Raw genomic sequence first — 115343 nt, forward strand, 5'->3', positions numbered from 1 at the left:
CATTAATACTAATAAAGGCAGTTTACAGATCGCTACGACGAAAATTTGGCGGTAGCAACAATGATAGGGCACAATGATTATCTTTGTAATGTTAAAGCACATGTAAAGCACCTTACATAAAGTCATTTTGTAAACTAATTTATAGTTGTGAATAATCGATTCACGATGGAGAAATATTTTATGAAAACTTTAAATCTAGCTGGTTTACTTATGTGTTGCGCATTGGCTTTGCCGGCAGTCGCACAACAAACTCAGTCAACTAAACAAGAACAGGCGACCGAGCAAGCAAAAGAGCGATCAAAAATGATGACCGAAGCCGAGCGTGAAGCACGCATGGCTGAAATGGAAGCGGCACGCGAGCAGCGTAAAGCAGAGATGGAAATGCGCATGAATGAGCGCAAAGAAACGCAAGAATACAATTCTGAAATGGGTAGAAATGAGCGTAAAAGCTTGGAGCAAATTCATAAAGAAGAGCAAAAAGCGCTGCAACAAAAGCATAAGGAAGAGTGGCTGATGATGCGCGAAATGCACAAGCAAGAACGTGAAGCCCAAAAAGAAATGGAAAAAGCGGAAAAAGAGCAACGTAAAAACTCAAAAGACCGTAAGAAAGATAACGGTAACTAATATTAACCTGCATGCGGTTTCGCTAAAGATGAAAATATATGTGGATGCGGATGCATGCCCAACAGTTATTAAAGACATTCTGTACCGTGCGGCTGAGCGAAAGCAGCTTGAGCTGATACTTATCGCCAACCAGCCGCTACGGGTTCCGCCTTCACGGTTTATTTCGGCTCGCACAGTCAGCAGCGGGTTTGACGTTGCCGATGATGAGATTGTGCGTTTGTTAGAAGCTGGTGATTTAGTGATTACAGCCGACATACCGCTTGCTGCAGAAATTATTGAAAAAGGTGGGCAGGTATTAAGCCCACGAGGTGAACTATTCACCAAAGAAAATATCCGTGGGCGGTTAAATATTCGCGACTTTATGGACACCATGCGCGCCAGCGGCGTGCAAAGCGGCGGCCCGCCCCCGTTAAATCAGCGTGACCGCATGCAGTTTGCCAATCATTTAGACCGAATTTTGGCGCGCGCTTAAGCTACGTTCGCGTCATAGTGGCTCAGCAACAGTTGCTGCGCTTGCGCCAGTGGTTGCTCAGCGTTAATAATCTCGGTCTCATGGCTTGCTAATAAGTCCATCATCACTTCGTTATCTTCGCGGCCCTGCCACATTTTCACGTAAGTGCCCTGCTTATAACCGCGCTGTTGGCGCAGATTATTCAACGCGTTTTTACCAATGTAGGTTAAATAAACCGTATTGGCATCGCCGTAAGCATCCACTAAAGCAGAAAACAATTTATCGAAAAAAGCCGCGCCACACTGCAACGGCTTCTCGCTCGTACCGTCTTGTGCCAGTGCAACGATCAATTCTTTTCCGTCTGCAATAGGTGCTTTGCCGGTTGCGCCGGCTAGCACTAATGCCGCAACCTCTTCAGCTGCCTGGTCATGATTTAAGCCGCGTGCACATGCATTCTCAACTGCATCCGAAATTGCAAAGTGCAGAATATCAATCAGCTCCATGTTGGCTTGCGCCCAGTCGGCAGATTGTTTTTTCCACCACTTGTAGGCGGTGTGTTCAAAGTATTCGCCTAACTCGACCAAAATCGCTTTCACGTCATCACGCTTCACTTGCGGGTTTTCGGGATAGGCAGGATCGATTACTTGATTGAAGGCAATTTGCATTTCAATCAATTGTTTTGCTTGTTCTGGGGTCATGGTTTGCTCATTTTCTGAGTGTTCATTGGTCTGAATAGAGACAAGATTACCATCGCCATGGTATCGGTTAAAGCGCCTATTTTAATTCAGCGAAAACCAGTCCTTCGGCGGTGGCTGTTACTTCACGAAGTAACGCATCCGGCTTAGCGTCTTCGGTATAACAGCACAACATATAACCGTTGCTAAACGCATGCTCAGCACGCTGTTGATAGTCATCTACTGGGCGCTTTAACGTGCTCAGTAACAATCCCTGCTCGGCTTTCGTGACCGCTTCTGCGAGCGTCCATCGCTGATAAAACAGCTGCCAGTCTGAGCCATCCAGATTCGAAAAAAAGCCGTCTTGGTATTGTTCCACCAACTCGACCAAGCGCCGCCGCGGCTTCACAACTTCAATATCAACACCGACAACATATTCTGGGCTTGCGGCGACCAGAACACCGCCCTTGGTATGGCTAATCGAGCATTGCCACTGTTGCCCGCCGACGCTCAGCAGTGGCGCGCCATTGTCTTGACGCGAAATAGCGACCGCACCGGCTGCGCAATGCCATTGCTGACAGACCAGCCAACGTAAAAAGCCACGCCCAGCAAGAAATTGCTGTTGGCGTGGCTGTTGTCGATAAAGCAGCGCAGCTTCTTGTTCAGCCGAAGTTACCCACGCATCAAGTGCGGGCAATACGGTATTAAAGTCTGTCGAAAAGGCTGTCGCTATCATTCATCTTAAGCTGTTATTTGTTTACGCTAGTGTAACGCAAATAAGGCTTAACTGTTTTAAATCCTTGCGGGAATTTCTTCTCAGCTTCTTCCATAGAAACGCTTGGTGGAATAATCACATCACCACCAACCTGCCAGTCCGCCGGGCATGCCACGCCGAATTGATCACCGGTTTGTAACGCATCGATAACACGTAGAATCTCGGTGAAGTTACGGCCAACACTCATTGGGTAGGTCATGGTTAAGCGAATTTTGTGGTTCGGGTCAATGATAAACACTGAGCGAACTGCAGCCGTTTCGCTCTCACCTGGGTGAATCATGTCGTACAAAGCAGCAACCTTGCGGTCTTTATCCGCAACAATTGGAAACTCAAGGTTGGTATTTTGAGTTTCATTGACGTCTTTGATCCAGCCGTTGTGCTCTTCAACGGTGTCTGTTGATAGCCCTAATGGCTTCACGCCACGCTTCTCAAATTCGCCGGCTAGCTGCGCAGTGCGACCCATTTCAGTGGTGCACACAGGTGTATAGTCGGCCGGGTGGCTGAAGAAAAACACCCAAGAACCTTTCGACCAAGCGTGAAAATCAATTTCACCTTGGGTGGTATCAATTTTAAAGTTTGGTGCCATATCGCCAATACGTAGTCCCATGTTCATATCCTCACTTTGGGTTAAAACTTATTTGTATTTCGTATTTAACTAAATTAATTGCTATGCTGGTATTTATCAAGTTATGACAAGCGATAGCGGTAATCGTTTATTTCAATGATAGTTCATTCACTGCTAGGTGCTTATACTCAGCTACAAATCAGAGGTGAATAGTGTGATTCAGGCAATTCTTGGTGCTGTGCTTATCGGCTTAAGTTTAGGTATTTTTGGCTCTGGCGGGTCTATTTTAACCGTTCCTGTTTTACTCTATTTAGCTGACATGCCTGCCAACTTAGCTATCGCGTCGTCTTTGGTTATTGTGGCCTTTATCAGTTTATTCGGCGGCCTGCTGAGTGCCCGTAAAAAGCTTGTTTCGTGGCCACATGTTTGGCTGTTTGGTATTCCCGGTATGGTCGGTGCATACGCGGGCGCTTGGGGTGGTACTGCTGTTGACCCGCGCATTCAACTGCTGGTGTTTGTGGTACTCATGGCAATTGCGGCAGTCATGATGTGGCGTGGGCGTAGCAACATTGAAACCCCAAAAGACGTGAAGGTGGTACGGGTTATTCTTGATGGCCTTATTGTCGGCGCGATTACTGGATTTGTTGGTGTCGGTGGTGGTTTTCTAATTGTTCCCGCTTTAGTGTTATTGGGTGGGGTACCCATGATACTGGCGATTGGCACCAGCTTAATGATTATCGCATTGAAGTCCTTTGTGGGATTCGCAAAATACTACAGTGCGTTAACTGCGCAAGGTTTTGAATTTGACTGGACAGTCATCGCGATAATTACCGTGGCCGGAATAGTGGGCAGTTATGCAGGTGCGTGGATTGGCGCCAGACTGCCGCGCCAAAAGTTGCAAAAAGCCTTCGCTGTATTCTTGCTGATTATGGCTGTGGTTGTGCTTAGCCAGTCCGTATTGTAAGCCAAGCCAACGAAAGCGTTGCAATGAGTAGCCACAACACAACAGCCAGCAAAAGCGGTCTTGGTCCAGCTGCTTTTAACCGGGCGACCGTAATGCTGGCGCCAACCAAATAAAGGCAAAATACCAAAAGGCTTTTGCCTGCGCCGAACGTCACGCTGTAAAGCTCATGAAACTGAGGCCATGCTGAACTAACCAGCATGGCAACCACATAACCTATAATAAATAACGGTATTTTCACCCGAGTTTGCGTTTCGGTGTGGCTAAAACGTTGGTAGACCAATGCCGATAGCAGCGCCAGCGGCACAATCCAAAGCGCGCGCGCTAGCTTCAATGTTGTTGCGGTTTGCAGCGCCTCGTCGCTGTAGGCCTGCGCAGCACCAACCACCGACGACGTGTCATGGATTGCGATAGCCGCCCAGGCGCCAAATGTTTGGTCCTCCAATGCCAAGGCACGGCCAATCAGTGGAAAAATGAGTAACGCCACAGCATTTAAAGTAAAAACGCTCGCTAACGCTAAGGCTATTTGATCATTACGCGCGTGAACTGCAGGGGCAACCGCGGCAATTGCACTGCCGCCGCATATCGCTGTACCTGAACCGAGTAAATGGCTGGTGATACTATCAACTTTCAGCAGCCGGCCAAGTAACAACGCCGCGCATAGCGTTACAACAATACTGGTTACCATGAGGCCGAAATAGTCACTCGTAACTTGCCACGCAACATTTATCTGAACGCCGAAACCTAGCGCGACAATGGCTAGTGCAAGTAGCTTTTTAACCCAAACACTCGGCTGAATAGACTGCGGCACCCAGCCCAAGCTTGCCATTAGAAATCCAAGTAAAAGCGCTATCGGCGCACTTATCCATGGAGAAAGCGTGATTGCGCCGATTATCCAAAACACTACCGGTCCAACTTTTATCAAAATGCACTCGTGTGGTTTATTGCGACCAAGTTAAAGTTGATCGATAGGTAATTTTAAATACACCTTACCGTTTTCGTCGGCTGGCGGCATGTGTCCAGCACGAATGTTCACCTGTATCGACGGCAAAATTAACCGCGGCATTTCAAGGCCCGCATCGCGCTCTTCGCGCATCTTAACAAATTCCGCCTCACTTACGCCATCATGTACATGCTTACTGTGTTTGCGCTGCGCTCCCACTGTCGTTTTATACTCATGCCCACGCCCAGCTGGCGGATAATCATGACAAATATATATTTCGGTAGCTTCTGGCAGCGCTAATATCTTCTTAATCGATTGGAACAACGTAGCTGCACTTCCCCCCGGGAAGTCACACCGCGCTGTGCCAACATCCGGCATAAACAAGGTATCGCCAACGAATATCATTTGCTCGTTAACGATGTAACACAAGTCAGCCGGCGTATGGCCTGGCGTGTGCAATACGCGAAAATTCATGGCGCCGACATTAAAGGTTTCGCCATCTTTAAACAGGTGGTCGAATTGATGGCCGTTCGGTAGAAACTCTTTTTCAAGATCAAATACGTCTTTAAAGATTTTTTGCACGTCTTTGATGTGTTCACCAATGCCGATATGCCCACCAACTTGTTCTTTTACAAACGGAGCCGCTGAGAGGTGATCTGCATGAGCATGCGTTTCAAGCACCCATGCAACATGTAAACCTTCGGAATTAACGAAATCAACTATCCGTTGAGCTCCTTTAGTATTTGTGCGCCCTGATTTGTAATCAAAATCTAAAACAGGGTCGATAACCACGGCCTGTTTCTCGTCTTGGTGGTACAACACATAGCTAAACGTTTCACTGTCCTCGTCAAGAAATGCTTTTACTTTCACTGCGTTATCTATCATCAATGCTCCTAATTCTTGATTGGGGAATATTTACTCAATTTGCGTTGAAGAGTGCGACGGTGCATTCCCAAAGCTCGTGCTGTCGCGGATATATTGCCTTGATGTTCGTGCATCACGCGTTGGATGTGCTCCCATTCCAACTGAGCGGGTGTCATTGGCTGCGCACTGGGTAGTGGCATCAATTCTGATTCGGGTGTTAAACAATTCAGCAACACGGCAGTTTGTATTGGTTTTGCCAGATAATCCGTGGCACCCGCTTTGATAGCGGCTACCGACGTTGCGATGCTGGCGTAACCCGTCAGGACAACAAGGTTTTCTGGCTTGAACCGGCGCTGCAAGGGCTCGATGAGTTCTAATCCATTGGTTTCACCAAATTTTAAGTCGAGCAGTATATGCTCCACATTGGGGAGATTAACCTGGTCAAGTTCAGTTTTCGTTGCTGCCGTGCGGACTTTATAGCCAGCCCGCTCAAGACGGCTTGTAAGTGCCTGCAATAAATTAATGTCATCGTCAATGATCAGAACCGTTTCAACCATGAATCACCTCAATTGGCATGCGTATTTCGGTGACCGTATAACCTTGCTCAGCACGCCAAGTCACAATGCCACCAAAACGCTCAAACGTTGCATAACTCAACAAAGCACCTGCACCCACACCGCGGCTGCTCGGCAGCAATTCACGGCCTAATCCTTGCTTACGAAAAGCATCAAGCGGCTCACCCTGATTGCGAATCGTCATGCGCCAGCTCTGTTCAGAAACTTCAGTTCGCACTTCGATTTTCGAATCTACCGGTGCAGCATCGGCAGCATTATGAAGTAAACTCAAAATAGCCGGAATTAGTGTTCGGTCAGCTCGAACAACGCAACCCGGTTGTTCATCATCGCGCCACATAACCCGAATATCTGGGCGCACTATTAAGAGCGCGTCTTTGACCTGTTGCACCAATTCATTTACTTGAAGCTCCAGTATCCGATTGGTTCTGACATCTTCCGCAACTTGCCGCCAGTCTAGCAAGAGATTGTGAATACGCCGTATCTGCTGCTCAGCACGTTGTAAATCTTCGTCATTCGGATAGCGTTGGCGCACGTCTTCGAGCATAAATTGAATGGTCTGAATCGGCGTAGCAACTTCGTGACTGAACTGTGCCGCTGCGGTGCCGATAGTTACGAGCTGTTCATCTCGATGCTGACGCTGGTGCAGCGCGCGAATCGCTTGCTGCTGGCGAACTATACGAATTCGCAACAGATGTAACGTAATTCCTAGCAACAGCGCGGCGAATACTTGCCCATATACCATCGCCCTATAGTGGGTATCCATTTGATGATGAGTAGGTAGTGGTGCTTGCAACTGCAGCAACTGCCCCAGCACCCCTACCACAATGACCAACCATGCCAATCGAAATGGTAGCAGGAGCATAGCAGCTGCCATAGGTACCAGTATCAGCACGGCATAGGGGTTCGTTGCTGCACCGTTTAGCCAGATAAAACTATTGGCAATAACGGTAATCAGCAATAGCACCAGTGCTGTCAAAATATCCCGTATGGTCACGTGTTTTAGCTCCTTTCGAAGTACCTCTTAAGTATGCATGAGTTTGACCAGAATTCCAGCTGCGACACTTTGCCACATCCCTTTTGAAATCAAGCCGTTGATAATGCGCTCATCTGCTTACTACTGGAGTAAAATCATGCTGGCAATGTATTCAATGGCGCTATTAATAAGTCAATCTCAACCCCCTCAATTGGAATTGGAACGTATCGTCGTTACCGGCGCACGTCCTTTAAGCACTATAGAGGTGGTGAAAGATCCCAAAGCGCCGCAGCAACCTTTACCCGCTCACGACGGGGCTGATGAAGCTATTAATAGTGCCTACCAGCGCTGGGGCATTGACACGCAAATGGGTTGGACACCCGATGATGATACCGTGGTATTGCTAACCGTCGGGCAAAGCGGTGCAGAAGCTGCTTATGCCGATCGGATGATGGATGGCGCGTTGTTTGACCGCACCAGCGCAAGCCTGCGTTGGCGGGAAAGCTATCTGACTGATTGGTTGGCCGAATTAGACACGCAAGTCTATTTTGGTTACGTCGACCATGTCATGGACAATTACAGTCTGCGCGAATTTACCCCATCGATGCAGATGCCAAACCCTGCGGTAAAAAATCCTGACCGCTATAGCCGCGGTGGTCGCATCGTTGCAACACTCGACACAAAGCTTTGGTCGAAATTTCAACTTGGCTTAGACCACCAATACCACAGTCACCGCGAACGGGTCAGCATGAATCAGTTCGTGATGCCTTACCAAGCGAAAGCACGCATTGCTGATGCTACCATTGAACAAACGGGTGTATTTGTTGAAACCAACTTTGCGCTTACGAATAACAGTGCGTTACTAAGTGGCATGCGTGTTGATTTTTGGCAGGCGCTTGATCAACGGCAGCAGCTTGGCAGTATGGCAATGTCCCAACCAAATCCAACAGCAGATGAATCCCGTAGCGATGAATTGACCAGCGGCTTCTTGCGTTTTGAACGCACTGAAGGCGCACATCAGTTTTACGTTGGTTTGGGTCGCGGCGAACGTTTCCCAGATTTTTGGGAACTCATCGGCAATCAAAACCAAAGTGAAACGACCATTAGTGCGTTTAATATAGCTCCGGAGCTTACCCACCAATTGGATATAGGACACCACGTGCGTAGCAATAACCTCGAGGTATTGATAAACGCTTTTTACAATCGTGTGGATAATTTTATTCTGATTGAAAGTGGCCAGATGATGAATCCAAATACCGTGCGTTCTATTAAAGCCGAGAGTTGGGGCGGCGAAGCAGCCATTAGCTATAGACCAAGCCCAAACTGGTTGGTTGATGCCAGTGTGGCCTATACCCACGGTAGCAACTTAACCGATCGACGCGCTCTGGCGCAGCAGCCTCCGCTTGAACTAAAGCTGGGCGCAGAATATAAAATTCACGATTGGACCCTTGCCGGGCTTTGGCGCGTTGTTGATAACCAGCACCGAGTGGCTATTGGGCAAGGCAACATTGCTGGGAGTGACTTCAAAGAAACCAGTGGATTTAGCACACTGGCAGTGAATGGTCATCGGCGCATTGACCGTAATTGGCGCCTAAGCATTGGCGTGGATAACTTAATGGACAAGCGCTACGCAGAGCATTTAAGTACAGCTGGTGCTGCGGTTTCTGGGTTTGAACAAACCACACAGGTCAACGAACCTGGCCGTACTTTCTGGTTTAAGCTGGATTATCACCTGTAACTGGGTATAAAATTGCCACCTTTGTCATTAACCAGCAACAAACGAGAGCAATTTATGGGTCGCGCGTATCAAAACCGAAAAGAGTCGATAGCAAAAACCGCTGCTGCAAAAAGCAAGGTCTATAGCAAGTACGGCCGCCAGATTTACGTGGTCGCCAAACAAGGCGGTGTCGACCCAGACGCGAACTTGCAACTGCGCAGTCTGATTGATAATGCGAAAAAAGACCAAGTACCCGCCCATGTTATCGATAAAGCACTTGATAAAGCGAAGGGTGGAGCGGGTGAAGATTACTCACCAGCAATGTACGAAGGTTTTGGCCCAGGCAATTGCATGGTGATGGTTGATGCTTTAACTGACAACCCAAACCGCACCATTGGTGAAGTTCGTAATTGCTTCACCAAAACCAAATGCAAGCTTGGCGCGCCCGGCAGTGTTTCGCACATGTTTGATCATTGCGCAATATTGCGCTTTGTCGGCGACGACGAAGAGGCCGTTTTAGAAGCCCTGATGATGGCTGATGTGGATGTTACCGACATGGAAGCCGACGACGGATTCATAACGGTATTTGCACCGCATACAGAGTCACACAAGGCTAAACAAGCGTTGCAAGACGCCTTCGAGGGCCTGGAGTTTGAAGTTGATGAGGTTCAGTACCTACCGCAAATGATGACAACGCTAAGCAGCGAAGAAGACATTGCCCAAATGGAAAAGCTTCTGGAAATGCTTAATGATTGTGATGATGTACAAAATATCTATCACAGCGCTGAGTGGGAATAACGAAAAGCGTTGTTCGTTGTTCGTTGTTCGTTGTTCGTTGTTCGTTGTTCGTCCGCTTCGCTATTCGAATAGTGCGAAGCACGTACGAACAGCGAACAAAGTGAGCGGACGAACGACGAATAACGCTCTTAGTCTTGAACTAGGTCCAGGATAAACGCGTATTCTTCCGCAATTTCTTTCATGCGTGCGAAGCGGCCGCTGCTGCCACCGTGACCTGCGGTCATAATAGTCTTGTACATTAATGGGTTTGCATCCGTTTTATGGGTACGTAATTTTGCCACCCACTTTGCCGGCTCAAAATATTGAACTTGTGAGTCATGCAAACCCGTTGTAACCAACATAGCTGGGTAATCCTGCTTTTTCACTTGATCATAAGGTGAATAAGACAGCATGTAGTCATAGTACGGTTGATTTTTGGGGTTGCCCCACTCGTCAAACTCATTGGTCGTTAACGGGATACTTTCATCCAACATGGTGGTCACAACATCGACAAAAGGCACATGCGCGACTAATCCACGATAATGTTCCGGAGCCATATTGGCCACAGCCCCCATCAACAATCCACCAGCGCTACCGCCCATACCAAACACTTTGTCCGGGTGTGCATATTTTTCTGCAACCAAGTGTTCGGTTACGTCAATATAGTCGGTAAACGTATTAATTTTTTTGAGTAACTTTCCATCTTCATACCACTGACGGCCCATTTCCTGTCCACCACGAATGTGTGCAATGGCATACACGAAACCGCGGTCAACTAAGCTGAAAATGGTTGAGCGAAAATACGGATCAGAGCTTGAGCCATACGACCCATACGCATATTGATAAAGCGGTGCTGAACCGTCTTGCTTAAAGCCTTTTTTGTACAGCAACGACACTGGTATTTTTGTGCCATCGTTCGCGGTAGCCCATGTACGAGCAGTTTCATAAAGGCTGGCATCAAAGTTCGGAACCTCTGTTTGCTTCAACAACTCTTGCTCACCCGTCGCCATATTATAGGCATAGACAGTGGATGGTGTGGTTAGCGAACTATAGGTATAGCGCAATACATCGGTATTTTGCTGAACGTTACGCTCAAATACGGTGACATAAGCTTCTTCATCAGATGCGATAAACTGAGCTTGATCGGCGTTCTCCCACGGCACTATACGAATTCGACGCAAACCGTCGCTACGCTCGTTAATTGCAAGGTAGTTCGTGAACACCGTGAAGTCTTGAATAAACACGTCGTTACGATGTTCAATCAGTGGCGTCCACTTTGACTTGTCACCAATGTCACTGTGGGCAACAGTCATAATTTGGAAATTAGGCGCATTTAAATCGGTACGAATTATCCAACGATCATCAAGATGGTCAGCGCTGTATTGAAAATCACGTTCACGCGGTGCCAAAACCTGGAACTCACCGTCAGGTGAATCCGCATCCAATACATGCACTTCGGTTGATACCGTTTGGTCGAGGTTGATTTGGATGTACTCGCCGTCTGTAGTGTTGTTTACCCACATATAAAACGTATTATCGGTTTCTTCGTAAACAAGTTCGGCGCTTTCGGCTGGCTCACCTATGCGGTATTTCATAACGCGCGTTGAAAGCAGTGTTTGCGGGTCGTTTTCAATCACAAACACGGTTTTATTATCTTTTGCCCACGCAATTGCTGGCGACAAACCCGTTAATGTTTGTGCGTAATCTTCACCGGTTTCCAAATTGCGAATACGCAATTCATATTGACGCCGCCCGGTATTGTCGACCATATAGGCCATTAAGTTTTGATTCGGGCTAACCTCTAAATTGCCCACGTTCATGTAACTCTGACCTTCAGCCAATACGTTCACGTCAAGCATCAACTGATCATTGCCATCTTTGTCGGTACGCACATGAATGGGGTACTCTTTACCTGCTTCATATTTTACCGAATAAAGATAATCACCTTTCTGGTAAGGCACTGAGCTGTCGTCCTGTTTAATGCGTCCAATAATTTCCTGCTCAACTTGCGCGGTTAGTTCGGCATAATCTGCTCTGTAACTATCGTAATAAGCATTCTCTGCTTCTAAATATGCGAGCATTTCAGGATCAGTGCGCGAGTCATCACGTAACCAGTAGTATGGGTCTTGTCGGTTGCCGTGCGGCGATTCGACGACATAGGGCCGTTGCTCAGCGACAGGTGGATTGCTTGCAGCGGTTTGCCCGTTTTGCGCTGGAGTTATTGGCCCACAAGCAGTTAACCATAAAGCCGTTAACGCTAAGCCACTTAGTTGAAAGCGATTTTTAAATGCCATGTTCGAGTTCCCAAATTGGTGGAAATTTAACTATACGATGCATCAAATTTTAAGCAAAAAATCTATGTTACAAGTTGTTACACTTACATCTTAAATGAGTTATCATCGAGATAACTACACATTAGGTTAACATTTCGTCATACGAACGTTCATAGCGCGCAACTTAACGCAATTCGGAATACATGTCCGACCAGTTATGTCAAAGTGATGAAGTCTTAAATTAAGTTAGCATATTCTGGGAGGGCGGATGCCGAAGATTACGTTTCTAATTGCGCTCGTACTGAGTGTTTTTTTCGTCAGTGCACACGCACAAGAAACGACAGCGCCAGCTGTTGATCAAAGCATCGAAGGTAGCCTTGATGATGTGCTGAACGCCGCCAATACTGAAACTTCAATGCAGCAACTGCAAGACATTTACGCATCACTGACGCCAGACACGCCAGTGATGAGCCGCGTGCGAACGCTAAGCTATATTGCCCTTGATCACGCCTACCTTGGCAATTACGAAGATGCACAACAGACCATTGCTGAAGTTCGGATGATAGCCAATCAAAGTCGGTTGGCTGATGCAAAAGCGGAAGTAGAAGCTACCGCGCTTTTAATTTCTGCGATGCAAGGCAAAATATCGCAGGCAATGGCGAACTTAAACGATGCCCTCATACCGTTAGAACAGGCCCAATTGCCCCGCGTTAAGTACTATGTGCACAATTTAGCTGCTTATTTATATGGGCAACGTAGTCAGTTTGATCGCTCGCTCGAGCACTTGATTTATGCCGCCGATGCGGTGGCAGAAACGAATGATGGCCGTACGTTGATTCGGCTGCTGTCAACCAAAACGCAAATTGCCAATTTATACGGGCGCCAAAAAAATTACGATTTAGCTATAGAGCAACTCGACGATGCGCAACGCATTGCTGAAGAAAATGGCTTGCTAGAAGACTTTCAGCAAGATTTTATGTTTGAGCGCGCCTACATTGAAAGCCAACGCAATAATTACGATGCCGCTTTGGGGCTTTATCAACGCCTGCGCAACATGCTGAAAGATAACCCAGATGAAATTACGAGCTACCTAACTGTATTGAACAACATGGGTGATGTGGATATTCGCATTGGCCGGTATGAAGATGCCCGTACTGTACTCAATGAGGCCTACAATATTGCCCAGCTCAACCAGCAGCAATTTAATCCAGAAATCATTTTATTTAATCTTGGCTATGTTGATGTGTTTTTAGGTGATGTCGAAAACGGTTTGATCGCGATGCGCAAAGTCATAGATGACGCGCGAGAGACTTGGTCACCAGCGGAACTCGAACAGTTATTAGGCGAATACGCCGAAGCGTTGATACACTTGCAACGCAACGACGAAGCTATTCAGGTGCTACTCGAACAGCGTGATTTACGCGATGAAGCCTATAAAGGCGACCAGCAAAAGAGCATTGCTGAACTGCAGAATTTATATGACAGCAAAGACAAAGCCATGCAAATTGAACTGCTGTCGCAAAAGAACGAACTAAATCAGCAGCTGATCGAAAATGAAAGTCAAAAGCGCACTATTTTGCTGCTGTTTGTCATCGTTGCAGTGTTTGCGATGGTCTTGGTGGCATTGCTCTATCGCGCTGCACGTCGCAGCAATCTTGAGCTGAAAGTAGCCAATAGCAAGTTGGCTGAGCAGTCAATGCGTGACCCGTTAACCGGCCTATTAAACCGCCGCGCGCTGCAGGACAAGCTGAAAAGCCCACATCCCGCCAGCCAAGACGCCATGCTGTTGTTAGATATCGACCATTTCAAACGGATTAATGACAATTTAGGACACGCCGTTGGGGATGATGTACTGGTTGAAGTTTCGAAGCGTTTATTGCAAGTTTCGCGGGAGTCCGATTTGGTTGTGCGCTGGGGTGGCGAAGAATTTTTGATTTACATCAGTAACACCGAAAAAGCGAAACTACCGATCATGGCCAAACGCATGCTTGATGTGATTGGCGCAACGCCAATCAAAGGTGGCGACCGAGAAATATCAGTCACCGCAACCGCTGGATTCATTAGCTACCCGTTTGCTGATTTGCATGAAAATCAAATGGACTGGGAAGAGACTCTGCAGCTCGCTGACATGGTTCTTTATGCAGGTAAAGTTCACGGCCGAAACCAGGCTTGGGGTGTAATGGCACTTAATAAACCGTTTGCGGAAGTACAAACCTTACTCGAAACTGACTTACCTGGTGCAATTGAACAAGACGCCATTTCGGTCGAAATCATTCACGGCCCCGAGCAGCAAAAACACAAATAAAAAATCCCGATGAAGCACATGCTGCATCGGGATTTTTATCTTAGTACGGCTTAACTTAACGTGTAACTCAACGCTTATTTAAGCTCTTTAATGCCCATATTCCAAAGCGTAAATCCGTAGATATCCGCATATTGTTCAATAGTTTTTGATACCGGCGTACCGGCCCCATGACCCGCATTGGTCTCAATACGAATCAATTGTGGATTCGCGCCAGCGTCCTTGGCTTGCAGTTCAGCAGCAAACTTAAATGAATGCGCGGGAACCACACGGTCATCGTGATCGCCTGTTGTAATCATGGTAGCCGGATAGTGTGTACCCTGCTTCACATTATGAACCGGCGAATACCCTTTGAGATATTCAAACATTTCTTCACTGTCTTCGGCAGTACCGTAGTCGTATGCCCAACCCGCGCCAGCCGTAAACGTGTGATACCGCAGCATGTCCAAGACGCCCACAGCAGGCAATGCTACTTGCATTAAGTCAGGGCGTTGTGTCATCACTGCACCAACCAGCAAGCCACCGTTTGAGCCACCGCGTAAAGCCAGTTTGTCATTCGACGTATAGCCTTCACCAACTAAATACTCGGCTGCAGCAATAAAGTCATCAAACACATTTTGCTTTTGCATTTTGGTGCCTGCAATGTGCCAGTCTTTACCGTATTCGCCGCCACCACGTAAATTAGCAACAGCATAAACACCGCCCAGTTCAAGCCACATGGCGTTGGTAACGCTGAATGACGGGGTTAGGCTAACGTTGAAGCCACCGTAGCCATATAGAATGGTTGGGTTGCTACCGTCCAGCTCAGTCCCTTTTTTGTACGTGATGATCATTGGTACTTCGGTACCGTCTTTTGAGGTATAAAATACCTGCTTTGACTCATATGCTGAACTATCAAACTCAGCTTTTGACTCGGCATATACGCTTGATTCACCCGCATCAGGTTCGAACGCGTAAATGGTGCCCGGCGTGTTGTAGTTGGTAAACGTGTAGTAAACAACATCTGCCTCACGTTTTGCACTAAAGCCGCCGACACTGCCAACGCCTGGCAATTCAATGTTGCGCACCCGCTCGCCTTCGTAGTTGTATTGCTCAACTTTCGCAATCGCATCAACCATGTACTCGGCAAAGATATACCCGGCACCCGTTGATGGGCTTAACACGTGCTCAGTTTCAGCAATAAAGTCCTGCCAGTTTTCCGCTGTCGGATTCTTGGCATCAACAGTAACAACGCGTTTGTTCGGCGCATCTAAATCAGTAACCAAGTAAAGTTTTGAATCAACGTTGTCCAGCACATAGGTGTCAGAATCTGTGTGATCAAGTACTGTGACAAGTTCACTATCAGCCTGGCTTAGGTCTTTAATAAACAGCTTATTGCCCGAGGTTGATACTGCCGCAGTAATCACCAAGTAGCGATCATCTTCGGTGACTTGGCCGCCAACATAACGATGTTTTTCAGCATCTGTACCGCCAAAAACAACGGTATCTTCGGCTTGAGTCGTACCTAACTTATGATAATACAGTTTGTGTTGATCAGTTTTAGCAGAAAGCTCACTGCCTTCAGGCTTGTCATAGCTTGAATAGTAGAAACCTTCGTTGCCATACCATGAGATGCCGCTAAATTTCACGTCAACTAATGTCGGCTCAAGCTGCTCTTTGGTTTCGACATCAATCACAATGATTTTCCGCCAGTCACTGCCGCCTTCAGAAATTGCGTAGGCTGCTAACGAGCCATCTTTTGAGAAGCTCAACGTTGCCAGTGACGTTGTACCATCTTCGCTAAAAGTATTTGGGTCTAAAAATACTTCTGTATTGCCGTCAGCGTCGGTACGGTAAACCACGTATTGGTTCTGCAGCCCATCATTCTTATAGAAATAGGTGTAATCCCCCTCTTTGAATGGGGCTCCCACCTTCTCGTAATTCCAAAGTTGTGCAAGGCGGTCTTTGATCTGATCGCGATATGGGATTTGCTCAAGGTATTCGAATGTCACCTCGTTCTGCGCTTTCACCCACGCCTCAGTTTCTTCTGAACGGTCGTCTTCTAACCAGCGGTATGGGTCAGCAACAACATTCCCGAAGTACTCATCGGTTACGTTACCGCGCACTGTCATTGGATAACTTATTCTCGCATCCACGGCTGTCTCCGTGTGAGTGTCTTGTTGCGGCGAACACGCGCTTAATAACGCGACGCCTGCCACTGCGGCTATGTATTTCATGTAGGTATAACTCCCCTGCTATTTTTATTTAGGTTAATGCTGGATGTGTATTCGCAAACCAAGGCTGACTGTTGAGCGCCAGCAAAAATTGCTGCAAGTTCGGATAGTTTTGAATGTTAATACACTCTCGAAACTGTGCCCAACTTAAGAAGCACGCCAAGCGCAACTGCCCATCACTGTATGGCGCTTGCGTTGGCCATTCTTGTTCATTCAACAACGCCAATATAGAGTTCACTCTGCTCTGTTGGCGAGTTAGATACTGACTTTGTTCACCGGTAATACTATCACGCTGCAGCAAAAATAAATTCACCGTGGTATCAAGCGCTGTATTCGCAAGACAAAACAAATCAAAGTCTTGCACGTTGTCACAAAACGCTTGTTGATTGCGCTCGCGCAGATGCCGCACAATTGAAGCAGAGTCGTATAGCATCACGTCGCCGTCTTGCAGAAATGGTACCCGCTGCGTCGGCGATTGCTGCGCGCTCTGGCCATAATCTGTCGGAATAAAATCAAAGGTTTCATTATTTTGTGCCAATACAATGCGGCAGTGGCGCACGTACGGCGAGGTGTAACTACCAAATAACTTCATAATATCCCCTAAAAGACGTTAAGCTATGCACACATTGTGCTTGAGATTACCAAAATGAAACGCGTAATACATTATTTACTAAAGGGCTTAACAATATTACTGCCTCTTGTGATGACCATCGCATTAGTGCATTGGTTTCTAGTAACTATAGAAACCTGGCTGCGCCCTATCTGGGAGTCGATTCTGGGCACCCAATATTATTTCCCTGGCCTGGCGTTCTTCAGCTTTGTAGTGATTGCACTGATTGTTGGTTATAGCGCCCGCTGGCGTTTCGTCAATAAAATTTGGCAACTACCCGGCAGTATCATGGAAAAAATGCCTTTACTGCGCAGCCTATACGGCACCATTAATGATGTATTCGACTTAATGTCTGGCAAAAGCTTTTCCGATGAGTCGGTAGTTTTAGTTACCCTTCCCGGCGCTGATGTAAAACTTATTGGAATTGTGACCAAAAGGTCTGGCGAAAAGAATGATCGGCTTTCAGCCATGCTTGATGACGACCACATTGCCGTATTTTTGCCAATGAGTTACAACGTTGGCGGCTATATGATGATTGTGCCACGAACCAGTGTGGAAACCCTTGATATGTCACCTGCTGATGCTATGCAACTGACGATTAGCGGTGGTTTAGGTAAAAATCGTAATAATGTTGAAGATGATTAAACGGAGTATTCATGTCGTATCTTCCCTGTGTAGAAATAGAACCGAAACAACCGGCCACGCACGCTATCATTTGGTTGCATGGCCTTGGTGCCGACGGCAATGACTTCGCGCCATTAGTGCCACATTTAACACCGCCGGTTGCGGTTCGTTTTGTATTTCCACACGCCCCTCAAATTCCAGTTACCATTAACGGCGGCGTGCGTATGCCCGCGTGGTATGACATTTTGAGTATGTCTATTGAGCGTGAAGTTGATGAACAGCAACTGCGCGCCTCTGCAGCAGAAGTACACAAATTAATTGAGCGCGAAATAGCGCGTGGCATTCCGGCCGAGAATATTGTGTTAGCTGGATTTTCGCAAGGTGGTGCGGTGGCGTATGAAGCGGCACTGACGTATACGAAAAAGCTTCGCGGATTGTTAGCGCTGTCCACTTACTTGGCAACACACGCAAGTATTCAGCCAAACCAGATAAACCAGCAGCTGCCCATTTTAGTCCAGCATGGCACGCAAGACCCTGTGGTTGCGGAGGTACTCGGTAAACAGGCGTATCAATGGCTGCAGCAGCACGGATATAAGGCGGACTATCAGAGCTTCCCCATGCAACATCAGGTGTGCGCAGAACAAGTGCAGGCGATTAATCTTTGGTTGCAGAAGGTTCTGGCTAACTAAGCCAGAACCTGCAGCTTTTCCGCCCACTGGGCAACCCAGGTAAGTGCAGTATCACGATTCGCAGTGCGAATATTTACGTGCCCTACTTTGCGCCCAGGGCGAGGCTCTTTATTGTACCAGTGACAATCGGTGTCGGCGTGATGCCAAAGGCCGGCTGGAATTTGCTCGGCACCGATAACATTGATCATTACGGTAGGCTCTAATCGTAATAACGGTAGTGGCATACCCGTTAAAGCGCGAATGTGCAGGTCAAACTGGCTCGTGTTCGCACCCGTCATGGTCCAGTGCCCCGAGTTATGCACACGCGGTGCAATTTCGTTGACCAGCAGCGTTGCTTCATTGTCTGTGCCAACTACAAAGAACTCAATGGCTAACACGCCCACATAATGCAGTGCGTCGGTTAAGCGGCGGAAACATTCTTCAGCTTGCTGTTGCAATGCAGGGTCAACTGGGTCAATAGCGCCAAGGCTATAACTCAAAATACCACGGTCATGCACGTTCGTAATTAATGGGTAACAGCATATGCTGCCGTCTTTACTGCGCGCGCCTACCAGTGACACCTCGCGCTCAAACGGAATCATATGCTCCGCGATACCTGGCGCCTGTCCAGCTTGTTGCGCGAGCTCCTGCGGACTATCGGCCATGCTAAAACGCCATTGACCTTTGCCGTCATAGCCGCCACGCGCAGCTTTTAACACCAGCGGTTGTTCGGCGTTGTCGAGAATCTTTTTCAGTTCATCGGCGGTGCGGTAGGTTTGCCAAGGTGACGTTGGCACACGGCAGTCATCAAATAACTTTTTCTCGGCACGCCGATCAGTCAGGCTCTTAATCCGCGCTGGGTCCATTAGAAACTTGTCGTGGGCGGCGGCTAAAATGTCTGCGGGAATATCTTCATGCTCCCAACTAACCGTGTCAGCCCACGCTATCGCCTCAGCAAGTGTGATGCTCAAATCAATTTGCGCAGACAGCGGTTTAACGGTGTTGGTGCGCGTGCTAAATAGCAAGCACTCATGGCCGTGACTGATGGCGCTAGCGCCCAACATCTGACCTAGCTGCCCATCACCGATAAACAAAATCTTCATGACTCCGGTAACTCCAACTTTGGACCACTCATAACTTTGTCTCGCTGTTGCTCACGGAAGGCATGCACACGCTGGCGCACATCAGCATCGAATGAACCGATAATTTGTGCGGCTAACAACCCTGCATTGGCAGCACCTGCGGCGCCAACAGCAAGTGTACCCACCGCGACACCTTTCGGCATTTGTACGATAGATAACAAACTATCAAGGCCCTTCAGTTGTTTGCTTGGTACCGGCACGCCCAGTACTGGAATTGCTGTAAACGCTGCGAGCATGCCCGGTAAATGCGCAGCACCACCTGCACCAGCAATCACAACTGGCACACCATCGCGCTCGGCTTGTTCCATCGTGGTTTTAAGCAAATCTGGTGTGCGATGCGCCGAAACAACTTCCGCGCGCCATTCAACACCGAGGTCTTTTAGCATTTGTGCTGCATTTTGCATGACGGGCCAATCAGATTGTGACCCCATTAAAATCAAGACAGGTGCCATTGGATGCTCCCTTTTTCAAAGGAGCGAATTGTAGCTAGCTGGGGCTCTAGGTGCAAATTTATTGCGCAATTCTCAGCCGATTGCGACCTTGGCTTTTGGCTTTATCCTTCGCTGCATCAGCGTTCTCGAGCCATTGCCCCCAGGTTTGATTCGCCCGCCACTGGGCCACACCTGCACTGGCGGTTACTGTGGTCATCATACTTTTTACTGCAAAGGGCTCATGGCGCAAGTTATCGAGCATTTGCCCAGTTAGCTCCGCAGCCTCTTTGACAGATGTGTTTGGAAAGACTACTAAGAATTCAGCGCCACCATAGCGCACCATAACATCGTTTTTACGACACACACGGGCGATTCTACTTGCTGTTTCGCGCAACACTTCGTCGCCAAACATATAGCCGAACTTGTCATTCACATTTTTAAATGAGTCGAGGTCAAGCAACATTGCACTCACCGGGTGCTGCTGCCGCTGCGCACGGTCTAGCTCACGCTGCATCATGTCAGCCACGTACTCGCGGCGATAAAATCCAGTAAGCGGGTCAGTCGCGTAAAGTTTCGATAAGTTACGTTGCATGTAACTCATCATGATAAGAAATACGGCACCGACACCAATCAATACCAACATGGAGAGCGCTATACGCCACGCGTAGTCAAACGGTAAAAAGTTATACATAACCGCTGCAAACAACGCGTAAATTAACATGATAACTAACACAAAAATGGTGCGGTCAAACATAAAGAAGACCATTGCCAGCACTGGGTACATCCAATAGACGCCCATCATGCCGCTGGTTTTCATAGACACACTAACAAGGGTTCCCAAGGCGCATATAAAGAGAAAGTTTATCCACTGTGGCGCAAGCTCATTGCGGTAGACAACACCAGTTAAAATGAACGCTAGAGCGACACTGACCAAGGCCCCTGTTTCGAGCCACTGCCCTTCTATGGCTACTATGCCCGCTAACACAAATATCACCACGCCGACACCAAAATAGATGGTGCGCATAGCAACAAGACGGAACTGCTGCCAAAGGTTCAATGGAAGGGTAGACGTCACTGATGCACTTGCTGTATTCATATTGATTGGTTTCTCGCTATGCTATTCGGCTGAGTAGTGTTCTGCGGCGCATACTTGGTCGCGCCCTTTGCGCTTTGCCTCAAGTAAAGCAGTATCTGCGGTATTTATCCATTCTGCCCAGGTTTGCTCGGCTCGCAGTTGGGCAACGCCGACACTAACCGTTAACCGCACCTGTGCATCTTTGCCATCAAACGGTGCATTCGACACTATTTGTCTAATTTTTTCAGCTACCTTTACGGCCTCTTTAATGTCTGTTTCCGGTAACACGATTAAAAATTCTTCGCCGCCAACGCGAAATAACTGGTCATTAACGCGCAAACTCAATTTCAGCCGTCGTCCCAGTTGTTTCAACATTTGATCGCCAAACAAGTGTCCATATTTGTCATTGATGAGTTTGAAGTGGTCAAGATCTAACATAATAAGGCTGGCAGCTCGATGATACCTGCGGAAATTATTAATTAAGTCGCTAAGTACGCTATTGACTCGGTGGCGATTCTGCAAACCGGTTAAAGTATCGGTTACAACCAACTGGTGTAGTAGCTTTTGCATACGCCCGAGCATCACCACAAAAACGCTACCAAGTGCCAAAATAACCGACAATGTGGCAGCTATGCGCCAACCATCATTAAGTGGCATGTACGCTAGTGCGGCTATGCTAAAGAACACGGTAATGGCAGCAGCGAGTGCGATGGCGTAGCCGTCGCGAAACATAAAGAAGCTTGCGACGAGTAAGGGGTAAGACCAATAAACACCAATGGTGCCGTTCTCGCGAATAGACATGACACAAATCACGCTGAGCAACACCATAAATACAAGGCGCCAGTAATTGGGAATGCGCCCATGGCGAAATGTGTAGGCAATAGCGGCAAACACGACACCCGCCGTAAATATAATCGCCGACTGCATATAATTGCCAAGCCACAACTGTGCCCCTGCGAGCAGCAATTCAGTGATTGCTCCAGCCCACACCATATTGCGCGTAACTTTGTTGCGAAAGCTTTGCAGTAAGGTATCTGCAGAGTTATTTGGCATGGCCAGCTTCCTTCTGACGTACCTGACGAAAGGTGAAGTTATTCTGCTCAAAATATAGTCTAGCATTGGGAATAGCAAATGCTTTACGGCATAATCACGTTAATACACTGTTTAAGTCAATGTCCCGAAGGAGTTGTTGCCATGCTTATGCAAGCCGACCAAAGTGTGCTGGTTATTGTCGATGCCCAAGAAAAGCTCGCGCCTGTTATCCATCAGCGTGATCAACTTATTGCACGTATGCGTTGGCTTGGCGAAATTGCCAACGAATTAGACGTACCGGTATTGGTTACCGAACAGTACCCCAAAGGCCTTGGCCTGAGTGTTGATGCACTATCTGGCGTGATTGAAAACGCACAGGTTATTGAAAAAATGCACTTCAGTGCGATGCAAGAGCCCAATTTCACGAGTGCATTAAGTGAACAGAACCGCTCACAAGTTATCTTGATGGGTATGGAAACGCATGTTTGCATTCTGCAAACCGCATTGGATTTAATAGCTGATGATTATCAAGTTTTTGTGGTTGAAGACGCCGTCGGCTCACGCCGCGATAGCGACAAACAAACCGCATTAAACCGCCTTCGACAAGAGGGGGTCGTTATTATTTCATCTGAAATGGCCGCTTATGAATGGTTGCATCGTTCGGGGACGGACCAGTTTCGCCATATCACCAAAAATTGGATTCGTGGCTAAGACTTAAGCAACAGTTAATAAATCTTTAATTGACAGGGGTTAAGATAAGCGTATACTCATCGTCGCTAGAAAAATTCGGCTGTCTAATTGTGGCCTGTTACGAAGTCAATTGCTGTACCTCGTTTTGTAAGTCCCCAAGTAATACACGTAATTTTTATTAGCAATACCCTAGATTTTCACATGCAATACGAGGAATCACAGCATGTCTACAGTAACTGGTAAAGTAAAATTCTTTAACGAAGCTAAAGGTTTCGGTTTCATTGAACAAGAACAAGGCGCAGATGTATTCGTACATTTCTCTGCTATCCAATCAGACGGTTTCAAAACCTTAGCTGAAGGCCAAACTGTTCAGTTCACTATCGAACAAGGTCCTAAAGGCCCACAAGCTTCAAACGTAGTACCTATGTAAGACGTTGCCTTCGCAACGCTATTAGCGAAAAGATTTCAAAAAGCCGCTCTGTTGAGCGGCTTTTTTTATGGCTCCACGCCTTGGTAACTGTACCAACCCGCTTTGTAAGTGCGCTTGGTCGCCGAGAGGCGCGCCTCTTTTAAACCTCGCTCCAACACCCTTTTAGCGCGCACAGTATCCCCCCTCGCAGCATGCACTCTAGCCTGACCCCAATACGCTTCATGTACATAGGGCGCAGATTCTGCAGCCTTGCTATACATTGCTAACGCAGTATCCAACTCGCCTTTTTCAAATGCTCGTTCCGCGAGTGTTATCCACGTATACGGATTGCTATCCGGTATCGCCTGAATACGTTGCGTTAACTCGTCCACCAATACGTTACGTTGCTGGCGCTTCGCCAAGGTTTGGTAGTTGTGTAATACATTTAAATTGTGTGGGTTTTGCTGTAAAGCATACTGGTAAAGCGCTTCAGCGGTTTGATCATCGCCAGCGCGACGGTGCAGCAACCCAATAATGTTCAACGTGTCCGCATCGTTCGGCATGTAACGTAGGGCTTCTTGTGCATAAGCGAAGGCTTCATCAATTTGCCCCACCATCATTAACTCTGCAGCACGATTCCGATAGTAGAGTGCAAGAAATTCGTCAGTACTGATTAAGCCTGAGTTACGGGTGTCTTTTGACGGGAAATAATCAACCACAACCCATGAGCGCTGAAAAATGAACATTTTACTCTCACTTCCAGCTTCAGGTTCGGGCTTGTAGAGCCGCGCGCGAACATGGTCAGAAACCATAACCACATCATTGTTGCGGTCGTATACAGGCGCATTCGTTAGACGTTGAAATTTAATCTCTACGCCAACAAAGTCCGCAAGCCCTTTGGTCAATATTGCTAACGCCATGCAGTTGCCCGCACTCAGCGCAAAGGCCTCGCTTGCCGTGTAGGTTTGCTCTTTGTAATTAAAGCCGTAGGTCAAATCTTGCAGGTATTCACTAATTCGCTGATTCTCGGGAAGGTGAGCTAACCGACCATTAAAATCAAATAAAAAGTCCTGTTGCTGCTCAGTCGTTAGGGCAAACAGTTGTTCTGGTGTCACCAAGGAGTTTCTTGGTTCAAATAGCGCTGTATTAAACTGGGGTTGGCCAAGTTCTAATGACGTGTCAGCACTAGCTTGCTGGCTCGCATCAGGAGCACTTGCGCAAGCTGTTAGGGTTGTCAGTAGGGTTATAAAAATAAGTCGTGATGCTAGCATCTTTAATTACCTCCGCTAGCAACTGTCCAATCGTCAACTAATGATCGCTCTCACCTTGCGGCTTCTTTTGTTGGTCTTTTTGGCGACGTTCAGCTGCTTCCTGTTCTGCAGTGAGGAAGTCCATATCGTCTAATTCAACTTCCGGTATTTCTTCACATACATTACCGCCAAGTTTATTTACTGCGCAACATAAATCGCTTACTTTTTGGTCAAGCAGGTGTACGTGATCCAGCATACGACCAATAGCAGTGGCGACAGGATCTGGGTTGTCCGCCGAAATTGCATAGGCGTCAAAGCCGTACTGTTTCGCTATTTCTTCGCGGCGTTTTGTCACTTCTTTATTCTCTGTCGTGCTGGCTACACGCGCCGGAATACCAACCACAGTCGCTTCGCTCGGTACATCTTTAACTACCACAGCGTTGGAACCAATACGGGCATTCTCGCCCACTTCAATAGGGCCCAGCACTTTAGCGCCAGCACCAATAACCACGCCATTGCGTAGCGTCGGGTGGCGTTTGCCCTGACTCCAGCTGGTTCCACCCAAAGTTACCCCGTGATAAATGGTTACATCATCACCAATTTCCGCTGTTTCACCAATCACGACACCCATACCGTGATCGATAAAGAAGCGGCGGCCAATTTTAGCGCCCGGATGAATTTCTACGCCTGTGAACCAGCGCGATAAGGTAGAAGTAAATCGAGCAAGCCAAAACCAGCGCCAACTCCAGAGCTTGTGACTGATACGATGCCACCAAATGGCATGCAGGCCTGGATACGTGGTTAACACTTCAAAAGCGTTGCGCGCCGCAGGGTCGCGGGCGAATACGCTTTGGATGTCTTCTCGAATACCTTTAAACATGAAACTTGAAGCCTATAGGTGTAAAAGATGCTTAGTATACCAAGAACTCGCAGTTCTTGCGTTAATTCACTCATTATAAGCGGTTAAAAGCCAGAAGCTTCATTGACCGCTTAGGACTTTGCTCTGTAATGTGGTCACTATAACAAAAAACAGAGAGGTGCTTGTTATGCGAAAGTTTCTTACATTATCTATAGCGCTAGGCTTAGCGTTTACTGCGCAAGCCGATACGCTCATTCACGCAGGAACCCTGATTGATGGCACTCAGGCTAATCCAAAATCGGAAATGACTGTGGTTATTGACGGTAATACCATTAAAGCCATCGAAAGTGGTTATCGCGAGCCACAACAAGGTGATGTGGTAATTGACCGTCGCAATGGCACCGTAATGCCTGGCTTTATTGATATGCACACGCACTTGACGTCGCAGCTTGGCCCTGGCAGCTATATGCATAAATTCACCAACAGCGCTGCTGATGTGACCCTAAACGCCGTCAACTACGCCAATAAAACCTTAATGGCTGGTTTTACGACTGTACGTGACCTTGGCGATTCCTATAACGCCAGCATTGCACTGCGTAATGCCATTAATGCCGGCAAGGTGATTGGCCCACGCGTTTATACTGCCGGTAAATCACTTGCTACAACGGGCGGACACGCTGACCCTACGAATGGCGCACATAGCGACTTGTTCGCGCCACCAACGCCTTATGAGGGCGTATTAAATGGCCCATACGAAGCGCGTCAAGCAGTTCGCGCGCGTTATCAAGATGGTTCAGACCTGATTAAGCTAACTGTCACTGGCGGTGTTTTGAGCGTCGCTAAGAGCGGCCATAATCCGCAGTTTATGAAAGACGAGCTTGATGCTGTTGTGGCCACCGCGAAAGACTACGAGATGAAAGTTACAGTTCACGCGCATGGTAAAGAAGGTATGTTGCGGGCGATAGAGGCTGGCGTAGACTCCATTGAGCATGGCACTTACATGGACGATGAAGTGATGCGCGCCATGAAGAAGAAAGGTGTGTATTACGTACCTACAATTACCGCCGGCCGCTCAGTTGCTGATCGCGCTAAAATTGACGGCTTCTTCCCTGAATTAGTGCGCCCGAAAGCTGCTGCTATTGGTCCTAAAATTCAAAGTACCTTTGCTGCAGCCTATAAAGCTGGTGTGAAGATTGCCTTTGGAACCGATGCTGGCGTGTATGACCACGGCGAAAACTACCGTGAATTCATTTATATGGTTGAAGCGGGTATGCCGCCGTTGGTAGCTATTCGTAGCGCAACCGCCGAAGCCTCGAAGCTGCTTGGCGTAACCGACATTGGCACGCTCGAGGTAGGTAAGCGTGCAGATGTGGTTGCTGTACAAGGTAATCCGTTAGATAACATTGAGTTACTAAGTGATATTAACTTGGTAATCAAAGACGGTAATATCTATAAACAATAAGGCTTAACCGAAGTCTTTCAAAAGCTGGCGGATGTCCTTTAAAATGACATCTTCCAGCTCTTGTTCATACCCTTCTCGTTCAAGATCCATCTTGCGAATTTCACCTTTCGGATACTGCTTGCGCGCTTCATGAGTTGGCATGTGCTTAATACGTTCGTACATATCGTGCAATGCCGGATAGCGTTTGGCGTAGGCCGCTTGCTGCGACTCCACCCGCAAATCAAGTAACACAACCAACCGTAACGCACCTTCAGACAGTGGGCACTGCCCTTGGTCCATAGCTTTGGCGATAGTGACAATGCTTTCATAGAGGTTTTCATTGCGCTTTTCGAGGGCTTTATCACGACGTTGATTTTGTTGTTTCAACCGCCCCAGTAAACGACCTGCATAAAAAGCCAAGCCAAGCACTACGACTAAACCAAGTACTACTACTATCCAACCCAAAGTTGACAAATTAATCTCTAGCATCATCATCCTCGTCGTCAAAGTCATCATCATCGTCTAGGTCTATGCCCAGCAAATCGGCAAGCTGCGCAAATCGCTCGGTGCGTTCTTCAACATATGCAGCTTCGGCTTTGCTCAATGTCTCGCCTGCGTCAACGCGGTCTAACAACTGCTCTAGACGCTGATCATTTTCGAGTGCTGATAATTCAGCCAAAGCAGCTTTACGGTCGAAAGCAGGTTGCTTAACTTGTTGTACGTGTTGTTGAGCTGGATCGATTAATGTGATTGGCTTTTTACTGCCATGACGCGGATCGTTTAACGCGTTAGCTTCAGTTTTAGCTGAGCCTTTTGGACTACCTGTAACCGGATTTGACCGACTACCCGGCTTATGTCCTTTGGTTTTTTGCGTCGTTTTCGGTGGTACCGTTTTGCCTTTCGGCTTTTCCCAATCATTTTGGGGCTGCTTCGCGGGCGCTAGCGGTCCAGTTTTGCGGGTCTTCTTAACGCGGGTCATGTGTGTTTCCAGAACAGGTGAATGTGAAACTTTCGCTACTTCCAATACTGAAGTGATGCGTAAAGTATCGCATAGTTTACCTTATCTAGCGGGCAATAAAAAAGGCGATGTTTCCATCGCCTGATTTATTCTCAATTTTTCACACAGCGCACGTGCGATTTCGAGAACGGTTGTCATTATCTTCCATGTTTTTAATTATAACGTCCGTGAGCTTTTTTATTATTATTGTTATTAGTTAAGCGTTTTAGCCGAGCTCTATTGTTTTTATTTTGCTTGACTAAAAGGTGGCCTCCTGGCCGTATTTTTATTCCCTGGATTTTATCTTTCAACTCTGCAAAGCCTTATATTATCTGGCTTTGCGAAAACCTAATGGCATTCAGAGTACTCATCCGTGCCGAATTATCAATGATTTTTATCTTCTAAAAATGAATTTTCTTATAACTTTTTTGTCAAACCCGCGTTTTTATAGGGCTTTTTTTGTGTTTTTTTTTCAACAAATAAAACAAAAAAGGCAGCTGATGCTGCCTTTTTTATGGGTCTTAGTACAACCCTTGAACGTATTGCGACAAGATTTCGATATCCTTGTCAGTCAATTTGCTCGCTAAATCGCGCATCATATTATTCATATCATTCGCGCGCTCACCGCTGCGGAACAGCTCGAGTTGCTGCTTAGTGTAGGCTGCATGCTGCCCCGAAATATCTGGGAAGTTTGCCAAGCCCATACCGTCACCGCGAGGTCCATGACATGCTGCACACGCTGCAATTCCGCGCGCTTCATCGCCTGCCACAAATAATTTTTTACCGGCCGCAATGACATCTTCTGGTGCAGACCCACCTTCCATTTCTTGCGAAGCGTAGAATGCTGCTAAATCCGCCATGTCTTGTTCGCTCAACATAGCCACTTGCCCTTGCATGATCGCGTTAGCACGACCCTGCTCGCCACCTGTTTCATGGGCTAATTTATAGTCTGTTAGCTGTTTCAATAGGTAACCTTCGTGCTGACCAGCAATCTTCGGATACATATCAGATGGTGCATTTCCATCTTGTCCGTGACATGCAGCACAGACAGCGGCTTTTTGTTGTCCTGCTTCAGCATCACCGGTCGCTGCCATAGCAACACCTGTTAAGCCAAGGTACAGGCCTACGAACATTGCGATTTTTTTCATCATCGATATCTCTGCTCTGGGTAGTTGTAACAGACGCTATTTTACACAAAAGTTGTAAGGATTAAACGTCTAATCATGATACTATGTCGTTTCAATTGAGGTCCAAAACACGTCTATGAACACCACGTTGAATTTTCAACCCACAAAATTTATCACGAGCGCGGCAAATATTCGACAGTTGCCTGACGATACCGGCGTCGAAATTGCGTTCGCTGGCCGCTCAAATGCGGGCAAATCAAGTGCACTCAACACGATAACGCGACAAAAAGCGTTAGCACGTACGAGTAAAACACCTGGCCGTACGCAACTCATAAATGTATTTGAGGTGCAACCTGGTAAGCGTCTTATCGATCTACCCGGTTATGGATATGCCAAGGTTCCGATTTCTGTAAAAGAAAAATGGCAGCAAGCCCTCAGCGAATACTTGCAACAACGTGAGTCGCTTCGTGGCCTCGTATTATTGATGGATATTCGCCATCCCTACCGTGATACCGATCAGGATTTATTGCATTGGGCAACGGAATGCGAAATTCCAATCTTGGTTTTACTTACCAAAGCAGACAAATTGAAACCAAGCCAACGCAAAAGTACGCTACTTCAAGCACGTGAGGCTGCGCTTGTGTTCGGTGACGGCGTTCAAGTTGAAATGTTTTCGTCGCTGAACAAAATCGGCCTGCCTGAAGTTGAAGTTATCTTATCCGAATGGCTAAATAGCGAGCCCAAGACAACGGTTAACGCCGATGCAGCAGACTGAGGCCCCACCACTAAAGGCTTGGTTGCTGTTATTGCTGCTCGCATTAATCTGGGGCAGTTCATTTATTTTAATCAAGAAAGGGCTTATTGCCTTTCGGCCTGATCAGCTGGCTGCGATTCGCATCGCCTCTGCAGGTTTTTTTCTACTTCCATTTCTCATGCAACGTTTCAAAACGGTGCGTCGCCATCACTGGCCTAAATTAATTTCGGTTGGCTTAGTTGGTAGTTTTATTCCTGCATTTTTGTTTGCATTTGCACAAACACAATTAGCCAGTGGCGTTACCGGTGTACTTAATACCTTCACACCTTTGGCAACGTTAATTATCGGCGTTTTGGTATTTCGGCAAATGGTTGCTATGCAACAATGGGTGGGGGTTTTGATTGGCTTGGCCGGCACTTTTGTATTAATAACAGCCAGTGCCAGCGGTGAGCTACAGTTTAATTCATTTGCACTTCTGATTATTGTCGCAACCATCTGTTACGGCATTAACTTGAACCTGATTAAGCACCATATACCTGACCTTGGCGCGTTAACCATAACCGGGGTTAGCTTATTCCTTGTGGCGCCACCAGCTTTAATCTACTTGCTTGTCGCAACGCCTTTCATTGAGCAGCTTGGAACGCAACCTGACGTAGTGTTTTCGCTTGGGGCAATTCTAGTATTAGGTATTGTCGGCACTGCTATGGCGCTGGTTATTTTCAATACGGTGGTGAAAATGACAGACACTACCTTTACCAGTTCTGTTACCTATCTGATTCCTATCGTTGCGCTAATTCTTGGCGTAATAGACGGCGAACCGTTCTTGATAGAGCATGCAATTGGTATGGCGGCTATATTGGTCGGTGTATTTATTGCGAATCGCCGCGCTCGCAAGCCGCGCGTCGCTCCCACTGTTTGAATTCCAGAAAAGAAAAAGCCCGGCATAAAGCCGGGCAAAAGTTCTTACAATCCAGGGAGAGAACATCTCAGAAAGGTAATGACAAACGAACTCGAATCGTTTAATGCGCCTTTCACAGATTCTGACTGACCCTTTAAAAATTAGTTCAAAAAAAATTTTAATTTATCTAATTTTTTTTTAGTGTGCCTCGTCCCAGTTATTCCCAACGCCAGCTTCTGCAATAAGCGGCACCTTTAATTCTGCGGCTTGCTCCATGATTTCCACTAGCTTCTGCTGGTACTCAGCCACTTTATCTTCACGCACTTCAAAAACTAATTCATCGTGAACCTGCATGATCATCCACACTTCTTCATCGTGTACATTTTCGTTGAGATATTTTGCAACCGCTATCATTGCGCGCTTAATAATATCAGCCGCAGTACCTTGCATTGGTGCGTTGATCGCGGCCCGTTCGGCGCCTTTGCGGCGCATGCCGTTTTGCGATTTGATTTCAGGTAATTGTAAACGACGCCCATAAATTGTTTCGACATACCCGTCGCGTTTTGCCTGCGTACGCGTGTCTTCCATATATTTTAATACGCCTGGGAAGCGGTCGAAATATTTATCCATGTAATCTTGTGCTTCGTGGCGTGGAATATCCAATTGCCGCGCCAGGCCAAATGCCGACATGCCATAAATAAGTCCAAAGTTAACTGCTTTTGCCCGACGGCGTTGTTCACTCGAAACTTGATCAAGTGGTACGCCGAACACTTCGGACGCCGTCGCTTTGTGAATATCCCGGCCCTTAGAAAAGGCCTCTACCAGCGCGGGGTCCTGCGACAGGTGCGCCATGATTCTCAATTCAATTTGGCTATAGTCGATGGCTAATATTTTATAGCCAGCAGGTGCTGTGAAGGCCTGACGAACTCGGCGCCCTGCTTCTGTTCTTATCGGAATATTCTGTAAATTCGGGTCACTCGAAGACAATCGGCCAGTCGCTGTAACTGCCTGGTGGTAAGAGGTATGGATACGATTCGTTCGAGGATTCACCATTTTTGGCAGTTTATCTGTATAAGTCGATTTAAGCTTGCTCAAACCACGGTGCCGCATGATGACGTCCGGCAATGGGTAGTCGAGGGCTAGCTCTTGAAGAACCTCTTCAGCGGTTGATGGCGCGCCTTTAGGTGTCTTTTTTCGAATCGGTAACTGAAGCTTTTCAAATAAAATGGTTTGCAGTTGCTTTGGTGAGCCTAAATTAAACTCTTCACCTGCAATGTCATAAGCCGCCTTCTCCAGCTGTTGCAATTCTTTTGCTATCTCATGACTTTGTCGCGCCAATAATGGGGCATCAATCTGTACGCCGTGCTGCTCCATATCGACAAGTACTGGCAGCAAGGGTAGCTCAATTTTTGTTAATACATCCAACAGGGCTTGCTCTTCGCTTACTACTTTCCATAACTTGTTATGCAAACGCAGGGTTACGTCAGCGTCTTCGGCAGCATATGGCGCCGCTTGCTCTAGACCAACCTGATTAAACGTTAGTTGCTTCGCGCCTTTACCCGCAACTTCTTCAAAACCTATCGGCTTATGCCCTAAGTACTGCAGACTTAAACTGTCCATATCATGGCGTGAACCAACGCTGTTATATACGTACGAAGCCAACATCGTATCGTTATGAATGGCACCTAAGCGAATGCCATAACGACGCAGAATATGGCTATCGTATTTCAGGTTTTGGCCAATCACTTTTGCAGAGGTCGATTCCAACAGCGGCTTAAGCTGCGCCAATACCCAATCTCTATCGAGCTGCTCCGGAGCACCCGGATAGTCATGTCCAACAGGGATGTAACACGCATGCCCCGGCTCAATGGCAAACGATAAGCCGACTAATTCAGCCTCCATGTAATTGAGGCTGGTGGTTTCTGTATCAAAGGCATATGAGCTGGCTTTTTTTAAGGCACCTAACCAGGTTTCGAAGCTCTTTTTGTCGGTTACCGTTTCGTAGTGTTCGTGGCTTACCGGCGTGTCCTCGATTTGCTGGCTCGCTGTGTTAGCATTGCCCAGAGCTTGATCAGTTGCGGGCCCTTCCTCTAAAACTTCGCCTAGCCAGCGACGAAATTCACATTGCTTATACAATTCAATCAGCTCATCACGATTCGCAGGTTGAATCGTCAATTCGTCCGGCTTGGTTGTCAACTCAACATCCAGTTTTATGGTAGCTAACTCGCGCGACATCAACAGGATGTCTTTATGCTCGCGCAATTTAGCGGGCATTGTTTTTGCACCACGAAAATCCAACTCTGCAAGCGCATCTGGATTAGCCAACATTGCATCAATGGAGTCGATACCTTGTAACATTGCCAACGCGGTTTTTTCACCCACTTTTGGCATGCCAGGAATACCATCGGAGCTATCCCCCATCAGCGACAGAAAATCGATAATTTGTTCTGGCTTCACACCATACTTTTCAATCACGCCATCATAGTCGAGCAAAGTGTCGGTCATGGTGTTTATTAACATGACATGGTCATTTACCAGCTGCGCCATGTCTTTATCACCCGTACTAATGAGTGTGAAGCGGCCTTCGTCGCCGGCCTGCTGAGCCAAAGTACCAATGACATCGTCAGCCTCAACGTTGTCGATACACAAAAGCGGCAGCCCCAACGCTTTTACAATCTTATGTAATGGCTCAATCTGTTGCCGCAGATCGTCCGGCATCGGTGGCCGGTGCGCTTTATATTCGTCATAGATTTCGTTGCGAAACGTCTTACCTTTCGCATCAAACACAACCGCCATATGAGACGGCTTATATTTTTTCAGTAAACTACGCAGCATATTAACCACGCCGTAGATTGCGCCGGTTGGCTCACCTGACGAATTGGTAAGGTGAGGCGGTGCATAAAACGCACGAAATAAATACGACGAGCCGTCCACTAAAATAAACGGATTTTCAGGTACTTGGGGTGGTGTTTTTCGTGGTGATGTTGATGACGAATCGGCCATGGCTGAGATCTCGAATTTTGGCTGCTTTAAATTGCCTTGTAGCATGCCACAGCTCACGTATATTCGCTACTCGATAAGCTGCGTAACCTGTGCATACGTTGTGGATAAGTCTGTTGAAAACGAGAAATCTTGCCAGTTCAAGATCAGAGATCTCTGGCGATGAATTGCTTTATAATGTCTTGAATAACAAGGGTTTCGTAGTAATACTGAAGCCCTGACAGCGTCTTATTCTTATTTTTTTTCAGTTGTGGAAACTGATTTTAAACACACACGCGGGAGTCACATTGTGTTTCGCCAATTCTTATCAGAATCGAACTAGAAGACTAACACATTACTAATGGATTGCCAGCCACAAATGCAAATTTCTTTAGAACAATTTTTACGCGATATTAAAAATCATTATGCGTAAAAGGAATCAACATCGTCTTACTTTTTCTATATACTGCTTGTCATAGTTCTTGCAAATGTAATCTGAACTAGTGTTGAATAGGCAATGTGCTTTGCGCTAAAACAATGGATGATCCCTTTAACCTAACGTGGTCCTATGGAAACAGAATCGATGAAGCTGACAAAAGATGAGCTGCGCCAACTCGAAGAGTTCGAGCGCCGACGCATCGCTCTAAATCATTCTGAATGGTGGGACAGACTGTCGATGGATCAGAAGTTTGGCGTGTACCAATTGCAGAAATTTGGTTTTGACCTCGCATTTATTCGCAACACGGAAGACGGCCCATTGGCTGTGGTTCGTCGTGGTAGTGAATTCGCAACCGTTAATCACGAAGGTGATGTCGATTTAAGCCCAGATATTGTTTTACGCGACTAACGAGCTTTCTGCTGCGCTCGCAATTCGCCCAGCACGGCTTGAGTATTGAGTTCAGCACCTTCATGCCACAACCTAAACGCAACCCCTGCTTGTTCAACCAACATACCTAACCCGTCAGAAATTTTAGCCACACCCGCTTGACGCGCCTGTTGCATAAATACTGTTGGCTCAGCGCCATACATCATGTCGTAAACGGCGCCTGCTTGACCGAGTTGTTCGGCCGCAACGGCGACAGTTTGATGGGCTAACGATGCGCTGGTTGCATTGATGACCAAAGCTCCCGACGGAATCACAACCTCGTTTAACCGCGCTGCAACGAGCGTCCTATGATTAAAAACCTCAACAATAGCATTCGCTTTTTCGAGCGTCCGGTTAGCAATAATAAGCTGTCTGGGCCCCTCTGCGAGCAAAGGTCCTACAACGCCTCGTGCTGCACCTCCGGCACCGAGTAAGACAATGTCACGCTGCGCAATGGCTTGCTTCAGGTTCTGTGTCAGATCACGCACCAAGCCAATGCCGTCGGTATTATCACCCAGCAACTGTCCGTACCCAAGCGGTACAAGTGTATTCACCGCGCCAGCTTGTTTCGCCCGTGCTGTGACATGCGTCACCAGCTCATAAGCTTCCTCTTTAAAAGGCACTGTGACATTTGCGCCAGCCCCACCTTCACGAAAAAACTGGGCAACCGCTCGGCGAAACCGGCTAACCGATGTTAAACTGCGCGTATAGTTCAGCTCCACTCCCACTTGCTTAGCAAAAGCTAAATGTATTTGCGGAGACAAGCTGTGAGATATTGGATTACCAAAGACAGTAAATAACGCCATGTTAAATTTCCTTCGCTCGAGCAAAAAAGCTAACGGCCCACAATCAATCTACGATCAACTCGGTGGTGAAGTCGCTGTGCGTGCCATTGCAGAACGTTTTTATGATGTCATGGAGAGCGACCCACGCGCAAAGGATTTGTTGGCCATTCACCCGCAGCCAATGCATGGCATCCGACAAAAATTCTTTGAATTTTTAAGTGGTTGGTTTGGTGGTCCCGCGTTGTTTGAAAGGAAATATGGGCATCCACGGCTACGGGCCAGACACCTGCCCTTTACCATTGATGTAAAATTGCGCGATCAGTGGTTACTTTGTATGTACCAAGTGCTCGATGAACAAGTCTCGGACCCATTGCTGAAAATGCAATTGCGCAGCCAGTTCACGCAACTTGCTCACCATATGATCAATACCGGCTAAAGCTCCTGGAGCCAATCCCGAGGCCGCAAATAGTCAGAATACAACTTCGCCTCAGCACTATTTGGTTCTGGCTGATAACCGTATTCCCAGCGTGCCAGCGGTGGCATCGACATAAGAATGGATTCGGTGCGCCCGCCGGTTTGTAATCCAAACAATGTGCCGCGGTCCCACACCAAGTTAAATTCCACGTAGCGCCCACGACGATATAACTGAAAGTCACGCTCGCGTTGGCCAAATTCGGTGTGCTTGCGCCGCGCAATAATTGGTAGGTACGCGTCTAGGTAGGCGTCACCCACCGCGCGCATAATTGCAAAGCTCTCTTCAAAACCGCGCTCATTCAGATCATCAAAGAATAAACCGCCAACGCCGCGCGTTTCATCGCGGTGTTTTAGCCAAAAATAATCATCGCACCATTTTTTGAACTTCGGGTACAGGTCATCACCAAAGGGTTTTAGTGCATCATAGGCCACCTGGTGCCAATGTTTTATATCATCGTCAAACGGATAAAACGGGGTAAGGTCGAAACCGCCACCAAACCACCAAACTGGCTCCGCACCTTCTTTTTCCGCAATAAAAAACCGCACGTTGGCATGGCTTGTCGGCACATATGGGTTGTTCGGATGCATCACCAGTGACACACCGCAGGCATTAAAATTTCGTCCCGCTAGTTCCGGCCGGTGTGCCGTAGCCGAGGCTGGCATTTGTTCACCAAATACATGTGAATAGCCGACCCCGCCTTGCTCAAGTACCGCTCCATCACGCAACACGCGCGAACGACCACCGCCACCACCAGGACGTTGCCATACTTCTTCTTTGAATGTGCCAACACCGTCAGCTTTCTCAAGCGCCAAGCAAATACGATCTTGCAAATCTTTTAGGTAATGATTGACCTGATCAAGCATGTTTTCTTGCATAGCTAGTCTCTAAAAATTTCTTGGGTTAACGGGTCGATAATTCGTGACGGCTTCGTTGCGCCGCCCGTTGGGGCATCCATCACCCACGCAATACTTTCACCAAAGGTTTCACGTACGTCTGCTGCAGTAGTAAGCGCTGGCTGCCCCGATAAGTTCGCACTGGTCGAAACGATGGCACTACCAAGTGCTTTACATAACTGCCGAGCTGGCTCATGCGCAGTGACACGAACTGCAATTTTGTCATGAGTTCCACGTAACCATTCGGGCACATTATCCGACGCAGGTAATAATAATGTCACAGCGCCTGGCCAATTAGAAAACACACTAAAGCGCTTATCTTGAGGTATTTTTGCGTCTGCGACAAAACCCACTAACTGACTGTAGTCGGCCGCAAGTAAAATGAGGCCTTTTTCCTGAGGGCGTTGCTTCGCCTGCAGTAATTTCTGCACCGCGCTCTCGTTGCGCGGGTCACACCCTAATCCAAATACCGCTTCGGTTGGATAGGCGAGAAGTTCGCCTTGCGCAAACGCTTGCTTTGCCGGCAACCACGGGTCGGTCTGCTCAGTCATGAATTCATCTCTTTTACAAATATTGGTTAAGTTGACTAATGCGCGCTATTTTATCGAAGATTTATAGTCACAGGAATCATCTGCGCAAATCCAACGCTCACCGGCGGCGGTTTTCTTCTTCAGTAATAAAGGAAAGTCACATTTCGGGCAGCTTTCCGGCACCGGTGGCAGGTTAACTGAGTATTTGCATTTGGGGTAATGGTCGCAGGCATAAAACGAATTACCAAAGCGGCTCGTCTTTTGTACAAGCTTACCTTGTTTACAGATTGGGCATTGAGCATCTGTACCGGGGTCAAAATCAGCAGCCGTCATATAGTCACAGTCAGGATGGCCGCTACAACCAACATAAAGACCATATCGGCCTTTTTTTAGTTGCAGATCGCGCTGACACCGGGGGCATGGTACGCCCAGTGACTGAGGCTCCAAAAAGTTATCGGTCATTTAATGCAATAAACCCTCGGGTTCCTCAAACAGCAAGCCTTCCATTTGATCGTAGGCTTCTTCATGGCCCGGTACATTAAATAGCACCATCAGCACCACCCACTTCAAATCGTCCAGCGTAAACTGTGGCATGTCGAGTTCCATCACGCGATCAATAACCATTTCACGCGTTGAAAAATCAAGCACACCAAGGTTTTCGAGATACATTAAAAACCCACGACTGGAACAATCCAGACGTGCAACTTCTTCGGCCGTAAAGACCCGTGTACTGCTGCTCGGAGACTTATTCAAGTATGGTTTCAGCTGACTGTCCTGCAAGTCAGCCAGTCGCTCTAACCAAGCGAGTGCCTTATGAATCTCTTGGCGATGGAAACCAGCGCGCGTAAGTTCATCAGTCAGCTCATCATGGTTAACTACAACCTCCATGTCCGAATGAATATAGTTTTCGAACAAGTACATGAGGATATCAAACATCGTTAGCGCCTCCCCATTTTTATATAACCGCCTGCAATTGAGGTCACGCTCCCCTCCAACTCAAGTAACACCAACTGCTCTGTAACAATGGCAACCGGCAGCCCGCTGCGCGCTACAATGGTATCGATTGATGTGACCTCTGATCCCACATTAGCCAACAATTGGCGGTTTGCCAAGCTTCGGCTTGAATTAATTTGCCCTTGCCCTTGTTCATCATTAGATGGGGGTAAATCAGGTAAATTCAACTCATGCAGAATGTCGCTTACCGAAACAGCCAACCCTGCGCCTTCACTGAGTAACTTGAAACACCCACTGTGAGCTGGATCCCAAATCGAACCGGGTACCGCCATAACAATTCGCTGCTGCGCTTGCGCAAGGCTAGCGGTAACCAAGGTACCGCTGCGAAGCTTTGCTTCAACCACCAAAACGAGCTGTGCGAGTCCACTAAGAATACGATTCCGCCGTGGAAAGTGATCACGTTTACCCGGCATGCCTGGGGGAAATTCACTGATCACGAGTCCAGCCTGCATAATTTGTTGTTGCAGTTGTTGATTGCGTGGTGGGTAGTAAATATCAGGCCCAGTTCCCAGCACTGCCAAGGTGCGCCCCTCAGCAAGCGCGGCGCGATGCGCAGCAGCGTCAATGCCAGCTGCTAATCCGCTACTAACAATAACACCGGAACGCGCCAAACCTCGCGCAAAATAGTCGGCTGAGTGTTGCCCTACCGGTGAAGCGTTGCGACTGCCAACAATAGCAACGCAGGTGCCTTGCAAGCAGCCAAGGTCGCCCCGTGCAAACAACACGAGAGGCGGGTCGTGAATGTGTTGGAGTCGCTCTGGATAACGCGAATCACGTATCGGAATAAGATGGCATTCCGGTTGAGCGAGCCAACGCAATAATCGGTCTACGTGGGCGGGTACAATGTTGCTGTCGGGAAGTCGGGCATGATGAAGCATCTGCTCGAGGGAACTTAAGCTGCGTAAAAACTTCCGATGTTTGCTCGGCGCGCTGGCAAGCGCCAGCATCGCTGTTGCGGTTTCAGCGTCCATGCTGAAAACCTCCGAATAGTTAGTGAGGTAATAGTTAGAATTGCTTCGGTATGAAGTAGTCGCCTACTGATAGCCATTCTCGCGAACGCAGTACCATGGCAAAGCTCGTTGTTTCTTGCACTTCTAACACCATCATTTCAGCGGTTGCAGAAACCGGTAATTGCACCGTATTGCGCCACAACCGGGAAAGATCGTCCGCCGGTTTATAAAAATTAACCAACTTGATTTCTTCACCTTCAACGAAAACCGTCGAACCTGGGCGTATCGCTTGGTACATCTGCCCCACTTCAACGCCGTCCGCACGACCTTTATCAATCATAACCACATCATATTTGCCTTGTTCTTTGCGGCTGTTCAATGACGCGATAACTTGACCATCTATTGCGTTACCTGGCATCGGCGTAATAATTTCAGGTATGTTTAACGGACGCGCATCCATCAGATAATCGCCACGGCGAATCTCGCGCTGAATGCGACTCAACTCTCCCTCGGCCAACTCACCGCTGTTGAAGGTCACATCAACGTCACCAACATAGCGCAGTAACTCGCCTTGCGGCAGCTTTTCAATGGGCGTAAATACGCTATAAGTCGTTTTCTCAACATGACCTTTGATAAACACCGGTAACATGCCATTGACTCGCGGTGCGCCGCGGTTATCGCCAAGCACCTGTGGCAACTTCGTCTTCTCCGAGGTCGTAATCAGGCGGTGCTCTGTAAGCAGGGGGGCCAGCATTTCGCGCGAAAATGTCGGAATCGGTTCACCTTTATCCTTCACTTCACCTTGCGGCAATAGCGCAACATATTCTTTGCGTGTAAGTTGCGGTTTACCATCAATCCAGACCAAGGTGAGTTTGTCACCCGGGTAAATCAAATGCGGGTTGGCTACGTCTTCATTAATTCGCCACAACTCAGGCCAATACCATGGGTCATTGAGATACATTTCGGAGATATCCCAAAGCGTATCCCCTTTCTTCACCACATACTCTTGCGGTGCATCGTCACGCAAAGTAAGCACATCGCCTGAGGTTTGCTGTTCCGTGTTCGATTGCGCCACGGCTACATGCTGTGGTGATACCAACAGAAAACCGATTAGCGCAATCGCCGGTAGTTGCCATTTGGTCATCGTAAGCTCCATTGTAAAACCGTGTGTTCATCCCCAAATTACGTTAAAATCACGCAAGATGAAACTAGCGAATGATAGGTTATGAGTAAATTAACAATTTTAAAATATCCCGACGAACGATTACGCACCATCGCACAACCAATTAAGCAGGTTGATGATGCCTTGCGTGCCGACATCGATAACATGTTCGAAACCATGTACGAATCCAATGGCGTAGGCTTGGCTGCGACGCAAGTCGATATCCATCGCCGCCTATTCGTTGCTGACTGCAGTGAAGATCAGAACGAAGCACTGGTATTTATTAACCCAGAGATTACAGCACAAGAAGGTCACTTCACCAATGAAGAGGGCTGCTTGTCTTTTCCTGGAGTCTACGCCAAAGTTGAACGAGCTGGCAAAGTTACCGTCACGGCACTTGACCGAAACGGTGAGCAGTTTTCTTTGACCGCCGAAGGATTGCTGGCCATTTGCATTCAGCATGAAATCGATCACCTCAATGGTAAGCTGTTCGTTGACTACTTGTCGCCGCTTAAACGCGACCGAATTCGTAAAAAACTCGAAAAAGAAGCGCGTGTAAATGCAGAATCCTAAAAAGGTGGTGTTCGCGGGCACACCAGAGTTTGCCGCCGAACACCTTGCTGCATTGATCGATGATGAGCAAACCGAAGTGCTTGCCGTTTACACCCAACCGGACCGCCCAGCGGGGCGCGGTAAGAAACTTCAGGCCAGTCCGGTTAAGCAACTTGCATTGCAACACCATTTGCCAATACATCAACCACAATCGTTGAAAAACGCAGACGCTCAGGCAGAACTTGCCGCTTATCAAGCCGACGTTATGGTTGTGGTGGCGTACGGAATATTACTGCCACAAGCTGTACTTGATGTGCCGCGTTATGGTTGCATTAACGTGCATGGCTCGCTACTACCTCGTTGGCGTGGCGCCGCGCCAATTCAACGTGCATTGTGGGCGGGAGATGCCGAAACTGGCGTGGCGATTATGCAAATGGAAGCAGGCTTAGATACAGGGCCTGTGCTTCTTGAAGCGCGCTTGCCCATTACTGCCGAAGACACCTCCGCTACGTTATATGACAAGCTGGCGAAATTAGGCCCAGCTGCATTACTCGAAACACTGCACAATCTTGAAGCTCTGCAACCTCATGCTAAAACGCAAGATGATGCCGCAGCCACCTATGCAAAAAAACTGAGTAAAGAAGAAGCACAGCTAGACTGGCAGCAGCCTGCAGCTGCGCTGGAACGCTGGGTGCGGGCGTTTAATCCGTGGCCCATTTGCTGGCTAGTAGCTGGGCAAGGCGATATTGTTAAAGTATGGCGGGCCGATGTGGTGCCGGGCAGCAACACGCCCCCAGGTACCGTATTGCAAGCAGATAAACATGGAATTGTCATACAAACCGCTGATCAAGCATTACGTTTGCTTGAATTGCAACCCGCTGGCAAAAAGCCAATGCCAGTTGCCGACTTTTTAAATGGTCGCAGTGACGGGTTCGTGGTTGGCAGCAAGCTGCCTTTAGGTATTTTATGACGCAAAATAACCTACGCCCGGGCGCCGAAAGTCGTGCTGTAGCTGCACAAGCAGTGTTTCAGGTGATTGAGCAAGGCCGTTCATTAAGTCAGGCATTACCTGAATTAAACCGCAAGCTTTCAGTACGTGACCGTGGCATGGCACAAGCGCTGGCATATGGTGTTTTGCGCCACCTACCCCAATTGAATTTTTTTATCGGCGCACTGGTCGCGAAACCGTTAAAAGGCGAGTTGAAGATTTTACATTCGCTGCTTCTGGTTGGCGCGTATCAACTAACCTACATGGGTTCAGCTGAACACGCGGCGGTTTCAGCAACCGTAGATGCAGCAGTACTACTAAAACGCAGTAAACAAAAAGGTTTAGTTAACGGTGTACTGCGCAGCTTGCAGCGTCAATTGCCGCAATTGCAAACTCAACTGCAACAAAAGCCGGCCCTTACGCACGGGCATCCGCGCTGGCTAGCTGATCGTATTCAAAGCCAGTATGCAGATAAAGCAACAACGATTATGGCTGCCAACAATGCACAAGCGCCCATGTGGCTGCGTATCAATTTGCAGCACACCAATCGTGACAGCTATTTGGCCCTACTCGATGAGGCTGGCATTGCCGCGCATGCCGACTCACCACTTGCCAGCGCTATTTGCTTAGAACAAGCCGTGGATGTGCAAAGCCTGCCGCACTTTAACGATGGCTGGGTTTCGGTGCAGGATATTGCAGCGCAACATGCAGCCTGGTTACTTGATGCCCAAGCGGGTGAATCGGTGCTCGATTGTTGTGCGGCACCGGGCGGAAAAACCGCTCACATTCTCGAACAACAGCCGACTATAAAGATGCTTGCGATTGACTCTGACCCGCAGCGCCTGCAACGTGTACACGACAACTTAACCCGATTACAGCTGAACGCCGATGTCAAAGCCGCTGATGCGAGCAATGTGAATGCATGGTGGCATGGTGAGTTGTTTGATCGCATATTACTTGATGCGCCGTGCTCGGCTACTGGCGTGATTCGTCGCCATCCAGACATTAAATGGCTACGCCGTGACAGCGACATTGCGGATTTAGCGCGCACGCAGCAAAAGATATTGGATGCCCTGTGGCCAACGTTAAAGCCAGGCGGTACCCTTCTTTATGCAACTTGTTCTATACTGGCGGAAGAAAATACACAGCAAATAGAAGCATTTAAAAAGCGCCATGCTGACGCTATTGCCGTTGCAACCAACCCCAATGGCGCAGTAGAGTGGCAATGGTTGCCTGGCGACTTTGACGGTGACGGTTTCTATTACGCAAAACTGGAAAAACGCAGATGAAAATAGTGATTCTTGGTGGTGGACAAGTCGGCGGTACGTTAGCTGAAAACTTAGTTGGCGAAGACAACGATATTACGGTTGTTGACACTGATTCGACACGCCTTGAGTCTCTGGCCGAGCTGCATGATATTCGCACTATTGAGGGGCACGCATCGCACCCGCGCGTATTGCGCCAAGCCGGCTGCGAAGACGCAGACATGCTGATTGCTGTAACCCCTAGCGATGAAACCAACATGTTGGCGTGTCAGATTGCCTACACCTTATATCGCACGCCGAAACGAATCGCCCGTATTCGCTCAGAAGAATACAGCGATTACAAAGATAAACTGTTCCACAAAGACGACATTCCTGTTGATCATCTGATTTCACCAGAGCAGCAGGTTACCGATTACATTAAACGGCTGGTTGATTATCCTGGCGCTCTACAGGTTATGGAATTTGCCGGCGGCCGCGCCAGCTTGGTTGCGGTACGAGCTTATTACGGCGGTAAGTTAGTTGGCCACGCGATTTCTACGCTTAAAAGCCACATGCCGAATGTTGAAACGCGCGTCGCAGCCATATTTCGTCAAGGACAAGCCATCAAGCCAATGGGCACAACCATTATTGAGGCTGGTGACGAAATTTTCTTCATTGCCGATACCCGCTATGTGCGCATGGTGATGGAAGAAATGCAAAAACTTGAACATCAGTACCGTCGAATTATGATTGCTGGCGGCGGTAATGTGGGGGCAGGCTTAGCCGCACGATTGGAAGAAAACCACCGCGTTAAGCTAATTGAGCGCAATAAAGAACGTGCCGAAATGCTTAATGAGAGTTTGCAAAATACCACGATTCTCCACGGCGACGCCTCCGATGAGCGCTTGCTCACTGAAGAACACATTGAAGACATGGATGTGTTTATTGCGGTAACCAACGACGATGAAGCCAACATTATGTCGGCGATGTTGGCTAAGAAACTCGGCGCTAAGAAAACCATGGTGCTGATTCAGCGCCAAGCCTATGTTGATTTGGTGCAAGACAATGTTATAGATATTGCTATTTCGCCGCAACGCGCGACAGTCTCTGCGTTACTCTCCCTGATACGCAAAGGCGACATAGTGAATGCTTACTCACTGCGAAAAGGCGCTGCTGAAGCTATTGAAGCCATCGCTCACGGCGACGAAAAGACCTCAAAAGTAATTGGTAAAACCATTGATGAGATTAAACTTCCGCCGGGTACCACTATCGGTGCCATTGTGCGCGGTAATGAAGTTTTGATCGCGCATGACGATACCGTATTGCAGGCAGATGACCACGTTATTCTATTTTTAGTGGATAAAAAATACATTCGCGAAGTAGAACGTCTGTTCCAACCAAGCGCCCTGTTCTTCTAACAGGGCTGTTAACTGCGCCAAAATGTGGGCGTTAGCAGTACCAATATAGTGAATACTTCCAAGCGTCCAAATAACATCGCAACCACCAACAGCCACTTAGCTGTGTCGGAAATCTCAGCGTAATTTGCGGCCACTTCACCAAGACCTGGGCCAAGGTTGTTCAGGCACGCAGCCGTTGCGGAAAATGCCGTGATGTCATCCAACCCCGTCGCCAACAAGCCCAGCATAATCACCACGAAAACTAAGGCATAAGCCGCAAAAAAACCCCATACCGCTTCGACGACTCGCGGCGGTACAATGCGCTTGCCGAGCTTCACGGAATACATACCTTGCGGATGCACAAGTCGGTTCAGTTCGCGTACGCCCTGACGGAAAAGCAATAGCACGCGTACAACTTTGAGCCCCCCAGCCGTTGAGCTGGCACACCCGCCAATAAAGCTGGCGAAAATGAGTAAGATAGGCAGAAATAGTGGCCAAGACGCAAAGTCCGTGGTGGCAAAACCTGCGGTGGTACTAATAGAAACCGATTGGAATAAGGCCTGATTGAACGCTATTTCGGTTGTATCGAACACTTTGTGCACCAATACCGTCATAAACACGATAACAACCAAAACAGTTTGAATAAGTATAAACCCGCGAACCTCTGGATCTCGGAAATAGCTCCACAAAGAACGTCCAGTGATTGACGCGTAATGCACTGCGAAGTTAATTGATGACAGCAGCAAGAAAACCACACAAATCATATTAATGGTGGCGCTATCAAAGTAGCCCATACTGGCATCGTAGGTACTGAAACCGCCTACCGCGATGGTCGAAAATGCATGACTAATGGCATCAAACCACCCCATGCCAGCAAGCTTATAGGCAAAGGTACACACCAGAGTTAACGCGACATAAATATACCAAAGGTGTTTCGCCGTATCGGCAATGCGGGGGGTCATTTTTGCGTCTTTTAGCGGCCCCGGAATTTCCGCGCGATAAAGCTGCATGCCACCGATGCCTAACATCGGCAGTATAGCTACAGCTAACACGATGATACCCATACCGCCGAGCCATTGCAGTTGCTGACGATAAAACAAAATACTATGCGGTAAATGCTCAATGCCAGTTAATATTGTGGCGCCCGTGGTGGTTAAACCCGAAAATGATTCAAACGCGGCATCGGTAATCGACAGTGGCACTTCAGCGGTAAACCAAAAGGGTAAAATACCCACCGAGCCCAGTACCGTCCAGAAGAGCACCGTGAGCAAAAAGCCGTCGCGAACTTTTAGATCTGAACGCTCATTGCGGTTTGGATACCAAACCAAAAAGCCTACAGTAATACTCACTATGAACGACAACAGGAACGCAACACCGCCACCGTCTTCATAGATAAGTGCCACAATACCTGGCGGTATTAGGGTGGCACTAAACAAACATATTAATAGTCCAAGAATGCGAAGAATGCCGCGAAAGCGCACTAGGAGTCCTCATTTATAATTGTTAGTGCTACGCGCCCATGCGTAGCGTTTTTTATTTCGGTTTTGAGTTCTAAGGCTGTTTCCGCCACAACGGCGAGTTGTGCAGCAATGCGTTCTGCAAATTCCTGCTGTTCAATTTGGGCATGATAACGCTGCAACACATGTGAAATCACATTTTCATCTGCGTAATCGTAGTTTATCTGTGCCGCTTTGCGTAGTATTTTTTCTTGTGTTGGCAGAACCTTAAGCACTTCAGCGGTAGCTTGGCTGTAAGCACGCTGTAAGCCGCCAGTGCCCAACTTGGTGCCACCAAAATATCGTATCACCACCGCCGAAACCTCACCAATACCACTGCTTTGTAGCACATTAAACATTGGCTTCCCAGCTGTTCCCGATGGTTCGCCGTCATCACTCATCGCGTATTTCTGGCTATCATTCGGTGCGCCCCATAGTGCAGCCGAACAATAATGGCTTGCCGCAGGCCACTGCTGCTGACACGCTTGAATATGTTGTTGATGCTCTTGTGCGGAACAAACCTGCCGTACCGAGGCAATAAAACGGCTGTTTTTAACCACGATTTCTGTTTCTGCAACGCCAACTGGCACCAAGTATCCGCTCATGACTTTCCTATTGTTTGGGCCCAGCAATACTAATCTGCATGGGCACCAGCTCGCCAAATACATCAGCTTGCTGGTTCTCATTACGCAAGGTGCGATAAATCTGTTGGTAAGCCAGCACATTTTTTACGTAATTCCGCGTTTCTGCGTAGGGTATAAGTTCCACCCATCGGTCAGCTTCAAGCGGTTGGGCTGGCAGCCAATCATAAACGCGATAAATACCTGCATTGTAAGCTGCTGTGGCTAACAACCAGTTGTTCCCTAAACGCCGCTGTAAATCAGCTAGGTAGCGCGTACCTAAGCGAATATTGTACGAGGCGTTAAACAGCTCGTGGGTGCTTACGTCACGCCGCTCAACCAAATTCGCGGTAGCGGGCAGCAGTTGCATAAGCCCATAAGCTCCGGCATGAGAGCGCGCATCATCACGAAAAGCACTTTCACGCCGAGACACGGCCAACGCCCAGTTTACATCTATTTCTGCTGCATCCGAAAAGCGCTGGTGATCGTCCATGTAGGCTTCTGGAAAGCGCTGAGCAATCGCGTCATATTCACCCAACTTACCGAGCGTATAAATGGCTTGATCATGCCAACCCCAGTCGCTGGCAATCATCGCTAATGCGCGCTGGTCGGCGAGCGGAACATGCTCAAGTAATGCATTCCATTCGCGTCGCGCATCAAGATCGCGATCTAATGCGCGTAGTTCGAAAGCTCGCTGAACTCCAGGCAACTGACTCACTCGGTTTAGGTGTTCCGGATCTATTACCATGGGCTCTTTAGTCAGCGTTAACGGTTGATCTAACTGAGCCGCTGCGAGAAATCCATAATAGCTGCGCTCTTGCGCAACGCGCTGCCAAACCTGCTTGGCCACTTGCTCATGACCGAGAGCTTGCAAAGCGCGGGCGAACCAATACTGCCACTGGCCTGATTCCCGCTGGGCATCTGGCAGCCGCGGAACAAGCCCCATGACTTGCACCCAAGCCCCCTGCCGCAACCATTCAGCCAACTGCCAATGCAAGGTTACATCTGTGTGTTCGGTCGGATCAAGCCGCGCCAACCAGCGGCCTGCTTGTTCATGCCCTTTTAAACTGAGTGCAACGGCAAATGTTTGGCGTAACTGCAGATATTGCTCAGCAGAAAAATTGATATGGGTCGGCAAGGCGTCTATCACTCGAAGCGCTACGTCTGGGTCACGCCAAATCAAGCGCCCAAGGCCATACGCAACAATTTGCGTTTCGTGCGCAGGATAATCGCCAGAAAGCCACTTCGTATCAGCAATTTGACTTGGGTCACGCCGCACGCGCCGGTAGTGCTCTGCCAAGTAATGCATTGGCTGCGGCAGCATTTTTTGCAAGTAAGGAATGAGCGTATGCTGGCCCCCTTCTGCAGCCAACGCAATCCGCTCCCAAACCATGTCATCGGTGCGCAATCCAGCGTTTTGCCACGCTTCAAGCACGGGGTCACAGGCATCGGGAAGTGACTCACCCGTAAGCCAAATATCATTAACCAAGCGCAGTATAGGCTTAGTCTCACCCTTTCCCGTTGCCAACTGTGCGTAGATTGCAAAACACTGATGGCGAGTTGACCCCGGCGCATCGTAGTCGCGTAAGAACTGTTCGTAATGATGCCCCGCCATCAATTTATCAAGCCACATAGCTCGCGTCTGCCACTCCAGTGGCGACTGCGGGTGGGCCTGCAAGAAACTTAGCACTTCAGCGTCTTGTTCGGGTTGCGCAAATTGACGCAAGTAAAAGGCATCTAGATAAGCGGCTAGCGGATAGTTTTCTAGTGCTTCGCGAAGACGCTGATAGTCGTCAAGCTGACGCCGCTTTAACGCAATTTCAGCTTCGAGGAAGAGTTCCCGTTGTTGCACGCGCACATCTATATCGGCATTTTCGGCTGAACGGGCTTGAATTACACCTGTCATACCAATTACCGCAACAATTCCGAGCGTTAGATACCGCAAACCATCATTTAACTTCGACATAATTCAAACGCACGTTTAAAAAACCATTGAAAAATTGCCCTAATAAGGCCAAACTCTAGGGCGACTATAAGAACCACTTTAACCGAAAGCAATCTGATTATCAGTAAACGCTTAAGGAGACCGAATATGATTTATCAGGGTGATAGCATTCGGGTCGAATTTGTTGAAGACGGCATTGCCGAACTTCAGTTCGCAGCCGCTGGCTCCGTAAACAAGTTTGACCAGAAAACCTTGGAAGAATTCAGCCAAGCGCTCAAACAACTGGCCAACACCAAAGATTTACGTGGTGTTATTGTCACAAGTTCTAAACCTACCTTCATTGTAGGCGCTGACATCACCGAATTCCTGACTTTATTTGCTGATGTTGAGCAAACCAAGGTTTGGGTTGCTAAAGCGTCACGTGTCTTTGATCAACTCGAAGACCTGCCAGTGCCTACCGTAGCAGCGGTTACAGGCTTTGCTTTAGGTGGCGGCTGCGAAGCAGCTTTAGCGTGTGATTACCGTGTTGTTGATACCACAGCGGTTATCGGCCTGCCGGAAGTTAAACTTGGTTTAATTCCAGGTTTCGGTGGCACCATGCGCTTACCGCGTATTATTGGTCCGGATAACGCACTTGAACTGATTACCACCGGCAAAAATAACAAGCCAGATGATGCACTCAAAATTGGTTTGGTTGACTCGGTAGTAGCGCCTGAAAAATTGCGTGACGCAGCTTTAGCGATGGTTAAATCAGCCATTGCGGGCGACTTAAACTGGAAAGCTAAACGCCAACCAAAACTTGAGCCGTTGCAAGCGAACGAAACAGAATCAACCATGACCTTCGTAACTGCGAAAGCGATGGCTGCAGCACAAGCCGGCAAACATTATCCTGCGCCACATGCAGCAATAAAAGCGGTTGAAGATGGCGCAAAACACCATCGCGAAGAAGCCTTAAAAGCTGAGAATGCTGCTTTTGTGGGTTTGACGCAAACTGACGCCTGCCGTGCCCAAGTGGGTATCTTCATGGCTGACCAAATGGTCAAAGGCAAAGCCAAAAAAGCGGCTAAACTGGCAACTAAAGAAATCAAACGCGCAGCAGTACTCGGTGCTGGCATCATGGGCGGTGGCATTGCCTACCAGTCTGCGTACAAAGGTGTACCTGTTGTCATGAAAGACATTCGTCAAGATGCATTAGATCTTGGCATGAATGAAGCCAGCAAAATTATGGGTAAGTTGGTTGACCGCGGCCGTATGGATCATAAGAAAATGGCCAAGGTGCTGTCGTCTATCACTCCAACCCTGCTTGATGAAGGCGTAAAAGGCGTCGACATTGTGGTTGAAGCTGTGGTTGAAAACCCAGATGTAAAAGGCAAAGTACTTGCACAGATGGAAAGCATTGTAGACACCGATACCATTTTGGTATCAAACACCTCTACCATTTCCATTGACCGCTTAGCGAAAAATCTGAAAGACCCATCACGTTTCTGCGGTATGCACTTTTTCAATCCAGTGCACAAAATGCCGCTGGTTGAAGTTATCCGTGGTGAAAAAACTTCTGAAGAAACTGTTGCAGCTGTTGTTGCTTATGCCACACGCATGGGCAAAACGGCAATTGTGGTCAATGACTGCCCAGGTTTCTTGGTCAACCGCGTATTGTTCCCGTACCTAGCTGGTTTTGCTGGCATGGTTGATGAAGGCGTAGACTTCGCTGGTATCGATAAAGTTATGGAGCGCCAGTTCGGTTGGCCGATGGGCCCTGCCTATTTATCCGATGTGGTCGGTATCGACACAGCAGATCATTGTACGGTTGTTATGGCTGATGGTTTCCCAAGCCGAATGCCGCGTGATACTAGCAGCGCCATTGCTAAACTCGCTGCTGCAGAACGCTATGGCCAGAAAAATGGCAAGGGCTTCTACAATTATGGCGTGGATAAAAAAGGCCGCCCAGCGAAAGAAAAAGCACCTGAAGTTTATGAAATGCTGGGTGTTACCGACAAGCAACTCGAAGCTGACGAGATTATTGCTCGCTGCATGGTGCCGATGGTCAATGAGTGCGTTCGCTGCCTCGAAGAAGGTATTGTCGCAAGTGCAGCAGAATGCGATATGGCACTGCTATACGGTCTTGGTTTTCCACCATTCCGCGGCGGTCCATTCCGTTACCTTGAAACCGTTGGCTTAGCAAATTTTGTAGCCTTAGCGGACAAGTACGCGCACTTAGGTGAAATGTATCAAGTAACCGATGGCCTGCGTGAAATGGCCGAGTCAGGCAAATCGTACCTGGCAGGTTAATCAATAGCGCAGCGCTAACGGAGGAATTTATGAAAGACGTAGTGATTGTCGATTGTATTCGCACCCCAATGGGGCGTTCAAAAAATGGCGTGTTCCGCAATGTTCGCGCCGAAGACCTTTCAGCTCACTTGATGAGAGGGCTGCTTGAGCGTAATCCACAGGTTGATGTGAATGAACTGGAAGATATTTACTGGGGCTGTGTTCAACAGACCTTAGAGCAAGGCTTCAACATTGCCCGCAACGCATCGTTAATTGCTGGCATTCCGCATCATGTTGCTGCAGTTACGGTTAACCGCCTGTGTGGGTCGTCAATGCAAGCGATTCATGATGCTGCCCGCGCCATTATGCATGGTGATGGCGACATCATGATTGCTGGTGGTGTTGAGCACATGGGCCACGTGCCCATGACGCATGGCATCGATTTTCATCCAGGGATGAACATGTCAGTTGCACGTGCAGCTGGAAGCATGGGTATGACTGCCGAGCTACTTGCGCGCAAATTTGGTATTGATCGTGCAGCACAAGACGCATTCGGTGCACGTTCACACCAACGCGCACATGCAGCAACCGTTGAAGGCCGTTTTGCGAAGGAGATTTTGGCGCTTGAGGGTCATGACGCTAACGGTATTTTGCATTTGGTGAAAAACGACGAAGTGATTCGTCCTGAAACCACAGTAGAAGGCTTAGCCGCACTTCGCCCAGTGTTCGATCCGGTAAATGGCACCGTGACTGCGGGTACATCGTCAGCTTTGTCTGACGGCGCTGCAGCATGTTTAGTCATGTCGGCAGAAAAAGCGAAACAACTTGGCTTAACACCACGTGTACGAATTCGTGCTATGGCGGCAGCAGGTTGCGATCCGTCAATTATGGGTTACGGCCCTGTTCCAGCAACGCAGAAAGCACTCAAGCGTGCAGGTCTCGAAGTGAAAGACATTGATCTTTGGGAACTTAATGAAGCGTTTGCTGCACAATCCCTGCCGGTACTCAAAGGCTTAGGCTTGCTGGATGTTATGGATGACAAAGTGAACTTGAACGGCGGCGCAATTGCCCTCGGTCACCCACTTGGCTGCTCGGGCGCACGTATCTCCACCACGTTAATTAACTTGATGGAAAATAAAGACGCGACCTTAGGTGTTGCGACCATGTGTATTGGTTTAGGCCAAGGCATCGCCACTGTCTTCGAACGCGTTTAAGTAAAAAACGTTGTTCGTGCGCTCGCTAGAGCGAGCTGTTGGTCCGTGCTTCGCACTGTTCGTATTTCGAATAGTAAGCGAAGCTTACGGACGAACAGTGAACGAAGTGAACGTACGAATAACGAGTAACGCTTTTGGTTTTAAAGGCCTTTGCGGATTAGGTAGCGATAAGGCTTACTTTCTGTTTCTGCCAGCAATAATTCATGATCCATAAAACGGCAGAAGCTTGGAATGTCTCGTGTTGTTGCTGGATCATCAGCAATAACCTCAAGCGTGTCACCAGGGTTTAGCTTGCGCATTGTTAAGCGCAGCAGCATCACCGGTTCTGGACACCGTAGCCCCAATGTATCGAGCTGAGAAGTCGCTTCACCTGTCATGCTCTGTTTCCCGTTCCACGAATAACGAGTAACCAATAACGCCTAAGGTCGGTTACAGGTATTTCTGCCAAAACTCTGCGTTACCCATTTCCGCATCAAGTTGGTAAGGTTTAAAACCAAACTTTTCATAGGCGACTTTCGCCGGCTCGTTGCCTTGGATAACTTCCAGTGTCAATTTGCAGCAGCCACGGAATTGCGCCAAAGTTTCTACTTCCTGAAGTAGACGCTTGGCAATGCCTTGACCACGAAAATCTTTGATCACAGCAATATCGTGAATGTTCATCACCGGTTTTGCTGCGAACGTCGAAAAACCTTCAACGCAATTAGCAAGACCAACGGGTTGGTCGTCAACAAAAGCCAAAATAGAAAACACATGGTCACGCTTAGCCATCTCGTCAATAAGATTAGCGCGAGTGCTTTCTGGTAGAGCTTCGCCACCGCCCATAGGGTCTTGTGCGTAATCGTCCAGCATATCTACTACCGCTTGGCGGTGTTTCGGGTTGGTATAATCGGCAAGCACAATTTCTAACATGACAAACTCATTTTAAAGTGAAAAACGACGCATAGCTTCGCTTGTTGGTTCATGGCAGTGGCAATTGACGACATGGTCGTTCACCATGCCCACCGCCTGCATAAAGGCATAACAAATGGTTGTGCCAACAAAGTTAAAACCTGCTTTTTTTAAGGCTTTCGCCATATTATCAGAAACTTTATCTGATGTGGGGATATCACCACCCTGCCGAGCGAATATTCGCGGCTGTCCGTCGCTAAATCCCCACAAGAATTCGTTAAATTCGATACCTTGCTCTCGCAGGTTCAGGTAGGCTCGCGCATTTTTGAATATTGACTCGATTTTTAATCGATTGCGAATAATTCCCGCGTTATGCATGAGCTCGGTTCTGTAGGTTTCAGGGAGTTGAACAATTTGCTCCGGATCGAATCCACAAAAGGCCTTTTCGTAATTGGCTTGCTTGCGTAATATCGTAATCCAACTTAAGCCCGCCTGTTGGCCATCCAAACACAACTTTGCGAACAGCTCTTGGCTGTCAGCAACCGGCCGCCCCCACACGGTATCATGGTAATGAATATAGTCTGGGCTTGAGCCGCACCAACTACAGCGGTTAATTGTTTCACTCATTTCGCACGGTATCCTGTAACCTCGCTTCAACACAGGGTATAATTTACGCCAATTTGGTTTAGAAATCAGCATGAGATGACGCATGGCTAGCTACGACGTAAAAACGTTTCAAGGGCTCATTCTTGCCCTACAGGATTACTGGGCGCAACAAGGGTGCGCGGTTGTCCAACCGTTGGACATGGAGGTTGGTGCTGGCACCTTCCATCCTATGACATTCTTGCGCTCTATCGGTCCTGAGCCGGCAAGCTTTGCGTACGTTCAGCCATGCCGACGCCCAACCGACGGTCGTTATGGTGAAAACCCGAACCGGCTGCAACATTATTATCAGTTCCAGGTGCTATTAAAGCCATCGCCTGACAATATTCAGGAGCTCTATCTTGGCTCGCTGGAAATGCTTGGCTTCGATCCGTTGGTGCATGACATTCGCTTTGTAGAGGATAACTGGGAATCGCCAACCCTCGGTGCATGGGGATTGGGCTGGGAAGTCTGGTTAAATGGCATGGAAGTGACACAGTTCACCTACTTTCAGCAAGTTGGCGGCATCGAATGCAAGCCAGTTGCTGGCGAAATCACGTACGGCCTTGAGCGCTTAGCCATGTACATTCAGGGCGTTGATAGCATTTATGATCTGGTTTGGACTGATGGTCCACGTGGAAAAATTCTGTATGGTGATGTGTTTCATCAAAACGAAGTTGAACAGTCTACCTATAATTTCGAGCATGCTGATGTGGATGTATTGTTTGGGCGTTTTGACTCCTGTGAAAAGGAATGTGAGCACTTACTATCGGTAAACTTACCTCTACCAGCTTATGAACAAGTTATGCGTGCTTCGCATGCATTTAACTTACTGGACGCTCGTCATGCAATTTCCGTGACCGAACGTCAACGCTATATTCTTCGCGTTCGCACCATGGCAAAGGGTTGTGCAGAAGCTTATTACGCTGCCCGCGAAGCGCTAGGTTTTCCGCTTGCGCAGTCCAATCAAGAAGTACAGTAAGGAGCTTAACCGTGCAACATCAGACATTGTTGGTAGAAATTGGCACTGAAGAACTGCCACCCAAAGCACTAGGCGCGTTAAGTCATGCATTCACAGAAGCCCTTAGTACGCTATTGCGCGAAAACGACTTTTCCTTTGAAGAAGTGAAGTCTTATGCAACGCCGCGTCGCCTCGCCGTTCAAGTTTCGGCGCTGGCCTCTCAGCAAGCCGATAAGATAGTTGAGAAGCGCGGCCCAGCGGTTAACGTCGCTTTTGACGACAACGGCAAAGCCACCAAAGCGGCCGAAGGTTGGGCGCGGGGTAACGGTATTACCGTCGACGAAGCCGAGCGTTTAGTTACCGATAAAGGTGAATGGCTGCTTTATAAAGCTGAGGTTAAAGGCCAAGCGCTTGGGGAAGTACTCCCTGACCTGGTTCAGTTAGCGCTTAAAAAATTACCTATTCCAAAGCCGATGCGCTGGGGTAATGGGACCGCTCAGTTTATTCGCCCTGTAAAAACTGTCACCATGATGTATGGCAATACACTGATTCCTGGAGTCGTTCTTGATGTAGCATCAAACAACCACCTATTAGGGCATCGGTTTCATGCGCCTCAGGGTGCAACCTTATCCCATGCGGACGACTATGAAGCTGAGTTGGAAAAGGTGTGGGTGATCGCGGACTTTGCTAAGCGTCGCGAACTGATTGTTCACGGTATTTCACAGCTTGCATCGAAACTGGGTGGCCAAGTTATTGAAGACAATGACCTGGTTGATGAAGTGACGGCACTAGTGGAATGGCCAATCGCATTATCAGCACATTTTGATGAGCAATTTCTAGCAGTACCGAAAGAGCCGCTTATTGTAACCATGAAAGACGACCAGCGGTATTTCCCGTTAGAAGACGGGCAAGGCAATTTGCTGCCCGCATTTATATTTATTACTAATATTGAATCAAAAGACCCACAGCAGATTATATCGGGTAATGAGAAGGTTGTGCGCCCTCGCCTTGCCGATGCTCAATTCTTTTTCGAATCTGACAAAAAGATACGTTTGGCAGACCGAGTACCGGGGCTATCAAATATTCTGTTCCAGAAACAGCTAGGGTCCATCAAAGACAAGTCTGACCGGATTGCGCAGGTTGCGTCAGTAATTGCTGCTCAACTGGGCGCCGACTCGAATATTGCAGAGCGCGCCGGTTATTTGTGTAAGGCTGATTTAGCCTCACAAATGGTGCTTGAGTTTCCTGAAACTCAAGGCGTTATGGGTATGCACTATGCACGCAATGACAATGAGCCTGAAGGCGTGCCTCAAGCAATATTTGAACACTACCTGCCTCGTTTTTCCGGTGATTCGCTTCCTGAATCAAAAGCTGGTGCTGCGGTCGCTATAGCGGATAAGCTCGATACGCTGGTTGGTATATTCGGCATTGGCCAAGTACCTAAGGGCGACCGAGACCCATTCGCACTGCGTCGCTCGGCCATTGGCTTACTGCGCATTATGGTTGAAGGAAAGTACCCTCTTGACCTCAATGAAATCGTGGGGGAATCGGTTGCAAGCTTTGGCGATTTGCTTAGTGCGGAGAGTGTCAAAGACGACGTTGTTGATTTCTTACTAGGTCGATTCCGCGCATGGTATCAAGAACAAGGGATTGCCGTCGATGTGATTCAAGCGGTGTTAGCGCGCCGTCCAACCACGCCAACCGACTTTGACCAACGTGTTCACGCCGTAACCGCATTTCGATCATTGCCGGCCGCAGAGGCTCTTGCGGCTGCTAATAAGCGAGTTAGCAACATACTTGCCAAGGTTGATGGCGAGCTTCCTACTCAAGTTAACGCTGAACTGTTAAGCGAACCCGCTGAGCAGGAATTGGTAAGCGCCATTAAACACGCGCAAGAGCTATCAACAACTGCACTTGCAGGTAATGATTACACTCAAGCCTTGAAAGCGTTGGCAAGCTTGCAGCAACCCGTGGATAGCTTTTTCGAAAGCGTGATGGTTAATGCAGAGGATGCTGAGGTAAGGAATAACCGCTTGGCAATGTTAAATACATTACGTCAGTTATTCTTACAAATTGCGGATATCTCGGTTTTAAATTAAACTAAGGAACATAAGATTCAGGTTACTTGATAACTGGCCTTGTTTCTTTGTTTCCAAAAATAAGAAAGGGAGCCAATTGGCTCCCTTTTTTATTACTTGGCTTTTTTGTCAACGAGACTATACGTCTAAGTTCGCAACACGTAACGCGTTGGTTTCAATAAACGCACGGCGTGGTTCAACATCGTCGCCCATTAAGGTTGTGAACAACTGGTCCGCCGCAATACCGTCTTCGATGGTAACTTGCAACATACGGCGAGTTGCCGGGTCCATGGTTGTTTCCCACAATTGGTCTGGATTCATTTCACCCAAACCTTTGTAACGTTGAATATAAATACCACGTTTTGACTCGTTAATAAGCCACTCAACAGCTTCTACGAAATCACTAACTGGCTTCTCTTTGTCGCCCCGTCGAACAAATCCACCCACTTCAATTAAGCCATTGATTTTTTCGCCAATTGATACAAGTTGATCATAGTCACGCGACATTAAGAATTCATAGCTTAGCGGATACGGAGTATCTATTCCGTGGCGGCGCACAGTTACAACAGGTAGATACAAATTACGTTCTTCATCGTGCTGAACATGTAACGTGTAGGTCGCTGAGTTTACTTCGCGCGACGTCAAATCGTTTTGCAAAGTACCCGTCCACTCTTCCATAGCTGATTGATTTTTAAGGGTTTCATCAGTTAGTCGCGGTGCATATACCAAGCGCTGTAAGAAATCTAGCGGCATACGGCGTGACAGGCGTTGTTTAATGGAATTTTGGGCCAACTGATAGTCGTTAACCAAAGTTTCCAAATGTGCACCACTGATGCCAGGTGCATCTTTGGTCACATGCAACGATGCATTATCAAGTGCGAGACTGGTTAGATATTGAATCAAACCTGGGTCGTCCTTGATGTATGTTTCTTGCTTACCTTTTTTCACTTTATAAAGTGGCGGCTGTGCAATGTACATGTAGCCACGTTCAATAAGCTCTGGCATTTGACGGTAGAAGAAGGTCAACAGCAACGTACGAATGTGCGAGCCGTCGACGTCGGCATCCGTCATGATAATGATTCGGTGATAACGTGTTTTATCAGGGTTGTATTCATCACGGCCAATACCACAACCAAGCGCGGTGATCAGTGTTGCAACTTCTTGTGATGAAAGCATCTTGTCGAAACGCGCTTTTTCCACGTTCAAAATCTTACCTTTAAGCGGCAGAATGGCTTGGAACTTACGGTTACGCCCCTGCTTCGCAGAGCCGCCCGCTGAGTCACCCTCCACAATGTAGAGTTCAGACAAGGCCGGGTCTTTCTCTTGGCAATCTGCCAACTTACCTGGCAAACCAGCAAGGTCTAACGCTCCTTTACGGCGTGTCATATCACGAGCTTTGCGAGCCGCTTCTCGTGCGCGCGCAGCATCAATGATTTTACCAACGATGATTTTTGCGTCGTTTGGTTGCTCTAACAAGTATTCAGATAAACGTTCGTTCATCGCTTGCTCGACCGCGGTCTTCACTTCTGACGAAACGAGTTTATCTTTTGTTTGCGAAGAGAACTTCGGGTCAGGAACTTTAACCGATACAACAGCGGTTAAGCCTTCACGGGCATCATCCCCGGTCGCATTGGTTTTGTATTTCTTATTGAGGCCTTCTTTCTCCATGTACGCATTCAACGTACGTGTCAGCGCAGCGCGGAAGCCGGCCAAGTGAGCTCCGCCATCACGTTGCGGAATATTGTTTGTGAAGCAATAGATGCCTTCTTGGAACGAATCATTCCACTGCATAGATACTTCAACACAAATACCGTCGTCACGCTCGTTACTAAAATGGAAAACATTTTGGTGTATTGGGGTTTTATTTTTATTCAAATATGCAACGAAGGCTGAGATACCGCCTTCATATTTGAAATGGTCTTGACGTTCATTTCGCTCATCTTTGAGGATGATTGAAACGCCAGAGTTTAAGAATGACAACTCACGAAGTCGTTTTGCGAGAATGTCATAATGGTATTCTGTGTCCGCAAAAATCTTAGGGCTTGGCCAAAAACGGATTTCTGTACCTGTCTTCTCTGTATCACCAATTTGCGCCATCGGCGCTACAGGGTCGCCAAGGTTGTACGTTTGCTGATATATGTGTCCGCCACGCTGAATGGTAAGCAAAAGCTTATCCGACAGAGCGTTAACAACAGAAACACCAACACCGTGTAAACCACCTGACACCTTATAAGAGTTATCATCGAATTTACCACCGGCGTGCAATACGGTCATGATGACCTGCGCAGCAGAAACACCCTCTTCTTCATGAATATCAACTGGAATACCGCGACCATCATCTCGAACCGATACTGAGCCGTCGGTATGAATCGTCACCAAGATATCAGTACAATGCCCAGCTAAGGCTTCATCGATTGAGTTATCGACAACCTCAAAAACCATGTGGTGGAGACCAGTTCCGTCATCGGTGTCACCGATGTACATACCTGGGCGTTTGCGCACTGCATCAAGCCCTTTTAGGACTTTAATACTGGACGAATCGTAATTATTTTCTGCCATAATCAGCTTCTCTATTGTTCCTTGACGGTTCCATGTTCCACGTGGAACATCTTCGTATCTTTGGTTTTTAACTGTGCATGTACATCATCACCGTTAATCGCCGATACAAAAACCTGTGAATTGGATGCAACAAGTGCACCACAAAATTTCTCCTGACTCACCGAATCTAATTCGGCTGTTATGTCATCTACCAAGTAGATACATTGTACGCCAGTTTGCTGCTGAAGATACTCGCCCTGAACTAATTTCAAGGCTGCAACCAATAACTTCAGCTGGCCTCGGGAAAGTAGATTCTTCACCTCTTCCCCGTTTGCTAGAATCTTTAACTCCGCTTTATGCGGACCGACTGTCGAATGACCATATCGTAGATCCTGTTCCCGATGCTTGACCAACGCATCGCATAGCCTAATTTCTTTATCCCACCCTGAACGAAGATAAAAATCAAATTCGTAATCCGGTAGAAATGATACAAGTCGCTGCTTCAATACAGGAAGAAAAGCTTCAATGTATTTAGTCCGGTGCTGGTGGATACGCTCGCCGAATTCACTAAATTTTTCATCCCAATACTGATGTTCCTGATGAAACCGTTTCATTTTGAGCAAGCTATTACGTTGCTTTAGTAATTTTGAAAACCCAACCCAGTCGCTATAGAACGAATGTTCCACGTGGAACACTCCCCAATCTATAAACTGCCGCCGAACTTTCGGGCCACCTAATACCAACTCAATACTCTCAGGTGTCATTAACTGCACAGGAACTAATCGCGCTAATGCAGAAAATCGTTTCTCTTTAGCGTGGTCAATACGAAGTTGAACCTCACCTGTAGTATTTCGTTGGTAGCCCACCTGGTGTTTGCGACCGTCTTGTTCTGTAACACGTGCAAAAACCGTAAACTGGCTTTCATCATTCCGAATCAATTGTCGGTAGGTTCCCGGTCGAAAAGACCGCCCAAAACCAAGACAATAGATAGCTTCAATCAAACTCGTTTTACCGCTGCCATTCGCACCCGATATAATATTAACGGTTTTACCTGGCGTGATTACTGCCGACGGGAAATTGCGAAACTGTGATAAAGACAGCGATTCTAAAAACATACGCGTTGCGGATACGCCCAATTAAAGGCGCATCGGCATCACAACATACAATGACGAGTCATCGTCATTATCTTCAATAAGTCCACTCGCATCAGGTCCAGCTAGAGTTATCTTCACCTTGCTGCCCTGAATCGTGTTGAGCACATCAATGAGGTAGCTTACATTAAAACCAATTTCTAGCGACTCACCTTGATATTCAACTTCTAAAACTTCTTCAGCGGTTTCTTGCTCTGGGTTATTCGCAGTCAAACACATTTCGCCCGAGCTGAGATTTAACCGAACGCCACGATACTTTTCGTTCGACAAAATGGACGCTCGAGAACAGGCTTGCTTAAGCACATCTCTTTCTGCCACGACAATTTTATCGCCACCACTCGGCAGTACGCGACGATAGTCAGGGAACCGACCATCTACTAGCTTACTCGTAAAGCCAATGCCATTTGTTTCAATGCGAATGTGGTTGTTGCCGATTAATACTTTTACTTCGTTATCGGCATCATCTAACAAGCGAAGTAATTCCATAACGCCCTTTCTCGGCACAATGACTTGGCGTGAAGCAAGATTCGGCTGCCCAATATCACAGCTACTCATTGCCAAGCGATGTCCGTCGGTTGCAACCGTTCGCAAAATACCGGCATCCGTTTCAAACAACATGCCATTCAGGTAATAACGCACATCCTGATTAGCCATCGAGAAATGCGTGCGCTCCATGAGGTCTTTCAACACCGCTTGGCTGGTTATCAGCTGAATATCACTGTCCCAGTCATCGATATTTGGAAAGTCTTGAGCAGGCAAAGTGGCCAAAGTGAATTTACTGCGCCCTGAGCGAATCATCGCCTTATCAGCCGAGGCACTGAATTCAACCGTCGCGCCTTCAGGTAAGCTACGCACGATGTCTACTAGCTTTTTGGCTGGAACAGTAACTTCGCCCGCGTCACCGCCTTCAATTGCGCAGGCAGAAACAAGCTCAACCTCGAGATCGGTGCCAGTAAGACGCACCTCATCCGTAGAAGCCTGGATAAGCACGTTAGATAAAATTGGAATCGTGTGGCGGCGTTCAACGGCCCCACTGACAACTTGAAGTGGCTTTAAAAAAGCATCTCGACTGATGGAAAATTTCATGCCCACATTCCCCTGTTGTTTGGTCCTTGCCCGCTTACTATTTCGTGACTATGCAGAAAGCGTACGGATTAAGTTTCTGTAATCTTCTTTCAAATCATTCTGCGCATCTTTTAATTTAGCTATAGTGCGACACGCATGTAAAACTGTTGTGTGATCACGCCCGCCAAAAGCATCACCAATCTCCGGAAGGCTATGATTTGTAAGCTCTTTTGCTAGTGCCATCGCCATTTGACGAGGACGTGCAACCGAGCGACTACGACGCTTTGAAAGCATATCTGACATCTTAATGTTGTAGTACTCTGCAACGGTTTTCTGAATATTGTCAATTGTGACCAACTTTTCCTGCGCCGCAATCAAGTCGCGTAGGGCCTCACGCACAAAATCAATTGTTATCTGACGGCCGGTCAGATTGACGTTCGCAACAAGGCGGTTCAACGCACCCTCTAACTCTCGCACATTTGAGCGCAATCGTTTAGCAATAAAAAACGCAACTTCATGGGGAAGCGTAATACCGCGTTCCTGCGCTTTGCGAATTAATATTGCTACGCGCGTTTCCAATTCAGGTGGTTCAATCGCTATAGTTAAGCCCCAACCAAAGCGAGAACGTAAACGGTCTTCTAATCCTTCAATTTCTTTCGGGTAAAGATCGCTCGTGAGAATAATTTGCTGGTTTCCTTCAAGCAAGGCATTGAAGGTATGGAAAAACTCTTCCTGTGTGCCTTTCTTGTTAGAGAAGAAATGAATGTCATCTATTAGGAGTGCATCGACTGAACGATAGTAGCGTTTCATTTCGTCTATAGTACCGTTCTTGAGCGCGTTAACCATGTCTTGTACGAAACGCTCTGCACGCATATAAAAAACCTTAGCGTCTTTTTTATGAGTGCGAATCGCATTACCGACTGCATGCAATAAATGCGTTTTACCTAGGCCTGTTCCGCCATAAACAAATAACGGGTTATAAACACCGCCTGGGTTTTCAGCAACCTGGTGTGCTGCTGCTAGCGCAAGCTGATTCGATTTACCTTCGACAAAATTATCAAACGTATACTCTTCATCAATATTACACTCAAATGCGGGTGCAGGCGCGTCATTCTGATTCCACGGTGTTGCCCGTGGCTGATTTCGTTGCGCTGGTGCGGCTGGCCGTGCCTGATGGTTGGAGCCTGATGAACCTGATGATACCTGCCCACCATTTCTTTCTGGAGCCTTCTCGATACCGCCAACACGAAACGAAACGCGCGGACTCTTCTCGCCGCGGTCATTAGCAATTTCATTCAAGTAGTCATTTATGACATTCAGATACTTGTCTTTGATCCAGTCGACCACGTAGGAATTTGGTGCATAGAGTGTCAGCAGGTTGTCGTCTAACTCGGATTGCAGCGGGCGGATCCAGGTATTAAAATTCTGCGCGGTTAATTCGCTTTGCAGTCTATCTGCGCACAATTGCCAAAGCGATTTATTCACACCTGTCTCCCGAATTTATCAGTTATAGTTATTGGTTAAGAATACTAATTGTAGATCTGTAGCGATCCTTTATTTTTAGTATCTGCTAGACTGTTTTGATTGTACTAAAAGCACCTGCTGATCGCTAGCTTTTGCGGTAAATTAACTACACTAATTAAGTATGCTTATCCACAATTGGAATCATTCTCATCTACACTTTGTGGATAGCTTTTTGCGTTGACTTTGATCCTTTTAACCGTTAGAATTCGCGCTCTAAATTTTTAGGTAACTCGACTACGGAAGTAACGTCATGAAAAGAACATTTCAACCAAGCGTATTGAAGCGCAAGCGCACTCACGGTTTCCGTGCTCGTATGGCAACGAAAAACGGTCGTTTAGTTTTAGCGCGCCGTCGTGCCAAAGGCCGTAAAGTTCTGTCTGCATAATATTGAAGCAGAGCTACTGTTACGGGCGGGAGTTACGTCTTTTAACTCCCGCGCACTTTCAAAAAGTCTTCGATAATCCCCCGGTGAAAGCGGTTACGGCCGAACTCACCATGCTTGCTACCCCAAATAATCTCGGTATTCCTCGAATTGGCGTAACGCTATCAAAAAAGCGAGCCAAACGCGCAGTTGATCGAAATCGAATAAAACGTAAGATCCGCGAGAGTTTTCGATTAAAACAGCATAAAATACCCGCATTCGATATTATCGTGATTGGAAAGAACGGGGTTGTTAATCTTTCTCAAGAAGAACTACAACAACGTTTGGATTACTTATGGCGAACCTTAAGCAAGCGTTGCGCGCAATACCTATCGGCATCATCCGACTCTACCAACTGACTATTAGTCCGTTGATTGGGCCGCGTTGTCGATTTACGCCAACATGCTCGCAATACGCCATCGAAGCAATCAAAAAGCATGGTATGATGCGAGGCTTCTGGCTTGCCAGTAAGCGTATTCTGAAATGCCACCCGGGACATCCAGGCGGCTTCGACCCAGTTCCAGGCTCTGAGCCCTGTGAACCGGACACAACGAACCAAAATAAAACAGAAACGAAGGACTTATGAATTCGCCACGTTCTATCTTGTTTATTGCTTTCTTGGTAGTAACCTTTTTCCTCTACCAAAATTGGCTCATCGATACCGCGCCGGGCACGCAAAAAGCCGCCCCTGCACAACAGTCACAAACAACCACCGACTCAGGTATACCTGAAGCGCGTATGGAGCCAACCGCAACCGAAAGCGCGGTTCCACAAGCCTCAAGCGGTGATGTTTCGAGTACGCCAGCTACTTCCGGCAGCCAACGTGTTCGTGTTAAAACCGACGTACTCGATGTTCTTATCGATACCAACGGTGGTGATGTCGTCAACGCACAGTTACTCCAGTTTGCACGCACCCAGAATTCAGAAGAACGCTTTGAGTTGTTGCACGCAAATCCAAACCAGCTTTACATCGCGCAATCTGGTTTAGTTGGCGCGGACGGTACCGATTCAGCGAACGGTCGCCCAATGTTCCACGTAGAACAAACGAACTACGAGATGAATGGCGGTGATACCCTTGAAGTGCCTTTGCACTACACGCTTGAAGACGGCAGCCAAGTAACTAAAACTTTTGTCTTCAAAAAGGGTTCATACGCAATCGACGTGGTCTACACCATCCGAAATGCAACGGCTTCGCACAAACAAATGCAGTTTTATGCGCAATTGAAGCAAGTGATGACCGAAGGTTCAGGCAACATGATGATGCCAACCTATAAAGGTGGCGCTTATTCATGGGACGAAGACCGCTACGAAAAATATGCTTTTGACGACATGCGTGATCAACGCTTAAACCGCGCAACCGAAGGCGGTTGGGTCGCAATGCTGGAACACTATTTCGTATCCGCATGGATTCCGCGCGGTGAAGGCAGTAAGCAATTATTTTCTCGTATACTTGGCGGTGACCAAGCGATTATGGGCATGATGTATCCGACTGCGACCGTCGCACCCGGTGCTGAAGCACAGATTCGCTCCACCCTATTTGTTGGTCCGAAAGACCAAGATGCGATGGCCGTTGTCGCTGAAGACCTTGAGCTGACCGTTGATTACGGTTTCTTGTGGTGGTTGGCGCAGCCGATATTCAAACTGCTTCAGTTAGTACAAAGCGTACTAATCAACTGGGGTCTTTCCATCATTGCAATTACCATCATCATTAAGGCGCTCTTGTACCCATTAACCAAGGCACAGTATGTGTCTATGGCGAAGATGCGTATGATTCAGCCTAAGATGACTGCTCTGCGTGAACGCTATGGTGATGACCGTCAGAAGATGTCACAGGCAATGATGAAGATGTACAAAGAAGAAAAAGTAAACCCGCTTGGCGGCTGTTTACCTATGCTTCTGCAACTTCCTATTTTCCTTGCGCTGTATTGGGTATTGCTGGAAAGTGTTGAACTGCGCCATGCACCGCTATTCTTGTGGATCAACGACTTATCAGCAAAAGACCCATACTACATACTGCCTGTGTTAATGGGTGCGTCTATGTTCATGATGCAGCGGTTGCAGCCAACGCCGGCAACTGACCCAATGCAGCAAAAACTGCTGCAGTACATGCCGGTAATCTTTACCGTATTCTTCCTGTGGTTCCCTGCAGGCTTGGTATTGTATTGGTTAAGCAGTAACTTGATTACCATTGGTCAAATGCAGTGGATCTATCGTGGCCTTGAGAAAAAGGGCATGATGGAGCGCCGCAAAAAGAAGTAGACCATGGACTTTGAGCTAACGAATGACACTATTGTCGCGCAAGCCACGCCCCCAGGGCGTGGTGGCGTTGGCATAGTCCGAGTTAGCGGGCCGGCGGCAACCACTGTCGCCGAGCGTATGCTAGGCCACTGTCCAGCAGCACGAAAAGCAGAGTACCTCCCGTTTGTAGATCTTGATGGCAACCTTCTCGACGAAGGCATTGCGCTATTCTTTAAAGGTCCGAATTCATTTACTGGCGAAGACGTACTCGAACTGCAAGGTCATGGCGGCCCTGTACTTATCGATATGATCATTAAAGCCATTCTCGATTTTCCTGAAATACGACCCGCCCGTCCGGGTGAATTTAGCGAACGTGCCTTTTTAAACGATAAGCTTGATTTAACCCAAGCAGAGGCAATTGCTGACCTTATTGATACAACCTCAGAGCAAGCTGCAAAAGCGGCCTTACAGAGCCTGCAGGGCGGCTTCTCGCACGAGATTGACCAACTTGTCGACCAAGTGATTCATTTGCGCATGTATGTAGAAGCCGCAATTGACTTCCCTGACGAGGAAATAGACTTTTTAAGTGACGGTAAAGTATCCGGCGATCTTGAAGCGATTCTCGACCGGCTACAACAGGTTATGGTGCAAGCCAAACAGGGCTCGTTACTTCGCGAAGGCATGAAAGTAGTCATTGCTGGACGCCCCAACGCCGGCAAATCCTCGTTGCTCAATGCGCTAGCAGGCCGCGAGTCAGCAATTGTAACGTCGATAGCGGGTACCACACGCGATGTACTGCGCGAGCACATACAGATTGACGGTATGCCCCTGCATATCATCGATACAGCCGGACTACGTGACAGCCCTGATGAAGTAGAGCGTATTGGTATACAACGCGCTTGGGATGAGATTAGGGGCGCTGACCGCGTGTTATTTATGGTCGACGCCACAGAAACTAACGCTGTGCACCCTGCCGATATCTGGCCAGAGTTCTTTGAGCAGCTCGCTGACGACCTGCCGTTTACCGTCATTCGGAACAAAGTTGACCTCAATGAAGAGCCCGTAGCCATTGAAGACATTCACGGCATTCCAGTGCTGCACTTAAGTGCAAAAACTGGGCGTGGCGTTGAGCTACTCCGTGAGCATCTAAAACACTGCGTTGGCTATACAGCGACCAGCGAAGGGAGCTTTATGGCGCGCCGCCGCCACCTCGACGCGCTTGAACGCGCCCAGCAACATTTGCTAACCGGTCAAGAACAGCTGGAACAAAACCTCGCTGGCGAACTGTTAGCGGAAGAGCTCAGGCTGACACAGCAACACCTGAATGAAATAACAGGTGAATTCACCTCTGACGATCTACTCGGCAAGATATTTAGCAGTTTCTGTATCGGGAAATAGCCCACTTAAAACAACAAGAGAGAACATCCATGGGTTTAATCATAAAACTAATTTTAGGTATCGTGCTCGGTACTCTTATTGGCTTGTATACGCCACATTGGGTCACGCAACTATTGCTGACTTTCAAAGAGCTATTTGGGCAATTATTATTTTTTACTATTCCGTTATTAATATTGTTTTTTATCACCAGCGGTATTGCTGGACTCCCTCAAAACTCTGGTAAGCTCCTCGGCAGAACCCTCGGTATTGCTTATTTATCAACCATCGTCGCCGGAACGGTCGCTTATTTTGTGGCAAGCTTTATTGTCCCTATGCTAAACACTGCCGCCAAAAATCCACAAAGTGCAGAAGGTGCGTTACTAGAACCTTTCATTACGTTAGATATGCCACCCGTTTTTGGTGTTATGACAGCGCTGGTATTAGCGTTTATTTTTGGTTTAGGTATTGCAGCAACTCGCGCTGAACAACTCAAACAACTGTCTGATCAAGGTCGCGATATTATTGAGTTGTTGCTCAGCAAGGTTATCATTCCATTACTACCATTTTATATCGCTGGGGTTTTCGCCGAAATGGCAGCCGCCGGTACGGTGTTTGGCACCTTGAAAACCTTCGGCATTATTCTTGTGCTTGCGGTTGCTCTGCACTGGGTATACATCATTTCAATGTTCACCGTGGCAGGTGTGAAAGCGGGCATTAGCCCCATAACGCTCATCAAAAACATGTTACCGGCTTACTTTACTGCGCTAGGAACCATGTCGAGCGCCGCAACCATTCCGGTAACATTACGCAGTGTGAAAAATAATAAGGTGGATGAAGACGTTGCCAACTTCGCCGTGCCGCTTTGCGCAACCACGCACTTAGCCGGCTCTACCATTACCATTGTTAGTTGCACGCTCGCAGTCATGTACCTGCACAGCTCGCTCGCTATACCGTCGTTTTTAACTATCCTGCCATTTATTCTGATGCTGGGTGTCGTCATGCTTGCAGCACCAGGTGTGCCTGGCGGCGCAGTCATGTCCGCGGTAGGTTTGCTCGGTTCCATGCTCGGTTTTGGCGAAACAGCCATTGCATTAATGATTGCGCTATACATGGCACAAGACAGTTTTGGTACGGCGTGTAATGTAACCGGCGACGGCGCTATTGCTATCTTGGTTGATCAAGCCAATAAAGCGAAATAGGCTACTTCGTTGAGTTTTTGTCTGCGGCAGTTTCGGCTGCCGCAGCATCCACAAACGGAATGCGCATTAGCCCCCACAACGTGGTTGTTTGTTTCGCTTCGCGATAGTTGCTTAAACCAATATCCACACCATCAGACCCTGCTTCGGGCTTATCGGTATAGCTACCAAAAACGTGGTCCCACCAACTGACACTAAAGCCATAATTGCTGTTGGTTTCTCTTGGCACTGTACTGTGATGAATACGATGCAACTCCTGAGTTATCAATACTTTTCTAGTCCAGCGCTCAATCCCTTTCGGTAACGCAACATTGCCATGATTAAACAACGAGCAGGCATTTAGCACCACTTCAAAAATAATAATCGCCAATGCCGGTGCGCCTAAAGCGACCACAACAACCGCTTTAATGCCCAAGCTAAGCACAATTTCTACTGGGTGGAACCGCAACCCTGTTGTGACATCAAAATCAGGGTCGGCATGATGCATGCGATGAATGCGCCACAATATCGGTACGCGGTGAAACAACCGATGTTGCCAATAAATGGCGATATCTAGTACCACCACAGCTATCACAACTGCCAGCCAAGCCGGTACTCCAACCTGATGCAGCACCCCCCAATTTTGTTGCTCTGCATAAAGCGCAATACTGACCAGGCCCGCCGGTAATAGAAGCCGCGTAATCAACGAATCAATCACCACGATGCCCAAATTCGCCGGCCATCGCTTTGCCCTGCCGTAACGCGGTTGGCGTTTCGGCACTAACATTTCCCACGCAGCCATGGCCACCATCACGCCTAAAAAAATACTCAGTCGAATGGTTGCTTCGTTCATTAGTTCGCCTCGCTTAGGGTTCGGTAACCGACAACAATCCGTGTAATGGCTGTAATCCAGCACGCTGCCGCAAAAATCAGCGCAAGCATTTCAAAATGCTCGGGCCATATACAAAAAGCGACGAAAGCAACAATGGTCTCAAAGCCTTCGGTAAGGCCACCCATATAGTGCAATGACTTATTCGGATAGCGCGGGTTTTCGATGCCGCGTTTAGCTGCAATCACAGCAAAGGCTAAAAAGCTTGCGCCGGTACCCATAAAAGTGACCAAAAGCAGCCCCGCCGGTAAAGCATGCTCAAACGGGCTCGCCAATAAGAAGCCAAACACCACCGCGCTGTAAAAGATAAAATCTAAAACAATGTCGAGAAAGCCACCCGCATCTGTTGCTGATGTTCGGCGGGCAACTGCACCGTCAAGTCCGTCGGCAACGCGGTTTAGCAAAATAAAAACCAGCGCTACCTCATAAGCTTGAGCTGCTAAAGCTGGCACTGCCAACAACCCCACCAAAAAGCCCGCCACCGTAACTTGATCAGCAGATACTTGCCGCTTTACCAACCACCGCGCTGGGTAATCTAAAACTTTTCGTGTGATAGGTGTCAGTAATGGGTCAAGCATGTGTGAGCTCTTTCATTGAAATAATTGTTCCCGGTGCGTCTTCTTTATCGTGCGTTACCAACATAACAGATATATCGCGCTGCTTAAGTTGTGCAAATACCCACTCGCGTACTGTGCCGCGCAGCGCCGTATCTAACGACGAAAAGGGCTCATCCAACAATAACGCCTCAGGTTGAGCCAGCAAAGCGCGCATTAACGCAACACGCGCCTGCTCACCGCCACTTAACTGATGTGGCCACGCATTGGCCTTATCCGACAATTGCATCGCCTCTAACGCCTCTAAGGCCGCTTGGTGACGTCTTGGATCTTTGCGCGGTAATGCAAACAACAGGTTATCCAGCACCCGCAAATGCGGAAATAAATCGCCTTGCTGATGCAACAACCCAATTTTACGTGCATGGATGGGCAGTTGATCACGTTGCTTGCCGTTCAACCATAGTTCTCCGGCTATCTGAAAATCAGGTAGCGGCTCACCCAAAAGCCATTTGAGCAGCGTTGATTTACCACTTCCGCTGGGGCCCATTAAAGTCAAAACCGAACCACCTGCCACCTGCAAAGATTCGACACTAAGAAACACATGCTGTTGCTTACTTATAGTTAAGTGCTTAATTTCTAACATGCTTACTCTTCCACCTTTGCTGATTACCTTGCCGGCTAGCCCAAACCAATAATACAACCGGAATGAGCGCTTGTAACAATGCATAAACGCTCGCCATGCGCCAATCGCCACCCGCAGCCAAGCTTACGGTCTCAGTCGTAACTGTCGGATAACTCACACCAGCTAGCCAGAGCGTGGGTAAGTATTGCGCAATACTCACCGCAACGCCCACTGCGAACGCCAGCGCAACACTGCCGCGCAATTGTGGAAGCAACACATGCAGCCAAGCATTGAAGGGAGAATGCCCTAAACTTTGTGCCTGATACAACCAACGTGACGGAAAACTAATGTAGGCGCCATGTAACACCAAATAAGCGTACGGGAACGTAAAGGCCGCATGCGACCAAAGTAACCATAGCCAGCCGGCATCTTGCCCCAGAGCCCGCTGCCAACCCAATACAATTGGAAGCTGAGGTATCAATAACAACAGCAACGGCAGCCAAGCAAGTGCCTTTTTTCGCTGACTGCGTTGCCGTTCAAGTACCAGCAAGGCTCCGGCAACGCCTATTGCCGCGCTCACTACGGCAAGCCATAGGCTATTCTGTAACAAGGGCCACGCATACGGCCACTCGTTAATCCAACGCCCCAAGCTCCACTGCTGTGGCCACAGCGCTGGATAAAACCACGTACCCGCAACACTCTGGACAATCAAAGCAAGCACTGCCAAACCGCACAGCCAAAGCAATAACTGACTACCAAAACCTGAACATATACGCTGCGCAGAATGGCCATTTGGGCGACCAATTGCGTCCAAGCCAAATCGCCGATAAACCGTTTGGTTAATGGCAACAACAACGAATAACATCGCCCCAAGCACAATCATGAGCCACTGACCGAGCCAAGCTTCAAGGCTGGCCAAATCAGAAAAGCGTAAACTTGCTTCGTGCACGCGTGGCGCAATTAATGGCGGCGTATTCGGGCCCACCATAAGCGCAATGTCGACCACCGAAAGGGTGTAAATAGCGATGGCAAAAAGCGGAAACTTCAAGCGCGGTAGCAACGCTGGCACCACCACCAACCACCAGCAGCGCCGCACTGAATACCCCATGCTTTGCGCCTGCGTTTGCCAACGCTGTATCGGCAGCTGATCGCGTTGTGCGGCAATCATCAATAGTAAAAATGGCACTTCTTTTATGACTAACACAACGGCCATGGTGACTAATGATTTGTCGGCTATCCACCAATGGGCAGGTGGGCTGGGGAATAACTCAAATAAACTGTGTACAAGACGCACCAACCAACCGCTCGGGCTCAATAGAACCATCAGCCCAACCGCAAGCGCCGCATGCGGCACAGCGAGCAATGGCGCAATACGTGAACTTGATAAACCAGCAGTGATGCGCTGACCTAACCACAGGCTCAAATAACAGACAGCTAGTATTAGACCTACGGTAAAAGTGAAGCTGACAAACGCTGACTGCAGCCAGCTTTGCCAAAGCAGCTCTTGCACTAATTCTTGGGAGAATACCGGCAACTGAAATAACGTGCTGCCGCCCACGCCTAGTGGCAACAGCACTAAAAAGAAGATAACTGCTAGTGAAAGCGCGCGGCCCACTGTTTCTCCAAATAATTGTGCCAAGTTACATGAAAGTCATTTGCCGCAGGTAATAAGGTTGCTTGCTCAACTTGCTGAATGACGGCAGGGTCACCCCAGCCTTGCAGGTCAGCTTTTTTTCGCTGTGCTTTTTCACTAAGCAAAAACTCAATCACTTTAATCGCTGCTTCAGGGTTCACAGCACTGCGGGGCACCGCTAAATAGTGGCTGTTGGTAATGGCTGCATCACCAATCATGACTGCTTTACTGGTTGCGGGTATGCGCCCTTGATTCGCAAGCGTAAGCACCTCATTCGGGTTAAAGCTAACCGCGTTATGTAATTGCGCATTGGCGAACAGGTTCAGTTGCTCGGCAGCACTTGCTGGAAAGGCCTCGCCTTGCAGCCAAAGATGCGGATGTAACTGTTCTAAATAAGCCCAAAATGGTCGCATGACTGACTCGACATCAACCGCTGAGGTACGCTTCTGGAAAACACCGGTATCGGCAACCAAATCAAGTGCCAGCATTTTTAAGAACGTGGTGCCGTGAAACTCCGGCGGTCGTGGATAACTGATACGGCCGGGGTTCGCTTTTGCATAATTCAGCAACTGTTGCGCAGACAGTGACGACTGCGTAACACAGGTACCGCACATGAATAGGTGAAATTGCCCAATGCCCCACGGCACTTCCAAGCCATCGACTGACTCACCAAAATCAATTTGCCAACCAATGTCGGTGCGCACATGCTCTATTCCTTTCACCTTCTCAGCAACAGCAAGTAAGGCGTCAGTGCGTTTTAAGGCGTGAAAATTTTCACCATTTATCCAGATTAAATCGGCATTGCTGCGGCCAGAGGTTAGCTGCTTTACCACTTCAGCAATATCCGCAACCTTAACATGCTGCAACGCTATACCTTCAGCTTCAAGCTCGCGCTCGGCCCAGCGCAAATAATCATTGATAGCCGGTTGGCCACCCCATGCATAGAAGTTTACTGGTACCGGTTGTGCCTGCGTCGCATTCGTCGCCAGAACACCAGCAGCCAAAGCCAAGATTGCGACCAAGCCTCGAATGGTTTTCATTTAGTCGCCTCCTCGGCGCCAGCGATGAAATTTAGCAACCCAGCGCAACAGCCCTTCTGGCGCATGGGCACGTTTCCAGTTACCGGCCACATACTTATTTGCCTCCGCTAGCGTCGGGTAGCTATGAATGGTACCCAAAATAGCATTTAAACCGATGCCTTGCTTCATCGCTAACACATATTCGGCCAGCAGTTCACCGGCTTGTGGGCCGACAATATTCACACCCAAAATTTTGTCTTTGCCAGGCTTGGTTAACACTTTAATACGGCCGCTGTCTTGCGCATCAGCTATTGCCCTATCAAGATCGGAAAAGTCGTATTCGGTGACTTCATAGTCAACACCTTGGCGTTTCGCTTCTTGCTCGGTTAAACCGACGTTCGCGATTTCTGGTGATGTGTAAGTTACCCAAGGTATGACTGAGTAATCCACACGGAAGGTTTTGTAGGGCCCAAACAGCGCATTAACCGCAGCGTACCAAGCCTGATGCGATGCTACATGAGTAAACTGATACGGCCCCACCACGTCACCGCAACCGTAAATAGACGGGTAATTGGTCTGCAATAGCGGGCTCACATTCAGTGTTTTGGCAAACTCAACGCCCAGCTCATCTAAGCCAAAACCGGTTAAGTTTGCCTGTCGACCAAGTGCGATAAGCACGGTATCAAACTCAATAGGAACTTCCTTCTCATCGTGTTCCGCAATCAACCGTGAACCCTGTTCGGCTGCTTCAAACCGCAGCGCTTTATGCGATAACTTCAGGGCTATGCCGTCGTGTTCCAATGCTTTTGCCAAACGGCTTGCCGTGTCTTCGTCTTCATTGGCAAGCAAGCGATCGGCCATTTCGACAATCGTCACCTGCGAGCCCAGTCGCGCAAATGCCTGCGCTAATTCACACCCAATTGGCCCACCGCCCAATATCGTCAACCGTTTCGGCAGTTCGCTTATCGACCACAACGTATCCGAGGTTAACCAATGCACATCACCAAGCCCATCAAATTTGGGCACTAAGGGCCGCGCGCCAGTTGCCACAATAATCGACCGTGCACTAATCCGCTTGGTTTGCCCATCGCGCGTCACTTCAACTTCCCACGGTGACACGATTTTCGCATCACCCAGCTCAACATCGACGCCTAGATTGGTATAACGCTCAATGGAGTCGTGCGGCTCTATCTTGGTTATAACGTCCTGCACATGGTTCATAACCTGTGCGAAGTCCACTTTAATACCATCAACGTGCACGCCCATCTGCGCGCCCTTCCGTATTTGCGCGACTGTTTTAGCAACGTTCAAAAGCGCTTTCGACGGAACGCACCCGGTATTTAAACAGTCGCCGCCCATTTTTTCACGTTCAACCAGCGTCACTTTGGCCTTTACCGCCGCCGCAATATACGCACTCACCAGCCCAGCTGAACCTGCACCAATAACAACCAGGTTAGTATCGAATTTTTTTGGCCGTTGGTAATCGCCAAGCAAGCGGCGCTGTTTAATGCGACTCAGCAACCATTTTGCAATAAGTGGAAATACTCCCAGCAGCACAAACGCTAAAATAAGATCGGCAGAAACCACATCCCCCAGTGAATCAACTTGCGCTAATTGCGTGCCTGCGTTCACATAAACAGCCGTACCGAGCAACATGCCCACCTGACTTACCCAGTAGAATGTCCAGCCCTTAATTTTTGTTAACCCCATAGCAAGGTTAATCACGAAGAACGGAAATAAAGGCACTAACCGTAAGCTCAGTAGGTAAAACGCGCCATCGCGCTGCAAGCCCTGATTAATCGCTTCAAGACGCTTGCCAAAGCGAGCTTGCACCCAGTCGTGCAGTAAAAAACGCGCACTTAAAAATGCTAATAGCGCACCGATAGAACTGGCAAAGCTGGCCAGCAATAGCGCCCAAGCGAAACCAAATATAGCGCCGGCACCCAATGTCATGATGGTTGCGCCAGGTAACGACAGGGCCGTAACCAACACATAAGCGGCAAAATAAACTAAAAATGTCTGTACAGGGTAATCAATAAACCACTGCTGCAGCGCGGTACGCTGCTCTTTGAGTGTTTCTAACGTCAGGTACTGAGTTACATCAAACGTAACCGCAAGCGCCACCAGTAAGGCAATGACACTGATGACAACCCATTTTTTTAATGACATTTTCGGTCCTTTTTAAACTGCAGGTTAAAAGCTAAATTCCAGCCGTATGCGTGCGTGTCGCGGTTCTACTGGAAATGCCAGCGTTGAACCAAAATAGCCGCCTTCGAAAACCGGCGACCAATTGTCTTGATCGGTTAGGTTTAACACTTCAAGACGCGCATTAAACGCCGATGTTACCTGCCAACTCAGGTTCATGTTCACCAGGTGTTGGTCACGAATCATAACCGTTTGTAAATAATCCAGCGGATACGCTTTTGTATAGGAGATATCACCCCCTAATTGCCATTGGCTGGTGAAATTCCACCCCCAAGCGGCCGACAGCTGTACCGGAGGAATACCCTGCACTCGCTGATTTGATGGTGCGAATGCAGCAAAGTTCGGTGCGCCAACCCCTGTTCCTTCAATAATATCAGGTCGCGAATTGTCGAACGCGTCAGCAACTTGACGGCTGTCTTGAAATGCTGCTGAGTTGTCAAAACGCGCATCAATATAGGTTGCTGCCAGAGTCATCCAGTAACCTGCTTCGTGCCGATAGTTCCATTGTGCTTCAACACCGCGAGTAAGAATACCTGAGTTTGAACCATCGCGGTTACGCAGACTGCGCGTTTGCTCAAATACCGCTGCATCAGCATACCAGCGTTCGCCTTCAGGCTGGTATTTCATACCCACTTCATACAAGGTGTTTTCGGTCGCAAAATTCTGCGAATCAATTTCTCCCGCAACATTCAAAACGTGTCCACCGGCCATCGAGTTCGAGGTGGAATCGCTCCAATACGTTGTTGCATAAACGTTCATGTTCGGCGTTAGCGCAACGCGTGTGTCTGCATGCCACGCAAATAACCAATCCTGATGCGTATCTGCCGCAGGTGTGAACCCCACGGGGGCTATCGGATCTCGCGCTGATACGTCATAAAAATCCGCGCGCGCACCAAGCCGCGACGACCAGGTATCGCTAAACACGAACTCCTGCTGAGCGAATACACCAAGCTGTGTACTGTTCGAGTTGGTCGTATCCGATAGATTGAAGTCGCCGACACCGTCGCCATCACGATCATACTGAGCGCCAGGCGAAACAAACAGGCCAGGCCGCAGCGCTACCAACCGTGCTTGTTGCGCTTCGGTGAGCGGAATTCGACGCGCCTCTAAACCTGCGGTTAGGTCGATAGGTAAGTCAGCCTCAGTAGTAAACTGGCTGTATCCGAGTACATCGTTAATGCGTACATTTGCACCGAGCGTTGTACCTTGCTGCCAGTGAAGTTCCAACCTGTTTTCAAAGGTTTCAGCGCCATCAATAATCTCAACGAAACTATTTTGATTGATGCCGTCACGGTTAAGGTGCTGGTAGTAGGTTCTGTTGACTAACGTCACATCGTTATTCAACTGGCGCGAATAGGTCGAGTGCAGCAACCATGTTGTTGCGGTATTTGTATCGAGCGGATCAGTTAGCACTTGTGAGCGCGGAATTCGTACTTGCCCGGTTGGGCTGATTACTGCAAACGCACCCGGCACTTCTGAGTTATTCGGTTGCACACCTATACCGGTAATGTACAGGTTATCGTCAATTAATGCTTGCGTGGGCCGGTTGATACCCGCGTTATCTGTCCATTGCGCGTCATAGTATTCCAGGCTAACGGCCCAATCCGTTTGGGCATTAGGCTGATAACGATACGCAACAACAACACTATCGCTGCGCAGGCCGCTGTAGTCATAGAAGCTCCCCTCATCGACATATTCCGCGCTAACCCGAAGAGCTTGTTGATTCGGTGCAATGACCCAGTTTTGATCAACCTGTAACCGATGTTGCTGCCATTCGCCAATGCGACCGATAAGTTTTGTAGTTGCTTCATCAGTGTGCGCCTGTTTCGGCTGCAAATCGACAAAACCACCAACGCGCTGCGTGGTTCCCAACATGATCGGTGGCGCTCCACGAGCAACCACGATACGCTCAACACCATTTAACGACAGCGGCACACCCAATCCGTTATTACCAGCCTGCCGCCGCATGCCCGCTTGAAATAACTCACCCAATTGGCCACGAATACTTGGTAACGAAGGGGTGCCAAATCCACTCGGTGCGTAAGCACTCGGTGCAAACCGCGCAATATCATGCAAGTCGTCGATTGCGGTTTCTTGCATCAACGACTCATCAATAACCGTAACGCCACGGGTAATGTCATGTACTGCATCGGACAAGCCAAAAATTCCTGACACAGGCTGCTCATGGGGCATGACCGTTTCATTGGCTGTACCAATAACATCAATCACTTCTATCCGCTGTTCGCCAGATTGTTGTTGTATTTCCTCTTGCGCAACGACAGTAAGCGGCACAAGCGCCAACCAAACTAGTGCTTTCATTCGTATCCCTTTCAATCGATATAACTACACGCATTCACAAACGAAAAAAGCCGCCAGCAAGCTGGCGGCTTCTTGAACACCCATTATTTATCTAAACGGGCTAAAAACTCGCGAATACGATCAGCATTTTTACCCACATCGCTGCGCCCTACGCGCGACTTGCTGCGAATGTCTAGCTGGGTTTCACCAGCCTGAACGCGAATGCGAATCACCACATCATCCTTAAAGCCAAACCACGTGGTTGTATCCGTTGCTTCAATACGACCTTCATCACGATCGCCAGCAACAAGCTCCCAACCCATATCTTTCACAGCCGCTAGAGCTTTGTCATAAAGCTCCTCTGTGGCAAGGTCTGTGCGATACGTTTCAAGGTCCGGGTAAGCTTTAAGTTGTTGCTCGGCAGTTTCAGGTCCAGCGTATTCAACTGGATTTGGAGCGTCCGCCCGCAGCGAAGCAATGGCAACAAACTCCGGTGGGTTCTCAGTATCGGTTGTAATGTCATGGATTGGCGGAACGCTGCGCGCCTGCTGCAACTGGCTGTACGGCATCCAAACCGCCACTGCTGCAGTAATGAGTGCAATAATCGACAAGGTTGCGCGAGTTCCTTTGGGACGCTGCCACACTAGCCATACAATCAGCAATACGCCCGCACCAATTCCAATGTATGCAGCCCAACGTAGTAACAAAAATGCTGTGCCTAGTTCGAGCACTTCAAAACGGTACAACGGCCCTGCGACAAGCAGTAGTAAAAGGGACAGAATGCCAAGGGCAATCAGTAGGTCATTAATTTTTTTCATAGTTATAAACGCCTAGTTAGTCGACTGGATCAGTTAGTTTAGACTATAGCTACGAAAACAAAGCGTAGCGAGATCTATCACCAACAAAAAAGCCCGCCTAAAAAGGCGGGCTTCTACTTTTATTTCGTATAACGATTACGCTTCGTTCGGCACAATTCGCAATTCAACGCGTCGGTTCTGCTGACGCCCGCCCGCTGTGCTATTGTCAGCTACCGGCATCGTTTCACCATAACCTATGGTTGTTACGCGGCGTTGGTCGACACCGTTGCCTACCAAATGGTTACGTACCGACAGAGCCCGTGTTTCTGACAAGCGCTGGTTATAATCAGCAGCGCCTGTGCTATCGGTATGGCCTTCAACTAACATCGTTGTTTTCTCATACCGGTTCAACACTTTCGCCACATCAATAAGCACTGGGTCAAAACTTTGCGCAATACTGGCGCTATCTGTCGCGAACGTTACGTTACTTGGTAATTGCAAGCGAATATTGTCGCCGTCACGAATAACTTCAACGCCACTACCGGCAAGCTCTTCACGAAACTCTTCTTCTTGCTTGTCCATGTAAGCACCAATCGCACCACCGGCTATGGCGCCAGCTACAGCACCCCAAACATAACGACTTTTGTCATGATCGCCAGTACCTTTGCCAATTACAGCGCCAGCAATGGCACCAATGGTTGCGCCTTTTTGGGCATTACTCATGCTTTCACAGCCTACTAAAACAAGCGAAGACACTGCGACTGCTAAGACTAATTTTTTCATAATGCTAAATGTCCTTTTCTACTCAATGATAGATAAAATTTAGCACAGTAAAGATTCGCTGCGCTGCAGTTTGCGCCAATTTAACTTTCGAAAAACCGACTATTTCTGGTTTCGAACAAAAAACGCGACGACAGCCGATGTAATAACACCCATAGCAACAGCTCCGATAACAGCCTGCATCATGTAACTTTGTAGCGAGAAATAATCTAATGCCTGCGCCTCAGTCATGTTGCCACTGCGTACTGCAAACTCGACCATATTGGTAAAGAAGTGAGGAGACACTACGGTATGCGCCAACCACTGCGTTAGCGGTGATAAAATAGCAACCACAACGGTTATTCCCACGCCACTCATAAAACCCTGTTTCCAGGTCATATTACCGTTTAATTCTTTATCGCGTTTTTGGCGAAGGGCAAATACATACACGGCAATGGCAACAACAGCGAACAGGTTCGTCCACACCATGTGGTATTCAATGTAGGTGCTATGCAAGCCAACAAGGCGCTCAACAAGCAACCAAAGCAACATCGCCACGCTGAAAATAAATCCCCAGCGGATCTCAAGTTTATAATTATTCATCAAGCACCTTCTTAGTACTTTGTCGGATGGTTACGCGGCAACTCGAGAACGAATACGTTTAATCGCTTGGCTATGCAGTTGCGACACCCGTGATTCAGTTACATCCAGTACTGCGCCGATCTCTTTGAGGTTTAACTCTTCTTGATAATAGAGCGTCATGACTAATTTTTCACGCTCGGGAAGGGAATCAATTGCATCCATGAGCAAAAGTTTAAGCTGCGCTGCACCAATTTGTGCTTCGGGCTCAGCTTCTTCAGCATCATTTGACTCAGCGCCCGGGCTTTCGCCGACAACTTCGTCATAGGACAATATAAGGCCATTATTGGTATCTAGCAACAGCTGATGATAGTCGCCAAGCTCCATACCCAGTTCCGCGGCAATCTCGCGCTCTTCCGGCATGCGGCCAAGCTGTTGCTCTAAACGACGAATGCTTTGCTCCAATTCACGCCCACTGCGACGCACACTTCGAGGAAGCCAGTCACGGCTGCGGAGTTCATCAATCATGGCACCCCGAATTCGTTGATGCGCATAGGTTGAAAAAGCCACGCCAGATTCTGGGTCAAACCGATCAACACAGCCCAGTAAACCTTCAACACCTGCTTGAATCAAATCATCGACATCCACGCCAGCAGGTAGCTTTACTTTTAAGTTAAAAGCCTGCCGCCGAACCAGTGGATAATACTGTTCGATTAAGCTGTTCTTGTTGATTTTACCTTCCGCTGTATACATAGTTTTCAGCCTGAAAATACCAAAACATCAATGTCTAAATAAGCCTGCGCCACGTGTTGGATATTATTCAATAAACCTTTACGTGACGTTATGGGTGGGTGTAATGCAATGACACGCTTTGGCCCACCGGCTTGTTTAATGGTTTTAAGTGCGTCATAGGCGCGTTTAAAACTGTTTATATCGTTGTCAATCCAGACAGCCCAACGAGGGTAAGTACTTACCAACTTATCCATGTTTGGATAATCGGACGCAACCGGAATAACCCGCCACCGCGCCGGATCACCAACCCATTTTTTACCTTGCTCGGCCCATCGGTGAAAAACAGTAACGGCTTGCAGTGCTTGTTCCTGGGTGAGAGTGTTTAATCCTAACACCACAACTTGCTCAACGTCAGCTTGTTGCTGATCGGTCGATGCAGGTTGGGTCACTGTTTCCGTTACGGTATCACCGTCATTACGTTTCGCGGCCCACTGCCGTAAGCTCGCTGCTTGATCACTCATGATTAACTTCTTGTGCCTCTACATCGCGGCCAGCAGCCACCAAAGACTCATAGGCCTTAACAACATGCAAAATAGCAGGTACCAATTTATCACCCTGCACGCGGCCACGCTTACCACTTAAGCTCAGCAAGTCGCCACGTAACCCAGCAAAATTCGCTGCCCCCTGATATTCAACATGCATGGCTATCGCCGCTAAAGCCGCGGCTAAACCTAAATGGTATTGTTCCATCGCCGCGCTATCTGATTGCGGTTTTAGCTGCTCAGCAAGACCGCGCCAAGCCAATCGCGTTAACCGCGCGTATTCTTCAGTTTGCAACATCATGCGTGCACGCTCGCTAACTTGCTCTGCGGTGCAATGCTCGTCAACCAGCCAATAGCGTCGCTGAACCGGATTTTTCCCCGTTCCGCCATGCAGTTCGCCAGCAATGACCTGATATATCTGTTCGCTTTTATCCGACTGGGCAGCCGCAATGGTTAGTTCAAGCCGGCGCCGTTCACCACGATAATTTATCGTATGTTTAGCGAGTGGGATACCATGTACTTTGATCAGCTCACTCACGCTATAAGTGCGCCCATTCGCGTGCATCCTATGATTCACGTTCAATGTCGCCAACCAGCCGGTTTGATGCTCACTAAAAATATCTAACAGTGTGGTTTCTGGTAAATAATCAAACAATTGCACGGGTGCGAACGCCATGTCCGGCAATATTGGCATATCTCGGTTCTGCAAAACCGGTGGCAACAGCGGCAAACCCTTTCTATTTAAGCCCAAATGCGGTGTTAAATGCCGCCAACCTTGCAGTGGCTGTGGCGCTGCCCAACGAATCACGTCCAGTTGGTCAGGAAAAGCCGAGGTCTGCCATTGTTTCGGCACTGCTCCTGTTCGCATGGTTTCACTAAACATGTCGAAATGCGGTATCTGTGCACGCAGTTTCTGCATACTGGCTTGAATTAAATGCCCATGGGTAAACACTTGACTGGGCTCCAACTGATTCCCAGAAGCTTCCCATTCGCTGGCGGCCAGCATCGATTCGTTCAGTTCAAACGTCAGCGTATCAGCAATGAGTTGCTCAATGTCGGGCACGCGTAAATCTTCAGGTACCTGCTGCCCATCGGAAACCGCTTGTACGTGCAAGTGGTGCCGAATCACGGTATCCAACACGCCACCCATGCGTGCCGTTTCATCCAATTTAGTCAGTATACAGTCGCTAATCGCGAGCTCACTTTCCTGCGCAATGCGCTTATAAATTCGCGCTACTTCATCCAAGGTTTCTTGTTGTGCCGCAGCATTCAATAGCAACACAATACGTGTCGCGTCGCGGTACTCCGCACTACCTAACGCAGCAATTTTTTGTGCGAGTCGCTGATCACGTTGGCTCATTCCTACCGTGTCTACCAGTACTAAGCGCTTGCCCTGCATTTTTTCAGCCAGCGCATCCAAGCTATCGCCGTCCGCCAACGCATGCATTTCAACGTCAAGCAACTCCGCATAAATAGCGAGTTGCTGTTGTGCACCAATGCGATAACTGTCGGTGGTCACCAGCAGTAAACTGTCGTTGCCATGCTGCATCACATAGTTGGCGGCCAGTTTCGCCGTGGTTGTGGTTTTACCGACGCCTGTCGGCCCCACCAACGCCATAACACCCCGATGCTGCAACAGCTCCCAATCGGCGGGCTGCATATTGGACTGGTGCGCCACGCGCGCCAAAAGTTGCTGTTGCAACCATTTCAATGCGTCTGCGTAATTTTTGCTCGAATGGTTTAAAGCGCTGGGGAGCAAAGCAACCAATTGACGTGCCAGCTCGTCACTAAACCCACCAGCGCGCAGCTGGCGGTATAAACGTTTACGGTTATCATCCTGTACTTTTACACCCTGCTGCTGGCTCAATAATGCGCGCATGTCTTGCACGTCGCTTAGCAGCTGTTCCGCAACACTCGAGATGTCTGAATTTGACTGTGGCAACTGTGTTTGGGGTGCTTCATCATTATGTAATTGTGCTAAGTCGGCTTCGCCGATTGCAAACACTTCGGCACCATTAGCCACTTTTCGTGAAGACACGATCACCGCATCCTCACCCAGTGCATCACGCACTTTGCGCATCGCATCTTTATGGCTGGCTGCGTTAAAGCGCCTTATGGTCATGCTGACCCTCCGATTACACTGACTACTTTAATCGTTCGATCATCTGGAATTTCAGCTTGCGATAGTACCACCAAATCGCGCAATTGGCGTCGCAAGAAATGAGCTAGTAACGGCCGTAAGTGATGTGGTACTACAACCACAGGCGCCAAGCCCATTGTTTCAGCGCGTTGCATCGCTTGCTGAGTTTGCTCTTGCAGTGTCATGGCAAGGCCGGGTTCCAACGAACTGTTTTGCTGCAAAGCTTGACTCAACATATTCTCGAGCGACACATCAAGGCCAATAACTTGCAATTCACGTTCACCACCAAACCATTTCTGCGTAATATTACGCCCCAAAGCCATGCGCACCCGCGCAGTTAACTCGTGCGCGTCGGTTTGCTGCCCTTCAAACTCCGCTAAAGTGTCAAAAATTGTTCTTAAATCACGAATTAAAACATCTTCGTCCAACAAGTTTTGCAATACCCGTTGCAGGGTCGTCACGGTAACACATTTGGGCACCACGTCTTCAACCAAGGCTTTGTTTTCTTCTGAGAGCTTATCAACCAACTGTTGCACTTCTTGTCGCCCTAACAAATCCGACGCAAAACGTTGTAATAAATGATTTAAGTGGGTGGCAACCACAGTACTGGCATCCACCACTGTGTACCCGTATATTTGCGCATGTTCACGTTGATCTTGTTGTATCCAGATGGCCGGCAAACCGAATGCCGGGTCGGTGGTAGCGATACCGTCAACATCACCACTCACCTGACCCGGATTAATCGCTAACCAGCGGTCAGGGTAGATTTCAGCGCGACCAACTTCACCACCTTTTAGAGTGATGGTGTAAGTGTTTGGCTGCAGTTCTAAATTGTCACGTATATGAACCACCGGCGGCAAAAAACCGACTTCTTGTGCGAATTTTTTTCGTACGCTTTTAATGCGACCAAGCAGTTCACCCTGTTGATTGTCATCAACCAATGAAATCAAGCGATGGCCCACTTCCATACCCAACGTATCCACCAACTGAACGTCGTTCCAACTCGCTTCGGGTGCGCTAAATGAAGGTGCTGGCACCGCAGTATTTGCCTGGGCATCAGCAACTTTTTGCTTGCTTTGTTGTTGCTGCAAGTACCAAGCGAAACCACCCAGCATGGCGGTGAACAATAAGAAAATGAAATTCGGCATGCCCGGCACCAACCCCAACATACCAATTACACCAGCAGCCAGCATTAACACTTTAGGGCTCACAAACAACTGCTTGATTAATTGCTGTCCCACGTCTTGTTCAGTGTTCACGCGCGACACGGTAACGCCAGCTGCAGTAGAAATGATCAACGCAGGAATTTGTGCCACCAACCCATCACCAATGGTTAGAAGCACGTATGTTTCTGCAGCTGCACCAGCACTCATGTTGTGCTGCATAACGCCAATCAGTAGGCCACCAATGATATTCACTACCATGATAACCATGCCAGCGACTGCGTCACCACGAACAAATTTACTTGCGCCATCCATGGAACCGTAAAACTCGGCCTCTTGCGCAACTTCCTGACGACGACGACGCGCTTCTTCTTCACCAACTAATCCAGCGTTAAGGTCAGCGTCGATTGCCATTTGTTTGCCAGGCATTGCATCCAAGGTAAAGCGCGCACCTACTTCGGCAATTCGGCCGGCACCTTTGGTAATTACCATAAAGTTGATGATCACCAAAATTAGGAACACCACCAGGCCGACAGCAAAGTTTCCGCCTACCAAGAACTGTCCAAAGGCCTCAATGACTTTACCTGCTGCATCGCCCCCATTATGGCCTTCCATCAGCACTACGCGTGTTGAGGCCACGTTCAGCGAGAGGCGTAACAGCGTTGAAAAAAGCAGTACTGCAGGGAACGCAGCAAACTCTAGCGGCTTTTCCGTGAACATGCTCACCAACAACACCATCAATGACAGCGCGATATTGAAGGTAAACAAAAAATCCAAGGCAAACGGCGGGAGTGGCAATACCATCATCGCCAAAATAAGCAAGATAAGCACCGGCCCGACAAGCACTTGATACTCTGCTGAACGCAGGCTTGAGGCTAAACCATTTAAACTTAAATTCATGATGCCGGCACCTCAAAATCTGACGGAATAGCAATTGCTTTCGGCATCGGCGGAGTCACCGCAGCCCCTTGTTGAGCTCGTTTTAATTGGAAGGCCCAAGCCAAAACCTCTGCCACAGCCGTGTACAACGGCGCTGGAATTTCATGGCCTAAATCAACATGCGTATGCAGAGCACGTGCTAGCGGTGCAGCTTCAAGGCGGGGAACGTTATGCTCGTCGGCAAGTTTACGAATTCGCTGAGCCACTAAGTCTGCTCCTTTGGCAACAACGCGCGGCGCCCCCATACCATCTTCATCATACTTTAGCGCAACCGCATAGTGCGTGGGGTTGGTCACAATCACGTCAGCCTTGGGCACTTCAGTCATCATCCGACGTCTCGCCATTGCTTGCTGTTGCTGCCGAATTTTTCCTTTAACGTGGGGGTCGCCGTCTGTTTCTTTGTTTTCACGCTTTACTTCATCTTTGGACATGCGCAGTTTCTTGGTGTGTGTGAACAACTGAAACGGCACGTCAAAGGCAACTACAACCAGTAACGTTAACACCATCAAGAAGCAAGCCATTGCCGCCAAACTCATTGCCTCAACCAAGGCTTGTTTAACTTCAAGACTCATAAGGCGCAAAAACGTTGCTTTTTGTTGCCATAAAAACAGAATCAACACGCCACCAACCAAAACCGTTTTTGCAATTGCTTTGCCCAGTTCAGCCAGTGCTTGCGAAGAGAACACACGCTTTAACCCTTTAATAGGGTTTAATTTTTCAAGTTTTGGTGCCATACCTTTGGCTGAAACAATCCAACCACCAAGTAGCGCTGGTGCCACTAAGGCAAATACCACCATAGCGGCAAATAAGGGCAGTAACGAGAACAATGCGGACTGTCCGAGTTCAAGCACGTTTTGAAGCATGGGCCCTGACTCAGCTATTTGCGAACGATCAAACAGAAATGCCTGCTCCATCACTAAACCAAGATTTTGGTACATGGAGCTGCCCATCACCCAAAGCATAATGACGCCACCAAACAGGATCACAAACGTGGTCAGCTCGCGCGAACGCGCAACCTGACCTTCTTCCCGAGATTTGTCTAATCTTCGGGCCGTGGGTTCTTCTGTCTTTTCCTGATCGCTGGATTGCTCGTCTGCCATTTGCGCTTGTATTTAAGTGACACGTTGGGACCATGCCGACAAGTATGCCGCAAGGCAAATGGCTTTGAAGGGAAGAAAAGGGGGGTTAGAACCCCTTATTTCTGTTTTGTTTGATCGGTCGCTTGAGCTTCTTCTTCAAACTGCTGATTGATAAGTTGTTGCTGCTCCAGTTCAAACTCTTCCTGGTCTTGTGGGAAGTAGCCCTGACGCTTGATGAATTCGGCAGATTCCGAGGTATGCACAACAATGGTTATCCGCCGGTTGCGGGGGTCTTCTGGCTCAGTGCCATCTAGCGGAATTCTGTCGGCGGCACCCATCACTAATAACAAACGGTCAGATTCATAGCCCCCAGCTAATAACGCCTTGCGTGATTCGTTCGCACGATCTGCAGAAAGCTCCCAGTTACTGTAACCACTCTCGCCGCCCGCATAAGGCAAACTATCCGTATGCCCACTGATGGTGATCTCGTTGGGTATTTCGTTTAACAACGGCGCTAGGGTGCGCAACAACCGCTCCATATAAGGAGCAATACGGTCACTCCCCACCTCAAACATCGGCTTAGTTTCGGTATCCAGCATCATAATGCGCAACCCCTCTCGGGTCACATCAAAACGCATCTGTGCTTTGAGGGCTCGCAATACAGGATCGGCCTCGATAGCTGCTTCAACGCGACGACGAATTTCATTAAAGTGCCGACGCACATCAGCTGGGCGAGTTTCTCGGCGCATATCAATTCGTGCTTGCTCACCATCCATATGTGTCGGGTCGGCGCCGCCCCCCTGAATAACACTCGCCGCATTACTGGATTTTTCACCGCCAGCCATTGCTACAAGTAATGGCGTGCGAAAATATTCGGAAATACTCTGCCGCTCTTTTTCACTCGACATCGCCAGTATCCACATCACCAAAAACAGCGCCATCAGTGCCGTCATAAAATCCGCCAAAGCAATTTTCCAGCTTCCGCCATGATGCTTTTTAACGATCTTCTTGCGGCGAATTATGATTGGGCGCTGTTGGTCAGACATAGTTACGACTCCGCTTTCGCGCCACGGACATGCTCTTCAAGCTCGGTAAAGCTAGGCCGTTCTGAGGTATGCAGCGCTTTGCGGCCGAATTCAACAGCCAATTGCGGTGCATAACCATGCATACTCGCCAGCAACGTTACGCGGATTACCTGCAGTGCTTTTACCATTTCAACCACTTGCCGTTCGATACGACTGGCCAATGGATTGATAAAGCCATAACCGAGCAAAATACCAAGAAACGTACCTACCAATGCGTGGGCTATCATCGTGCCCATAACGTCCGGGGGTACATCAGCATTACTCAGTGCGCGAACCACACCTAAAACGGCAGCTACGATACCAAATGCAGGCATTGCATCGCCGACTTTATGCAGTGCGTCCGCAGGGATTTCAGCTTCGGCTTCAAAGGTTTCGATTTCGTGAAGCATGAGCTCATCGAGTTCTTGCGGGTTCATGTTGCCACTAATCATTAACCGTAAGTAATCGGCAATGAAATTTAGCATCATGGGGTCTTCAAGTATTTCCGGGTGTTCTTGAAAAATTGCGCTCTCATCGGGGCTTTCGATATCACGTTCGACCGCTAGCATACCGTCGCGGCGCATTTTGTTGAGCAGCTTATAAATAACCGCGAGGAGTTCGAGGTACGTTTCACTATTGTACTTGCTCGATGCTTTTAGACGTTTTGAGGACTGTACGGTTGCCTTGATAGCCTTGCCGTTATTCGCAGCAATAAATGCACCCAAGCCAGCGCCGCCAATAATCATAAACTCCAGCGGCTGGAATAAGGGGCCGAGAGCTCCACCTGCAAGCGCGAATCCGCCAAACACGGATACTAGAACAATTATAAAGCCAAGAGGGATTAACACTGCCGCTTCCTTATCCAATAAAACACATCTATATGGTTTATCGGCGCGGGTAGCCGCAACTTAAATTTCTTTTAGAGATTTTACCGAATTCTTTCGCAGCGGTTTACCTGCTCGGGACGGAGGTTGGCACACACCACACATATAGTTTGTATCTGGCGTATGCGCATGATTTACGAAGTTTAGACCGCAGCATGTACATTTAGACAACTGAAACATATCGCTTTCAAAAAAACGCACTAAGGTCCATGCCCGCGTGAGCGCCAGCACTTCTTCTTCGCCACAGATTTGAATGTGTTCTTGATACAGTTTGTAAGCCTTGATAAAAGCTTGCATTCGCTCTAATCGTTGGCCTTCACGCAATCGAATATAAATATTATAGAAAAACGATGAGTGCACATTCGGTTGCCAAGTCATGAACCAGTCTGTGGAAAACGGTAGCATGCCTTTTGGTGGTGATTTACCCGCCACTTCTTTATACAACCTAACTAATCGGCCCCTATTTAAACTAACTTCAGACTCAAGTACTTGTAACCGAGCGCCCAACTCAATGAGCTCTATAGCCAGTTGCACCTGATTCAGTTCTTCAAGAAGCTTCGTGGTACTCACCAGAGCTAATCCTTGTGGTTAACCTAGTTAAGCAGATGCCATATGCATTGCTAAATGAGTGGCTTGCATGCCAGTATCACGTTTGTTGGTCAGAATAGCTTTTAACTGACTGACAGAGCCTAAATTAGGCTGCAAAAAACTGTGTGATTGTCGAGCTAACATGGTCAGTTCTCGAGCGGACATATCTGCGATGAAATCAGCAAGATCATCATCGATTTTCAAACGAAAAATTGCTGTATCGCGATCTTCTACGATTAACTTCTGAACTAACATCAAGTAACTCAAGTTTAGTTCCTGTAATTCAGAAATTGTTTTGTTCTGACTCATGGGGGGGTATTTCTCCAACACTACCGATTGTTTTTCGTTCTTAACGCGATCTTTAGCAAATCTTTACAGTGTCGGTCAATGAAAAGTTTCAATCTTTACAGTATGGAATGTATACATATTTGTATGTATTTTGTTGATTAGTCGTCCATTAATTACAAGCTATCAAGGTGTTGCGTCCACCCCTTTTGCCCATATCAACAATTCAGCAACAATTAGCCAAAGCGTTTGTGGTACATAATCATCAAGGTCAATCTGCGATAAAAGCGCGACGAGTTCTGGCGAATCATGTACAAACACACCGTGAGCTTTTGCCGTTGCAATGATTTTATCCGCAACCAATCCGTCCCCCTTTGCAACCACTTTAGGTGCGGGTTCAAATTCTTGATAGCGTAATGCAATTGCTTTTTTATTTAACTGATCATGGTCACTCATTGTGGCAACCTTCTTACTGGTATTTCGTCAATTTCAACACCAGCCCCAACACGCAACCGAGCAATCAACCGCGATGTTGCTTGTTGCAACGAAGGTACCAGCTGCTCAGCACACTGCAGTTGCATGGTTAAACGCTTTTGCTCAAATCGCATTTGTGCGCGTATTTCGCCTACATTCGGCAAACTTAACTTGAGCTCGCTGGTCCAGGCAGGAGGTTCTGGTGACTCGCCTTGTTGCTTACGCTGTTGATCGCGCCATCGCTGTACCAGCGGGTTTACATCAGGTTGCACCAACCATTGCAAGTGAGCCTGTGGCCATAACTCGGTTTCCATACGCAGCATACCTGAATTCAAAACCTCAAGTTGTTGACTGAGAATCTTTTGAATTTGAGGTGCGCTTGCTTGAAATTGACCAAGATTCTGCGGTTGCTGCCGCACTTGAAGGAACGGGATTTTGTCAGCCGCCCATCGCGCCAATAGCGCTTCGTAAAATACGCCTGAGTCCTTCACTAAAGTCTGTAATCGACCCATCAATGTCAATACGTCGAGCTTTTGTGCGGTTTGAAATAACGGGGTATCTGGCTTTATTAAACCGCCAGCGCCTTGATTAAGCTGCTGTTGCGGAATTTGTTGCTGAAATGATTGAATTAAGCTGATAAGTCGTGCAACTTGCTGACCGGCCTGACTAAACTCAGTGGTACTCGCTGCTGCTTGAATCGGCGCCACCGGCAGGGTGTGACGCGGCAATAACTCCACTGTCGAACGTTGCTTGGCAACCTGATGGACCAACGTGTCCAACAGTGGCGTGATACTGCTCAATTGCGATAGCTGTGCTCAAGCTTCTGCTTTTTCTGCATGCTGAGCAACGTTTGCTCCAACATGGCACGCCGTGCGACAAGTCTTTCGCGAACTTCTCGGTCTTGGTCCATGATGGTGCTCAAAAGTTGTAATTTATCCAACTGCTGATCTTCAGACAGCTGCACTTGGGCTTCGGCATGACTCAACCGCTCTACCTCGCGAACATACTCAACTTCTGCTTCTATCAAGGTATCCCAATCTTCATTGCGCACACTAGCAAGCATTTTATTCGAATGCTCTAACAGCATGTGATACGACATTATGACCTCCGTCGGTGTCATCACGTAATCCGGTTGTACTTGCGGTTGCGCGGCCACAGCCTTACGCTCCCTCAACCTGTGGTTGAATTTCTCGCCATGCTGAGCCGATTTGCTCGAGCAATCCAGCGGCTTCATCAAGCTTGGCCACGTCGTTTTTTAGGTTGGCCTTGAGCAGTAAGCTGGCAACGTACTCGTATAGCGCTTCTAAGCGCTCGGCGAGCTCTCCGCCTTGTTGTTTATCAAGCGCAGACAACAGCCCTTGATTTACAATATCGAGTGCCTTCGCAATAGCCACCGACTTTTGCGCAAGATTGTTATTCTCAAGGTGCAGCTTGGCTGCCTTGATTTGCTTTTGCGCACCGTCAAATAACATGGCTATCAGTTTGTGGGGGCTTGCTGCCAACACATGACTTTCCACATCAACACGGCCATAAGCCGCAGCACCTCTCATTCCATACATAATAAAAACTCCTGGTCGATGCTCTACGACTTATTCAGCTGTGCATTTAACGAGCTAAACTGCTGCGTCAAATAAGCACTGGTGGAATTCATACTTGCGATCATGCTGTCCATTTGTGCGAATTGCTTACGATAGATATCTACCGTGGATGCAATGCGTTGCTCTTCACGAAAGTAACGCTCATCAAGACGCTCAATAGTGCTTTCAAAACCTTTAAGACGACTCTGTATCGGTCCGTCATCAGCGAGCAGGTTTGTCAGCGTCGTTTTTGCTTTTTCAGCAAAACCTTGAACTGTGTCTGAACCCGCTAAAAACTCTTGCAGCTTCGGTAAGTCGTTTTGCACCACTGCCGCGAGTTTGTTTTCATCAATTTTTAGCTGCCCGCCTAACTCACGGGAAATACCAATATCGCTTAGCATTGAGAACTGACCGGTAACCGTTTCCCCCATTAGGGCACTCATGCGCGACTGAATGGTGCGCACACCACTGTCGCCTAACAATTGACCGGGCGTGTCTGAGCCAACATCGTAGTCGGTCATTTTTGTGACCAGTGTTTGCAGCTCATTATAAGCCGTCACGAATTCTTCAACTTGCCCCGTTATTGCTTCTGCATCACGGGTGATGCTCACTTGCGCTTGCCCTGGCTTGGCTAAGGACAAGGTAACCCCTTGAATAGCATCTTCCACGACATTGGTCTGACTGGTAATGGCAATGCCGTTTACGGCCAGCTCAGCATTCTCTGCTAAGGTTTCGGTTGCTGCATCGCTGGCTAAATTGCCGGCTAACGCTCCGCCGTAAGTGATGTTTGTAATACTGGCCTCAGTACCCGTAGTCGCTGAGTTAAGAACTAAACGATATGGCGTGCCGCTGCCGTCATTAATTATCGACGCTTGCACGTCTGACTGGCCGTTGTTAATTGCATTACGTACATCTTCCAACGATGTACTGCCGTCGGCTAAATCAATGCTGTGACTGGTGCCATTGGCGAGGGTAAAACTGATGTTGCCCGCTCCAGCTCCCAGCTGTGCAGCGCTATCAGCTACCCCTTGGGTTGCAATGGTATATGCACGCGCCAAACCTGTTACGTCAACGTTATAAGTGCCTGGCGGGGTGTTGCTAGCAGCAGCAACGGTTAAGGCGTCGCTGTTAACTGCGCTTTTTGTCGCTTTATACGTGGTGCTCAGATTTAAGGCGCTGGTTGCATCTTGAAATTTAGTTAACGCGCTTTGCAGTTTGCCATAAGCTGAAATGCGTGCTTCGAAGCTACGCTGCTGCTGGGTAATAGGTTGCAATCGCTGCCGCTCTGACGCTTCGAGCTGATTCAGCAAGCCGTTCAGGTCTAATCCTGAACCAATACCTAATGCTGCAATAGATGCCATGGTGAAAACCCCTACTCTTGATACAAACCAGTTTGCCTGAATAAATTCAAATCAAAACCGATAAAAGGCGACGCTAAACCCGTCTTTTCATTTTATCGGCCGCAATTTGAACAACTTTAGCTTTCTGGAATTAAAACTTCGCGAATGCGTCCTAACTCTGCCATGGCGCTACCTTCTAACGGCGGCCCCAGCTTATCGTCAGGAGCTAATTTATGAGGAGAAACACGAACTCGATTGACGCGTTTTTTTGCATCCAGCCCAACCACCCAAGCAAAATTACCTTTTTCAAAGCGCAATAGTGTACCCACAGGTAACGGACCGAAGTGTGCGTTGTAGCGCTTAACCCATGCTTCATCAAATTGCTCGGTGCGTGTTTGCATCGACTTGCCCGCTGCAACCGTTGAAATCGCCGGTCGGTCTGGTCGGTTGCGTTGCATGGCATCCACTGCATCAACCACCGCAGCAGCGCGCGCAAGCTGGCCTAAGTGGGCACCACGTAAACCATTCGGATACCCTGATCCGTCCAGTCGTTCATTAATTTGGGCTATCACGTTTTCCCGAACAACCGGTGCAAGCCACTTCACGCCATCAAGCTTTTCAATAATCGCTTCAACATGCGTTTGCATTTCTTCATAAACATCGGTGCTTAAGGTTGTCGCACGCCAAATTTCAGGCGGCAAGGTTCCTTTGCCGAGGTCGTGAACCATAGCGCCGGCAACCACCGCTTTGCGCAAATCGCGTGGCATTTTCGCCGCGTTTAATAAATCCGCCAGTCGAACGGCAACCGCCAATCCATGTTTTACCCAGCGCGATTCGCGATGAATGCAATGCACTGCAAATAAGGTTTCTTGCCGATCATCTTCAAGCATGTCGAGCACGCGGTCGGCATGCAATGATAATTGTGAGGAGTTCACCGGCTGCCCTTGCTTCATCACCACCATTTGGCTGTCTAGATAGCCCGCGATGCGCGCCAACCTTCGTGCCATTGGGGTTGCATAGGTGTGTGCATGACGGCGGCTAAGCTTTTTGTCATTTTCATCATGAACGCGGAATAATTCAGATTCGCTGCGGCTCTCACCATTACCGGCACTGCGCGAAGCTTCACGTTCTATCTCACGTACATAGCCCCATATTTCGCGTTCTTGTGGCTTGCTCACATTTTCAAACTCGAAACCAACTGCAAGCACCTGCCTGTCGTTGTCGGTTTTTAAATGGCGCACTTTGGCTTTGACTTCAAAGGATGTGCCATTCGGAAAATACAGCTCAATTTCTGTGGCAATATCCGGCAACACCCGCGACACGCCATCTTGCATAAAAAATTCCGCCAGGCAGCCGGTAGCTGACAAGTCTTTTAGGTCACCTTGCAGCTCGACCAACTCGTCTTTGTCATTGTCTTTACTGCGCACATGCACGCCAACTTCCATGCCAATGCGCAAAGTCGCTCGAAAACTCGCTCGCCGCTGCTTCACAAATATTTCTGTTGGCCAGTCTGCGTAGGCTAATAGACGACTTTCAACCGTGGTAAATTCACGAATGGACATCGGCCCACTGCGAACCAGCCCACCCGGTGTAAACCCTGACAAGATGAATTTACCACCACGCCGCAGCGGCGGCGCCACATCACGAATGGCTGTGAGATCGAACAGTAAGTAATCTTCTTCGAGTTGTTCAACCAATACCACTGGATGATCTTTCTCGGCTGGGCCTAATAACGTCAACACAGCTACGCCAGGCTGGCTTAACGAGTCATAGTAAGTCGCTAATTCAACCACGCTATTGATAGGCGTAAACTCATTTTCGGACGTTTCAGTGGCCTCGCTCACGCGATGCTCCTTTCCATTATTGTATTTTTATATATTCCGTTTATCGGCAGAGCGCCGAGTGCCTTTAATATAGCAAGCGCCCGATAAGCTTTGAAAAAAAAATTCAACTTTCTGAAAAATATTTCTAAAGGTTTTCATTAAGTCACCGATAACCCTCTGTGACGGCAGGCCAAACATGGCAGCCTAATTTGGAAACAGAAGGAATAAGACTATGTCAGTTATCAATACAAACATGACCTCGCTGATTGGTCAGCAAAACCTCCAGAAGTCACAGTCTTCACTGCAAACTTCTATGGAGCGTCTGTCTTCAGGCCTGCGTATTAACAGCGCCAAAGACGATGCAGCTGGTCAAGCAATTGCAAACCGAATGACTGCACAAATCACCGGTATGCGCCAAGCACAGCGTAACGCAAACGACGGTATCTCTATGGTGCAAACCATGGAAGGTGGCTTAAACCAAATCAATGACAACTTGCAGCGTATCCGTGAGTTGGCAGTTCAAGCAGCGTCAGATACCAACAGTGCCGATGACCGCGCGTCAATCCAAACTGAAATCACTGAACGTGTTGCGGAAATTGATCGTATCGCTGGTGGCGCAAGCTTCAACGGCACGAACTTGTTAGACGGTAGCGCTTTAGCACCACTGCAAATTCAAGTGGGTTCAAACACTACCGCAAACGACTCAATTCAAGTTGCAACAGTTGATGCTACGTCAGCAACATTAGGCGTTGGTGCATTAGCTGTTACCGACGCGGCAAGTGCTCAAGCAGCAATTGACTCAGTTGACACCGCGTTGTCAACAATCGACACGTCACGCAGCACCCTTGGTGCCACGTTAAACCGTTTCGATTCAGTTGTTGAAAACTTAGCAACAACTTCAACCAACTTGTCTGCTGCACGTTCACGTATCGAAGATGCTGACTATGCAGTTGAAGTATCAAACATGACCCGTGCGCAAATCTTGCAACAGGCTGGTACTTCAGTATTAGCACAGGCGAACCAGGTTCCTCAATCAGTATTGTCACTGTTGGGTTAATCTTCGCTTCGTAAGACGATTTAACAGGCTCCTTCGGGGGCCTGTTTTGTTTCTAGTAACAGTTAGCAAGAGCACGATTCATGAACGCTACAGGCTCGCGGATATCGTCAGAAAACCTCATTAACGACGTTATCCCAAAATTAAAAACGGTCGAATTTATTCTCGACACCAAGCTTCGCGCGATTATTGCGAACAGCAAAGATGCGTCACAACGCAGCCGCTATGAAGTTTTACAACAAGAATTTCAACTTGAACTGATGATGATTCAAATGAACCTTGAGCATCTATTAAATCGTTATGCAGACATCTTGCAGCCAGCAGGTAAACGCCCAGAAAACACCCTGCTTGATCTGGACGACAGTGAGCAAGTTGCGCTTACCGCCGTCGCTAATTTATACCGTAAAGTTAGTGAGTTCGCGTCAAAACTCTAGCTCACCTGATACGCGTCTAAAGTTTGTACAGTAGCTGCCGATAACTTGAATGAAGCGAAAATTGTTTCGTCTATTTTGGAGATACTCTATGGCCTCGCCAATCAATGAAGCGACTACAAACTGGCCCGTAACTCATGCCGCGGCAGAACGCCAGCGCTTAGACCGTGTGTTACAACAGCTTCCCGCCGTTCGACAAAGTGAAGTTCAACGCGAGTTAAAGCGTGATGAGCTAATTAAACCGGTGCAGCAAATTAACGAAGTCATGAACAACTACGGCATTCATTTTGAATTGCACGATGAGGCTGGGAAAATCGTGGTGAAAATTGTCAGTCAGGAATCCGGTGAAGTCATTCGTCAAATTCCAACTGAAGAAGTCATCCGTGTTGCAGAGCATCTTCATACCATGTCAGGTTTGCTCGTAAGAGAAGAGGCATAATGCCTCTTCTGTAAGCGCCCATTAAACCTGCATATTCATAATATCTTTATAAGCACTCACCAACTTATTGCGCACTTGCACACCCATTTCAAAGGCAAGCCCTGCTTTTTGTTTGTCTACCATAACCTGGTTTAGCGATACGTTTGGATCACCCAGCTGAAACGCCGTGGTATTCGCTGCTGCGGTTTGCTGCAGTGCATTAATGCGGTCAATTGAATTTTTCAATTCCCCGGCAAAACCACCCGTTTGTACGCCAGGCTGCACATTCAAATTTACCTGCGCTGCAGGCGCCGCCACTTCTGTTTTCATCGCCTGCATTTGCTGTAAGGCGGTTTGTATGGCCGGTACGCTCATGACCCTTTCCTTCTTCTGACAATCTTCAATGGGATTTTTAGTGCCACCAAATTTAACAGCATCAAGGTTAACTGAAGCGATCAAAAGCGCATAAAAAAGTGCGCTTATTGTCCCTTTGAGTTGCATTGCGGTGGGCATAATGTGCACTAGATAATTCCCCCTGCTTGCAGCTTAGCAACGTTCAAGCAGGCCAGGTAATGACTGATACAGCAGCCGAGACAATTCATGGACGCAACGCAAGCACAACCGATAAACAACAGCACACAAGCGCAGCCAGCGGCGCAGCAGTGGCTGACAAAACTCAGACAAAGTGGGTTGGTACCGCTATTGGTTGGCGGCGCGGCGTTTATTGGTTTGGTTTTTGCGTTGGTGCTATGGGCCAGTGCTCCTGAATACCGTGTGTTGTATAGCAATTTAAGTGAAGCCGACGGTGGGCGCATCATTAATGAACTTGATACTCGCCAAATACCCTATCAACTGAATGGTGCTGGCACGATTCTAGTTGCTAGCGACCAAGTGCATAAATTACGGCTGCAAATGGCCGAGCAAGGGCTGCCAGAGGGCGGTAATGCTGGCTTCGCGCTGATGGACAACCAAGCCTTTGGTATCAGTCAGTTTGCCGAGCAAGTGAATTTCCAGCGCGCATTGGAAGGTGAACTTGCTAGCTCGATGGAGTCTCTGGGTCCCGTGCAAACCGCGCGGGTTCATTTGGCTATGGCGAAAGCTTCAGTATTTGTGCGTGAACGTGAGCCTGCAAAAGCCTCGGTTATTCTGACCTTACAACCTGGCCGCAAGCTCGGTGAAGGCCAAGTACAGGCGATTATTCATATGGTATCAAGCAGCGTCCCTGAGTTGGCCCCAGACAACGTTACCGTTGTTGACCAATATGGCGCGCTGCTGTCGCAAACAAACGGTGAAGACGCCTTAAGTGGCACCAAGTTGGACTACATCCAACAAGTCGAACGTTCTTATCAGCAACGCATTGAAAGCATCTTATTACCCATATTAGGCCGCGAAAACGTGAAGGCGCAGGTTGTTGCGCAAATTGATTTTGCCAAGCGCGAAGCGACAGCTGAACGCTATACGCCTAACCAAACACCTGACTCCGCAGCAATTCGTAGTATTCAACGCAACCTGAACCTACAGGGCACCGGCAATGGTGCTATGGGCGTACCGGGCGCACTTACCAATACACCGCCAGGAGTTGAGCCTTCGCCAATTGAAGCGGCCGAAGGCGACGAAGCTGCAACCGAAACAACGCAAGGCAACCGCGCCGTGCAGCAAGATCAAGTCGTGAATTATGAAGTTGACCGTTTTATTGAGCACGTTGACCACCAGCGAGGTCAGCTTGAGCGCTTATCGGTAGCCGTTGTGGTTAACCATCGCACGACCATTGACGAGGAAGGTATAGAGCAGCTGGTACCGCGCAGCCCTGAGGAACTCGATTACATCAACCGCTTGGTGCGCCAAGCCATGGGGTTCTCCGAACAACGCGGCGATGAAATTGAAGTGGTTAATAGTCCCTTCATTCTTGATAAAGAGATTGTTGATGACATCGCATGGTATCAGCAACCGGCAATGCTGCAACTGGCTCAGAATATTGTTCGTTACGTGTTGGCTGGGCTAGGCATCTTATTGTTATATCTTTTGCTGCTGCGGCCTTTACTAAAACGTTTTGTACAGCATGAAGAATCCACAGGTGCGGTACCAAACAGGAATCGAAATGGCAATCTTCGTGCCGTTGTTGGCGATGACGATGACTTGGACGAACTGCCCATAACCCGCCGCCGTCGCGCGGAAAACGATGCTATGGGTGACGAAGGTGACAGTGATACCGGCGAATCTTTCCACTGGCCGCAGCAACGTCAGAACAAAGGTTATACGCAAGCACTGGCGAAAGCCAAAGAGGTTGCGCAATCAAATCCACGTCAGGTAGCACGTATTTTACAAAATTGGATGAACGAAGATGACCACGTCTAACCCAAACGAGAAAACAGCCAAAGAGCTGAGCGGTTTACGTCGCGCTGCGTTGCTATTACTGATGCTTGAAGAAGAGTCAGCGGCGGAGGTGTTTAAACACTTTGCGCCCAATCAAATTCAGAAAATCAGTAAAGAAATGACCAAATTAAGTGACATTTCACATGCCGATATTAAAGCTGTGCTGGAATATTTCCACCAAGACCTCGCCGATACCCCTTCGCTGGATAAGTATGACGACTATGTTCGCTCAGTACTAACGAAAGCCTTGGGTTCAGACCGCGCCAACACACTCATTGAAGATGTGCTGGAGCACAAAGTCGGCGGCATTGGTATTGATGCACTCAACATGATGGATGTGCCAGAAGTTGCTGAAATGATCAGAGATGAACACCCTCAAATCATTGCAACCATTCTTATCCATCTTGATCGCGCGCAGGCCGCCGGTGTGCTCGAGTTATTTGACGAACGTTTGCGTAACGACGTGGTGTTGCGTGTCGCAACGTTCACCGGTGTGCAGCCAGCGGCACTGCAAGAACTCACCGAAGTGCTTGGCGGCATGCTGGATGGCCAATCCCTTAAACGCAGCAAAATGGGTGGCGTCCGCACGGCAGCAGAAATTCTTAACCTACTCAGTGCAGGGCAAGAAGACACTGCATTGGAGAATATTCGCGCCTACAACGACGAGCTGGCACAAAAAATTGTCGACGAAATGTTCTTGTTCGAAAACTTACTCGAATTGGACGACCGCAGCATTCAGGTATTGCTACGTCAAATCGAAACCACGTCGTTGGTGGTTGCGCTCAAAGGCGCAAACGACCAGCTGGTGGAAAAATTCTTACGCAACATGTCGCAACGTGCGGCACAACTTATTCGCGAAGAAATGGAAACGCGCGGCCCGATACGCGTTTCACAAGTGGAAGGCGAACAAAAAGCCATTCTACAGGTGGTGCGTCGCCTTGCCGATGCTGGCGAAATTGTCTTAAGCAGTGGCGACGACGCCTATGTTTAAGCCTTTTGAGCAACCCGCTAAGCAGCATACAACCGCCCATAGCAATGATGATTGGCAAAGTTGGGATATGGAACCGCTGAGCAACAGCACCAAATCCAGCAAGTCTGAACAAGCCACGGCTGCCGAACAAGCACAATTTGAACGCCACAGTGAACTGCAGAAACTCCGTGAAGAAGCCCGGCAAGAGGCTTATCACGAAGGGTTGCAACAAGGACAAAAAGAAGGCTACCAAGCAGGTTTGGAACAAGGCTTAAAGGAAGGGCGTGAACAGGGGTTGACGGAATATACCGCCCAAACAAAGAGCGCGCTTGCACCGCTTGGGCTTCTAATTAAAGAAACTGACACCGCGCTGCAAAATATCGAAACACACATGGCAGAAAGCATGCTGCAACTCGCTTTAACGGTAGGGCGTCAACTTGCAGGCGAAGCATTGGCTGCAAATCCTGAACAAGTTTTGGAACTGATTCGGGCCATATTACACGAAGACCCAATGCTCAATGATAAGCCTGTGTTGTTGTTACACCCTGACGACTTAAAACTGGCGCAGCAGCATTTGGAACAAGAGCTAGCGGCAATAGGCTGGAAGCTACGCGCAGATGACCGACTAGAACGCGGTGGTTGTCGTTTAGTGAGTGCCGATGGCGAGCTTGATGCCACCATCGAAACGCGCTGGCAACGCATTATTCATCAATTACGAGGACGCCATGGCTAACGCCCAACACATACTCGAGTCTTGGCAAACGACACTCAATCGTGTCGACCAACGCCTGCAAACGATGCCGCAGTGGCATATGTGCGGGCGCTTGGTACGTGCCACCGGTATGGTGCTCGAAGCTGTTGGTTTAAAGTTACCCGTTGGTAGCAGCTGCGTCATTGAATTACCACAACATGGCGAAGCCTTGGTTGAGGCCGAGGTGGTTGGCTTTGCGGGTGATGTTACCTACCTCATGCCGCTTGATGCGGTGCAAGGACTGGTGCCTGGTGCACGAGTTATGCCGCTAAGTGATGGCGCTCATGACAGTCGTCGGTTTCCATTAGGCGAACTGCTTCTAGGCCGGGTGCTCGATGGCAGCGGCCGTCCACTCGATAACAAACCCTTACCAAAACAAACTGAGCACGGTTACTTAGCCACCAAAACGATTAACCCGATGCTCCGTGCACCTATTGATACTGCCATTGATGTTGGCATTCGTGCCATTAATGGCCTGTTAAGCGTAGGTCGCGGTCAACGCATGGGCTTGTTCGCCGGTTCCGGCGTTGGCAAGTCAGTACTGCTGGGCATGATGGCCCGTTTCACAAAGGCCGACGTGATTGTGGTTGGCCTTATTGGTGAACGTGGGCGTGAAGTTCAAGAGTTTATCGACCATATACTCGGTGAACAAGGCATGGCTCGTTCCGTGGTCGTTGCGGCACCGGCCGATTCGTCACCGCTGCAGCGCTTACAAGGCGCTTCGTATGCGACGCGGCTGGCGGAAGACTTCCGTGATAAAGGTAAACACGTGTTGCTCATCATGGACTCATTAACTCGCTTTGCCATGGCGCAGCGAGAAATTGCTTTGGCAATTGGTGAACCACCAGCAACCAAAGGCTATCCGCCAAGTGTTTTTGCAAAAATTCCAGCCTTGGTTGAACGCACGGGCAATGGTTTGCGCGGTGGCGGTTCCATCACTGCATTCTATACCGTACTTACGGAAGGTGATGACCAGCAAGATCCGATAGCCGATGCGACGCGTGCAATCCTTGACGGTCACATTGTGCTGTCGCGTGACCTTGCAGAAAGTGGGCACTATCCAGCTATCGACATTGAAGCATCAATTAGTCGGGTTATGCCTGCGGTGACCTCATTAAGTCAGCAGCAACAAGCGCAACGGTTGAAGAAGCTGTTCTCGGTTTACCAACGTAACCGTGACTTAATAAGCGTTGGCGCCTATAGCCCAGGCCATGACCCGCTACTTGATCAAGCTGTACAGAAATTTCCACAGGTTGAAGCTTACCTGCAACAACAGATGCGCGACCAAGCTTCAATTACCAATGCGCAGCAGCGTCTAACCGAACTTGTTGGAGGGGTAGCATGAACAGTGTCGTACTCGCCCATTTGACAGAGCAGGCTGAAAAAGCTCGTACGGAAGCAGCACAGTTATTAGCTGAAGAGCGCCAAAACAAACAAAAAATCGCGCTGCAATTACAAACCTTGCAACAATACCGAAGCGATTATGCTGAGCAGCTTCAACTGCATATGCAGCAGGGCATCGCGAGCCATTTACTCAACAACTATCGACAGTTTTTATTAAGCCTTGATAGTGCTGTTTCGCGGGCACAAGACGCCCTTGTTGATCAACAAACGAAAGTTGATAACAGCCAACAACAATGGATGACTAAACAACGCAAGTTAGCATCTTACGAAACGCTCCACGGCCGTCAGCAAACTGCTGCACAACGGGTCATTAATAAGCGTGAACAAAAACTGGCCGACGAACTTTCGTTGGCCATGCACATGCGCCAGCGCGCAAGTCGATAAAGGTGAACAGTATGGTTACGATAAAAGGCCTTACACCAACAGCTCCAGCCGCTACAGGAACGCAACAAGACGCGCCTTCCAGCGGCTTTGCAGCGCTTTTTGCTGCTGTGCAAGCATACCCGCAAAAGGGTGCGCAGAATTTGAACCCGCAAGCGCTTGCTCTGCAACAGCTTGAACAGCGTTTAGCTGGCGCAGGGGAGCCAGCCCTAGAGCTTGATGAATTAAGTGCTGAAGCACTTCAACAACTGGTCACCCAACTTGAGCAACTGCGCGAATTGTCTGCAGATGCGACGCCAAGCGCTGAACAGCAGGCTCTGATGGCGACTGTTGCCCAAGCGGCGACGACGAAGGCGTCTGCTCTTGCGCACAATGTTGCCGCCGAAAACCTCGTAAAGGTTACGCCACCAACGGTGTCGGCACTGGCTGAACAAACTGCGCCAGCAACACCGGTTACAGCCCAACAAGCTCAGCTTGATAGCAGCCGGGCCAGCCAGCCCATTCAGCAGCAACCGGTTCTGGCTGCGCAACACGAACAAACCGCAAAACCAGCAACCTTTGAAACTGTGAAGCTCAAATTGGACCAAACCACCCCAATTGAAGCACCGCGCCCTTCTGCGCCGTCAGCAGCAACATCAATGACTGCGCAGGTGGTCATGGTTGACGCGCCGGTAGCCACGCCAAGCACAACTGCAGCGACTGCAACCCAAGCACCACCAGCAGCCGCATTGAGTGCACAAGTGGGCAGTACAGCATGGGCCAATCAGCTACAGCAAAACGTGTTGCAAATGGTTGTGCACAACCAGCAAGAAATGACCTTACGCTTACACCCAGCTGAACTCGGGCCGTTGCAGGTGCAATTGCGCGTAGACGAGCACACTGCAAAGCTCAATATTTTTACCCATAGTCACCACGTTCGCGGCGCTCTTGAACAAGCACTACCGCAACTTCGTGATGCCTTAGCCAACCAAGGAATTCAGCTTGATGATTCTCAGGTTAACGACAATGCGCAGCAATTCGCGCAGCAACAAGAGCGCCAGCAAGCACAGCAATGGGCAATGAACCAACAGAAAACCGCTAATAATTCGGAAATTAATACAGATAGCGCTGTAGAAAATTCAGAATCGGCCGAAAATACTGACATGGGGTCGAATTCTCGGCATACTGCCGCGCCCCTGAACGGTCAGGTAGACATATACGCTTAATATATGGCCCTTAGCCGCGAGCGAATGAACGAAAAAAGGATAGATTATGGCGCGTAAAAACGATACACAACCTGCCAACGCAGGAAAGACACCGCCAATTTTAGTGGCGTTATTGGGGTTAGTGATTGCCCTAATTGGGTTAAATACTTACTTGTTATGGGAAACTCGTAGTTTAGCCGCGGCGTCAGCCATGGGTGCGCAACCTGCTGAACAAGAACCGACCGACCCGGTTTTCGTAAACATTTCACCGTTTACGGTGAACCTGCAAAGCGACCAATTTGGTCCACGCTTACTCTACGCTGGCCTGACTTTGGAAGTGCCTAGTGAAAAGGTCAAAGCAACCTTAATTAAAAACATGCCACAGGTACGCAACCGCTTATTGGTACTGTTATCTGGTCAGAATGCTGAAGGCATTACGCAATCAGAAGGTAAAAAAGTGTTGGCCCAAAATATTATGGACTCGCTTATCGCGCCATATAACGGCGACGAAGAAATCGCCATTAACGACGTACTGTTCACCGAATTCATCGTGCAGTAATTAACCGGTTAAGTTGAAAATTGAGAAGCCATGAGTAACGGAAATCAACTGTCACAAGAAGAACTCGATGCCCTGCTTGCTGGGGTAGCTGATGACGATGGTGACGATGCTGAAACAGCAGCGAGTGCCGCTGACGATATCGGCATTGACGCGCTTGGGCAGCAACCGAAAAAACGTAAAGCGAAACAACAACCGTTTGACCCTGGGTCACAAGCGCGGATTGTTCGTGAACGTTTGCATACCTTAGAGGTTATCAACGAGCGCTTCGCCCGACAGTTCCGCATGAACTTATTCAACTTGTTACGACGCAACGCGGACATTACGGTTGAGTCCGTACGCTATCAGCGTTTTAGCGATTTCGCCGACGCTACGCCAACGCCCAGTAATCTCAATATTATTTCCATGAAACCCCTGCGCGGAAGTGCATTGGTGGTGTTCCCGCACGCGATGGTCTCGATGATTGTCGAAAACTTGTTTGGTGGCGATGGTCGCTTCATGACGCGCAACGAAGCGCGTGAGTTTACCGGCACCGAACAACGCATTATCAATCGCGTACTCAATTTAGCAATCGACGCCTATCAAGAATCGTGGCGTGCAGTACACCCTCTGGAAATCAGCTTTGTTCGTTCAGAGATGCAGCCTAAGTTCGCCGCAATAACCAGCTCACCGAGTGAAATCGTGGTCACCACGACGTTCCATCTAGAAGTGGGGAACCTCGACAGTAACTTTAAGATTTGCATGCCTTACGCCATGGTTGAACCGTTGCGCGACAAGCTTACTAATTTGCGCGCAGATATTGGCGGCGGGTCATCTAATGATAAAGTTTGGCGGCAGCGCATAACTCATGAGTTGCAGGCCTCAAGCATTGAGCTGATTGCTGATTTTGTCGAGATACCGCTACGCATTCCACAAGTTATGTCACTCAAACCTGGCGACGTGCTGCCAATCGACTTACCAGACACAGTAACAGCAACTGTTAACTCTCTGCCGATCATGGAGTGTGAATTCGGCAGTTTAAACAAGAATCGCGCTTTGAAAGTTAAGCGGTTATTAGAAAACCATCGCTTCCCGCAATCGATTTTGCGCGCCCGAAGCAAAGGTGGCGTATTCACCCCAATGCGCACAAAGGAGTCTCACGATGACGAATAAAGAAACCATGAACCCAGATAATGAGCAGGATCCGTGGGCAGACGCGCTTGAGGAAGAGACGAGTCCAACCGCCGACGAAAATGCCAACAGTGTATTTAAGCCCCTCGATAGTGCAGTTGACGCCAGCGCCATGAATGAACTGGACATCATTATGGACATTCCAGTGAAGCTCAGTGTTGAGCTTGGCCGCACGCGCATCACCATAAAGCAGCTACTTGAGTTAGCACAAGGCTCTGTGGTTGAGCTTGACGGTTTGGCCGGTGAGCCAATGGATATTCTTATTAACGGTTACCTGATTGCCCAAGGTGAAGTGGTGGTATTGGACGATAAATACGGCATTCGTATCACCGAAATTGTGACCCCATCAGAACGGGTACAGAAGTTAAACCGATGAACGATACCGCACCTGCCGAGCTTGGTAGCGGGCTTGCGCTTTTAGGCCAAGTGACCGTGGTTCTATTGCTGATTATCGGCATTATTTTGCTGTGTGCCTGGCTATTTCGAAAAATGGCGGGCGTTACTCAAAGCGGCAGTAGCTTATTGAACGTGGTCGGCAGCGTGGCTGTGGGCCAGCGCGAGCGTGTGGTTATTGTTGAAGTCAATAAAACGTGGCTGGTGCTGGGCGTTGCCAATGGGCAGGTCAATAAACTGCACGAACTCCCTGCACAAGAACAACCCGAAAAACATTTGACTGGGTTTGCTGCACGTTTACAACAAGCGATAAAAGGCACTTCCAGCCAGAACGGAGCCAAATAAATGCGCGTATGGCTATTTGCTTTTGCACTCATCACTGCCGGCGCCTTACTTCCGCTTGATGCATTCGCTCAAACCATTCCAGGCGTTATCACCAGTCCTACAGACGATGGCGGTCAGCAATGGTCGCTGTCACTGCAAACGCTGCTATTTTTAACCAGCCTGGCGTTTTTACCCGCGGTTATCCTGATGATGACCTGCTTTGTTCGAATTATTATTGTATTTGGCTTGCTTCGTACCGCCATGGGTACCCAATCAGCGCCACCTAACCAAGTGTTATTGGGGCTCGCGTTATTTTTGACGTTTTTTATTATGGCTCCGGTATTTAACCAAATATATGACATCGCCTGGCTGCCGTTTAGCCAAGACAGCATCGATTTCCCGCAATTTCTCGAGTTAGCTTCAGGCCCATTACGCGAATTCATGTTGGCCCAAACTCGCGAACCTGACTTGGCGCTATTCGCTAACTTAGCGAACGTTGGCCCGCTAGAAAGCCCACAAGACGTGCCCTTTCATGTGCTGGTTCCGTCATTTGTCACCAGCGAATTAAAAACAGCGTTTCAAATTGGTTTTACTATTTTCATTCCATTTTTGATTATCGATTTGGTTGTTGCCAGTGTGCTCATGGCCCTAGGTATGATGATGGTGCCACCAGCAACCATTTCATTACCGTTCAAACTCATGCTCTTTGTGCTCGTGGACGGTTGGCAGCTGCTTATCGGTTCACTTGCGGCAAGTTTTTATGTGTAGGAAGAAGCGATGACGCCAGAGCAAGTCATGTCCATTGCTTACCAAGGTATGCTGCTAAGCTTGTATTTGGCAGGCCCTTTGCTGCTTACAGCTTTGTTGCTAGGTCTGTTGATCAGTCTGTTTCAGGCCGCAACACAAATCAATGAAATGACGCTCAGCTTTATTCCAAAAATACTCGGCGTGCTGGCGGTATTGGTCATATTAGGGCCCTACCTTCTGCAGCTTCTTATCGATTTTACCTCGCGGCTATTTACCAACATCCCCGCCATGATTCAATAACGGGGCGCGCATGCTAACAGTTACTTTTGCGCAACTTCAGGAATGGGTTAGCTTATTCTTATGGCCATTTTGCCGCTTCACCGGATTGCTGCTCATTGCACCGGTATTTAGCCATTCGAGCGTACCCAATCAAGTGAAAATTGGTTTGGCCCTGTTGTTCACCATTATCATCAGCCCTGTACTTCCGCCGCTGCCAGATATTCCGCTGTTCTCCTGGGCCAGCTTCGGCATCATGGTGGAGCAACTGATTATTGGGGTGACCATCGGCTTGGTGGTACAGGTTGTTTTTGCCTCCATACAGGCCGCTGGTGAGTACATTGGTCTGCAAATGGGTCTTGCCTTCGCTACCTTCTTCTCGCCCGACAGCGGCGCAAACACAATGATTTTGTCGCGGCTGTTTTATACCTTTGCCATTTTAATGTTCGTCGCTATTGACGGGCATCTGATCATGCTGGAAATACTGGCGCGTTCATTCGAATTTTTACCTATCGGCACTCTTGGGCTCAACGCGAATGCGTTTGAACAGGTGGCGCGATTTGGCACGGTGGTGTTTAGTTCGGGGATTTTGCTGGCGTTACCGGTCTTTGGTGCGCTATTGATTGTGAATCTTACGTTAGGCATCTTAAACCGGTCAGCACCGCAACTAACTGTTTTTTCGGTTGGTTTCCCCATGTCATTAACGTTGGGATTGGTCTTGATGACGGTATTGACGACTGAGCTTGGTGGGTTTTTACAGCGCCTGTTTCGCGTAGGCCTTAATATGGTCGAACAAGTACTTGGAGCCTTCTAAGGCAAAGGCTCCAATACATGACCTGCTATAGGAAGTTAAACAGACTCAAGTCCTTCATGTCGACAAACGCTTTTTGCGCCGCTTGCAAGCCAACCATACGCACGCTGTATTGTGACGCCGCTTCCACGTAATCCAGGTCGACTAAATCTGACAATGTTTGTTCATAGGCCAGCGTGCGATTGCCACCAATGGTGTCCAACGCATCCAATTCATTCAGCCGTGCACCCACTTCCGCACGCGTCGTCAACACGTTGTCCATGCCATTATCTAATTCGCGCATCACGGTACGTAATGTGTTGGTGCGTAACGTCTGCTTCGCTTCAGTGTCAGCGGGGTTGTCTAATACCGCAAGCGCCTTCTCAAATGAACGGAACATATCGGTATTGCTGTCTTGCCCACGCGCAACGCGCAGTGTGTCACCGGTAACAGGCTGCCCCGCTATTTCAACTTCAACACCCCCCAACGCAACCGTGGTTGGGTCATTGTAATCCACCCAGGCACCGCCATTAACGCGGTACTGCATTTGACCCGCATTATCCGCAAAATCGAGGTCGAAGGCTTGCCCAAAGGCAGGATCATTTGGGTCACTAATATTGATGCCCTTAAATTGCATGGAGCCTTGATTATCCATGCCCGCATCGGCCATGTAAGTTGCACTGCTGTGCACTGAACGGAAGATATCATTGCCCGAGTGGCCAATTTCCATGCGGCGTTCACCGTCTACTTGCTGCTCGCGCACATTCGGGTTACCCACGAAATTCACATCACCATTTACGTCACGCACAAATGGTGCTGTATCGTCTTGATAGCCACCAAACAAATAGCGACCGTTACCATCGCGGGTATTTGCCAAGCCAACCAAAGATTCGTAAAGCCCGCGCAACTCACTTGCTACTGATGCACGATCTGGATCCGACAACGTATCGCTTGAAGCTTGAACCATCAGCGTGCGCGCACGCGAATACACATCGTTCACACTATTGAGCACGCTTTCTTCTTGCGACAGGGCATTTCTTACCCCAACACGCGCTTCGCTAAATTGAGTCGATACCGCTTTAGATTGCCCAATATTAATTGCTTGGGTCATCGCTTGCGGATCATCAGAAATGTTCACAATGCGTTTACCGCTCGCGATTTGTTGGCCTATTTTCATGAACTCGCCTTGTTGGCGATTCATAGAAGAGACATTCTGGTTGTACATAGTTAATGTGCTAATTCGCATGGTATAACTCCGGCGCTTATTGTGCGCTTAGCGCAGCTGCAAAATGGTATCGAGAATGGTCGAGCCTGTCTCAATCACTTTCGCATTGGCTTGGTAATATTGTTGAAACCGAATCAAATTTGCCGCTTCTTCATCCAGGTTAACCCCGGATTCCGACTGTTGCAGTGCATCAAGCTGTTCTGTAAGCCCTTGTTGAGCGGCTAAATTAGCCTGCACCACATTAATTTGGTTACCCAAGGTGCTTACCATGGTTCCGTAAGCCTGATTAAAGGTGCCTCGCCCTTCAACCAATAACTGATTCTGCAAGTCCAGTAGGGCTAGACCGTTACGGTTATCACCACTGGCATTAGACTGCGCTGCCGCCAATTGCGAACCCTCGGTAAGCAACATTTCAAAATTCTGCGCTTGATTAACCAGCGGCCGCACACGGAAGCTATCCCCTTGCTGCGCTGTACCGGTCATTTCAACGGAAAGCCCATTAAAGGTCAGCGTATTGGTGGCACCGTCAAAATTTGCCGCCACTGGCTTGCCATTATCCAAGCGCGTGACTTCATAGCCCGCACCCGTCATGCGAATCTCAAAATCCGAAGCGAGCAGTGCGGTACTGTCGGTAATTTGGACGTTCGCTGCGGCGTCTCCGCCATTGTCAGCATTGCTATAAGCAATTGGGGCGCCGGTTGAGAAAACTGCTTGCCCTGGATTCTGATTTAAGTCGGTGCCTTGTTGATGCTGCGTGTTAAATGCATCAGCAAACACCGCTACCATTTGCCCCAACTGATTACGCATGGTGTCGAGGCTTTTACTACGAAACTCAATCAAACCGCCCAAGCTGCCTCGGGTGAATACGTTTTCTTTTAACTGCAGCTGATTACCGGCCACATCATTATAAAAAACAGCCGTGCGGGTGGGGTCGCTGTTGTCGGTACGGGCTTCTAAAGTATACGCCGTGTCACCTGAAACCAGCGGCGAACCATTATTTAATGAAATGGTATACGACCCAGACTTCTGTTCGTGCACACGCACATCAATGCGCTGGGACAATTCATGCACCAACTTATCGCGTTGATTTAATAAACTGTTTGGCGCGTCGCCAGTACCTGATCGCGCAATCAAAATTTCACGATTCAGTGAGCTGATTTGACCGGTTAAGGCATTAACTGAATCGACTTCGAATTTCATTTCCGCATTAACGCTGCGCTCAATGTCTTCAAGGTAATTATCGAACGACTGAAATTGGCTGGCCAAAGTCGTGGCGGTGCCGAGCACCCCGGCCCGCGCCGACGGGTCAGCCGGATTGCTGTTCATTTGGCCAAGCGCACTGAAGAATTTTTGCATCACTGGCGCAAGCCCAGAGCGCTCATCCGAGAGCAAATTATCAATTTGGCGTACTTGGCTGTAGTAGGTATCAAGTGAGGCAAGCGAGCCACTGGCAGCATTGAGGCGGGTTGCAACAAACTGATTGAACTGGCGTTCAGAGCCGTCGACTGACACACCATAGGAGCGATTCTCGCTCAACTGCAACAGCTCGCGATTATAGCCCGGCGTATTGACGTTACTGATGTTTGCACTGGTGGTGTACAACCCAGATTGCGCCGCGCGTAAACCACTTAAACCAATGGAGAAAATACTCATGCTTGTTCCCTTCTGATGTTACCGAAGGTTATCGGCAACTGCGGCAAATACTTAACGCCTTTACTTAGTTTTTATGCCCGCGGGTGCTTGTTGCAGCTCGTGCAGCAATTGTTGTGCTAAACCAATGCCTTTGCCGGCCATCTCGGTCGACATTTGTTGATCAAACATTTCTGTATAGGTTTTCATAGCATTGCTGTTAAACATTTCCGATTCGCCGCCTGCTTGACGCATGGTTTTCATCATTTGTTGAATGAATAACGCTTCAAACTGCCGCGCAGCCTCAGCAGCGGCTTGTTCAGGCTGCTGCTGACTTTGGGTTTTGAGCTTACTTAGCTGTTGGGTGTCGAGTGCAAGGGTGTTACTGGGTAAAATAGAACTCATTAGATAATCTCCAGTTCAGCACGTAATGCACCTGACGCTTGCAATGCTTGCAGTATCGCCATCAAGTCACTGGGGGTTGCGCCTAAGCTATTTAAAGCTTGAACCACTTCCATTAACTCAACCCCTTCAACCATTTGCAGCGAGCCTTTTTCTTGGGTGATATTAATGTCCGTGGTTTCACCTACCACAGTATCGCCACCACTTAGGGCTGGCGGCTGACTTACGAATGGACGGCGGTCTATGGTCACTGATAAATTACCGTGCGCTACCGCCGCTTGGCGTAAAGTAACCGGGCCACTCAGCACAATCGACCCGGTCCGCGAATTCAAAACCACCCGCGGGCTTGCTGCCGCTGGCGTTACATCGATATTCTCTATTCGCGCCATAAATCGCACACGCTCACCGGTATCGGTTGGGCTTTGCAGTTGAATGCTGCCACCATCAAGGGGCTGTGCCACGGCATAACCAAATTCGTTATTAATACGGTTCACCATGTTTAAAGCGGTCGTGAAATCCGCTTCTTTTAAATTCAGTTGCAGTATCCCGGCGGTACGGCCTAAATCCAGAGCTACACTGCGTTCAACAGTTGCACCACCACTAATGCGTCCACCAGCTTGCTGGTTAATAACCGCCGACGAACCTTGCGATTCTGCGCTGGCGCCATTTATCAATAAATTACCCTGTGCTAAGGCATACACTTGGCCATCAGCACCTTTCAGTGGCGTCATCAAAAGCGTACCGCCACGCAAGCTGCGCGCATTACCCATAGATGAAACAACCACATCTAACTCTTGCCCGGGCCGTGCAAATGCTGGCAATGTTGCGGTTACCATGACGGCTGCGACGTTGCGTAACTGCATGTTGGTGCCTGGCGGAATAGTCACACCCAGTTGCGCCAACATGTTGGTCATACTTTGCCCGGTAAACGGCGCCTGCATGGTTTGGTCACCGCTGCCATCAAGCCCCACCACCAAACCATAGCCAACCAAGCTATTACTGCGCACACCGGCGAAATCAGCGAGATCTTTTATACGCTCCGCATGCGCAGGCGCTAACCCAGCACTTAGGGCTGTGCTGGCGATAAAAAGTAGCGTAATAATTGCTCGCAACATATTCACAAACCTCTAATTAAAATGGTGCTACGTAGTTGAAGAAACGTTGTAACCAACCTTGCTTCTGCGCATCATTAATGTAGCCGTCACCAATGTACTCCAAGCGCGCTTCGGCCACGGCCGTCGACATCACACTGTTTTGACCGTTGATACTGCGCGGGTTAACCACACCGGAAAAACGGATGTACTCGGTGCCTTGATTAATGGCAACTTGCTTCTCGCCGCGCACCCGTAAATTGCCATTGGGCAGCACTTGCACCACTTGCACAGTAACGATGCCCGAAAATTGGTTGGACGCACTTGAACCGCCAGTTCCGGAAAAATCATTCGCGCTACCTACCGTAAAACCGTACTCCGCAAGATCTTCCAGCGCATCGGGCAGGCCTTCTAAATCAAGCCCCATGTTGCTCGCGCGCGACGACTGCGACGAAGAATTTTTTGTGGCACTAACCTGTTCTTCTAAAACGATGGTAATAATATCGCCAGCCCGACGCGGTCGTTGGTCTTCAAACAGCGGGATATACCCGTGGTGCGCCTGAAAAATCGCCCCGTTTGCTTCAGCTTGTTGATTTTCAGGAATATCAATTGCCGTATAGGGCTCAACCACCACAGGTGGTGGCGGTGAGCTGCTGCACGCAGCGAGAACAAGAACCGAAACTGCCGCTGAAAGTAAGCGCCGCATCACATCACCTACTGTTGTTATAATTGACTCAAACGCGCCAGCATTTCATCGGCACTTGAAACCGCGCGGCTATTAATTTCATAAGCGCGCTGGGTTTGAATCATGTTCACCATTTCTTCCACCACGTTCACGTTCGAGGCTTCAACAAAGCCTTGAAACAAAGTGCCGGCGCCATTCATGCCAGGCAGTGACTCAGTTGGTGCACCTGAAGCTTGCGTTTCAACATATAAGTTACCACCACGCGCTTCCAAACCTGCATCGTTCATAAACATTGCAAGCGTAATCTGCCCAACTTGGTTATTTTGGGTGTTCCCCGGCTGGGTTACGGTCACAATACCGTCCTGTCCAACCGTAACGCTCATAGCGTTAGCGGGTAAAAATATCGCCGGCTCTAGCGGAAAGCCATTTGCTGTAACCAGCTGGCCGTCTTGATTCACCTGAAAACTGCCGTCACGGGTATAGGCAACCGCGCCATCAGGCATCAACACCTGAAAATAGCCTTTGCCGCTAATCGCTAAGTCACGCGAGTTTTCCGTGTTGTTTAAGCTACCTTGCGAATGCAAACGTTCAGTGGCCACAGCACGAACACCGGTACCAACTTGCAAACCAGAAGGCAGCGTGTCTTGCGCGTTATTCATGGCACCAGGTTGACGCATGTTCTGGTATAAAAGGTCTTCAAACACCGCTCGCGAACGTTTAAACCCGGAGGTATTCACGTTAGCCAAGTTGTTGGTGATCACATCCAGCTGCTGCTGTTGCGCAGTCAAACCTGTTTTTGCAGTCCATAATGATTTAATCATGGGTTATATCTCCGGTTAGCCTCTTACAGAGAGCAAGCTGTTCGCGCTTTGTGCGGTCTCATCGGCTTTTGAAATCACGCTCATATTCAAGTCGTAACGGCGCTGCGTATCAATCATCGCCACCATGGCCTCAATGGTATTCACATTGCTGCCTTCCAGTGCGCCCGAAACTAATTGTGCATTCTCATCACGCGCCAAAGCTGCGCCTACGGGTGAGCGAAACCAACCGTCGTCACCACGTTGTAACTGATTAGGCTGATCAACACGCACCATTTTGATTCGGTCAAGCGGCACCAATTCATTGGCATCACCGCCCATACCAATGCCGCTAACGGTGCCATCGTTACCAATGCTAACTTGGGTGCCTAGCGGCAATAATATGGGGCCGCCATCGCCCAGCACCGGCATGCCGTTCACCATCAGCCGGCCGTCTGCATCAAGCTGCAAATCGCCGCGTTTGGTGTAGGCTTCACCAGCTGGGGTTTGCACCGCCAGCCAGTTATTTTGGTCCAATGCCACATCCAGGTCGCGTTCGGTGGTTTGAATCGCGCCGCCGGTGGTATCAAACAAGCCCGTGGTGGTTACGGCTGCAACCCGAGTTGCATGCACACCGGGCCCATTCACAGGCACAGCGCGTGCCGCAGCAAGCTGGGCACGAAATCCGGTAGTCGATGCATTGCTCAAGTTGTTGGTCACCACAGACTGCTCATCTAGCGTCTGCCGCGCCCCATTCATTGCCGTGTATAAAATGGCGTCCATACTAAAGCCCCGTTATGCTTATTTCAGCTGCATCGTCGTTTGCAGCGCTTCATCTTGTGACTTGATACTTTGCGCGTTAGCTTGGTAATTACGTTGGGCAATAATCATTGCCACCAGCTCTTGGGTTAAGTCTACGTTTGAAGCCTCAACCGCACCGGCCATAATCGAGCCGAACTGACCTTCACCGGGGCGCGACAAAATTGGTACACCGGACTTCTTCGACTCTATCCATGCGTTGTCACCAACAGGTTTTAAACCTTCCAAGCTTTGGAAGTTTGCGAGCGCGATGGTGCCTAATACAACCTGCTGTTCATTCGAGTAGGTGCCAACAACTTCGCCGTTTTCAGCCACGGCAACCTGCATTAAGGTGCCTGATACATAACCGTCTTGTTCCATTGCCGTTAATTCAAACTGATTGGCAAACTGGGTCGTACCCGTTACATCCAATCCAATAGACATGTTCGCAGCACCATCACCCGGCACAAATGAAAACGCATCCATATTGGTTTGCGTTACCAACAAGCCATTGTTGTCAAAATCAAGCTGACCCACTTCCGGCGCTAATTCATCACCGCGAGACATACGTACTTCCCACTGATTGTCAGCAGTTTTGGTGAAATACATCATGCTTGGGTGCGGATTGCCCAGTGAATCAAAGAGAGTAACTGAATTCGCATAGGAGTAACTGTCGGCGTCGGCTTGATCAAACGGAACCGTTCCACGATCAACAACACCGGTGCTGGTGTCTAAGTTAAATACCCCGGTAATTCCGGTCGATGCGTTAGCGGCCAAGCCTGCAGCTGGCACGCGCAATACTTCCGGCTGCCCACCGAAGCCCGCCTCTTGCGGATAACCGGTTAACTGAGCGCCTTGCGCGTTGACAATGTAACCGCTCTTATCAATGCTCAATTGACCATTGCGCGAGTACTGCACTTGCCCTTGCTGTTCGAAGCGAAAAAAGCCTTTGCCAGAAATCGCCAAGTCCATGGAACGGTTCGTTGTTTCAATGTTGCCGTCGCTAAAATCTTGAAAAACACCGGCTACCCGCGTACCCAAACCAACCTGTGCATTGGCATAAATATCAGCGAACTGCGCCCGAGCGCTTTTGAAGCCGACAATTTGTGAGTTCGCAATGTTATTACTAATAACGTCAAGATTGGTCGCTGCTGCGCGTAAACCTGATAGTGCTTGTGAAAAACCCATGATTGAGCTCCTTAAATAATCTGCCGAATGTCTTCAAGACGAACGGGCTCTAAAATACCGCCTAAATCCAAGCGAGGGCCGTCATCGTGACCCATACTAACCGCGATTACCTGTGCATAATTGAAGCGCTCAGCTGTGACAACGTCGTCACCGTTGGTTGCTTCAATGGAAAAATTGTAGGCGCCAGCCGGT

General features: G+C 48.6%; 117 protein-coding genes (1 of these 117 cut by a window edge). 45 read left to right on the forward strand and 72 right to left on the reverse strand.

Annotated elements, in window-relative coordinates; translation table 11 throughout:
- Positions 1-180 precede the first annotated feature (180 nt).
- The gene (locus EGC76_RS07745; RefSeq protein WP_128352416.1) at positions 181-624 is read left to right on the forward strand and encodes a hypothetical protein; all 444 of its coding nucleotides are present in this window, start codon (positions 181-183) and stop codon (positions 622-624) included.
- Positions 625-652: 28 nt separating this feature from the next.
- On the forward strand, positions 653-1096 hold the full coding sequence (locus tag EGC76_RS07750; RefSeq protein WP_128352417.1) for a YaiI/YqxD family protein: 444 nt from the start codon (positions 653-655) through the stop codon (positions 1094-1096).
- On the opposite strand, the gene EGC76_RS07755 is transcribed toward EGC76_RS07750, so the two are convergent.
- From EGC76_RS07755 to EGC76_RS07765, 3 genes are all read right to left on the reverse strand, one after another.
- On the reverse strand, positions 1093-1773 hold the full coding sequence (locus EGC76_RS07755) for a dUTP diphosphatase (protein ID WP_128352418.1): 681 nt from the start codon (positions 1771-1773) through the stop codon (positions 1093-1095). The genes EGC76_RS07750 and EGC76_RS07755 overlap by 4 nt on opposite strands.
- 76 nt (positions 1774-1849) lie before the next feature.
- On the reverse strand, positions 1850-2485 hold the full coding sequence (locus tag EGC76_RS07760) for a 4'-phosphopantetheinyl transferase family protein (RefSeq protein ID WP_128352419.1): 636 nt from the start codon (positions 2483-2485) through the stop codon (positions 1850-1852).
- Between the two features lie 13 nt (positions 2486-2498).
- Positions 2499-3131, reverse strand: a complete 633-nt coding sequence (locus tag EGC76_RS07765; RefSeq protein ID WP_128352420.1) for a peroxiredoxin — start codon at positions 3129-3131, stop codon at positions 2499-2501.
- A gap of 172 nt (positions 3132-3303) precedes the next feature.
- Between EGC76_RS07765 and EGC76_RS07770 the strand changes: the two genes are divergently transcribed.
- Positions 3304-4053, forward strand: a complete 750-nt coding sequence (locus EGC76_RS07770; RefSeq protein ID WP_246013936.1) for a sulfite exporter TauE/SafE family protein — start codon at positions 3304-3306, stop codon at positions 4051-4053.
- On the opposite strand, the gene EGC76_RS07775 is transcribed toward EGC76_RS07770, so the two are convergent.
- Genes EGC76_RS07775 through EGC76_RS07790 form a run of 4 tightly spaced genes read right to left on the reverse strand, consistent with a single transcriptional unit; the run spans position 4034 to position 7426 of the window.
- A complete protein-coding gene (locus tag EGC76_RS07775; RefSeq protein WP_128352421.1) occupies positions 4034-4975 on the reverse strand; it encodes a YeiH family protein in 942 nt (313 codons plus the stop codon). The genes EGC76_RS07770 and EGC76_RS07775 overlap by 20 nt on opposite strands.
- A gap of 30 nt (positions 4976-5005) precedes the next feature.
- On the reverse strand, positions 5006-5878 hold the full coding sequence (locus tag EGC76_RS07780; protein WP_128352422.1) for an MBL fold metallo-hydrolase: 873 nt from the start codon (positions 5876-5878) through the stop codon (positions 5006-5008).
- 8 nt (positions 5879-5886) lie between these two features.
- The gene (locus tag EGC76_RS07785) at positions 5887-6414 is read right to left on the reverse strand and encodes a response regulator transcription factor (protein ID WP_128352423.1); all 528 of its coding nucleotides are present in this window, start codon (positions 6412-6414) and stop codon (positions 5887-5889) included.
- On the reverse strand, positions 6407-7426 hold the full coding sequence (locus tag EGC76_RS07790; protein ID WP_128352424.1) for a sensor histidine kinase: 1020 nt from the start codon (positions 7424-7426) through the stop codon (positions 6407-6409). Before EGC76_RS07790 ends, EGC76_RS07785 begins: the two co-directional genes overlap by 8 nt.
- A gap of 136 nt (positions 7427-7562) precedes the next feature.
- Here EGC76_RS07790 and EGC76_RS07795 point away from each other — a divergent pair, with 136 nt between their 5' ends.
- The gene (locus tag EGC76_RS07795; protein ID WP_164876817.1) at positions 7563-9143 is read left to right on the forward strand and encodes a TonB-dependent receptor domain-containing protein; all 1581 of its coding nucleotides are present in this window, start codon (positions 7563-7565) and stop codon (positions 9141-9143) included.
- Positions 9144-9197: 54 nt separating this feature from the next.
- Positions 9198-9920: a YebC/PmpR family DNA-binding transcriptional regulator gene (locus EGC76_RS07800; RefSeq protein ID WP_128352426.1), complete on the forward strand. Its 723-nt coding sequence runs from the start codon at positions 9198-9200 to the stop codon at positions 9918-9920.
- 128 nt (positions 9921-10048) lie between these two features.
- Here EGC76_RS07800 and EGC76_RS07805 read toward each other — a convergent pair whose 3' ends face one another.
- The gene (locus EGC76_RS07805) at positions 10049-12193 is read right to left on the reverse strand and encodes a S9 family peptidase (protein WP_128352427.1); all 2145 of its coding nucleotides are present in this window, start codon (positions 12191-12193) and stop codon (positions 10049-10051) included.
- A 247-nt stretch (positions 12194-12440) separates the two neighbouring features.
- On the opposite strand from EGC76_RS07805, the gene EGC76_RS07810 reads away from it, so the two are divergent.
- Complete coding sequence (locus EGC76_RS07810) at positions 12441-14477, forward strand: tetratricopeptide repeat-containing diguanylate cyclase (protein WP_128352428.1); 2037 nt, start codon at positions 12441-12443, stop codon at positions 14475-14477.
- A gap of 74 nt (positions 14478-14551) precedes the next feature.
- On the opposite strand, the gene EGC76_RS07815 is transcribed toward EGC76_RS07810, so the two are convergent.
- Both EGC76_RS07815 and EGC76_RS07820 read right to left on the reverse strand, forming a co-directional pair.
- Positions 14552-16690 carry a prolyl oligopeptidase family serine peptidase gene (locus tag EGC76_RS07815; RefSeq protein WP_128352429.1) on the reverse strand — a complete coding sequence of 713 codons (2139 nt, stop codon included), beginning with the start codon at positions 16688-16690 and terminating at the stop codon, positions 14552-14554.
- Positions 16691-16718: 28 nt separating this feature from the next.
- Positions 16719-17279 (reverse strand): glutathione S-transferase family protein, encoded by a 561-nt coding sequence (locus EGC76_RS07820; protein WP_128352430.1) that lies wholly within the window; start codon positions 17277-17279, stop codon positions 16719-16721.
- 54 nt (positions 17280-17333) lie between these two features.
- On the opposite strand from EGC76_RS07820, the gene EGC76_RS07825 reads away from it, so the two are divergent.
- Both EGC76_RS07825 and EGC76_RS07830 read left to right on the forward strand, forming a co-directional pair.
- A complete protein-coding gene (locus EGC76_RS07825; RefSeq protein ID WP_128352431.1) occupies positions 17334-17942 on the forward strand; it encodes a DUF502 domain-containing protein in 609 nt (202 codons plus the stop codon).
- Between the two features lie 11 nt (positions 17943-17953).
- Complete coding sequence (locus tag EGC76_RS07830; RefSeq protein WP_128352432.1) at positions 17954-18610, forward strand: alpha/beta hydrolase; 657 nt, start codon at positions 17954-17956, stop codon at positions 18608-18610.
- On the opposite strand, the gene EGC76_RS07835 is transcribed toward EGC76_RS07830, so the two are convergent.
- From EGC76_RS07835 to EGC76_RS07850, 4 genes are read right to left on the reverse strand one after another with little or no spacing between them, the layout of a single operon-like run.
- Positions 18607-19692 (reverse strand): 5-(carboxyamino)imidazole ribonucleotide synthase, encoded by a 1086-nt coding sequence (locus EGC76_RS07835; RefSeq protein ID WP_128352433.1) that lies wholly within the window; start codon positions 19690-19692, stop codon positions 18607-18609. The genes EGC76_RS07830 and EGC76_RS07835 overlap by 4 nt on opposite strands.
- Entirely contained in the window at positions 19689-20183 is a 495-nt protein-coding gene (gene purE, locus EGC76_RS07840; RefSeq protein ID WP_128352434.1) for a 5-(carboxyamino)imidazole ribonucleotide mutase, read from the reverse strand. The genes EGC76_RS07835 and purE overlap by 4 nt, the downstream gene beginning before the upstream one ends.
- 58 nt (positions 20184-20241) lie before the next feature.
- Positions 20242-21258, reverse strand: a complete 1017-nt coding sequence (locus EGC76_RS07845; protein WP_128352435.1) for a diguanylate cyclase — start codon at positions 21256-21258, stop codon at positions 20242-20244.
- Positions 21259-21279: 21 nt separating this feature from the next.
- Positions 21280-22290, reverse strand: coding sequence for a GGDEF domain-containing protein (locus EGC76_RS07850; RefSeq protein ID WP_164876818.1), 1011 nt, complete (start codon positions 22288-22290; stop codon positions 21280-21282).
- Between the two features lie 141 nt (positions 22291-22431).
- Here EGC76_RS07850 and EGC76_RS07855 point away from each other — a divergent pair, with 141 nt between their 5' ends.
- Positions 22432-22980, forward strand: a complete 549-nt coding sequence (locus EGC76_RS07855) for a hydrolase (protein WP_128352437.1) — start codon at positions 22432-22434, stop codon at positions 22978-22980.
- Positions 22981-23182: 202 nt separating this feature from the next.
- Positions 23183-23389, forward strand: coding sequence for a cold-shock protein (locus tag EGC76_RS07860; RefSeq protein WP_055439451.1), 207 nt, complete (start codon positions 23183-23185; stop codon positions 23387-23389).
- A gap of 65 nt (positions 23390-23454) precedes the next feature.
- Here the strand turns inward: EGC76_RS07860 and EGC76_RS07865 are convergent, their stop codons facing one another.
- Together EGC76_RS07865 and cysE are read right to left on the reverse strand one after the other, a co-directional pair.
- Entirely contained in the window at positions 23455-24639 is a 1185-nt protein-coding gene (locus EGC76_RS07865; protein WP_128352438.1) for a tetratricopeptide repeat protein, read from the reverse strand.
- Positions 24640-24676: 37 nt separating this feature from the next.
- On the reverse strand, positions 24677-25498 hold the full coding sequence (cysE, locus tag EGC76_RS07870; protein WP_128352439.1) for a serine O-acetyltransferase: 822 nt from the start codon (positions 25496-25498) through the stop codon (positions 24677-24679).
- A gap of 166 nt (positions 25499-25664) precedes the next feature.
- Here cysE and EGC76_RS07875 point away from each other — a divergent pair, with 166 nt between their 5' ends.
- Positions 25665-26939: a metal-dependent hydrolase family protein gene (locus EGC76_RS07875; protein ID WP_128352440.1), complete on the forward strand. Its 1275-nt coding sequence runs from the start codon at positions 25665-25667 to the stop codon at positions 26937-26939.
- 3 nt (positions 26940-26942) lie between these two features.
- On the opposite strand, the gene EGC76_RS07880 is transcribed toward EGC76_RS07875, so the two are convergent.
- From EGC76_RS07880 to EGC76_RS07890, 3 genes are all read right to left on the reverse strand, one after another.
- Positions 26943-27407: a DUF2489 domain-containing protein gene (locus tag EGC76_RS07880; RefSeq protein WP_128352441.1), complete on the reverse strand. Its 465-nt coding sequence runs from the start codon at positions 27405-27407 to the stop codon at positions 26943-26945.
- Positions 27394-27897 carry a Der GTPase-activating protein YihI gene (gene yihI, locus EGC76_RS07885; RefSeq protein ID WP_128352442.1) on the reverse strand — a complete coding sequence of 168 codons (504 nt, stop codon included), beginning with the start codon at positions 27895-27897 and terminating at the stop codon, positions 27394-27396. Before yihI ends, EGC76_RS07880 begins: the two co-directional genes overlap by 14 nt.
- 539 nt (positions 27898-28436) lie before the next feature.
- Positions 28437-29063: a c-type cytochrome gene (locus EGC76_RS07890; RefSeq protein ID WP_128352593.1), complete on the reverse strand. Its 627-nt coding sequence runs from the start codon at positions 29061-29063 to the stop codon at positions 28437-28439.
- 115 nt (positions 29064-29178) lie between these two features.
- Between EGC76_RS07890 and yihA the strand changes: the two genes are divergently transcribed.
- Positions 29179-29817: a ribosome biogenesis GTP-binding protein YihA/YsxC gene (yihA, locus tag EGC76_RS07895; protein WP_128352443.1), complete on the forward strand. Its 639-nt coding sequence runs from the start codon at positions 29179-29181 to the stop codon at positions 29815-29817.
- Complete coding sequence (locus EGC76_RS07900) at positions 29804-30715, forward strand: DMT family transporter (protein WP_128352444.1); 912 nt, start codon at positions 29804-29806, stop codon at positions 30713-30715. The genes yihA and EGC76_RS07900 overlap by 14 nt, the downstream gene beginning before the upstream one ends.
- A 177-nt stretch (positions 30716-30892) precedes the next feature.
- On the opposite strand, the gene polA is transcribed toward EGC76_RS07900, so the two are convergent.
- Positions 30893-33697: a DNA polymerase I gene (gene polA / locus EGC76_RS07905; RefSeq protein WP_128352594.1), complete on the reverse strand. Its 2805-nt coding sequence runs from the start codon at positions 33695-33697 to the stop codon at positions 30893-30895.
- Between the two features lie 559 nt (positions 33698-34256).
- On the opposite strand from polA, the gene EGC76_RS07910 reads away from it, so the two are divergent.
- Positions 34257-34520 carry a hypothetical protein gene (locus EGC76_RS07910; protein WP_128352445.1) on the forward strand — a complete coding sequence of 88 codons (264 nt, stop codon included), beginning with the start codon at positions 34257-34259 and terminating at the stop codon, positions 34518-34520.
- On the opposite strand, the gene aroE is transcribed toward EGC76_RS07910, so the two are convergent.
- Positions 34517-35344 carry a shikimate dehydrogenase gene (gene aroE / locus EGC76_RS07915; RefSeq protein WP_128352446.1) on the reverse strand — a complete coding sequence of 276 codons (828 nt, stop codon included), beginning with the start codon at positions 35342-35344 and terminating at the stop codon, positions 34517-34519. The genes EGC76_RS07910 and aroE overlap by 4 nt on opposite strands.
- On the opposite strand from aroE, the gene EGC76_RS07920 reads away from it, so the two are divergent.
- Positions 35343-35759 (forward strand): group II truncated hemoglobin, encoded by a 417-nt coding sequence (locus EGC76_RS07920; RefSeq protein ID WP_128352447.1) that lies wholly within the window; start codon positions 35343-35345, stop codon positions 35757-35759. The genes aroE and EGC76_RS07920 overlap by 2 nt on opposite strands.
- Here EGC76_RS07920 and hemF read toward each other — a convergent pair.
- From hemF to EGC76_RS07950, 6 genes are read right to left on the reverse strand one after another with little or no spacing between them, the layout of a single operon-like run.
- Positions 35756-36673 (reverse strand): oxygen-dependent coproporphyrinogen oxidase, encoded by a 918-nt coding sequence (hemF, locus tag EGC76_RS07925; RefSeq protein WP_128352448.1) that lies wholly within the window; start codon positions 36671-36673, stop codon positions 35756-35758. The genes EGC76_RS07920 and hemF overlap by 4 nt on opposite strands.
- A 2-nt stretch (positions 36674-36675) precedes the next feature.
- The gene (tsaC, locus tag EGC76_RS07930; protein WP_128352449.1) at positions 36676-37242 is read right to left on the reverse strand and encodes an L-threonylcarbamoyladenylate synthase type 1 TsaC; all 567 of its coding nucleotides are present in this window, start codon (positions 37240-37242) and stop codon (positions 36676-36678) included.
- Positions 37243-37287: 45 nt separating this feature from the next.
- On the reverse strand, positions 37288-37683 hold the full coding sequence (locus tag EGC76_RS07935; RefSeq protein ID WP_128352450.1) for a DNA topoisomerase family protein: 396 nt from the start codon (positions 37681-37683) through the stop codon (positions 37288-37290).
- On the reverse strand, positions 37684-38157 hold the full coding sequence (locus EGC76_RS07940; RefSeq protein WP_128352451.1) for a DUF494 family protein: 474 nt from the start codon (positions 38155-38157) through the stop codon (positions 37684-37686).
- 2 nt (positions 38158-38159) lie between these two features.
- Positions 38160-39206 carry a DNA-processing protein DprA gene (gene dprA, locus EGC76_RS07945; RefSeq protein WP_128352452.1) on the reverse strand — a complete coding sequence of 349 codons (1047 nt, stop codon included), beginning with the start codon at positions 39204-39206 and terminating at the stop codon, positions 38160-38162.
- Between the two features lie 34 nt (positions 39207-39240).
- On the reverse strand, positions 39241-40329 hold the full coding sequence (locus EGC76_RS07950) for a LysM peptidoglycan-binding domain-containing protein (RefSeq protein WP_164876819.1): 1089 nt from the start codon (positions 40327-40329) through the stop codon (positions 39241-39243).
- An 81-nt stretch (positions 40330-40410) separates the two neighbouring features.
- Here EGC76_RS07950 and def point away from each other — a divergent pair, with 81 nt between their 5' ends.
- From def to trkA, 4 genes are read left to right on the forward strand one after another with little or no spacing between them, the layout of a single operon-like run.
- The gene (def, locus tag EGC76_RS07955) at positions 40411-40920 is read left to right on the forward strand and encodes a peptide deformylase (protein ID WP_128352454.1); all 510 of its coding nucleotides are present in this window, start codon (positions 40411-40413) and stop codon (positions 40918-40920) included.
- Positions 40907-41869, forward strand: coding sequence for a methionyl-tRNA formyltransferase (fmt, locus tag EGC76_RS07960; RefSeq protein ID WP_128352455.1), 963 nt, complete (start codon positions 40907-40909; stop codon positions 41867-41869). Before def ends, fmt begins: the two co-directional genes overlap by 14 nt.
- Positions 41866-43176, forward strand: a complete 1311-nt coding sequence (gene rsmB, locus EGC76_RS07965) for a 16S rRNA (cytosine(967)-C(5))-methyltransferase RsmB (protein ID WP_128352456.1) — start codon at positions 41866-41868, stop codon at positions 43174-43176. Before fmt ends, rsmB begins: the two co-directional genes overlap by 4 nt.
- Positions 43173-44549, forward strand: a complete 1377-nt coding sequence (gene trkA, locus EGC76_RS07970) for a Trk system potassium transporter TrkA (protein WP_128352457.1) — start codon at positions 43173-43175, stop codon at positions 44547-44549. Before rsmB ends, trkA begins: the two co-directional genes overlap by 4 nt.
- An 8-nt stretch (positions 44550-44557) precedes the next feature.
- On the opposite strand, the gene EGC76_RS07975 is transcribed toward trkA, so the two are convergent.
- From EGC76_RS07975 to EGC76_RS07985, 3 genes are read right to left on the reverse strand one after another with little or no spacing between them, the layout of a single operon-like run.
- Complete coding sequence (locus tag EGC76_RS07975) at positions 44558-46009, reverse strand: TrkH family potassium uptake protein (RefSeq protein WP_128352458.1); 1452 nt, start codon at positions 46007-46009, stop codon at positions 44558-44560.
- On the reverse strand, positions 46009-46629 hold the full coding sequence (locus tag EGC76_RS07980) for a YigZ family protein (protein ID WP_164876820.1): 621 nt from the start codon (positions 46627-46629) through the stop codon (positions 46009-46011). The genes EGC76_RS07975 and EGC76_RS07980 overlap by 1 nt, the downstream gene beginning before the upstream one ends.
- A 7-nt stretch (positions 46630-46636) precedes the next feature.
- Positions 46637-48610, reverse strand: coding sequence for a transglycosylase SLT domain-containing protein (locus EGC76_RS07985; RefSeq protein WP_128352460.1), 1974 nt, complete (start codon positions 48608-48610; stop codon positions 46637-46639).
- A gap of 126 nt (positions 48611-48736) precedes the next feature.
- Between EGC76_RS07985 and fadB the strand changes: the two genes are divergently transcribed.
- Positions 48737-50878, forward strand: a complete 2142-nt coding sequence (fadB, locus tag EGC76_RS07990; protein WP_128352461.1) for a fatty acid oxidation complex subunit alpha FadB — start codon at positions 48737-48739, stop codon at positions 50876-50878.
- 29 nt (positions 50879-50907) lie between these two features.
- Complete coding sequence (gene fadA / locus EGC76_RS07995; protein WP_128352462.1) at positions 50908-52071, forward strand: acetyl-CoA C-acyltransferase FadA; 1164 nt, start codon at positions 50908-50910, stop codon at positions 52069-52071.
- Positions 52072-52211: 140 nt separating this feature from the next.
- On the opposite strand, the gene tusA is transcribed toward fadA, so the two are convergent.
- The 3 genes from tusA to EGC76_RS08010 are packed head-to-tail and all read right to left on the reverse strand — an operon-like array spanning position 52212 to position 53586.
- Positions 52212-52448, reverse strand: coding sequence for a sulfurtransferase TusA (tusA, locus tag EGC76_RS08000; RefSeq protein WP_128352463.1), 237 nt, complete (start codon positions 52446-52448; stop codon positions 52212-52214).
- A gap of 52 nt (positions 52449-52500) precedes the next feature.
- The gene (locus EGC76_RS08005) at positions 52501-52980 is read right to left on the reverse strand and encodes a GNAT family N-acetyltransferase (RefSeq protein ID WP_128352464.1); all 480 of its coding nucleotides are present in this window, start codon (positions 52978-52980) and stop codon (positions 52501-52503) included.
- A gap of 12 nt (positions 52981-52992) precedes the next feature.
- A complete protein-coding gene (locus tag EGC76_RS08010) occupies positions 52993-53586 on the reverse strand; it encodes a DNA-3-methyladenine glycosylase I (RefSeq protein ID WP_128352465.1) in 594 nt (197 codons plus the stop codon).
- An 82-nt stretch (positions 53587-53668) separates the two neighbouring features.
- Here EGC76_RS08010 and glyQ point away from each other — a divergent pair, with 82 nt between their 5' ends.
- Together glyQ and glyS are read left to right on the forward strand one after the other, a co-directional pair.
- Positions 53669-54583 (forward strand): glycine--tRNA ligase subunit alpha, encoded by a 915-nt coding sequence (gene glyQ / locus EGC76_RS08015; RefSeq protein WP_128352466.1) that lies wholly within the window; start codon positions 53669-53671, stop codon positions 54581-54583.
- Between the two features lie 11 nt (positions 54584-54594).
- A complete protein-coding gene (gene glyS / locus EGC76_RS08020) occupies positions 54595-56661 on the forward strand; it encodes a glycine--tRNA ligase subunit beta (RefSeq protein ID WP_128352467.1) in 2067 nt (688 codons plus the stop codon).
- Positions 56662-56778: 117 nt separating this feature from the next.
- Here glyS and gyrB read toward each other — a convergent pair whose 3' ends face one another.
- The 4 genes from gyrB to dnaA are packed head-to-tail and all read right to left on the reverse strand — an operon-like array spanning position 56779 to position 62879.
- Positions 56779-59199, reverse strand: coding sequence for a DNA topoisomerase (ATP-hydrolyzing) subunit B (gene gyrB, locus EGC76_RS08025; protein ID WP_128352468.1), 2421 nt, complete (start codon positions 59197-59199; stop codon positions 56779-56781).
- Between the two features lie 11 nt (positions 59200-59210).
- Positions 59211-60293: a DNA replication/repair protein RecF gene (recF, locus tag EGC76_RS08030; RefSeq protein WP_128352469.1), complete on the reverse strand. Its 1083-nt coding sequence runs from the start codon at positions 60291-60293 to the stop codon at positions 59211-59213.
- Between the two features lie 21 nt (positions 60294-60314).
- Positions 60315-61415: a DNA polymerase III subunit beta gene (dnaN, locus tag EGC76_RS08035; protein ID WP_128352470.1), complete on the reverse strand. Its 1101-nt coding sequence runs from the start codon at positions 61413-61415 to the stop codon at positions 60315-60317.
- 48 nt (positions 61416-61463) lie between these two features.
- Complete coding sequence (dnaA, locus tag EGC76_RS08040) at positions 61464-62879, reverse strand: chromosomal replication initiator protein DnaA (RefSeq protein ID WP_128352471.1); 1416 nt, start codon at positions 62877-62879, stop codon at positions 61464-61466.
- 289 nt (positions 62880-63168) lie between these two features.
- Between dnaA and rpmH the strand changes: the two genes are divergently transcribed.
- The 6 genes from rpmH to EGC76_RS08070 are packed head-to-tail and all read left to right on the forward strand — an operon-like array spanning position 63169 to position 68153.
- The gene (gene rpmH, locus EGC76_RS08045; RefSeq protein WP_128352472.1) at positions 63169-63303 is read left to right on the forward strand and encodes a 50S ribosomal protein L34; all 135 of its coding nucleotides are present in this window, start codon (positions 63169-63171) and stop codon (positions 63301-63303) included.
- 2 nt (positions 63304-63305) lie between these two features.
- On the forward strand, positions 63306-63698 hold the full coding sequence (rnpA, locus tag EGC76_RS08050) for a ribonuclease P protein component (protein WP_128352473.1): 393 nt from the start codon (positions 63306-63308) through the stop codon (positions 63696-63698).
- Entirely contained in the window at positions 63635-63925 is a 291-nt protein-coding gene (gene yidD, locus EGC76_RS08055; protein WP_128352474.1) for a membrane protein insertion efficiency factor YidD, read from the forward strand. The genes rnpA and yidD overlap by 64 nt, the downstream gene beginning before the upstream one ends.
- On the forward strand, positions 63922-65598 hold the full coding sequence (yidC, locus tag EGC76_RS08060) for a membrane protein insertase YidC (protein WP_128352475.1): 1677 nt from the start codon (positions 63922-63924) through the stop codon (positions 65596-65598). Before yidD ends, yidC begins: the two co-directional genes overlap by 4 nt.
- A gap of 3 nt (positions 65599-65601) precedes the next feature.
- Positions 65602-66975 carry a tRNA uridine-5-carboxymethylaminomethyl(34) synthesis GTPase MnmE gene (gene mnmE, locus EGC76_RS08065; protein WP_128352476.1) on the forward strand — a complete coding sequence of 458 codons (1374 nt, stop codon included), beginning with the start codon at positions 65602-65604 and terminating at the stop codon, positions 66973-66975.
- A gap of 29 nt (positions 66976-67004) precedes the next feature.
- Complete coding sequence (locus EGC76_RS08070; RefSeq protein ID WP_128352477.1) at positions 67005-68153, forward strand: dicarboxylate/amino acid:cation symporter; 1149 nt, start codon at positions 67005-67007, stop codon at positions 68151-68153.
- A 1-nt stretch (position 68154) separates the two neighbouring features.
- Here EGC76_RS08070 and EGC76_RS08075 read toward each other — a convergent pair whose 3' ends face one another.
- From EGC76_RS08075 to EGC76_RS08195, 25 genes are all read right to left on the reverse strand, one after another.
- Entirely contained in the window at positions 68155-68982 is an 828-nt protein-coding gene (locus EGC76_RS08075) for a sterol desaturase family protein (RefSeq protein ID WP_128352478.1), read from the reverse strand.
- A complete protein-coding gene (locus EGC76_RS08080; RefSeq protein ID WP_128352479.1) occupies positions 68982-69596 on the reverse strand; it encodes a CDP-alcohol phosphatidyltransferase family protein in 615 nt (204 codons plus the stop codon). Before EGC76_RS08080 ends, EGC76_RS08075 begins: the two co-directional genes overlap by 1 nt.
- Positions 69589-70215, reverse strand: coding sequence for an ATP-binding cassette domain-containing protein (locus tag EGC76_RS08085; protein ID WP_128352480.1), 627 nt, complete (start codon positions 70213-70215; stop codon positions 69589-69591). The genes EGC76_RS08080 and EGC76_RS08085 overlap by 8 nt, the downstream gene beginning before the upstream one ends.
- Positions 70202-71809: an ABC transporter permease family protein gene (locus tag EGC76_RS08090; protein ID WP_128352481.1), complete on the reverse strand. Its 1608-nt coding sequence runs from the start codon at positions 71807-71809 to the stop codon at positions 70202-70204. Before EGC76_RS08090 ends, EGC76_RS08085 begins: the two co-directional genes overlap by 14 nt.
- Positions 71788-72867, reverse strand: a complete 1080-nt coding sequence (locus tag EGC76_RS08095; RefSeq protein WP_128352482.1) for an ABC transporter substrate-binding protein — start codon at positions 72865-72867, stop codon at positions 71788-71790. Before EGC76_RS08095 ends, EGC76_RS08090 begins: the two co-directional genes overlap by 22 nt.
- Positions 72868-75015: an FAD-dependent oxidoreductase gene (locus EGC76_RS08100; RefSeq protein ID WP_128352483.1), complete on the reverse strand. Its 2148-nt coding sequence runs from the start codon at positions 75013-75015 to the stop codon at positions 72868-72870.
- 24 nt (positions 75016-75039) lie between these two features.
- A complete protein-coding gene (locus EGC76_RS08105; protein ID WP_128352484.1) occupies positions 75040-77370 on the reverse strand; it encodes a TonB-dependent receptor in 2331 nt (776 codons plus the stop codon).
- Positions 77371-77453: 83 nt separating this feature from the next.
- Entirely contained in the window at positions 77454-78167 is a 714-nt protein-coding gene (locus EGC76_RS08110; RefSeq protein WP_128352485.1) for a DUF1499 domain-containing protein, read from the reverse strand.
- A 135-nt stretch (positions 78168-78302) separates the two neighbouring features.
- Positions 78303-78929 (reverse strand): YiaD family glycine zipper/OmpA-like lipoprotein, encoded by a 627-nt coding sequence (locus EGC76_RS08115; protein ID WP_128352486.1) that lies wholly within the window; start codon positions 78927-78929, stop codon positions 78303-78305.
- 99 nt (positions 78930-79028) lie between these two features.
- A complete protein-coding gene (locus EGC76_RS08120; protein ID WP_128352487.1) occupies positions 79029-79508 on the reverse strand; it encodes a DUF4199 domain-containing protein in 480 nt (159 codons plus the stop codon).
- 30 nt (positions 79509-79538) lie between these two features.
- On the reverse strand, positions 79539-80237 hold the full coding sequence (locus EGC76_RS08125) for an RNA polymerase sigma factor FliA (protein ID WP_128352488.1): 699 nt from the start codon (positions 80235-80237) through the stop codon (positions 79539-79541).
- A 5-nt stretch (positions 80238-80242) separates the two neighbouring features.
- On the reverse strand, positions 80243-80737 hold the full coding sequence (locus EGC76_RS08130; RefSeq protein ID WP_128352489.1) for a hypothetical protein: 495 nt from the start codon (positions 80735-80737) through the stop codon (positions 80243-80245).
- The gene (flhF, locus tag EGC76_RS08135; protein ID WP_128352490.1) at positions 80730-82880 is read right to left on the reverse strand and encodes a flagellar biosynthesis GTPase FlhF; all 2151 of its coding nucleotides are present in this window, start codon (positions 82878-82880) and stop codon (positions 80730-80732) included. Before flhF ends, EGC76_RS08130 begins: the two co-directional genes overlap by 8 nt.
- Entirely contained in the window at positions 82877-84961 is a 2085-nt protein-coding gene (gene flhA, locus EGC76_RS08140; RefSeq protein WP_128352491.1) for a flagellar biosynthesis protein FlhA, read from the reverse strand. The genes flhF and flhA overlap by 4 nt, the downstream gene beginning before the upstream one ends.
- On the reverse strand, positions 84958-86100 hold the full coding sequence (flhB, locus tag EGC76_RS08145; RefSeq protein WP_128352492.1) for a flagellar biosynthesis protein FlhB: 1143 nt from the start codon (positions 86098-86100) through the stop codon (positions 84958-84960). The genes flhA and flhB overlap by 4 nt, the downstream gene beginning before the upstream one ends.
- A gap of 95 nt (positions 86101-86195) precedes the next feature.
- Positions 86196-87125, reverse strand: coding sequence for a flagellar motor protein MotB (gene motB, locus EGC76_RS08150; RefSeq protein WP_128352493.1), 930 nt, complete (start codon positions 87123-87125; stop codon positions 86196-86198).
- Between the two features lie 2 nt (positions 87126-87127).
- Positions 87128-87991: a flagellar motor stator protein MotA gene (gene motA / locus EGC76_RS08155; protein WP_128352494.1), complete on the reverse strand. Its 864-nt coding sequence runs from the start codon at positions 87989-87991 to the stop codon at positions 87128-87130.
- 60 nt (positions 87992-88051) lie between these two features.
- Positions 88052-88597 carry a flagellar transcriptional regulator FlhC gene (flhC, locus tag EGC76_RS08160; RefSeq protein WP_128352495.1) on the reverse strand — a complete coding sequence of 182 codons (546 nt, stop codon included), beginning with the start codon at positions 88595-88597 and terminating at the stop codon, positions 88052-88054.
- A 27-nt stretch (positions 88598-88624) separates the two neighbouring features.
- The gene (locus tag EGC76_RS08165) at positions 88625-88924 is read right to left on the reverse strand and encodes a flagellar transcriptional regulator FlhD (protein WP_128352496.1); all 300 of its coding nucleotides are present in this window, start codon (positions 88922-88924) and stop codon (positions 88625-88627) included.
- Positions 88925-89086: 162 nt separating this feature from the next.
- Entirely contained in the window at positions 89087-89356 is a 270-nt protein-coding gene (locus tag EGC76_RS08170) for an EscU/YscU/HrcU family type III secretion system export apparatus switch protein (RefSeq protein ID WP_128352497.1), read from the reverse strand.
- On the reverse strand, positions 89353-90174 hold the full coding sequence (locus tag EGC76_RS08175; protein WP_128352498.1) for a hypothetical protein: 822 nt from the start codon (positions 90172-90174) through the stop codon (positions 89353-89355). Before EGC76_RS08175 ends, EGC76_RS08170 begins: the two co-directional genes overlap by 4 nt.
- Entirely contained in the window at positions 90171-90473 is a 303-nt protein-coding gene (locus EGC76_RS08180; RefSeq protein ID WP_164876821.1) for a flagellar protein FliT, read from the reverse strand. Before EGC76_RS08180 ends, EGC76_RS08175 begins: the two co-directional genes overlap by 4 nt.
- 61 nt (positions 90474-90534) lie before the next feature.
- On the reverse strand, positions 90535-90933 hold the full coding sequence (fliS, locus tag EGC76_RS08185; protein ID WP_181950954.1) for a flagellar export chaperone FliS: 399 nt from the start codon (positions 90931-90933) through the stop codon (positions 90535-90537).
- 23 nt (positions 90934-90956) lie between these two features.
- On the reverse strand, positions 90957-92312 hold the full coding sequence (gene fliD / locus EGC76_RS08190) for a flagellar filament capping protein FliD (protein ID WP_128352500.1): 1356 nt from the start codon (positions 92310-92312) through the stop codon (positions 90957-90959).
- Between the two features lie 116 nt (positions 92313-92428).
- Positions 92429-94135: an HD domain-containing phosphohydrolase gene (locus tag EGC76_RS08195; RefSeq protein WP_128352501.1), complete on the reverse strand. Its 1707-nt coding sequence runs from the start codon at positions 94133-94135 to the stop codon at positions 92429-92431.
- Between the two features lie 211 nt (positions 94136-94346).
- Here EGC76_RS08195 and EGC76_RS08200 point away from each other — a divergent pair, with 211 nt between their 5' ends.
- From EGC76_RS08200 to EGC76_RS08210, 3 genes are all read left to right on the forward strand, one after another.
- Positions 94347-95171 carry a flagellin N-terminal helical domain-containing protein gene (locus tag EGC76_RS08200; protein WP_128352502.1) on the forward strand — a complete coding sequence of 275 codons (825 nt, stop codon included), beginning with the start codon at positions 94347-94349 and terminating at the stop codon, positions 95169-95171.
- Positions 95172-95251: 80 nt separating this feature from the next.
- Positions 95252-95602 carry a hypothetical protein gene (locus tag EGC76_RS08205; protein WP_128352503.1) on the forward strand — a complete coding sequence of 117 codons (351 nt, stop codon included), beginning with the start codon at positions 95252-95254 and terminating at the stop codon, positions 95600-95602.
- A gap of 88 nt (positions 95603-95690) precedes the next feature.
- Positions 95691-96038, forward strand: coding sequence for a flagellar protein FlaG (locus EGC76_RS08210; protein ID WP_164876822.1), 348 nt, complete (start codon positions 95691-95693; stop codon positions 96036-96038).
- 21 nt (positions 96039-96059) lie between these two features.
- Here EGC76_RS08210 and fliE read toward each other — a convergent pair whose 3' ends face one another.
- Positions 96060-96392, reverse strand: coding sequence for a flagellar hook-basal body complex protein FliE (gene fliE, locus EGC76_RS08215; RefSeq protein ID WP_128352505.1), 333 nt, complete (start codon positions 96390-96392; stop codon positions 96060-96062).
- A 225-nt stretch (positions 96393-96617) separates the two neighbouring features.
- On the opposite strand from fliE, the gene fliF reads away from it, so the two are divergent.
- From fliF to fliR, 13 genes are read left to right on the forward strand one after another with little or no spacing between them, the layout of a single operon-like run.
- Positions 96618-98372, forward strand: coding sequence for a flagellar basal-body MS-ring/collar protein FliF (gene fliF / locus EGC76_RS08220; RefSeq protein WP_128352506.1), 1755 nt, complete (start codon positions 96618-96620; stop codon positions 98370-98372).
- Positions 98359-99381, forward strand: a complete 1023-nt coding sequence (gene fliG, locus EGC76_RS08225; protein WP_128352507.1) for a flagellar motor switch protein FliG — start codon at positions 98359-98361, stop codon at positions 99379-99381. Before fliF ends, fliG begins: the two co-directional genes overlap by 14 nt.
- Positions 99374-100093: a flagellar assembly protein FliH gene (locus EGC76_RS08230; protein WP_128352508.1), complete on the forward strand. Its 720-nt coding sequence runs from the start codon at positions 99374-99376 to the stop codon at positions 100091-100093. Before fliG ends, EGC76_RS08230 begins: the two co-directional genes overlap by 8 nt.
- A complete protein-coding gene (gene fliI, locus EGC76_RS08235) occupies positions 100086-101456 on the forward strand; it encodes a flagellar protein export ATPase FliI (protein WP_128352596.1) in 1371 nt (456 codons plus the stop codon). The genes EGC76_RS08230 and fliI overlap by 8 nt, the downstream gene beginning before the upstream one ends.
- The gene (gene fliJ / locus EGC76_RS08240; protein ID WP_128352509.1) at positions 101453-101899 is read left to right on the forward strand and encodes a flagellar export protein FliJ; all 447 of its coding nucleotides are present in this window, start codon (positions 101453-101455) and stop codon (positions 101897-101899) included. The genes fliI and fliJ overlap by 4 nt, the downstream gene beginning before the upstream one ends.
- 11 nt (positions 101900-101910) lie before the next feature.
- Positions 101911-103101 carry a flagellar hook-length control protein FliK gene (locus EGC76_RS08245; protein WP_128352510.1) on the forward strand — a complete coding sequence of 397 codons (1191 nt, stop codon included), beginning with the start codon at positions 101911-101913 and terminating at the stop codon, positions 103099-103101.
- A 46-nt stretch (positions 103102-103147) separates the two neighbouring features.
- Positions 103148-103639, forward strand: coding sequence for a flagellar basal body-associated FliL family protein (locus EGC76_RS08250; protein WP_128352511.1), 492 nt, complete (start codon positions 103148-103150; stop codon positions 103637-103639).
- Between the two features lie 30 nt (positions 103640-103669).
- Positions 103670-104788, forward strand: coding sequence for a flagellar motor switch protein FliM (gene fliM, locus EGC76_RS08255; protein ID WP_128352512.1), 1119 nt, complete (start codon positions 103670-103672; stop codon positions 104786-104788).
- Positions 104778-105182, forward strand: a complete 405-nt coding sequence (gene fliN / locus EGC76_RS08260) for a flagellar motor switch protein FliN (protein ID WP_128352513.1) — start codon at positions 104778-104780, stop codon at positions 105180-105182. Before fliM ends, fliN begins: the two co-directional genes overlap by 11 nt.
- Positions 105179-105544 (forward strand): flagellar biosynthetic protein FliO, encoded by a 366-nt coding sequence (gene fliO / locus EGC76_RS08265; protein WP_128352514.1) that lies wholly within the window; start codon positions 105179-105181, stop codon positions 105542-105544. Before fliN ends, fliO begins: the two co-directional genes overlap by 4 nt.
- Positions 105545-106291 carry a flagellar type III secretion system pore protein FliP gene (fliP, locus tag EGC76_RS08270; RefSeq protein ID WP_128352515.1) on the forward strand — a complete coding sequence of 249 codons (747 nt, stop codon included), beginning with the start codon at positions 105545-105547 and terminating at the stop codon, positions 106289-106291.
- Positions 106292-106300: 9 nt separating this feature from the next.
- Positions 106301-106570, forward strand: a complete 270-nt coding sequence (gene fliQ, locus EGC76_RS08275; protein ID WP_128352516.1) for a flagellar biosynthesis protein FliQ — start codon at positions 106301-106303, stop codon at positions 106568-106570.
- Between the two features lie 10 nt (positions 106571-106580).
- Positions 106581-107360 carry a flagellar biosynthetic protein FliR gene (gene fliR / locus EGC76_RS08280; protein ID WP_128352517.1) on the forward strand — a complete coding sequence of 260 codons (780 nt, stop codon included), beginning with the start codon at positions 106581-106583 and terminating at the stop codon, positions 107358-107360.
- A 25-nt stretch (positions 107361-107385) separates the two neighbouring features.
- On the opposite strand, the gene flgL is transcribed toward fliR, so the two are convergent.
- The 9 genes in view from flgL to EGC76_RS08325 are tightly spaced (at most 60 nt apart) and all read right to left on the reverse strand, a layout consistent with a single transcriptional unit that may run on beyond the window.
- Positions 107386-108582: a flagellar hook-associated protein FlgL gene (flgL, locus tag EGC76_RS08285; RefSeq protein ID WP_128352518.1), complete on the reverse strand. Its 1197-nt coding sequence runs from the start codon at positions 108580-108582 to the stop codon at positions 107386-107388.
- A gap of 27 nt (positions 108583-108609) precedes the next feature.
- The gene (gene flgK, locus EGC76_RS08290; protein WP_128352519.1) at positions 108610-110214 is read right to left on the reverse strand and encodes a flagellar hook-associated protein FlgK; all 1605 of its coding nucleotides are present in this window, start codon (positions 110212-110214) and stop codon (positions 108610-108612) included.
- A 60-nt stretch (positions 110215-110274) separates the two neighbouring features.
- Positions 110275-110595 (reverse strand): rod-binding protein, encoded by a 321-nt coding sequence (locus EGC76_RS08295; protein ID WP_128352520.1) that lies wholly within the window; start codon positions 110593-110595, stop codon positions 110275-110277.
- Positions 110595-111707, reverse strand: coding sequence for a flagellar basal body P-ring protein FlgI (locus EGC76_RS08300; RefSeq protein ID WP_128352521.1), 1113 nt, complete (start codon positions 111705-111707; stop codon positions 110595-110597). The genes EGC76_RS08295 and EGC76_RS08300 overlap by 1 nt, the downstream gene beginning before the upstream one ends.
- Before the next feature lie 16 nt (positions 111708-111723).
- Positions 111724-112389 carry a flagellar basal body L-ring protein FlgH gene (locus EGC76_RS08305; protein WP_128352522.1) on the reverse strand — a complete coding sequence of 222 codons (666 nt, stop codon included), beginning with the start codon at positions 112387-112389 and terminating at the stop codon, positions 111724-111726.
- A 17-nt stretch (positions 112390-112406) separates the two neighbouring features.
- Positions 112407-113189, reverse strand: a complete 783-nt coding sequence (gene flgG / locus EGC76_RS08310; RefSeq protein ID WP_128352523.1) for a flagellar basal-body rod protein FlgG — start codon at positions 113187-113189, stop codon at positions 112407-112409.
- A 15-nt stretch (positions 113190-113204) separates the two neighbouring features.
- Positions 113205-113948 carry a flagellar basal body rod protein FlgF gene (locus EGC76_RS08315; protein ID WP_128352524.1) on the reverse strand — a complete coding sequence of 248 codons (744 nt, stop codon included), beginning with the start codon at positions 113946-113948 and terminating at the stop codon, positions 113205-113207.
- 18 nt (positions 113949-113966) lie between these two features.
- Positions 113967-115151, reverse strand: coding sequence for a flagellar hook protein FlgE (flgE, locus tag EGC76_RS08320; RefSeq protein ID WP_128352525.1), 1185 nt, complete (start codon positions 115149-115151; stop codon positions 113967-113969).
- A gap of 11 nt (positions 115152-115162) precedes the next feature.
- A protein-coding gene (locus EGC76_RS08325; RefSeq protein WP_128352526.1) for a flagellar hook assembly protein FlgD crosses the window boundary here: on the reverse strand, positions 115163-115343 show its 3' portion. It continues 500 nt past the right edge of the window; the window shows 181 of its 681 coding nt (coding positions 501-681); its start codon lies off the right edge, out of view; it ends in the stop codon at positions 115163-115165.

It is taken from the genome of Pseudidiomarina gelatinasegens (genome assembly GCF_004025325.1).
GTDB lineage: Bacteria > Pseudomonadota > Gammaproteobacteria > Enterobacterales > Alteromonadaceae > Pseudidiomarina > Pseudidiomarina gelatinasegens.

Bases quoted from the DNA above. Each gene is read 5' to 3' on its own strand.
- EGC76_RS07745 (WP_128352416.1), top strand. From the start codon at position 181: ATGAAAACTTTAAATCTAGCTGGTTTACTTATGTGTTGCGCATTGGCT.
- EGC76_RS07750 (WP_128352417.1), top strand. From the start codon at position 653: ATGAAAATATATGTGGATGCGGATGCATGCCCAACAGTTATTAAAGAC.
- EGC76_RS07755 (WP_128352418.1), bottom strand. From the start codon at position 1,773: ATGACCCCAGAACAAGCAAAACAATTGATTGAAATGCAAATTGCCTTC.
- EGC76_RS07760 (WP_128352419.1), bottom strand. From the start codon at position 2,485: ATGATAGCGACAGCCTTTTCGACAGACTTTAATACCGTATTGCCCGCA.
- EGC76_RS07765 (WP_128352420.1), bottom strand. From the start codon at position 3,131: ATGGGACTACGTATTGGCGATATGGCACCAAACTTTAAAATTGATACC.
- EGC76_RS07780 (WP_128352422.1), bottom strand. From the start codon at position 5,878: ATGATAGATAACGCAGTGAAAGTAAAAGCATTTCTTGACGAGGACAGT.
- EGC76_RS07785 (WP_128352423.1), bottom strand. From the start codon at position 6,414: ATGGTTGAAACGGTTCTGATCATTGACGATGACATTAATTTATTGCAG.
- EGC76_RS07795 (WP_164876817.1), top strand. From the start codon at position 7,563: ATGCTGGCAATGTATTCAATGGCGCTATTAATAAGTCAATCTCAACCC.
- EGC76_RS07800 (WP_128352426.1), top strand. From the start codon at position 9,198: ATGGGTCGCGCGTATCAAAACCGAAAAGAGTCGATAGCAAAAACCGCT.
- EGC76_RS07805 (WP_128352427.1), bottom strand. From the start codon at position 12,193: ATGGCATTTAAAAATCGCTTTCAACTAAGTGGCTTAGCGTTAACGGCT.
- EGC76_RS07810 (WP_128352428.1), top strand. From the start codon at position 12,441: ATGCCGAAGATTACGTTTCTAATTGCGCTCGTACTGAGTGTTTTTTTC.
- EGC76_RS07815 (WP_128352429.1), bottom strand. From the start codon at position 16,690: ATGAAATACATAGCCGCAGTGGCAGGCGTCGCGTTATTAAGCGCGTGT.
- EGC76_RS07820 (WP_128352430.1), bottom strand. From the start codon at position 17,279: ATGAAGTTATTTGGTAGTTACACCTCGCCGTACGTGCGCCACTGCCGC.
- EGC76_RS07825 (WP_128352431.1), top strand. From the start codon at position 17,334: ATGAAACGCGTAATACATTATTTACTAAAGGGCTTAACAATATTACTG.
- EGC76_RS07830 (WP_128352432.1), top strand. From the start codon at position 17,954: ATGTCGTATCTTCCCTGTGTAGAAATAGAACCGAAACAACCGGCCACG.
- EGC76_RS07835 (WP_128352433.1), bottom strand. From the start codon at position 19,692: ATGAAGATTTTGTTTATCGGTGATGGGCAGCTAGGTCAGATGTTGGGC.
- purE (WP_128352434.1), bottom strand. From the start codon at position 20,183: ATGGCACCTGTCTTGATTTTAATGGGGTCACAATCTGATTGGCCCGTC.
- EGC76_RS07845 (WP_128352435.1), bottom strand. From the start codon at position 21,258: ATGAATACAGCAAGTGCATCAGTGACGTCTACCCTTCCATTGAACCTT.
- EGC76_RS07850 (WP_164876818.1), bottom strand. From the start codon at position 22,290: ATGCCAAATAACTCTGCAGATACCTTACTGCAAAGCTTTCGCAACAAA.
- EGC76_RS07855 (WP_128352437.1), top strand. From the start codon at position 22,432: ATGCTTATGCAAGCCGACCAAAGTGTGCTGGTTATTGTCGATGCCCAA.
- EGC76_RS07860 (WP_055439451.1), top strand. From the start codon at position 23,183: ATGTCTACAGTAACTGGTAAAGTAAAATTCTTTAACGAAGCTAAAGGT.
- EGC76_RS07865 (WP_128352438.1), bottom strand. From the start codon at position 24,639: ATGCTAGCATCACGACTTATTTTTATAACCCTACTGACAACCCTAACA.
- cysE (WP_128352439.1), bottom strand. From the start codon at position 25,498: ATGTTTAAAGGTATTCGAGAAGACATCCAAAGCGTATTCGCCCGCGAC.
- EGC76_RS07875 (WP_128352440.1), top strand. From the start codon at position 25,665: ATGCGAAAGTTTCTTACATTATCTATAGCGCTAGGCTTAGCGTTTACT.
- EGC76_RS07880 (WP_128352441.1), bottom strand. From the start codon at position 27,407: ATGCTAGAGATTAATTTGTCAACTTTGGGTTGGATAGTAGTAGTACTT.
- yihI (WP_128352442.1), bottom strand. From the start codon at position 27,897: ATGACCCGCGTTAAGAAGACCCGCAAAACTGGACCGCTAGCGCCCGCG.
- EGC76_RS07890 (WP_128352593.1), bottom strand. From the start codon at position 29,063: ATGAAAAAAATCGCAATGTTCGTAGGCCTGTACCTTGGCTTAACAGGT.
- yihA (WP_128352443.1), top strand. From the start codon at position 29,179: ATGAACACCACGTTGAATTTTCAACCCACAAAATTTATCACGAGCGCG.
- EGC76_RS07900 (WP_128352444.1), top strand. From the start codon at position 29,804: ATGCAGCAGACTGAGGCCCCACCACTAAAGGCTTGGTTGCTGTTATTG.
- polA (WP_128352594.1), bottom strand. From the start codon at position 33,697: ATGGCCGATTCGTCATCAACATCACCACGAAAAACACCACCCCAAGTA.
- EGC76_RS07910 (WP_128352445.1), top strand. From the start codon at position 34,257: ATGAAGCTGACAAAAGATGAGCTGCGCCAACTCGAAGAGTTCGAGCGC.
- EGC76_RS07920 (WP_128352447.1), top strand. From the start codon at position 35,343: ATGTTAAATTTCCTTCGCTCGAGCAAAAAAGCTAACGGCCCACAATCA.
- aroE (WP_128352446.1), bottom strand. From the start codon at position 35,344: ATGGCGTTATTTACTGTCTTTGGTAATCCAATATCTCACAGCTTGTCT.
- hemF (WP_128352448.1), bottom strand. From the start codon at position 36,673: ATGCAAGAAAACATGCTTGATCAGGTCAATCATTACCTAAAAGATTTG.
- tsaC (WP_128352449.1), bottom strand. From the start codon at position 37,242: ATGACTGAGCAGACCGACCCGTGGTTGCCGGCAAAGCAAGCGTTTGCG.
- EGC76_RS07935 (WP_128352450.1), bottom strand. From the start codon at position 37,683: ATGACCGATAACTTTTTGGAGCCTCAGTCACTGGGCGTACCATGCCCC.
- EGC76_RS07940 (WP_128352451.1), bottom strand. From the start codon at position 38,157: ATGTTTGATATCCTCATGTACTTGTTCGAAAACTATATTCATTCGGAC.
- dprA (WP_128352452.1), bottom strand. From the start codon at position 39,206: ATGGACGCTGAAACCGCAACAGCGATGCTGGCGCTTGCCAGCGCGCCG.
- EGC76_RS07950 (WP_164876819.1), bottom strand. From the start codon at position 40,329: ATGACCAAATGGCAACTACCGGCGATTGCGCTAATCGGTTTTCTGTTG.
- def (WP_128352454.1), top strand. From the start codon at position 40,411: ATGAGTAAATTAACAATTTTAAAATATCCCGACGAACGATTACGCACC.
- fmt (WP_128352455.1), top strand. From the start codon at position 40,907: ATGCAGAATCCTAAAAAGGTGGTGTTCGCGGGCACACCAGAGTTTGCC.
- rsmB (WP_128352456.1), top strand. From the start codon at position 41,866: ATGACGCAAAATAACCTACGCCCGGGCGCCGAAAGTCGTGCTGTAGCT.
- trkA (WP_128352457.1), top strand. From the start codon at position 43,173: ATGAAAATAGTGATTCTTGGTGGTGGACAAGTCGGCGGTACGTTAGCT.
- EGC76_RS07980 (WP_164876820.1), bottom strand. From the start codon at position 46,629: ATGAGCGGATACTTGGTGCCAGTTGGCGTTGCAGAAACAGAAATCGTG.
- EGC76_RS07985 (WP_128352460.1), bottom strand. From the start codon at position 48,610: ATGTCGAAGTTAAATGATGGTTTGCGGTATCTAACGCTCGGAATTGTT.
- fadB (WP_128352461.1), top strand. From the start codon at position 48,737: ATGATTTATCAGGGTGATAGCATTCGGGTCGAATTTGTTGAAGACGGC.
- fadA (WP_128352462.1), top strand. From the start codon at position 50,908: ATGAAAGACGTAGTGATTGTCGATTGTATTCGCACCCCAATGGGGCGT.
- tusA (WP_128352463.1), bottom strand. From the start codon at position 52,448: ATGACAGGTGAAGCGACTTCTCAGCTCGATACATTGGGGCTACGGTGT.
- EGC76_RS08005 (WP_128352464.1), bottom strand. From the start codon at position 52,980: ATGTTAGAAATTGTGCTTGCCGATTATACCAACCCGAAACACCGCCAA.
- EGC76_RS08010 (WP_128352465.1), bottom strand. From the start codon at position 53,586: ATGAGTGAAACAATTAACCGCTGTAGTTGGTGCGGCTCAAGCCCAGAC.
- glyQ (WP_128352466.1), top strand. From the start codon at position 53,669: ATGGCTAGCTACGACGTAAAAACGTTTCAAGGGCTCATTCTTGCCCTA.
- gyrB (WP_128352468.1), bottom strand. From the start codon at position 59,199: ATGGCAGAAAATAATTACGATTCGTCCAGTATTAAAGTCCTAAAAGGG.
- recF (WP_128352469.1), bottom strand. From the start codon at position 60,293: ATGTTTTTAGAATCGCTGTCTTTATCACAGTTTCGCAATTTCCCGTCG.
- dnaN (WP_128352470.1), bottom strand. From the start codon at position 61,415: ATGAAATTTTCCATCAGTCGAGATGCTTTTTTAAAGCCACTTCAAGTT.
- rpmH (WP_128352472.1), top strand. From the start codon at position 63,169: ATGAAAAGAACATTTCAACCAAGCGTATTGAAGCGCAAGCGCACTCAC.
- yidD (WP_128352474.1), top strand. From the start codon at position 63,635: ATGGCGAACCTTAAGCAAGCGTTGCGCGCAATACCTATCGGCATCATC.
- yidC (WP_128352475.1), top strand. From the start codon at position 63,922: ATGAATTCGCCACGTTCTATCTTGTTTATTGCTTTCTTGGTAGTAACC.
- mnmE (WP_128352476.1), top strand. From the start codon at position 65,602: ATGGACTTTGAGCTAACGAATGACACTATTGTCGCGCAAGCCACGCCC.
- EGC76_RS08070 (WP_128352477.1), top strand. From the start codon at position 67,005: ATGGGTTTAATCATAAAACTAATTTTAGGTATCGTGCTCGGTACTCTT.
- EGC76_RS08075 (WP_128352478.1), bottom strand. From the start codon at position 68,982: ATGAACGAAGCAACCATTCGACTGAGTATTTTTTTAGGCGTGATGGTG.
- EGC76_RS08080 (WP_128352479.1), bottom strand. From the start codon at position 69,596: ATGCTTGACCCATTACTGACACCTATCACACGAAAAGTTTTAGATTAC.
- EGC76_RS08085 (WP_128352480.1), bottom strand. From the start codon at position 70,215: ATGTTAGAAATTAAGCACTTAACTATAAGTAAGCAACAGCATGTGTTT.
- EGC76_RS08095 (WP_128352482.1), bottom strand. From the start codon at position 72,867: ATGAAAACCATTCGAGGCTTGGTCGCAATCTTGGCTTTGGCTGCTGGT.
- EGC76_RS08100 (WP_128352483.1), bottom strand. From the start codon at position 75,015: ATGTCATTAAAAAAATGGGTTGTCATCAGTGTCATTGCCTTACTGGTG.
- EGC76_RS08105 (WP_128352484.1), bottom strand. From the start codon at position 77,370: ATGAAAGCACTAGTTTGGTTGGCGCTTGTGCCGCTTACTGTCGTTGCG.
- EGC76_RS08110 (WP_128352485.1), bottom strand. From the start codon at position 78,167: ATGAAAAAAATTAATGACCTACTGATTGCCCTTGGCATTCTGTCCCTT.
- EGC76_RS08115 (WP_128352486.1), bottom strand. From the start codon at position 78,929: ATGAAAAAATTAGTCTTAGCAGTCGCAGTGTCTTCGCTTGTTTTAGTA.
- EGC76_RS08120 (WP_128352487.1), bottom strand. From the start codon at position 79,508: ATGAATAATTATAAACTTGAGATCCGCTGGGGATTTATTTTCAGCGTG.
- EGC76_RS08125 (WP_128352488.1), bottom strand. From the start codon at position 80,237: ATGTATACAGCGGAAGGTAAAATCAACAAGAACAGCTTAATCGAACAG.
- EGC76_RS08130 (WP_128352489.1), bottom strand. From the start codon at position 80,737: ATGAGTGATCAAGCAGCGAGCTTACGGCAGTGGGCCGCGAAACGTAAT.
- flhF (WP_128352490.1), bottom strand. From the start codon at position 82,880: ATGACCATAAGGCGCTTTAACGCAGCCAGCCATAAAGATGCGATGCGC.
- flhA (WP_128352491.1), bottom strand. From the start codon at position 84,961: ATGAATTTAAGTTTAAATGGTTTAGCCTCAAGCCTGCGTTCAGCAGAG.
- flhB (WP_128352492.1), bottom strand. From the start codon at position 86,100: ATGGCAGACGAGCAATCCAGCGATCAGGAAAAGACAGAAGAACCCACG.
- motB (WP_128352493.1), bottom strand. From the start codon at position 87,125: ATGTCTGACCAACAGCGCCCAATCATAATTCGCCGCAAGAAGATCGTT.
- EGC76_RS08165 (WP_128352496.1), bottom strand. From the start codon at position 88,924: ATGAGTCAGAACAAAACAATTTCTGAATTACAGGAACTAAACTTGAGT.
- EGC76_RS08170 (WP_128352497.1), bottom strand. From the start codon at position 89,356: ATGAGTGACCATGATCAGTTAAATAAAAAAGCAATTGCATTACGCTAT.
- EGC76_RS08180 (WP_164876821.1), bottom strand. From the start codon at position 90,473: ATGTCGTATCACATGCTGTTAGAGCATTCGAATAAAATGCTTGCTAGT.
- fliS (WP_181950954.1), bottom strand. From the start codon at position 90,933: ATGTATGGAATGAGAGGTGCTGCGGCTTATGGCCGTGTTGATGTGGAA.
- fliD (WP_128352500.1), bottom strand. From the start codon at position 92,312: ATGGCATCTATTGCAGCATTAGGTATTGGTTCAGGATTAGACCTGAAC.
- EGC76_RS08200 (WP_128352502.1), top strand. From the start codon at position 94,347: ATGTCAGTTATCAATACAAACATGACCTCGCTGATTGGTCAGCAAAAC.
- EGC76_RS08205 (WP_128352503.1), top strand. From the start codon at position 95,252: ATGAACGCTACAGGCTCGCGGATATCGTCAGAAAACCTCATTAACGAC.
- EGC76_RS08210 (WP_164876822.1), top strand. From the start codon at position 95,691: ATGGCCTCGCCAATCAATGAAGCGACTACAAACTGGCCCGTAACTCAT.
- fliE (WP_128352505.1), bottom strand. From the start codon at position 96,392: ATGAGCGTACCGGCCATACAAACCGCCTTACAGCAAATGCAGGCGATG.
- fliF (WP_128352506.1), top strand. From the start codon at position 96,618: ATGGACGCAACGCAAGCACAACCGATAAACAACAGCACACAAGCGCAG.
- fliG (WP_128352507.1), top strand. From the start codon at position 98,359: ATGACCACGTCTAACCCAAACGAGAAAACAGCCAAAGAGCTGAGCGGT.
- EGC76_RS08230 (WP_128352508.1), top strand. From the start codon at position 99,374: ATGTTTAAGCCTTTTGAGCAACCCGCTAAGCAGCATACAACCGCCCAT.
- fliI (WP_128352596.1), top strand. From the start codon at position 100,086: ATGGCTAACGCCCAACACATACTCGAGTCTTGGCAAACGACACTCAAT.
- fliJ (WP_128352509.1), top strand. From the start codon at position 101,453: ATGAACAGTGTCGTACTCGCCCATTTGACAGAGCAGGCTGAAAAAGCT.
- EGC76_RS08245 (WP_128352510.1), top strand. From the start codon at position 101,911: ATGGTTACGATAAAAGGCCTTACACCAACAGCTCCAGCCGCTACAGGA.
- EGC76_RS08250 (WP_128352511.1), top strand. From the start codon at position 103,148: ATGGCGCGTAAAAACGATACACAACCTGCCAACGCAGGAAAGACACCG.
- fliM (WP_128352512.1), top strand. From the start codon at position 103,670: ATGAGTAACGGAAATCAACTGTCACAAGAAGAACTCGATGCCCTGCTT.
- fliN (WP_128352513.1), top strand. From the start codon at position 104,778: ATGACGAATAAAGAAACCATGAACCCAGATAATGAGCAGGATCCGTGG.
- fliO (WP_128352514.1), top strand. From the start codon at position 105,179: ATGAACGATACCGCACCTGCCGAGCTTGGTAGCGGGCTTGCGCTTTTA.
- fliP (WP_128352515.1), top strand. From the start codon at position 105,545: ATGCGCGTATGGCTATTTGCTTTTGCACTCATCACTGCCGGCGCCTTA.
- fliQ (WP_128352516.1), top strand. From the start codon at position 106,301: ATGACGCCAGAGCAAGTCATGTCCATTGCTTACCAAGGTATGCTGCTA.
- fliR (WP_128352517.1), top strand. From the start codon at position 106,581: ATGCTAACAGTTACTTTTGCGCAACTTCAGGAATGGGTTAGCTTATTC.
- flgL (WP_128352518.1), bottom strand. From the start codon at position 108,582: ATGCGAATTAGCACATTAACTATGTACAACCAGAATGTCTCTTCTATG.
- flgK (WP_128352519.1), bottom strand. From the start codon at position 110,214: ATGAGTATTTTCTCCATTGGTTTAAGTGGTTTACGCGCGGCGCAATCT.
- EGC76_RS08295 (WP_128352520.1), bottom strand. From the start codon at position 110,595: ATGAGTTCTATTTTACCCAGTAACACCCTTGCACTCGACACCCAACAG.
- EGC76_RS08300 (WP_128352521.1), bottom strand. From the start codon at position 111,707: ATGTTGCGAGCAATTATTACGCTACTTTTTATCGCCAGCACAGCCCTA.
- EGC76_RS08305 (WP_128352522.1), bottom strand. From the start codon at position 112,389: ATGCGGCGCTTACTTTCAGCGGCAGTTTCGGTTCTTGTTCTCGCTGCG.
- flgG (WP_128352523.1), bottom strand. From the start codon at position 113,189: ATGATTAAATCATTATGGACTGCAAAAACAGGTTTGACTGCGCAACAG.
- EGC76_RS08315 (WP_128352524.1), bottom strand. From the start codon at position 113,948: ATGGACGCCATTTTATACACGGCAATGAATGGGGCGCGGCAGACGCTA.
- flgE (WP_128352525.1), bottom strand. From the start codon at position 115,151: ATGGGTTTTTCACAAGCACTATCAGGTTTACGCGCAGCAGCGACCAAT.